A 115,343-nucleotide genomic window follows, 5' to 3' on the forward strand; every position below is an offset into this window, starting at 1 on the left:
CCCGGGCAATGGCAACCCGGGCAATGGCAACCCGGGCAATGGCAACCCGGGCAACGGCAACCCGGGCAACGGCAACCCGGGCAACGGCAACCCGGGCAATGGCAACGAGAAGGTCGTGATCTGTCATGCGACGGGCTCGGCGACGAACCCGTACGTCCGGATCGAAGTGAACAAGAACGGTCTGAACGGTCATGGTGGTCACGCGGGTGACATCGTGAATCCTCCGAACGGGGTCTGCCCGACTGGTCCAGGCAACCCGGGCAATGGCAATGAGAAGGTCGTGATCTGTCATGCGACGGGCTCGGCGACGAACCCGTACGTTCGGATCGAAGTGAACAAGAACGGTCTGAACGGTCATGGTGGTCACGCGGGTGACATCGTGAATCCTCCGAACGGGGTCTGCCCGACTGATCCAGGCAACCCAGGCAACCCAGGCAACCCAGGCAACCCAGGCAACCCGGGCAACCCGGGCAACCCGGGCAACCCGGGCAACCCGGGCAACCCGGGCAACCCGGGCAACCCGGGCAACCCAGGCAACCCAGGCAACCCAGGTACGCCGGGCGCTCCGGGAATGCCGGGTACCCCGGGCGCGCCGGGTATGCCAGGTACCCCGGGCGCGCCGGGTATGCCAAGCGCCCCAGGCGTACAGGGTGCCCCGGGTAACACCGTTGGCGCAGTCGTCGGCACGAACATCAGGCGCGGAGCCGCTGTTGTCGGAGTCAGGGAAGGAGTTCGCAGCCAGCGCGGCCTCAACATCCAGTCCGCAGCCGTGGCCGAGAATCCTACCTCCCCTACTCAGTACTTCAGCCTCGTCGGACTGATGGCTGGCGGTCTGACCATAGCGGTGGCCGTCTTCGGTAGCCGTCGGGATTCGAAGCACGGGAGTTAGTTCCGCCAAGTGGGTCCGCCTTCACTAGGAGGGCTCGCGAACAGATCGATTGTGGGGGCACCGGCCAGGCCAAGCCGGTGTCCCTACAACCGTGAAAGGTCACGGACAATGAATCTGAATCCACGAAGCACACGGACAACGGCGCATGCCGTACGTCCCGGGCCTATTCGCAGGAGTGCATCGCCTTTTCTGTCGGTCCTCGGACTTGCATTGCTGATGGTCATCTCGCTCGACCAGCCGCCGTCCTCCCTCGCACCGCCCAGTGGAGATGCCGCACCAGCGGAAGTCCGCGCCCCTGCGCTGACTGATCCCGTGCCGACGGAACCAGACGTGAGTCCGCGGGAATTTCCAGAAGACGGTGCTGCCTCGGGTAAAGCAGTCGACGCCCGGAACGCAGGCGAGATCCAGGATCCAGCCAGCCCTCCCGATACCGATTCGGGTCCTGATGGGACCACAACTCCTGCGGCTGGCACGCTTACCTCTGCTCCAACCAGGATCACAGTCACCGCCGCAGGGATTGATGTCCCCGTCCTACAACTCAGTCCCACAGCTGACGATCTCGCGAATCAGTCGATCGTCCCCCCTTATACGGACGACGGCTACTGGATCAGTTCCTACGGATCGCCAGGTGCCGGTTCCACCGATACGACCTACATCACCGGACACAGCTGGGAGGGGCGAGAAGCTCCGTTCGATCGCTTCAGCACTCATGCCTCTGTTGGCGATGCCGTCACCATCACTACCGGTCAGGAAGCTATCCCCTACGTCATCGATTCGATCACCACACACGATAAGGACACCCTGAGGGAAAGCGACATCTGGGCTGTCATGCCGAACCGGCTCGTCATCATCAGCTGTTACACGGAGGATCCCTGGGGCAAGAACGTGGTCATCACCGCTTCGCCCCAGACCTAGCAAGGGGATTGGATCCTGACCGAACAAGACCCGGTGGGAGCGTTGCTCCGACCGGGTCTTTCAGTTTCGCTCAACACTCAGCTGCCCCTCGGCGATGGTGCGTTCGAGCGTGGGGCGTAAATCGAGTAGTTGCTACCTAACTCTCACACGGGGATACCCCTACCCCTGCGCCCTCTACGTTCCTGATACCCATGATCACCCGAATTCCGGGAGGTATTACCCAACCTGCAACCTTGGGCCCGATCTGATCCGAGCGCTGGTGTGACATGGAAACAGGGCTCCGTCGAAGCTTTGACAAATCCAGCTCTGGAGCTCCCAGGCGCGGCTGACGTGAGGCCGCCCGCCCTAAAACGCCTGCCATCAGCGAAGGAGGACTGTCATGCGACAACGCATCACCGTGATGATCCCGGCACACAACGAGGCAGGTGATATCGCCGCGACCATACAGGCCCTAAGGGATCAGACCCGTCAGCCGGACGAAGTGGTTGTGGTGGCGGACAACTGCACCGACGATACAGCTGCCATAGCCCGCGCTCACGGGGCGCTGGTAGTAGAGACTGTCGGCAACCGTGACAAGAAGGCAGGGGCCCTCAACTGGGCGCTTCCCGGCGTGCTCGAGCAATCGGCTCCTGACGACCTCATACTCGTGCAGGACGCCGACTCGCAGCTTGCTCCGAACTTCCTCGAACTGGCCGCGAAGCACCTGCTGAAAGATCCCGGCATGGGCGCCATCGGAGGCGTGTTCAGCGGGGGAGAGGGTGGCGGATTCGTCGGCCACCTTCAACGTAACGAATACGCCCGTTACGCGCGCGACGTAGCCCGTCTCAAAGGGAAATGCCTCGTGGTAACCGGCACAGCGGCCCTGTTCCGTGTCCGGACCGTCCGGGACGTCATGGATTCGCGCCTGTCAGGCGTTCTACCCCCTGGTGATGGCAAGGGCGGCCTGTACGACACGACAGTCCTCACGGAGGACAACGAACTGTCGTTCGCTCTCCTGACACTCGGCTACCGGATCAAGTCGCCCGCCGACTGCACACTCGTGACCGAGGTCATGCCGACCTGGCGGGAGCTCTGGAACCAGCGGCTGCGCTGGAAGCGCGGGGCAGTAGAGAACTGCGTCCAGTACGGCTGGACCAAAGTGACGCGAGGTTACTGGGCGCGCCAAGCCCTTTCGGTCGCCGGCGTCGTAGTGACGGTGCTGTACCTCGGCACGATTATCTTTGCGCTGGCGACGGTGGGAGTGGTTGTCATACAGCCGTTCTGGTTGGCCGTAACCGGCGTTTTCGTAATCGAACGGGTGGTCACGCTCCGGCTTCGCGGCTGGCGACACCAGCTAGCCGCGGCCACCATGTACGAACTGACGATCGACCTGTTCCTGCAGGCGGTCCATGCGAAGGCTTACCTAGACGCGCTCACGCACAAGAAGAAAGTTTGGTAGATCACATGTACAACGATACGACTGCCCCCATTGCAGCTGGAGTCGCCGGCTCCGGAACGCTTGCCATGACTGGCGCCGAGCCCCTCTGGGTCGTCCTCACCGGATTCGCCATGCTGGCTCTCGGCCTCGCCATCAAGCGCATCGTACCGACGAAGCGGGAAGCCTCGGAGTAGATTGCAACGCACAGCGGGCCCGGTGTCTCACCGGGCCGCTGCGCGGCAACGCACCCTCGTTGAACGAAGCTCCAGCATGATCGGCTGAGCACGACGATGGTCGAGTCCGACATGTTCGTGAATCTGAGACCGGCGCGGCGACAAAGCCCGATACATTGGAGCAATGGGAGAAGAGCGGAAAGACGTCGACGCCGACGGGAAGATCTCGGCGACCGAATCGGCTCCCGAAGGATCACCGGCGATCACGGCCTCGGGTCCTCCGCCCAAGCCGAGGATGGCCGATCGCACTCCGGCGCCGATCCACTCCATCCCGCCACCACCAGGGTCCCTGAAGGCAGCTCGGCGTCTGCTGTCGGTGAGTTGCCTGATCGCGATCATCCTCGCCGTGGTCATCTTCCTGAACCGGGAGACCCACGGGGACAGGCTGCTGGCCTACGTCACCGACCGTGATCCGGGCCAGAGTACGGAGAACCTCAAGACGGTGGCAGCAATCCTGTTCTGGAGCAGCCTCAGTGCCCTTGTCGCCGTCGTTCTGCTTCAGTTCCTTGTCCTGAACGCATTGATGCGCCAGCACGCTTCGGCTCGATGGTTCCTCGTGTTCTTGCTCGTCCTGCACGCCGGCGCTATCTTGCTTGCGGTCGAGTTCCTGGTCCCCACAGGCACCGAAGGTCTGTACACACTGCTGGCTCTCGGAGCGCAGATTCCGATCGCGGGACTCGGGCTCATCTTGGCGTTCTCGCCCGCTGTCGGAACCTGGCTTCATTCGCGGTCGTAGACGGGAAGCTTGCGTGCAGGCAGGAGTTCCTGCGACCGCAGCGAGTGCAGCACGGCTTCGCAACTCCGCACCACGACCTGGCATGCTTCAGCGGTCTCACGGTAGGTCAAAGGATTCTGTGCCAGGGATCGCCACCGTCGGAGGTGGCCCATCGCGGTGTCGAGCAGAACCTCGGGCTGAGCGTCGTCGGGGGCGCCGAGCCGGGCAGAGGGCCCTACACCGTGACCGCCGATCAAGGCTTCAGCCTCTGCATTGAGACCGTTCGGCATGACCACCGCCTGACTTCTGAGGTCGGCCAGCAGCCGAAGCTCCCGGAACTCGTGATCGCTCGCCTCCAGGCGCTCGAGGGAGGACGTGATTGCGCTGGTTCCTGCACGAGGTCTCTGGCGAAGGAGTGTACCGATCCCCAGGAGCGCGGATCGCGCCTTCAAGTGGTCCGCCCGGGCCTGGAACTGTGCGGACACGACGGCGAGCAGTTCGTCGAGTCCGCTGCGCCGAGTCAGCTGACGCGCTAGCGTGCTGGCGTCGGAACATCCCGCACGGATGAGGGCAGACGCGAGGCGAACACCGAACAGGCCGAATCGGTTGAGCAGTTCAGCACGGATCTCGGGACTTACGGCGAGGCGAGGGTCCGGCCTCAGGAAACGATCGGCGGACAAGAGGAGCCGTTCCAGCTCGGGTCGCTCCAATGACGAAAGACTCTGCAGGGCCGAGAACTCGGACTGCCGTAGGGTGCGGCTGCTTTGCGCAAGAAGACCGGCCAGGGGAAGGATCTCGAGCGCAAGTTTCTGCACGACGCCCTCGCGGCGGTATCGGTCGGCTATGTTGCCGGCCGATAGAAGGGAGTCGATGCGGCCGGAGCCTATCTCGTCGGCACGGGACAGCACAGCCAGTGCGTTGATGGTCGCCGAACGGCCGGCCGTGCTGTCCTTGAACGCCTCGAGGAAGTTGAGGTCGGAGGCGTGAAGGTGACGCATCATGTAGACGATCGCGTCCGCTTCCGACGGGGCGTCGACGGGAGTGAGGAATGTCAGGGACCGCTGGGACACGTCCTCGGACAGGGACGCGATTCCGGGCGTGTCGATGATGGTGATGTCACGAAGCTGTCGTGAGGGCCAGTCCACCACCAGGCGGGCGATATCCGCGGCGTGGCGGCCGCCCGTGTCCAGGACCAGGCGCCCGCCGACCCGACGGACGGGGAGCGCGTCGATCGCGCCGTCGTGCAGGTGCACGGTGATTCTCGGGGTGGCCCCGAAGCGGTACCAGGTGACGATCCGCGTGCTTTCTCCAGCGTCCGTAGGAGCGATCTCCTCGCCGATGATCGCATTGATGAGGGTCGACTTGCCGGCCTTGATCATGCCGGCCACAGCGACCCGGAGCGGCTCCTCCAGCCGGCTGTGAAGACCTTGCAGCAGGTCACGACCGATCGGGTCGTCCTCGTAGATATCCAGTGCCTGGCGTACGAGGTCCGACGCCTGATCGAGGACCGACGTCATCAGACCGCGGCGGTCTTCGCGGGCGCCCTGGTCAGAGCCTGCGCCTGCTGGCGCAGCAAAGTCACCCGCTTGATCTCGGCGTTCATCGTGCGCACTCGTTGATCCCGCTCGACGGCCAGGGTAGCGGCAGACTTCTGGGCCGCGGTTACGGAATCACCGAGCGAACGGTGGTGTTCCTCCGCAATCTCGGTGAAGTGGTCCCGGGTGGAGCGCTGAACGAGTCGGAGACGGTCCTTCAGCTGCTTCCCGACCTGGAAGATCACGTCGTCGATCTGCCGACGTACCAGGACCTTCGCCTCTCCCTGGCGTCGCTTGAGTCGGGCCTCCTTGTCCTCGGTGTAGGCCTTGCGGCCGAGGATGAGGCCCGCTCCGACGGAAAGCGGGTTGATGAGTGCCATGCCCACGATCCCGGTCAACAGGCCGAACATCAGGACGCCTCCGTAGGAGCCTCGCATTCCGATGAGCACCTTCTGGCCCGGGCTGATGTGACCGGGATCGAGCGTGGGCATCTGCTCCACCGGATCGAGGACGTTCTCCGTGTCGTCGACGCGAAGCGCCGGCAGGGGGATGTGATCCTGCGCGAAATGTTCGGCTACCTGTTCGGCGAGCCACTGGGCTCGCTCATTGGTCCAGATGAAGGTTTCGGAAACGGCCGCCGACACGCGCTGCTCGAGCCACTCGGAGAACTGGTCCCACACTGCCCCCGGGTCGCCCTGATCGATCGCGGTCTCTGCCTCACGCTGGATGGCACGCATACGCTCCCGCAGATCGTGCTCCATGTCAGCTATGAGGTCGCTGGCTCCGTCGTTGAGCGTCACCTGCCAACGCGCCGACCTCTTCCGCAGTTCGTTCGCCTGTTCCTTCGCGGCCTCCAACCCGGCGATCATCTGCGGAGAATTGCCGGGGTCCTCGAGGGAGTTGAGTTCGGCTCGCAGGGAGAGCAGCAGGTGTCCCGTGGCGGCCAGCAGGTCCTGTTGAACGGATTTGCGCTGGATACGTTCTGCTTTCCCGAGGATCTCCCGGCGCAGGTAGTTCACGAGAGGGGGGAATCCCGACTCGATGTTCAGTTCCTTGTCCTGCAGGCGCGCTGCGTGAAGCCGAAGGTCCGACGACACGGGGAAGAGCGGGATCTTCGGATCGACCTGATCGAGGTGATGCCGGTCGAGTTCCTCGATCTGGCGCCACTGCGGATACAGATCGGTCTTCGTCAGGACACATGCGACGGTTGGTGTTACACGCATGGCCTGCCGGAGGAAGCTGATCTCCGGCTCGGTGTACTCCTGGGATGCGTCGGACACCAGGATCATGGCGTCGGCTGTGGGCAGCGCAGTCAGGGTAGCGAGGGAATGGGCGGAATCGAGGCCGCCGACCCCTGGCGAATCGATGATCGACAAGCCGCCGCTGAGAAGCTGCCGCGGCAGGCGCACCTCAGCCGACGCGATCTTGCGTTCATTACCTGGGTTCCCGTTCTCGGAGACGTAGCCGGCCAGCTCATCGAGTTTGACGGGAACACGCTTCATCTCCTCCTCACCATCCGAACCGTTGCTCGTGAGGGTAACGATGCTCGCAGATGCCGGACTTCCGTGGCGTACGACCGTCGGCACGGACGTAGCGATGTCATCGTCGACGGGACACACGGCGGCATTGACGAGCGCGTTGATGAGTTTGCTCTTGCCCTGTTTGAATTCCCCCACCACGATGACGCGGACGTTCGGGTCGAGCAGGCGCTTGCGGGTCTGCTCCAGCCGCGCGCGGAGGTCCTCCCGCTCGCCCGCAGTCGCCAGCGCGATGCCTTCCTCCACCAGCTTGACCAGCTCGGTCATACAACTCCCCCTCGAATTACCGTAAGTGTGCCACGTGCAGGAGGCCCGGACATGGTGTCCGGGCCTCCCACTCATGCTGTTGTGTTACGGGGCTACTGCCTAGCCTTCAACGCCGCCGTCGAGGACGGGCAGCTCGGCTACGACATCCAGCTCGATGTCACCGATGACGGCGCCTTCACCGAGGACGGGGCCACCGATGAGGTCGCCACCGACGACGTCGAGGTCGACGTCTCCGACCTCCACGACGTCGCCACCGACGACGTCACCGACCGTGATGTCGTCGATCAGGTCCCCACCGACGACCGGGCCCTCAACGAGGTCGCCGCCGACGACGTCGCCGACCACTACGTCGACGTCTCCGACATCGATGAGGTCGCCACCGACGTTGTCGCCGCCCACGTTGTCGCCACCGACGATGTCACCGATCTCGACATCTCCGACGTTGACGATGTCGCCACCGGCCTGGTCGCCACCGACCTGATCGCCGCCGACGATGTCGCCGATTTCGACATCGACATCGAGTTCGTTGTCGACGACGTTGTCGTCACCGACGACGTTGCCGTCACCCGTGACGTTCTCGTCGCCGATGACGACGTCACCGTCGGTGCCGACGATGTTGTCGTCGCCGTCGACGTCGTCGTTGTCCTCGTTACCGACGGAGTTGCCGTCGCCGACGACGACGGTTCCTGCACCAGCACCACCGACGACGTTGTCGTCGCCGTCGACGTCGTCATTGTCCTCGTTGAAGGATCCATCGATGTCGACGTCGATGTCGGTGTCGTTGTCCTCATTGAAGGATCCGTCGATGTCGATGTCACCGACGGTGATGTTCGTCGAGTTGTCCACCGACTCGTCGAGCGCCACGCTGCCGCCGGCGGCGATGGAGTCGTCGCCGGATGCGACAACAGCGTCGTTGTCGAACACCTGGGTGACGTCGCCGTCAGCCCAGATGTTCTGGTTCACCGACTGGTCGGTGATGGTGTCGCGGTCATCCGTGTGGGAGGTGTAGGTGTAGTTGTTCACGATGCTGTGCAGCTGCGCAACGGCGTGACCGTGGTCGTCATCGTGGTGCACGGGAGCAACATGAACCGGTGCCACGTGTGCGGCCGGAGCGGCGGCGACGGGAGCCCAGGTGTTGCCCGCGAAGTTACCCGTGGCGTTGCCACCGGTGTTGTACTCGCGGTCGAAGGAGGAGCTGACCGTGATCGGTGCGTAGTCGACGACGACGGGCAGGACAGCCTCGACGTCATCCCAGCACACGCCGCCCAGGCCGGCATCTTCCAGAGCCTGCTCCGGGTCCTCCAGGAAGTCGGCAGCGGCTTCCGGATCGTTGAAGAGGTTCATCAGGAAGTCAAGAAGTGAAGAAGCGAGTGTAGCCATGATTTGATCCCTCGATCTGAAGAGTGTGTGAAGGTGATCCCGCCCAGTGTCGCTGCCGGGCTTGAATCAAACGTATGGCTCACGTCACCCACCGGGCATCGGGGGTAAACCCCCTACCTGGAAGCGGCTCGCTAGGGATTTCAGTGCCGACAGCATTAGGGGGTTAGGGGTTGTCCTGCCCCCGTTAGGTAGTCGGGGTCTCGTAAGCATTGCCGTCACTCCGGAAGGATTGCGTTCCGTGCTGGTTCCGGTCGAAGTCCTCTGGTCCTCCGCCGGCTTCGACAGTTCAAACCCCTACAGGCCGGTCCGGCATGTAGGGGCTTGGACGCGCAGGAGGCCCGGACGGAATGTCCGGGCCTCCCACTCATGCTGTTGTGTTACGGGGCTACTGCTTAGGCGCCGGGCTCCACAACGGCGGGCAGTTCGGCTACGACGTCGAGGTCAGCATCGATGTCACCGATGACGGCGCCCTCACCGAGGAGGGGGCCTTCGATGAGGTCGCCACCGACGAGGTCGAGGTCGACGTCTCCGACCTCGATGACGTCGCCACCGACGACGTCGCCGATCTCGACGTCCTCGATCAGGTCGCCACCGACGACAGGGCCCTCAACGAGGTCTCCGCCGACGATGTCGCCGACCTCTACATCGACGTCTCCGACATCGATGAGGTCGCCACCGACGTTGTCGCCACCGACGTTGTCGCCACCGACGATGTCACCGACCGTGACATCTCCGACGTCGATGATGTCGCCACCGGCCTGGTCGCCACCGACCTGATCGCCACCGACGATGTCACCAACCTCGACGTCGATCTCGGTGTCGTTGCCGACGACGTTGCCATCGCCGACGACGTTCTCGTCGCCGGTGACGTTGCCGTCGCCGATGATGACGTCACCCTCGGTGCCGACGATGTTGCCGTCGCCGTCCACGCCATCGTTGTCCTCGTTGCCGACAGCGTTGTCGTCGCCGACGACGATCGCTCCGCTGCCGCTGCCACCGACGACATTGCCGTCGCCGTCGACACCATCGTTGTCCTCGTTGTACGAGTCGTCGATGTCGACGTCGATGTCGGTGTCGTTGTCCTCGTTGAAGGAGTCATCGATCTCGATGTCGCCGACGGTGATGTTGGTCGAGTTGTCCTCGGACTCGTCGATCTCGACGTCGTCGCCGGCGGCGATGGCGCCGTCGCCGGATGCGACAACAGCGTCGTTGTCGAACAGCTGGGTGACGTCGCCGTTGGCCCAGATGTTCTGGTTCACCGACTGGTCGGTGATGGTGTCGCGGTCATCCGTGGTGGAGGTGTAGGTGTAGTTGTTCACGATGCTGTGCAGCTGCGCAACGGCGTGACCGTGGTCGTCATCGTGGTGGACGTGAGCGGGTGCCACGTGTGCGGCCGGAGCGGCGGCGACGGGAGCCCAGGTGTTGCCCGCGAAGTTACCCGTGGCGTTGCCACCGGTGTTGTACTCGCGGTCGAAGGAGGAGCTGACCGTGATCGGTGCGTAGTCGACGACGACGGGCAGGACAGCCTCGACGTCATCCCAGCACACGCCGCCCAGGCCGGCATCTTCCAGAGCCTGCTCCGGGTCCTCCAGGAAGTCGGCAGCGGCTTCCGGATCGTTGAAGAGGTTCATCAGGAAGTCAAGAAGTGAAGAAGCGAGTGTAGCCATGATTTGATCCCTCGATCTGAAGAGTGTGTGAAGGTGATCCCGCCCAGTGTCGCTACCGGGCTTGAATCAAACGTATGGCTCACGTCACCCACCGGGCATCGGGGGTAAACCCCCTACCTGGAAGCGGCCCGCTAGGGATTTCAGTGCCGACAGCATTAGGGGGTTAGGGGTTGTCCTGCCCCCGTTAGGTAGTCGAGGACGTACGAAGCCACGAGAACTCTCGGAAGGGACTTCGCACCACACATACCGAGAGCGCTGTCGCTCTCAATCTGTGGAGCCAGGCGTATCCCGCAGAATCAGGCGAAGCTGCATGAGCAGTTCGGACCGGTTCTTGGCCCCAAGTCGCCGACGCATACGAGCCATATGGTGCTCTACCGTGCGCATGGAGATGTACATCGTCTCTCCGATCTCCCTGTAGGTCCTGCCCTGCAGGACCAGATGCGCAACCTCGTACTCGCGCGCGCTCAGCTTGCCCTGCTCCGGCGTGGGACTGGCAGCGGTTCCCGTTTCGCCAGGACCCGGTGCTTCGGGCGACGGGGGTGCTTGCTGGCTCAGGCCCGTATTCGGGTTCAGACCACGAGCGCACGCCAGGAGCTGGCTCATGTCCTTTCCCTCACTCGCCCGAGCTGCTGCATGCCCTGCCAACCGGGATCCGTCCCAGGGCCTGCCGACTGCCGAGAGGCCGTGGGCGGCCGACTCCACGGCGGCCACGTCGAACTTCGAACCGAGGACAGAGATCCACACACGACCAGCCGTGGCGAAAGCGGAGGCCGCGTGGCTGTGACTCGAAGCGCGCACCAGTGCGGAGGCGTGGGGCGAGATACTGTCGGGCCGCTCGTTGAGCATGGCGGCCTGCACCGCGCTCCAATGCAGCGGGACGGCCCACAGTGTCGGATTCCCGAGTTTGGCGAGCAGCGCCCACGCCTCCTCGATGTGAGGCTCCAGCCATCGGGATTCCCGGAGACGGGCGGCCGCTACCATCAACTCCCCGAGTGGAAGCAGGTTATACAGGTCGACCGACACCCGGGACACACTTTCCTGTGCTCGACTCCAGGCGGTCACCAGGTCGATGGCGCTGCCGGTACGCCGTGCCATGGCAACCTCCAGTACGTCCAGAAGGTACTGGTCACGCGGTGCGAAACTGCTGTCGCAGAGCTCGGTCGCTTCATCGATCGCACACCGTGCCTGATCCAGGTGGCCTTCCTGCATGGCTACCCAGGCTCCCAGCAACATGAGCCTCGGACGCCCCCCATCACCTCCCTGATTGCCTGCCAACGCTGCATCGAGGATGGAATGCGCAACGCGGATATCTCCGTGGTGCAGCGCGACGACGGCGCCGAGCGCTGCCGGCAGGTCAGGCAGAGGGATGCAGGCGGCCGAAGAGGTCATCAGATTGGACGCCCTGATGAGGGTAGCTACCGCCTGCTGGGGTCGATCTCCCAGGGTGTCGTAGATGCCCTGGGCCATGAGGGTGGTCGCGACGGCGAGCACAGTGGGAGATGCGGAAGGTGTGGCTGCATCGAGCATCTGCCGGGCCCCGTCCTTGTCGCCGCTGCCGACCATCGCGACGGCTGCAAGCGGACCCGAGGATCCCACTCTTTCCGGGCCCAACCAGCGGTACACCTCCGCCCCGCGGGCCAACATACCCCGCTGGGCCCAGACAGTGGCGGAGACGTTCACTCCTCGTCGCAGGTCAGGGGCGGCTGGCTGCATCAGGAGGTCGTCAAGGAGCCGTCCTGCTGTATCAAGATCGCCGAGCGCCAACGCGGCCTGGGCGCGGCGCGCAGCCAGTGCCAGCTCGTTGGTGCCGGCCGTGACGGCGTCTGCATACAGGGCGGCAGCAAGATCAGGCTGCGAGGCAAGCGCTGCATTGCCCGCTTCGACCAGCAGGTGCCCGACTCGCTGGTCCTTGAACCCGCTCTGTGCCAAAGCACGCGCAACGCCCGAGGGGAGCGGCCCCTGCGACTCGAGCGCGTCGACGATCGCCTTCTGGAGCTCCTGCACCCGATACCGTGGTGCAGCCGCCAGCAACGACTGCTGCACCAAGGGGATGAGTTGACCGGTGGGAAGCAGCAATCCTGCTGATTTCGCCCGTGCGATTGCTTCATCGAAGTCGCCCCCAGCGCCCCCCAGGGCCGGGAACGGATGAACGCCGGCAACATCACCGACAGCCATGGCCAACAGGGTGTCGCGACTGATGCCGCCGATCTCCTCTAGCTCGTCAGCGAGTTCGGTGAGGCCCTGATGGGAGACGAGACCGGCAGCGCTCGATCCGCTCCCGCTGTCATGGAAGCCAGACACGACTCGCTGGACGAGCCAGGGCATCCCGCCGGTCAGCTCGGCGATCTTGTTCACGACATCTGCGGAGACTCTCGTTCCCAGGGAGGAACCGGCGTAATCGTCGATCTCCTCGAGCGACCAGGGCTTCAGCTTGATGGGCGGAGTCTGTTCCTTGATCGCCGCCACCAGTTCGCGCAGCGCTTTCGTCCGAGGCCAGGGACGATACGCGATGATGACGTCCACGTGATCCGCTCCGAGGAGCGAATGGACGTGGGCGAGATCCGACTCCTTGAGCGAGTGGGCGTCGTCGACGAAGACGGCACTTCGACCGGCGCTGGCTTCGGAATCGAACTTCAGGTAGTCACGACGGACCGTTACTCCCTCAGCTCTGTAGTGCGCCTCCAGCATGCCCAGGAGAGTGCTCTTCCCGCTTCCCCCGGCTCCTGTTATGCCGAGCAGCAGCGGACGTCGGGGGGATGCGACCAACGACTTCAGGACTGTTTCTCGGATGAGGCTGTGGCGCATCCCTTGGGTCCTGGGACTTCCGTACACTTCCGTCACCGGTGCTACGGATTCGCCGGCAGGTCGGGCAGATCCACCGTCAGCCCGAGGGAGGCGGTCGGCGCGGGTGTTGGAGTGGGCGCCGCCGTCTCGGGAGCCTGCGAGCCGTCACTCGGGATGGGGCTGGCCCCCGGAGTGGGACCGATGGCCGGTTCGGAGGGCGTCTCAGTAGTGGGTCCCGGCGTCGGGTCAGGCAGCGGGTCCGCGGTTGGGCCGGTGGTTGGGTCCGGCGTCGGGTCCGTCGTGGGTCCGGTGATCGGGTCAGGCAGCGGATCCGTCGTGGGGTCGGTGGACGGGTCAGTGGGAACGGGCAGTGGGTCAGTGGCCGGGTTCGGGTTTGCGTCTTCCGCGGGGGGTGAAGCCGGCGCCGGATCTGTGGTTGGAGCAACCGGGTCGATGGACCCGCTCGCGGACTGCAGGACCGGCCCCTTCGCGTCACGCTCAGGGCCCTGCACGGGCGACCCGGTCGGGTCGCTCGTCGGCGTCCTGCCTGCTTCGGCCGACCCTGTGCTCGTGGCGGTCGGTGCTGTAGCGAGTGACCCGTTCGCGATACCTATGAACTCCTCCATCGTCGATGAAGCTGTTTTCTGAGCCGCACCGGAGGTGTCGTCGGTACTGCTCTCCTCGGATTCCCTTCCGTCGGAGCCATTTGTACTCGCGCCGTCAGGAACGCCTCCCTGGGCCAGGACCGAGGCGATGGCGTTGATCCCTGTCGGGCTCTGGGCGGCAGTCGCGGTGAGGGTGACGAGGAGGGCGGCAGCTGCCGCTATCGCCACGGTGCGTCCCCGCGGGTGCGATGCACCGACAGCGGCGGCGGGTTCAGCGCGGACGAAAGCCGCCGCGGCGGGGCGTCGACGCACCGGGTGGCCTGACACGGCAGGCAGGAGCCCCTGCACAGGATGCTCGTCGCTGTCGTCGTCGATCACCTCGATGAGCGCTGCAGCGGCGAAGGCGGCTCCCAGGCTGATGGACGCCTTGGGATCGGCATCGATCGCGATCGGCCTGCCGAGTTCGGCGGACAGTGTCTGCGCAATCAGCGGGATGCGGGAGGATCCACCGATGAGGAGGATGGCGTCGAGGTCGGCCGCTTCCAGCTCGGCTGTGCGCATGACCCGACGAAGAGCGTCGACCGATTCGCCTACCTGCTCCTCGATCATCTCCTCGAACTCGGACCGCACGAGTCTGACGTCGTTCTGCAGGTTCGGCAGAAGTACCTGCACGGTGGTCTCTGTGTCCGAGGAGAGAATCTCCTTCGCTTCCACGCATTCACGCCGCAGGCGCGCGAGGAGCACATGCCCACTCGCCTCGGACATGTCGAGATGCTCCAGTAGGCCGGGAGTATTGGCTACGACGTGCCGGAAGACCAGATCGTCGAAATCAGCCCCGCCGAGGCGTTCGATCCCGACCGGAGTCCCGAGGGAGACGAAGGCCTGGTCACTGCTCTTCCGCAGGACGGCCGCATCGAACGTGCCGCCGCCGAGGTCGTACACCGCGATGGTACTGCCGTCCGCTACGCGCTCGTGGGAGGCGTAGTAGAGCGCCGCTGCTTCCGGTTCACTCAGGAGCTCGGCATGTCCGAGACCGACATCCGACAGCGCCTGCCGGATCAGATCGGTTCGGTATTCGCCCCACTCGACGGGGTGGGACACGGTAAGGCCCTCGGGCGGCTCGCCTTCGCGCTCCTCGGCCTGATCCACGACCCACCGCACCACGGACGCGAAGAGGAACTCCGGTGTGAAGCTCTCGTCCTCGATGACAACCGGTATCGAGTCTCCCAGGCGTCGCTTGAACTCGCGGACGAGCCGTTCAGGTGCCCGCACGCCTCGCCGCTCGGCGATGTCCCCGATGGACAGCTCGCCATCCGACGCAACGAAGATGACCGAGGGTACGGTTCCGCCCCTGCCGCCGAGGTTCATCACTTGAGGGGGAGCGAAAAGGTGGTTCTCGCAGCGGGAAATTGCAGCCGCCGTATAGCTGGTTCCGACATCTATGCCAAGAACGTAAGTCACGAGCACCCACCCCAACGTGTGTCGTATATCACTCAACAGTCCACTTACTGTAGCATCCAGTGCGCCGTCGCGAACGTGACGTAGGACTCGTTCCAGCATGGTCGGGTACCCTCTCGACCAGGGTGACGGACCCGAGGGCGCGGCCGCGCAGAGAACCTCATGACCTCCGGAGTCCACTACTCCCGAAGCTGTTCCGGGTGACCCTATAGTGAGTCTCATACTGGATGGATAGGCGATAAATGGCGCATGGTGGGGGAAGTCGGATGCCGCTTCCGTGCGCCCTGTTCCCCAACCCCGCACATCAGATCGCCTCACACGATGGATAGGATCTCGGCCCCCTGGCCTCTGCTGCGTCGTGAGGCAGAAGTCGCCGCCGTCCTGGGCGCGGTCACCGATCCGGGGCTGGCCGGCGTACTGATCGTCGGTGCCAGCGGATCGGGAAAGACCGCAATCGCCCGCGAAGCGGCTTCCCGGCTGGGAAACAGCGCCCACCTGGTCTTCGTCCGGGGTTCGGCCGCAATGGCGGAGACGCCGTACGGGGCGCTGAACCTGTTGTTCCTGGAACTCGACCTGCCGGCCGAAGCGCCCCCGCTGTTCCTGCTGCACTCGGTGCAGAACGCCCTGCTGCAGGCTGCAGGTGAGCGGCCGGTCGTGGTGGTGGTCGACAACGTCCAGTACCTCGACGAATCGTCGGTGCGGGCGCTCTCCTATCTTGCCGAGGCGGGCGTGGTCCACCTCATGGTCGCCTCAGATCGACCGGGCACGTCGCCGGGCCGATTCTTCGATCTGTGGACCAAGGGCATGCTCGAACGGGTGGACGTGATGCCGCTCGGACTCGACACCATGAGGACACTCCTGCAGGACCTGCTGGAGACGCCGGTGTCCTGGTCGGCCGCCGTCGAGCTATGGCACGTGAGCCGCGGGAACCCGCGATTTCTCCAGGCCGCGGTGCGCGGCGACATCGCGTCAGGGAGGCTCGCGCTCGAGCACGATACGTGGGTTCTGACGGAGGAGGACGGCCCCTCCCGCGCGCAGCGGAACGATCCCGTCGTCGGGATCCTCCTGGCCCTGAGTAATGATCAGCGGGAGGCCCTCGAACTCGTGGCTGTCGCTGGAGCCCTACCGCTCGAGGCGCTCCTCAAATTCGCTCCCGCGGCCACGGTGGACGAACTCCAGAACGCGGGCCTCTGCGCGGTCGGCGACGCCGCGCCGCACCCCGTCGAGGTCGGCAACGGCGCGATCGGCGACCGCCTGCGGGCCGACCTCGCGGGCAATCCACCAGCCTCCCTTCTTCATGCGCTGCGCGAGCTCGAGGCGGACGGCGTCCTTCCACCGGACAGCCGGCTGCGGGTGGCCGAATGGTTCCTCGACACCGGAACCCCTCTACCGGACGACTACCTCCTGCAGACCGCACGGCGTGCGAACGACGCGGGGAACTCCCGCCTTGCTCTCGAAGCGCTCGGGGGACTCGCGGCCACCGACGGCGACACGGCGCTGGAATATGCACGGGCGTGCCTTGTGGAGGGTCGAATCCGCGATGGCCATGACGCGGTATCGATGGTTCTCGGCGAGGGTGCCGGCGATCGGGCAGACCTGCTGGAACAACAGGTCAGATTGGTGCTACGGAGCCAGGACGACGGGGTAGGTGTCAGCGAACTGCTCGGGCGGTTCCGCCGCGCGACCACAGATGTTGCCGAGGATTCCGCACCCGGGAGGATCGACCCGCGTCTGCTGGAGAGCGAGGTGGCGGTGTACGAGGGCCGTTTCCGGGACGTGCTGTCGATCGATGCTGCCTCGCCTCCTGTCGAGGGCGGACAGGACCCGGCGGATGATCCGGGGGAGCGCGCCGCTCACCTCGTCCTCGCGCACAGCATCGCGGGCGACGACGCGACGGCACGATCAGTGGCCGGCCGGGCCCGGCGCCTCGGAATTCCTCCCGGGCACTCCGCAGGTCGTCACGCACTGCAGGAAAGCATGTTCCTCGCTGATGTGCAGGCGGGACGCCTCCAGGACGCGCTCGTCCTGACGGCCTCCCCGGCCCTGCTGGCGGACGCCTGGGCTGATGCCGCAGTCGCGGAATGCCTGGAAGGCTGCCTGCTCGCCCAGGCGGGGAGGGCGAGGGCGGCGTTGGCGAGGCTGGTGCCCGCGATCGCCCAGCTGCGGGTCAGGGACAGGCGGGGACTGCTGCCGGTAGCGGAATCGGCAGCAGGATACGCGCGCGCGCTGGTGGGAAAGCCCGTGGTGTTCCGTACTCCTGCGCGCCCCGATCCCACCGGGGAGCAGCCCGCGTCGTGGACGGACGCCGCGACGATGCGGCTCTTCCAGCTCCTCACGGATTCGCTCCTGCGGAACGGCGACGCAGCAGCTCGCCTCTTCGGAGTGATGGCCGACGACCAACGGGACCGCGGACACCATGGCGCCGAGCTACTCCTGCGAATGCATGCGGTAAGGCTGGGCAATGCTGCCCAGGCGCCGTCGATCCTCGTCCTCGCCCGGTCCATGGACACCCCGCTCGCGGTTGCGAGCAATCTGCTCGCTTCCGGCGTGATCCAACGGGACTCCGGCGTGCTGCTGGCAGCGGCGGAGTCAGCGCTCGAATGGGGGCATCTCGATCTGGCGGGATCGGCCGCACGTATGTCGATGGAGCTCCATGATGCCGAGCACGATCCGCTCGAATTCGTCAGGGCCGAGCAGATTCTCCGCGGTACGAACGTTCCGCGGGAGAGCGCACAGGCTCGCCGGGTCCTGACGAGTCGCGAGCGGGCGCTTGCCCGCATGGCCGCCGGCGGTGCCACGAACAAGGAGATAGCGGGCGCCTACCACCTGTCGGTGCGGACCGTCGAAGGGCACGTCCTGAGGGCGATGCGCAAGCTGGGGATCTCCAATCGGAAACAGTTGTCGACGGTGTTCGACCGGTGAGCACGAAGCGGACGGACGACGGGCAGCCGGAGGGCCGCGAGGTGTTCCTGGCGCGCCTTGCCGATGAGTTGCGGGAGTCTTCGGTACTGGGTGTCGTCGTCATGGGTGAGGCGGGTGCCGGGAAGACGACCGTAGCCCGCGAGGTCGAGGGGAGGTCCGGGCCGGGTGCGGGGATCCTCCGCATCAGCGGACGAGCCGTTCTCTCGCAGGTGCCGTTCGGAGGCCTGTCGACGTATCTCCGGGGAATGCCTGCCGAAGCCCTGACCCAACCGGCAGCGGTCATGCGACGGTTCATGTATCACCTGTCCGGCTCCGGCGCACCCGCGGACACCCTCCCATTGCTGCTGATCGACGATGCCCACGACCTCGACGAGGACACGGTGGCACTGCTCGTACAGCTCATCGCCGGACGAAAGGCACGCGCGCTGATCCTGGCCTGCCCGCTGCCGGGTCTGCCGCAGGGCTTCGAGGAGCTGGTAGCGGACGGGCTGCTCGGCACCATGGTGATGGAACCTCTCACCGCCGGAGAGGTCGGGGAGGTCTGCTCGTCGCTCCTCGGTGGGCCGGTGGTCTCCGCCGTCGTCCACATCGCTGCGCACATCACCGATGGTAATCCGAGGTTCCTGCAGTCCTTCATCAATGACGGCGTGGCCTCGGGCTATCTGCGCGAACGAAACGGTGTGTGGCACGCGGCATCCAAGCTTCCGCCGGTCAGCGCCCGCCTGACGGACCTCGTCCAGGCGGTGCTGGCACCGCTCTCCCAGGAGGAGAGAGACGCGATGACGCTCCTGGCTCTCGCCGAGCCCGCTACCGGCAACGTCGCACATTCCCTGGTTGACCAGGACGTCCTGAGGACGCTGCTCGACGTCTCCCTGGTGCGGATGACCGCGAACGGTCTGCTGGTCCTCAGGCATCCCCTGTACGGCGCAGTCCTTCGCGGGGTGCTTCCCGCGGCGAGGAGGATCGGACTGGAGCGTCGCGTCCTCGCGGCGATGACGGCGCCGGCGCGCGACGACGACGAGGTGCTGCAGCGTGCGGCGCTCGCGCTCGATGCGGGCGTCGCCATGGACGACGACGCGCTCCTGTCCGCTGCGGCGGCCGCCAACCGGCTGCATGATCGACGCGCAGCGCTGCGGGTGCTCGACGCCGTCGGCTCACCACGGCTGCGCGGACGCCGTCTGGTGGAGATGGCGTGGGCCGAGAGCACCAACGACGTCGGGGCGGCCCTGGAGCTCGTCGAGGAAGCGCTGGCGCCCGGGACGGAGGAGCCCGCCCTCCAGAACGCGATCATCCTCTCCCTGATCCTGATGGAGCGCGGCGCTTGCTCGGCGCAGGACATGCACGCCGCTGCGGATCGCTGGCAGCACCTCCTCGATGGTGCCCGCGAGGGCGGTTCTCCCTCCAAAAAGAAGCGGGAGAACGAGCTCTTCATGACTGTGGTCCGCCATGCCGTCCGGCGGTCGGGTGACACGGGCGTCCTCGAGCCGGAAGCTGTTCGGACGATTGCGGCAGACGACACCGTGGACCGGCAAACCCGCCTTGTCGCGTTCCTGGTACTGACGGTCGACCTTCTGGGGAGAGGGCTCCCCGCGGAAGCCGCCACGATGGCGGCCAGTGCCATCGAGCTGGTGACGAACGATGCGGAAACGCTTCCGCTCCTGGATGTCGCGGCGGGACTGCGCATCATCGCACTGCTTGCGGCCGGTGAGGCGGAGCAGGCACTCGCGGCCTTCCACTCGACCCACCGGCGAGATCCCCGGAGCATCTTCCACTGTGCGGTCTGGGAAGACGTCATCGAAGGAACCCGAGCCCTGGAGGAGGGGCGCTTCTCCGCTGCCCGATCCCGCCTGCTGCTGGCATCGGAGGCACTGCAGACCTCCGATCTCCTCCTGATCCTTCCGTGGGTGCGTGGCCTTGCTGCGTATGCAGCGTTGCTGGCCGGCGATTCGGAAAGTGCCGAAGCACTCCTCGAGCTCAAGGACGGAGCGCGCCCGGCAGGGTCCCGCCTCGCTCGTAGTCTCGCCGAGGTGTACACGCGGAGCGTCACAGCTGCCCTCAGCGGCGACCCGGACGGCGCCGCCACCCTGGTGCTCCTGGCGGATGCCGCAAACGGGGAAGGACTGCCGATCGTCGCCGCCGCCGCGCTGGACCAGGCCCTCGTCCTCGGTGACCGCTCGGTCCTCCCGCGCCTCGCGGACCTCACCGCGTCCTTTGACGGCAGGAAACAACGCCTGGTGCACACCTACGCGCGGGCAGCCGCAGGAGAGGCAGCCGGGACCAGTCCTCAGGACACCGGGCGTCGGCTGCTGGAGATAGGGGAAGCTGCGGTGGCGTCCGGCTACCGGCCCCTCGCGGCACGCTGCTTCGAGCAGGCGCGGGAGGCCTTCGAGCAGCGAGAGGACAGTGCCGGGGTCCGCCTCGCGCTGCAGAGGCTCGCCGCGTGCACGGGAGGGATGGATCGGCCGCAGGGTGCGCACGGGATCGTTCTTCCCGCCGGGGTCCGGCTGACCCCCCGGGAGTCCGCCGTCGTCAAGCTCGCCGTGAAGGGCCTGACCAACAGGGAGATCGCCGAACGGCACGGCACGTCGGTCCGCACGGTCGAGGGTCACCTCTATCGGATCTTCGCGAAATCCGGCATCAGCCGACGCGAGGACCTCCTGCCTTTCATGAGCGAGGACTGAGCGACGACGCCGCCCTTAGTTAGGCAGTACTGGGATGCCGCGCGCGCCCGGCAGTGGGAGGATTAGCACAGAGAATCCTTGCGTAATTGTCGCCGGGAGTACTGACGAATTCGAGGAGTCCCCGTGCCCGTGGTTGAAACGCCCGTCACGCTAACCCCCACCGGACCCGCACCGGCCGGTGCCGGACTGACCGACGCCGAGGTGCACCGCATCCGCAACGACTTCCCGATCCTGGGCACCGAGGTCAACGGCAAGCCCCTGATCTACCTCGACTCCGGCGCGACATCGCAGAACCCGCTGAGCGTCATGGAAGCCGAGCAGGAGTTCTACGAGCAGCGCAACGCGGCCGTGCACCGCGGTGCCCACTCGCTCGCCGTCGACGCCACCGACGCGTACGAGGACGCCCGCGCCGCCGTCGCCCGCTTCATCGGCGCTCGCACGAGCGAGCTCGTCTGGACCTCGAACGCGACCGAGGGCATCAACCTGGTGGCCTACGCGATGTCCAACGCGACGCTCGGGCGAGGGGGAGAAGCTGCTCGCCGTTTCGCGATCGGCCCGGGTGACCGGATCGTCGTCACCGAGATGGAGCACCATGCCAACCTGATTCCCTGGCAGGAACTCGCTGCGCGCACCGGTGCGGAACTGCGCTTCATCCCGGTCGACGACGACGGAACTCTGCGGCTCGACGACGCCGCCGCCCTGATCACCCCTGCCACGAAGATCGTCGCGTTCTCGCATGCCTCCAACGTGCTCGGCACCATCAACCCCGTCTCCGAGATCGTCCAGCTCGCACGGGCCGTGGGTGCCCTCACCCTGCTCGACGCGTGCCAGTCCGTGCCGCACCTGCCGGTGGACGTGAAGGCGCTCGGCGTGGACTTCCTGGTGTTCTCCGGCCACAAGATGCTCGGCCCCACCGGCATCGGTGCGTTGTACGGGCGCGCGGAACTGCTGAACGCGATGCCGCCCTTCCTCACCGGCGGTTCCATGATCACCACCGTCACGATGGAACGTGCCGAATACCTCCCGTCGCCGAACCGATTCGAAGCGGGAACCCAGCGCATCTCGCAGGCCATCGCCCTCGGTGCGGCGGCGAACTATCTCGCCGAGACCGGGATGCAGCGCATCGAGACCTGGGAGGCGACGCTCGGAGCGAGGCTCGTGGCGGGCCTAGAGGCCGTTTCGGGCATCCGCGTCCTCGGGCCGGGAGCGGGGCTGCCACGGATCGGGCTCGCTGCTTTCGACGTGGAGGGCGTGCACGCCCACGACGTCGGACAGTTCCTCGACGACAAGGGAATCGCCGTGCGGGTGGGTCACCACTGCGCGCAGCCGCTCCACCGCCGCTTCGGCATCACTGCCACCACGCGCGCCAGCACGTACCTGTACACCACGACGGATGAGGTGGACGCGTTCCTGGACGCGGTCGCTCAGGTCCGTCCCTTCTTCGGAGCACACGAATGAGTACCGGCCTGGAACAGCTGTACCAGCAGATCATCCTGGACCACGCGAAGGTCCGCCACGGTTCGCCCCTGCGGGAGTACGACGGCGGCGGGCGCGCGGGGGAGTCGCACCAGCTCAACCCGGTGTGCGGTGACGAGATCACCCTCCGCGCGGGCGTGGACGAGGGAAAGGTCACCGCCGTGAGCTGGGACGGTGCCGGGTGCGCCATCTCGATGGCGTCCGCGTCGGTGCTCACCGACCTCGTGCAGGGGCTGCCGAGGGACGAGGCAATCGCGCTCGTCGACTCCTTCCGCGAGGTGATGCGCTCGCGTGGCAGGATCGAGGCGGACGAGGAGGTGCTCGGCGACGCGGCGGCGTTCTCCGGGGTGTCACTCTTCCCGGCACGGGTCAAATGCGCGATGCTCGCATGGGTCGCGCTCGAGGAGTCCCTGCTCGCGGCGAACTCCTAGTCGGCGACGTCCTGCGGCCGGGGTGCCGGCTGCGGGATGATGATCCGGAAGCACGTGCCCTTCCCGGGTTCGCTCGTGACCGTGATCGACCCGCCGTGCTCAGCGACGATGCTCCTGGTGATCAGCAGGCCCAGCCCGACGCCCGGCACCGAGGAGGTTCGGGCCGAGTGCGATCGGAAGAAGCGGTCGAAGACCTGGTGCAGTTCCTCCGCCTCGATGCCGATGCCGGTGTCCGCCACCTCGACGACGAGGGAAGCGTCCTCGAGCCGGGCATCCAGGGTGATGCTGCCGCCCTTCCTGTTGTACTTCACGGCATTGGTGAGCAGATTGTCGACGGCCTGCGCGAGCCGTACCGGGTCCACGACCGCGGGGAGTGTGGCCGGTGCCCGGTTCGAGATGTGCAGGCCGGAGCGCGCCGCACGCACGCCCGCGGACGACGTCGCTTCCGCCAGCGTCCGTCCCACGTCCGCGGAAACCGGGTTGACCTCGAAGGTCCCGGCGTTGATGGCCAACAGGTCCTCGACCAGCTGCTCGAGCCGCAAGGCGTTGCGCCGTGCCACGTCGAGGTGGCCCGCGACCCCGTCGGGAAGACGATCGCCGAGCTCGAGTGTCAGCTCCAGGTACCCGAGGATGGACGTCAGCGGCGTGCGGAACTCGTGCGAGACGTTCGAGAGGAAATCGTCCTTGGCCTGCAGGGCCAGCACCAGTTCGGTGATGTCGTTGAAGGAAACCACCGTACCGGCGAAAGTACCGTCGTCGTCGTACATGGATTGCGAGGAGATGGCGAGGGCGCGCTGGGAACGGCCCGTCCCGATCCACACCCGCTCGGCCTCGAGGTTCTCGCCGCGAATTGCCCGGGCCACGGGCCGTTGCTCCGGCGGGATCGGCGTCACGCGGTCGGGTCCGAAGATCAGCAGTTCGGCCTCGTTGGGATCGCCGTTGCCGGGCGGCGCTGCGACGGCGTGCCCCTCGCGCTGCCGGGCGTTCATGAGGAGATCGTTGCCCTCCGCATCGAGTGCCAGCAGTCCCACGCTGACGGTGTCGAAGACGGTCTCGAGCAGGCGCTCGCGCTTCCTGCCGGCCTCGGCGCTCTCCCTCAGGGCCGACTGCGACTCCCTGAGTGCTTCCTGTTGTCGACGGTTGTCCTTGGTGAGCGCGCTGACGAACCAGGCGAGCCCCGTGAGCATGATGGGCAGCAGGATCGGATCCAGGAGTGCGTCGAGCGTGGTCGGTTCGGCGCGGAGCAGGAGCGGGAGCCAGATGATCGCAAGGGACGCGACGACCGTGATAGCGACCGCCGTGCCCATCCGGACGCGTGAGGCGGCGATCCAGACGACCGGGAACGCGGCCAGCAAACCCACGCCCGCCAGCGTGTCGCCCGCCGCGGCGCGGGAGAGGCCGATCGCTACGAAGTCGACGAGTGGTATGACGATGACCGAACTCGCCCGGATGGTGGACCAGGGAAGCACGAAGCACAGCGTCAGCATCAGGACATTGAGGGTCCAGCCCGCGAGGAAGAGCTTCACCGACACGAGGTCCTCGTGCTCGGCGAGCCCGAGCACCATCGCGAGGGTGAAGGTGATGGCCAGGGCGATCTCACTGAGGATGATGCGTCGGCGCCGCTGCGACCGGTGATCGGAACGGTCGGCGTCTGCGTCGGCGAGGCCTTCCTCTCCCGCCGTCCGGCCGCGGTCGGTCACGGATGCGCCTGGTCACCGCGGTCTTCGAAGACGTCCGGGATGCCGTCGGCGTCCGTGTCGACCTTCTCCTCCTCGGTGATGCGGCGATAGTGCTTGTTGCGGGAGCGCAGCACCACGCTGGAGAGGAGCGCCGCCGTGAGCGACGCGGTGAGGATGGCGACCTTCGCGTGGTCGTCGTGCTGGCTGCCCGCCCCGAAACTCAGGTCGTTCACCAGGAGGGACACCGTGAAGCCGACACCGGCCAGGATTCCGACGCCGAGAAGATCCCACCAGCTCAGTCCCGGATCCAGCGTGGCCCTGGTGGTCCTGGTGACGATGAAGGTCGTCAGGAGGATGCCGATCGGCTTGCCGAGTACGAGGCCGAGCACGATGCCGATGAGCACCGGGTCGGTGAGGGCGGAGACGAAGCCCTCGGCGCCGCCGATCGCCACCCCGGCCGAGAAGAACGCGAAGACGGGCACTGCGAACCCGGTGGACAGAGGGCGGAAACGGTGCTCGAAGACCTCCGCCAACCCTGGCTTGTTGGGCCTCGGCAGCGCGCGTGTCCCGTCGGGGGCGCGTCGCAGCACCGGCACGCAGAACCCGAGCAGCACGCCGGCGACGGTGGCATGGACACCGGAGGCGTGCATGAGCGCCCAGGTGAGGATGCCGAGGGGCAGCAGGATCAGCCACGGGCCGAGCGTCGTCCTGCCGAAGAACTTGGGCCGACGCTGGGCGAGCAGCGCGAACAGGCCGAGCGGCAGGAGCATCCACAGCAGGAAGACGAAGCTGACGTCCTCCGAGTAGAAGAACGCGATGATCGCGATGGCGATGAGGTCGTCGACCACCGCGAGCGTCAGCAGGAAGATCCGCAGGGCACCCGGGAGGTGCGAGCTGATGACCGCGAGCACGGCCAGCGCGAACGCGATATCCGTCGCGGTCGGGATGGCCCAGCCGCGCAGCGTGTCCGGTGAGGACAGGTTCACGATGGTGTAGATCAGGGCAGGGACGACGACGCCGCCGAACGCTGCGGCGACCGGCACGATGGCCCTGCTGACCCGGCGGAGATCACCCGCGACGAACTCCCGCTTGAGCTCGAGACCGGTGAGGAAGAAGAAGACGGCGAGCAGGCCGTCCGAGGCCCACTGCCCGACAGAAAGCTTCAGGTGCCACGGTTCGTACCCGAACTCGAAGTCCCGGATAGCGAAGTACGACGCGCCGAAAGGGGAGTTGGCCCAGATGATCGCGACAGCGGCGGCGATGAGCAGCAGGATGCCGCCCACCGTCTCCTTCCGGAGGATCTCGGTGATGCGGAGGTACTCCGGGTAGCTGGATCGCTGGAGGACCACGGGGTGGGATCCGGCCAGCCGACGTGACTCGTCGTGCGCCATGGAGTCTCCTCTGCGAAGGGGGCTGCGACTGCGGGGGACGAAGGACCTCAGGCGATCAGGGCGCGCACGCCGATGACGGCGGTCGCGGCTCCCAGGATCATCGAGGTCGAGATCAGCATGACGTGCACGGTCAAGAACCGCGTGGCGGCACCCTTCTCGTCACGGGCCCGCGGATCCTTGAGGATGCGGCGCAGGAACGGCGGCCAGACGATGAGGGTCCAGACGCCGGCGAGGATCAGGATCAGGGCAAGCGGTGTGGGGAGTTGCACGTTCAGGAACTTTCGGTGAGGCGGGACGGGTCTACGGGAGCGACCGGATGGTCAGCGGTTCTCCAACCACTTCCGGGCTTCGGCGGCCTGCACGTTGAGGGCCTTGCCGATCATGGGTTCTGCTGCACCGGCGATCTTGCCGCCGAGGAAAGGGATCGATGACGACACGGTTCCCTGCAGGTCGACGACGGTCTGTGTCCCCTGTGCCACGAGGCGCTGCACTGCCCTGACGTCGAGCGGCACGCCGGCGACGGTCATGGTCAGTGCCGCCTGGCGGGAGCCTTCGGCGTCGGGCGCCTCCCAGTGTTCGACCTGCGTGACGGACAGTGTCTCGCCGACGAACTTGCGGGCCATGTCCGGCAGCCGGTGCGTCGGCATCGTGCGGACGGCGGTGAGCGTGAAGGCGCCGGCGGTGTCGCCGTCGACCGTGAGCGATTCGAGCGAACCGCCGACGTATTCGCTCATGTGGCGGACGAAGCCCTCGTCGGTGAAGACGCCGAGGACGGTCGTGGTGTCATAGGGCAGCGTCGTGGATGCGTTGAGGGCCATGGTTCCTCCAAGAGACGGCGCGGTGCCGCGCCGGTGGTACGGACAGGGTCTCCGGCAATCCTACGGCCTGCACCCCGGACGAACGCGGCTGATACCCGCGGGAGGGAAAGCGTCAGGGCCCCTTGGTAAAGTGGAGGCGTCCCCGGAAGCGCTTCGTTTTCCGGGCTTTTGTGCTGTCCCCGCCGCCTTCCGGGTCCCCGTGGGCAGCGGGACGACCCACGCCTGAGGAGTTCCGAACGATGAGCCTGAACGGATTGCGCGCGGCGCTCGCCGATGATGCTTCCTACGCGCGGGTGCGAACCAACGCTTCGCGGCCGGTCGACCAGCGCAGCGCGGACCTGCAGATCGGTGCCCCCGCCGGCATGCGCGCCCCGCTGATCGCGGAGATGGTCGATGGTCTGGCAGTGGCAGGCACTGCTCCCGCCGGCCGCGACGGGGCCCCGCCGGTGGTCCTGGCGATCACCGCGACCGGGCGTGAGGCGGAAGACCTCGCAGCGGCCCTGCGCAGCTACCTGCCCGAGAACGCCATCGAGGAATTCCCGAGCTGGGAGACGCTGCCGCACGAGCGATTGTCCCCGCGCTCGGACACCGTGGGGCGGCGACTGTCGGTCCTGCGCCGCCTCGCGCACCCCGAGGGAGCGCCGGTCAAGGTCATCACTGCCCCCATCCGCGCCGTCGTGCAGCCGCTGGTCGCAGGACTCGGGGACCTCGAGCCGGTGTCCCTGAAGGTGGGGGACGAGATCGCGTTCTCCGACGTCGTCAGGGCGCTGTCCGATGCCGCCTACGCCCGCGTGGACATGGTCACCCACCGCGGGGAGTTCGCGGTGCGCGGCGGCATCATCGACGTGTTCCCGCCCACCGAGGACCATCCCATCCGCGTCGACTTCTTCGGTGACGAGGTGGACCAGATGCGCTGGTTCGCGGTGGCCGACCAGCGTTCGCTGACCTCGGGGGAGCCTCCGGCGGCCCTGTACGCCCCGCCCTGCAGGGAGATCCTCATCACCGCGTCGGTGATGTCCCGTGCCGCGAAGCTGCAGTCCGAACTGCCGGCGGCAGCATCGATGCTGGAGAAGATCGCCGGAGGCATCGCCGTCGAAGGCATGGAGTCCCTCGCTCCCGTCCTCGTCGACGCGATGGTGCCGTTCGTGGGCGAGCTGCCGCCAGGGTCCATCGCCGTGGTCGTCGAGCCCGAGAAGGTACGCGCCCGCGCGCACGACCTCGCCGCCACCAACGAGGAGTTCCTCGCTGCCGCGTGGTCCACGGCGTCCGACGGCGGAGCAGCACCCCTGGACCTGACCGGCGGCCTCGGGACGGACCTGCAGGAAGCAAGTTTCCGCTCACTGACGGACACGCGTGCGACGGCGCTCGCGAACTCCGTCGCCTGGTGGGGTGTCACGTCCTTCGGCGCCGATGAGGAGTTGAGCGACGTCGACAGCTTCACCCTGCACGCGCGGGAGCCGCGCGGCTACCAGGGTGACGTCGCCGAGATGATGGACTTCATCGGCCGGCGCGTCCGCGACCAGTGGCGCGTAGTGGTCGCCACCGAGGGTCCGGGTCCGGCGCAGCGCCTGGCCGAGCTCTTCCACGACAACGACATCCCGGCGAGCCGCGTCGATTCGCTCGAGGACGCGCCGCAGCCCGGCATCATCGAGATCACGACGGCTTCTGCCGGCCGGGGCTTCGTGGTGGACGGGCTGAAGATCGGGCTGCTCACGGAGGCGGACCTCCTCGGGCGGACGAGCGCCTCGGGCACGCGCGACATGCGCAAGATGCCGTCCCGCCGCCGGAACGCCGTCGACCCCCTGCAGCTCAAGGAAGGCGATTTCGTCGTCCACGAGCAGCACGGCGTCGCGAAGTTCGTCGAACTGATGCAGCGCTCGACGGGGGCCGGCCCCACCAGGACCACGCGCGAGTACCTCGTCCTGGAGTACGCGCCGTCCAAGCGCGGCGCCCCCGGTGACCGCCTGTTCGTGCCGACCGACCAGCTCGACCAGGTGACGCGCTACGTCGGCGGCGACGCACCGGCCCTGAGCAAGATGGGCGGTTCGGACTGGAGCAAGACCAAGAACCAGGCGCGCAAGGCGGTCAAGGAGATCGCCGGCGAGCTCATCCGCCTGTACTCCGCCCGCATGGCGTCGCGTGGCCACGCCTTTGGCCCGGACACCCCCTGGCAGCGCGAGCTCGAGGAGGCCTTCCCCTACGTCGAGACGCCGGACCAGCTGACCACGATCAACGAGGTCAAGGCCGACATGGAGCGCGAGGTCCCGATGGACCGCCTCGTCTCGGGCGACGTCGGGTACGGCAAGACCGAGATCGCGGTGCGTGCGGCCTTCAAGGCGGTCCAGGACGGCAAGCAGGTCGCGGTCCTCGTCCCCACCACGCTCCTGGTGCAGCAGCACTTCGAGACCTTCTCCGAGCGCTTCTCCGGTTTCCCGGTGCGCGTGCGCGCGCTGTCACGTTTCCAGACCGCCAAGGAGTCGCGGGAGACGGCGGAGGGCCTCACCTCCGGCGCCGTCGACGTCGTCATCGGCACCCACCGGCTGCTGTCCAAGGAGATCACCTTCAAGGACCTGGGCCTCGTGATCGTGGATGAGGAGCAGCGGTTCGGCGTCGAGCACAAGGAAGCACTGAAGAAGATGCGCACCAACGTCGACGTGCTCGCGATGAGTGCGACGCCGATCCCGCGCACGCTCGAGATGTCCCTGACCGGTATCCGCGAGACCTCCACCCTCGCGACACCGCCGGAGGAGCGCCACCCCGTGCTCACGTATGTCGGCCCCTACACGGACAAGCAGGCGTCCGCAGCCATCCGCCGCGAGCTGATGCGCGAGGGCCAGGTGTTCTTCGTGCACAACCGGGTCTCGTCCATCGACCGTACGGCGGCCCACCTGAAGGAGCTCGTGCCCGAAGCACGCGTCGCGGTGGCGCACGGCCAGATGACGGAATCACGGCTCGAGCAGATCATCGTCGACTTCTGGGAGAAGAGGTTCGACGTCCTGGTCTGCACGACGATCATCGAGACGGGCCTCGACATCTCGAACGCCAACACGCTGATCGTGGATCGCGCAGATTCCTACGGACTGTCGCAGCTGCACCAGCTTCGCGGCCGCGTGGGCCGCGGGCGCGAGCGGGCCTACGCCTACTTCCTGTACCCGTCGGAAAAGCCCCTCGGGGAGGTGGCGCTCGAGCGGCTCAAGGCCGTCGCGTCGCACAACGAGCTGGGTGCCGGCATGCAGCTGGCGATGAAGGACCTCGAGATCCGCGGCGCGGGCAACCTGCTGGGCGGCGAGCAGTCAGGTCACATCCAGGGCGTCGGATTCGACCTCTACATCCGTCTCGTCGGCGAGGCGGTGGCCAACTTCCGCGGGGAGGCGGAGGAGAAGGCCGCAGAGATGAAGATCGAGCTCCCGGTCAATGCCCACCTGCCGCACGACTATGTGCCGGGGGAGAGGCTCCGCCTCGAGGCCTACCGGAAGCTGGCAGCCGCGGTGACCGACGAGGCGATCGACTCCGTCGTCGCGGAGCTGAAGGACCGCTACGGCGAGCCCCCCGCCGCTGTCGAGAACCTGATCGCCGTGGCACGCTTCAGGGTCGCAGCGCGGTCGCTCGGCCTCACGGACGTGGCCCTGCAGGGAAACTTCATCAAGTTCTCGCCGGCCGAGCTGCCGGAGTCCAAGCAGATGCGCCTCACGCGGATGTATCCGGGCGCGGCGATCAAGCCCGCGCTGAACGCCGTGCTGGTGCCGAAGCCGAAGACCGCCCGGATCGGCGGACGCGATCTGGTGGACGCCGAGATCCTGGACTGGGCGAAGAACGTGCTCGAGTCGGTGTTCACGCCGTAGCGCGCTGCCCCGACACACGGAAGAGGCCGTCCCTTGCGGGGGACGGCCTCTTCTGTGTGTCAGCTGACGTCGAGCAGTCGCTTCAGGAGCTCACTGCCGTTCCCATTTCCTTCTCGTCCGTGCTGTTGCCCTCGGCGAGGTTGTAGCCGGTGTCTGAACGGCCGAGGATGCCCTGCGGGATGTAGAAGACGAGGAACGAGACGACGACGATCACGGCCATCGGCCACACATCCTGAGGCGTGAACCAGGTCAGGAGGTACATGCTGAAGAGGAATGCGCCGAAGATCAGGGCGAACACCACGATGTTCTCGACGAGCCGACCCTTGCCGGCGTGGGCGGGCGGGCTGTCGGTGCGGGTGCTCTCGCGCTCCGTGCTGGCTTCATGTGACATTGGATCTCCTTGCATGCGAGGTGTGACTGCTGCGCCGTCAGTAAGCTGCGGTGCCCTGTTCACCCTTAACGATAGCGACTCCCGAGCTGGCGCCGATACGCGTTGCACCGGCGTCGATCATGGCGCGCGCATCCTCGAGGGAACGGACACCACCTGATGCCTTGACGCCGAGGTCCGGACCGACGGTCTTCCGCATGAGCGCGACGTCCTGGACGGTCGCTCCACCGCCGTTGAAGCCGGTGGAGGTCTTGACGAAGTCCGCTCCTGCCTCGACGGCGGCCTCACATGCAAGCACTTTCTGATCGTCCGTCAGGAGCGATGTCTCGATGATCACCTTCAGGATCGCGCCCTGTTCGTGAACGGCCTCCGCCACGGCCAGGATGTCCTCGACCAGCAGGTCCCTCTCGCCGGCACGGGCGGCTGCGATGTCGATCACCATGTCGATCTCGTCCGCGCCGTCGGCGACGGCGCCGCGGGCTTCGAAGACCTTGACCTCGGTGGTGGTGGCTCCGAGCGGGAACCCGATGACGGAGCAGGTAAGGACACCGGTGTCCTTCACCGCCGTACGGACGGTGCTGACCCAGAGCGGGTTGACGCAGACGGACTTGAACGAGTACTCGACGGCCTCGCGGCACACCGTGAGGATCTGCTCACGGCTTGCGTCGGGCTTCAGGAGCGTGTGGTCGATGTAGGAGGCTAGGGATACTTCGGTAGGCATGGTCCCCATCTTTCCATGGACCTGCCGAACCCTCGCCTTGCGGCTGTCGAACACCCCGGCGAGGGCGCCCTGGCGTCCGACGCGTGCCCTGTCAGAGCCCGAGAGCCTCACCGACATCGCGCTTCACGGCCTCGAGGCGCGCTCGCGCGGCCTCTTTCGCCCCCTCGATCTCGGCAGCGGAGCCGACGGGCTCCACGACCTCCAGGTAGCACTTCAGCTTCGGCTCGGTGCCGCTGGGTCGGATGATGACGCGCGTCTCGTTCTGTGTCAGGTACAGCAGCCCGTCCGTGGGCGGGAGTTGGGCCGAGCCCTGAGCAAGGTCGTCGACGACCGTGACAGGCGACTCCGCGAACGACGTCGGCGGGTTCTCACGCAGCCTGTTCATCATCGCGCCGAGCAGCCCGAGGCTGCCGACGCGGACCGAGAGCTGATCGGAGGCGTGCAGGCCGTGGACCAGGAAGGCGTCGTCCAGCAGGTCGAAGAGCGTTCGGCCGGAGGTCTTCGTCGCGGCTGCCAGTTCGGCCAGCAGGAGGCCGGCGGAGATGCCGTCCTTGTCGCGGACGAGGTCCGGGGCGACGCAGTAGCCCAGGGCTTCCTCGTAGCCGAACGAGAGCCCGTGTACGCGCGCGATCCACTTGAATCCGGTCAGGGTCTGCACGTGGTCGATCCCTGCGAGAGCAGCGACCCGCCCGAGCAGTCGCGAGGAGACGATCGAGTTCGCGAAGACGCTCTGCCGGACTGCGTCCGCACCCTCCGAAGCTCCGTCCCGAGCAGCGGCGAGGCGGCCAGCGAGGTGCAGGCCGAGGAGGGAACCCACCTCGTCACCGCGCAGCATGCGCCACTCGCCGGTGGAGGGCTCGCGAGCAGCAAGGGCGACACGGTCGGCATCCGGGTCGTTGGCGATCACGAGGTCAGCTCCGACCCGAAGCGCCGTCTCGAGTGCGAGATCCAGTGCCCCGGGCTCCTCCGGGTTGGGAAAGGCGACCGTCGGGAAGTCGGGGTCGGGTTCGGCCTGGCGTTCCACGACCGTGACGTCGTCGAACCCCGCCGCCGCGAGTACCGCCTGCGCCGTCCGTCCGCCCACGCCGTGCAGGGGAGTGAGGACGATCTTCAGGTCGCGGGCCCGGAGGGTGGGATCGGTCAGGGCGGAGACCGCCTGAACGTAGTCCGTCTCGATGGACTCCGGCAGCACGGTCCACCCGTCGGCCGCAAGCTCGATGACGTCCACCGCTGCGATGCGAGCCGCGATCCCGGCGTCGTGCGGGGCGACGATCTGGACACCCCGGGCGTCCTCCTCGACCGCCCGACCGCCGAGGTAGACCTTGTACCCGTTGTCCTGCGGCGGGTTGTGGCTCGCCGTGACCATGATGCCCACTTCGCACCCGAGGGCACGGATTGCGTAGGCGAGCACCGGCGTCGGCAATTCCCGGGGCATCAGGAAGGTCTCGATGCCGGCGGCCGTGAAGATCGCCGCCGTCTCCTCGGCGAAGATGCGCGAGTTGTGGCGCGCGTCGAAGCCGACCACCGCGCGTGGCGCGTAGGCCCCGTCGGCCAGGTCCAGCGCGTGGGCGGCGACGCCGGCGGCCGCGCGGCGGACGACCACGCGGTTCATCCGGTTGGGGCCTGCGCCGAGGGCCGCACGCAGGCCGGCCGTGCCGAAGGCGAGGGGCCCCGAGAAGCTGTCGCGGAGCTCCTGCTCCGACACGGCAGCCGCGGAACTGCCCGACCGGACGTTGCCGACGAGCGTACGGAGTTCCTCCGCCGTCCGTGGATCCGGATCGGCGGCGGCCCAGGCATCGGCGGTGGTGAGGAGCGTATCCAGCTCGGAGGTGGTCATGCGGGTCCCTAACGTGGATCGGCGGCCGACCGACGGCGCCGGTCATGCCTTGAGGTGTGGTCTGACGTGCGGCGGGACGGCTCGGAATGTCTAGAGTGCGGCGACGATGTCGGCGAGCAGGCGCGAGATGCGCGGCCCGGCTGCCTGGCCCGCCTCGAGTACCTCGGCGTGGCTGAGGGGAACAGGGCTGATACCGGCGGCGAGGTTGGTGACCAGCGAGATACCGAAGACCTCCATGCCGGCGTGCCGGGCCGCGATGGCCTCGAGTGCGGTCGACATGCCCACGAGGTCGGCGCCGATGCGCTTGGCGTACTGCACCTCGGCGGGGGTCTCGTAGTGCGGCCCGGTGAACTGCGCGTACACGCCTTCCTCGAGCGTCGCGTCCACCTGGCGTGCGAGGCCGCGCAGCCGGGAGGAGTAGAGGTCGGTCAGGTCCACGAACGTCGCCCCCTCGAGCGGGGAGGAGGCAGTCAGGTTGATGTGGTCGCTGATCAGCACCGGGGTGCCGGGCTGCCAGTGCTCCTTCAGGCCTCCGCAGCCGTTGGTGAGGATCATCGTCGTCGCCCCGGCGGCCGCCGCGGTACGGACTCCGTGCACGACGGCGCGAACGCCCTTGCCCTCGTAGAAGTGGGTTCGTGCGCCCAGCACGAGGGCGCGCTTGCCGTTCGGGGTGAGGATGGAGCGGACGGTCCCGGTGTGGCCGACGACGGCGGGCGCGGAGAAGCCGGGGATCTCGGCAGCGTCGAGCGTATGGGTCGTCTCACCGATCAATTCCGCCGCCTCCCCCCAGCCGGACCCGAGGACGAGGGCGGTGTCATGCCGGTCGATGCCGGTGGCGCGGGCAATGTGGTCAGCAGCACTGCGGGCCAGGTCGAAAGGATCAGAAGTCACCGCTACAACTTACCCCTGCGTTCCTCGTTGCGCGAAGACCGCGACCACCGCCGCAGCCCCGCAACACGCCGTCATCGCTCGTCCCGTCGCAACGCCTCGGGTCCATTTTCCGGGTGTCGGTGGCATGGGAGAGAATAAAGCCGTGACCAACCAACTCGATTTCAGTTCATTGCGCCTGGCGATCCTGGGCGGGGGGCCCGGCGGGTACGAAGCCGCGCTGGTCGCGTCGTCGCTCGGGGCCAACGTCACGATCGTGGAGCGCCAGGGCCTCGGCGGCTCGGCGGTGCTGACGGACGTGGTCCCGTCCAAGACCCTCATCGCCACCGCGGACACCATGACGCGCTTCACCGACGCGAGCGGGCTCGGCGTCCACTTCTCGGCGGACAGCAAGGTGTACGCGGACCTGGACAAGGTCAACCAGCGGTTGCTGAAGCTGGCTGTCGAGCAGTCCTCCGACATCCGCGCCACGCTCGAGCGACTCGGTGTCCGGGTCATCATCGGCACGGGGAAGCTGCTCGACAACCACCGCCTGGAGGTCGTGTCCGACGGCGAGACCAGCATCGTCGAGGCCGACGCCGTCCTGCTGGCCGTCGGTTCGACGCCGCGTGAGCTGCCGAGCGCGATGCCGGACGGTGAACGCATCTTCAACTGGACGCAGCTCTACAACCTCCGGCAGATCCCAGAGCACCTCATCGTCGTCGGTTCCGGTGTCACGGGAGCCGAGTTCGCGAGCGCCTACAACGGGCTCGGCTCCAAGGTCACGCTGATCTCGAGCCGGGACCGCGTGCTGCCGGGCGAGGACGCCGACGCCGCCGAGGTGCTCGAGGGCGTGTTCAAGGACCGCGGCATGACGGTCCTGTCCCGCTCCCGTGCCGAGGCGGTGGAGCGCACGGACGACGGCGTGGTCGTCCGCCTGGCCGACGGCCGGACGGTCGAGGGCAGCCACTGCCTCGTCGCCGTCGGAGCCGTACCGAACACCACGGGCATCGGCCTCGAGGAGGCCGGCGTCGCTGTCGGAGAATCCGGTCACATCCAGGTCGACGGCGTCTCCCGCACGACGGCGCCGAACGTCTACGCGGCGGGCGACTGCACGGGTGTCTTCGCCCTCGCGTCGGTCGCCGCGATGCAGGGCAGGATCGCGATCGCCCACCTGATGGGCGACTCCGTCAGCCCGATCAAGCTCAAGCAGGTTGCCTCGAACATCTTCACCTCGCCCGAGATCGCCACCGTCGGGGTGACGGAGGAGGACATCGAGTCCGGGCGGTACCAGGGCGACGTCGTGAAGCTCTCCCTGCACACGAATGCACGCGCCAAGATGATGAACGTCAAGGACGGCTTCGTGAAGGTGATCTCCCGCAAGGGTTCCGGCACGGTCATCGGTGGCGTCGTCGTCGGCCCGCGCGCGTCCGAGCTCATCTTCCCGCTGGCGCTCGCCGTCACGAAGAAGCTGCACGTGGACGACGTCGCGAACACGTTCACCGTCTACCCGTCGCTGACGGGGTCCATCTCGGAGGCCGCTCGCCGGTTGCACGTGCACATCTAGCGCGCAGGCATAGCTCCGACTTCGTTCCCGGTGTCCAGCATGCGGACATGTTTATCCACTCATTGGACACCGGTGGTCTGATATTGGGGTTCAACTGAAGCACGGGCGCCGTGCGGCGAGGGCGCTCAGTGCCTCGCGCCGGCGCCTCGTCCGAGAAAGCCGACGCCATGACCTCCTCTACTTCCGCTGATGCCAGCGGAACCACCAAGCCCCTGAACTCGCGGGGCAAGGTGATCTTCGCCAGCCTCATCGGCACGACGATCGAGTTCTACGACTTCTACATCTACGCCACGGCCGCCGTCCTGGTGTTCCCCGCGCTGTTCTTCCCGAACCAGACCTCGGCCAACCAGCTTCTCAGCTCGTTCGCGGTGTTCGGCGTCGCCTTCGTCGCCCGGCCCCTGGGGTCCATCGTCTTCGGGCACTTCGGTGACAAGATCGGCCGCAAGGCGACCTTGGTGGCCTCACTGCTGACCATGGGTATCGCCACGTTCCTCATCGGGCTGCTTCCCGCGGCGACCACCGAGGGCTGGGTGTTCCTCGCACCGCTGCTGCTCGTCGTCCTGCGGTTCCTGCAGGGACTCGCCCTGGGTGGCGAGTGGAGCGGAGCGGCGCTGTTGGCCACGGAGAACGCACCCGCCGGAAAGCGTGCGATCTATGGAACGTTCCCGCAGCTCGGGGCGCCGATCGGCTTCATCCTGGCGAACCTCCTGTTCGTCCTGCTGAGCACCACGCTCAGCCCCGAGGACTTCCTGTCCTGGGGATGGCGTGTGCCGTTCCTGCTGAGCGCCGTCATGGTGATCATCGGTCTTTACGTCCGGCTCAAGCTCATCGAGAGCGCCTCCTTCCAGAAGGTCCAGAACGAGGGCAAGGTCGTGAAGATCCCGCTCGGCACCACGTTCCGCCGCCACTGGCGTGCGCTGCTTCTCGGTACCTTCATCATGTTCGCGACGTACGTGCTCTTCTACTTCATGACGGCGTTCACCCTGACCTACGGAACGGCACCGTCGAGCGTCGAGCAGGCGCAGGCCAGGGCGGAAGCGGCGGGCGGCGAATTCACGGCAGCGCAGGCCGCGGCGTTCGTCCCCGGCCTCGGCATGGCGCGCACCGATTTCCTCTGGATGCTGATCATCGGCGTCGTGTTCTTCGGCATCTTCACGATTGTCTCCGGACCCCTGGCAGAGCGATTCGGACGCCGCAAGATGCTCCTTGCGACCACGGTCGGCATCGCTGTGTTCGGGCTTCTGTGGGCTCCGCTCTTCGGAGCCGGAACAGTGGGCGCCATGGTGCTCCTGATCGTCGGGTTCACCCTGATGGGCCTCACCTTCGGGCCCATGGCTGCCGTGCTGCCGGAACTCTTCCCGGCGAACGTCCGCTACACCGGATCCGCGGTCGCGTACAACGTGTCCAGCATGATCGGCGCGGCCCCCGCCTCCTTCATCGCGGTGGCACTCTGGCAGGCCGCAGGCGGAAGCACCGTGCTGGTCGGTGCGTACCTGAGCGTGGCGGCCGTCGCTACCTTCATCGCGCTCTTCGTCTCGCGGGAGACCCGCGACCACGATTACGAGAACAACGTCGGCTGACTCTGGCAGCAGTCCAGCGGCCCGCGCGACGGCGCCGCACCTGACCGGGTGCGGCGCCGTCGTCGTTCCCGCCCGGTTCCGCCTGCGCGGGTCAACCGGCAGCGGTGTTGCCCAGGGCATCGGTCCCACCCGTACACTGGGTGGGAAGCTGGCTTACCAATGTAGGGACGCGCTATGACCCGCGTGCCTGGAGCCATTGCACGGGGTAGCGGAAGTGAGTCACATGGAGAACCGAGCGCTGGCCGGGCGGTACGCATTGGGGGAGCGTGTCGGGACCGGCGGTATGGCGGACGTCTTCGCCGCCCGTGATACCCGTCTCGAGCGGAACGTCGCGGTCAAGCTCTTCCGCCCCGGGACGGCCGACGGGCTCGAGCGCGGGTCGGCCGAGGCGAGGCTCCTGGCCGGTCTCGATCATCCCGGACTCGTCCGCGTTCTCGACATGGACAGTGGCGAGAACGCCGCCGACGGCGCCTACCTCGTCATGGAGCTCGTCAGCGGTCCCGACCTGGGCGTGCGCCTGCGGAAGCACGGCGCACTGAGCAGGGAGGGAGTCCGGCTCATGGCACTGGACCTGGCGCGGACCCTGCAGTACATCCACGGGCGGGGCATCGTCCACCGGGACATCAAGCCATCGAACATCCTGACCCGCGATGCCGATCCGCACAGCGGCCTCTTCCAGTACCTCCTCACGGACTTCGGGATCGCCCGGTTCTTCGACGGCGGCCGCATGACGGCGACCGGCCAGGTCATCGGGAGCGCCGCGTACTTCAGTCCCGAACAGACCCGGGGCGACGACGTCGGGCAGGCGTCCGACATCTACTCGCTGGGACTCGTGATGATCGAGGCCCTCACGGGTGAGCGGGCGTTTCCCGGAACAGGGGTGGAGAGCGCCCTGGCGCGCCTGCACCGCAGCCCTTCCATACCGCACGCAGCCGGCCCTGCCCTGTCGGCACTGCTGATCTCCATGACCCTCGACGACCCGGCGAACCGGCCGGACGCAGCAAGCGTCGTCCGGGCATTGACGGTGATGGGACCGCAGCAGGCGGGAGAGCCGATCACGACGGCGCTCCCGGTGAGCGCGCCTGACACGGCGTCCTCAGCCGTGCCCGGGGACGCCGCCACAGGCATGATGACGGGCACGATGGCCGGCACGACGACGGGTGCTGGCGAAGCAGCCGCCGGTGGTCGGTCCTCGCAGCGTGGGGAGCCGGAGACGACGCGCCTCCCGCCCGTCGCTGCGGTCACGAGGATGTTCGCCCCGACCGCTGATCCTGGCGCGGAGGCGAGCGCCATGCTGTCGCTCCCGGCGGATGCCGCTCCGACCGCTGCGCCCGGCCGCACGTCGCCCGACAACGGGTCTGCAGGCCGTCGTGACGGGGGAGTCGAGGAGCACTCGCGGTCCGCCCGTACGCGCACGTCCGACGTCGCGCCCCCCGCACGGCGCCGCCGCGCAGTGCCCTGGCTCATCGCGATCCTCGTGGTCGCACTGCTGGCAGCAGCCCTCTGGGCTTTCATGACACTGTCCGGCGGCGGCGCGTCGTCGGACGAGATCGAACCACTGCCGGCCGTGCCGGGCGAGCCCGGTGAAAGGTTGCAGGAACTCTACGAAAGCGTGCAGCAATGAGCAGTCCGAACCGCCGCCCCCGAACATCCGGCGCCCTCCGGTCGACGGTGCCCGTCATCGTCGCAGCCGTCGTCCTGCTGACGGGTTGCGGCGGGGAGCCCATCGACGCAGCCACAGCCGGGGACTTCCAGGCTGATGTCCGCTCCATCGCAGCGGCTGCAGCCGGCGCTGATCCGGCCGGAGCGATCCTCCTCGCGCGTCAACTCGAGGACGAGGTCGAGGGTGCCCGGGTCGCGGGAACCGTGACGGAGGATCGCGCGGCGCGTATCAGCCTCCGCATCGACGCCGTCGTCGCGGCGCTGGAGGCGGCACAGGCGCCCGCCGACACTCCTCCTCCGGCGGAGGCACCGGCACCGGCCGAGACGTCCGAGGCGGTCACACCGCCGACCGTTCCCGCAACGCCGGTGGATCCTCTTCCCGCAGTGCCTCCTGCCGATGGCGGCACGGAGGATGGCGACGGGTCCGGAGGAGGCGACGAGGGAACGTCCGATCCGGGTGACAGCGGCGAGGACAGCGCTGCGGACCGGGCCCTCGAGCGGCAGCGGAAAGCCGAGGAGAAAGCCCAGGAGAAAGCCCGGGAGGCGGCGGAAAAGGCTGCGGAAAAAGCCGAGGAGAAAGCCGAGGAAGCAGAGGAGAGGGCTAAGGGAGATTCCGGGAACTAGCCCGGCGATCCCCCTCAAGCGCCGGGCGTGCAGGCCCGACCGGCCGTGCCTGTCAGTCCCGGATCGTGGCGATGACGGAGCCTGCCGAGACGGTGTCGCCGGCAGCGGCGACCAGCCCGGACAGCGTTCCGGCCTTGTGTGCCGTCAGCGGCTGCTCCATCTTCATCGCTTCCAGCACCACGATGAGATCGCCCTCCGCCACGACGTCACCCTCCGCCGCGGCCACCTTCACGATGGTGCCCTGCATCGGCGAGGTCAGTTCGTCTCCACTGACCGAGGCCTTTCCTGCTCGTGCCCGCGACGACTTCTTGGACTTGGTAGGGGTACTCGCCTTGCCGTTGGTCAATCCACCGAGTCCCGCTGGCAGGACGACATCCAACCGGCGGCCGGCGACCTCCACGGTGATGCGCCGGCGGGGCTCCTCGTCCGCTGCGGGTTCCGTGGCGCCGGCCCAGGGCTCGATGGTGTTGGTGAACTCGGTCTCGATCCAGCGCGTGTGCACCGAGAACGCTCCACTCGTGGGAGCGAAGGCGGGGTCGGCGACGACTGCTGCATGGAAGGGGAGGACGGTCGGCATCCCGTCGATCACCATCTCACCGATGGCGCGGCGGGCACGCTGCAGCGCCTGTTCGCGGCTCGCGCCGCTGACGATGAGCTTCGCGAGCATGGAGTCGAAGTTCCCGCCGATGACCTCGCCCGCCTCGATGCCCGAATCGACCCGGACGCCCGGACCAGTCGGCAGCTTGAGGGTCTGCACCGTGCCCGGAGCGGGCATGAAACCACGGCCGGCATCCTCGCCGTTGATGCGGAACTCGAAGGAGTGGCCGCGCACCTCCGGGTCGCCGTAACCGAGTTCCTCGCCGCGGGCGATGCGGAACTGCTCGCGCACGAGGTCGAGGCCTGTGACCTCCTCCGAGACGGGGTGCTCGACCTGGAGGCGCGTGTTGACCTCGAGGAACGAGATGGTGCCATCCTGTCCGACGAGGAACTCGCAGGTGCCGGCGCCCTGGTATCCCGCTTCGAGGAGGATGGCCTTGGACGCCGCGTACAGCCGCTCGTTCTGTTCGTGCGAGAGGAAGGGAGCAGGAGCTTCCTCGACGAGTTTCTGGTTGCGGCGCTGCAGGGAGCAGTCGCGCGTGGAGACGACGACGACGTTTCCGTGGGCGTCCGCCAGGCACTGCGTCTCGACGTGGCGCGGAGCGTCCAGGAACCGCTCGACGAAGCATTCACCGCGTCCGAAGGCCGCCGTCGCCTCGCGTACCGCGGAGTCGAACAGCTCGGGAATCTCCTCGTGGCTGCGGACCACCTTGATGCCGCGGCCGCCACCGCCGAACGCCGCCTTGATCGCGATGGGCAACCCGAATTCCTGGGCGAAGTCGATGACCTCCTGCACCGACTCCACGGGATCCTTGGTGCCGGGAACCAGCGGTGCACCCACGCGCTCCGCGATGTGGCGGGCCTGGACCTTGTCGCCCAGCTGCGAGATGGAGTCGGGTGAAGGGCCGATCCAGGTGATCCCGGCGTCGATGACCCGCTGCGCGAACTCGGCGTTCTCGGAGAGGAAACCGTAGCCGGGGTGGATCGCGTCCGCTCCGCTTCGCCGGGCCGCCTCGAGGATGCGGTCCATGACGAGGTAGGACTCCGCGGCTGTCTCCCCGCCCAGCGCGAAGGCCTCGTCGGCCATGCGGACGTGCAGCGCGTCGCGGTCGGGGTCCGCGTAGACGGCGACCGACGCGATGCCCTCATCCTTCGCGGCACGGATGACCCGGACCGCGATCTCACCGCGATTGGCCACCAGGACCTTCGTCACCCGGTGCTGCCGACCCCCGGTGTCATTGCTGCCACTCGTGGCGACTGTGCGATCGGACGGGGTGCTGGGGGACTGGTTCATGGGGCTGGAACTCCTTCTTCTCAGGTCGGAGCCTAACCCGGTTTTGTGGCTTCCGCCCATGGATCGTGCTGAAGGGGAGTGTTGTGCGGCAATCCTTTGTAGGGAACCTACAACGAGGCCGGTGCGCCCCAGAGTTCAGTGACGGAGACGCCGGCAGAGTGCAGTAGGCCGCGCAGGGTGGAGACGCTGAGGCCGACGACGGCGTGGGGGTCACCGTCCACGCGATCGATGAAGGCGCCACCCAGCCCGTCGATGGTGAAGGAGCCCGCGCACTGCAGGGGTTCGCCGGTCGCCACGTACGCGGCGACCTCGTCATCGGACATCGCACCGAAGTGCACCGTCGCGGAGGACACCGAGCCGATCGTGGCACCCGAGCCGCCGTCGCGCGTATCCACGAGCCAGTGCCCGGTGTGCAGGACGCCGGAGCGGCCCCGCATGCGGCTGATGCGCTCGATCGCCACCGAGGGCTCGTAGGGCTTGCCGTGAGCCTCGCCGTCGAACTCGAAGACCGAATCGCACCCGATGACGAGGGCGTCTTCGGCGTCGTCGAGGTCCGCGACCGCCTCGGCCTTCGCACGCGCCAGCAGCAGGGAGGTGTCGTGGGCGTCGGTCACGCCGTAGGAGGCGACGACGGCGGGTTCGTCCACCGCGGACACCAGGACGGAGTGGCGGATCCCGGCCTCGGCCAGGAGCTTGGTGCGGGCGGGGGACTTCGAGGCGAGGATCAGGCGCGGGGTCATGGCTCCAGCGTAGGCAGGCAGCCGGGCAGCGGAAAGCCCGCCCCGGATGGACCGGGGCGGGCCGTCGTGCACCGGGGCGGTCGACTACCGGGTCAGGGCGGTCGAGATGCCGTCGTTCGCGGCTCCGGGGTCGACGCCGTCGCGCACGCTGTCGTCGGCGAACGGGTCACCCGTGCGCTGCGCGTTGTAGAGGTCGAGGTCCAGGAGCCCCTCGCGCCGGGCGACGATCGTCGGAACGAGGGCCTGGCCGGCGACGTTCACTGCCGTGCGGCCCATGTCGAGGATCGGGTCCACGGCGAGCAGCAGCCCGACGCCCGCGAGGGGGAGTCCCAGCGTGGAAAGGGTGAGCGTCAGCATGACGACGGCACCCGTGGTGCCGGCGGTGGCGGCGGAACCGAGGACCGAGACGAGGGCGATCAGCAGGTACTGCGTCAGGGTCAGGTCGATGCCGAAGAACTGGGCCACGAAGATGGCGGCGATCGCCGGGTAGATGGCGGCGCAACCGTCCATCTTCGTCGTCGCGCCGAGCGGCACCGCGAAGGAGGCGTAGCCGCGGGGAACACCGAGGTTCCGCTCGGTGATCCGCTGCGTGAGCGGCAGCGTGCCCACCGAGGAACGCGAGACGAACGCGAGCTGGATGGCCGGCCAGGCGCCGGAGAAGTACTGCCGGACGGACAGGCCGTGCGCCTTGATCAGGACGGGGTAGACGGCGAACAGCACGAGCGCGAGCCCCACGTAGATGGCCAGGGTGAACTTGCCCAGGGATCCGATGGTGTCCCAGCCGTACACCGCGACGGCGTTGCCGATCAGGCCTACGGTGCCGAGCGGGGCGATGCGGATGATCCACCAGAGGACCTTCTGGATGACGGCCAGCGCCGACGCGTTGAACGCGAGGAAGGGCTCTGCCTGCTTGCCGACCTTCAGGGCGGCGATCCCGACGGCGACGGCGACGACGAGCACCTGCAGGACGTTGAAGTTCAGTGCCGTGGTGACCGCGCCGCCATCGGCGACGGTCGAGGAGGCCTGGAGGCCGAGGAAGTTCGCGGGGATGAGCCCGGTCAGGAAGGCCCACCAGCTACCCGTGGTGCCGGTGTATTCCGCGGGCTGGGTCGCGTCCGTGCCGGCGCCCGGCTGGAACACCACGCCGAGGGCGATGCCGATGACCACGGAGATGAGCGCCGTGATGGCGAACCACAGGAGTGTCTGCCCGGCGAGCCGCGCAGCGTTGTTGACGGCCCGAAGGTTGGCGATCGAACTGACCACCGCGGTGAAGATCAGGGGGACGACGGCGGCACGCAGCAGGGCGACGTAGCTCGAGCCCAGCGTGGCGAGCGTCGTGCCGAGACCCGTGGGCGTCTCCTTCGTGTGGCCCGTGTACTTGGCCAGGAGGCCGAGGGCGAGGCCTACGACGAGGGCTGCGATGATCTGCGGACCGAAGGAGGTCGCCCAGCGGGGCAACCTGCGGCGGGAGGGCGGGGAGCTGATTTCAGTAGACACGCCCGAAACACTAGGGGCGGCCGTATACACAAGCGAAGCGCCAGTTGCGAAATGTTACGCGGGGCAGGGTGTGCCGCCCACGGACTTCCGTGCAATCACAGGGCGGGCGGGTGTCTTCCCGCCCGCCCTGTGATGAACGTCTATCCTTCGGACACGAGTGCCCGGCGCAGGGTGTCGAGCCCGACGGACCCGAGGTTGAGCGCACGGGTGTGAAAAGTGCGGAGGTCGAAGGCGTCCCCCTCGCGGGTGCGCACCTCGTCACGGACCTGCTCCCACAGTCGCTGGCCGATCTTGTACGACGGCGCCTGGCCCGGCCAGCCGAGGTAGCGGGTGAACTCGAAGTTGAGCTGGCCCTCACTGATGGCGATGTTGCGCTTCAGGAAGTCGTAGCCCTTGTCCGGCGTCCAGGTGCCCTCACCCCAGCGCTCGGGGATCTCCAGTTCGAGGTGCACACCGATGTCGAAGACGACGCGTGCGGCACGCATGCGCTGGGCGTCGAGCATTCCCAGGCGGTCACCCGGATCGGACAGGAACCCGAGCTCCTGCATCAGGCGCTCCGCGTACAGCGCCCACCCCTCGCCCTGGCCCGACACCCAGATCGCATTGCGTCGCCAGGGGTTGAGCAGGGCGCGCTGGTACGTCGCCGTCGCGATCTGCAGGTGGTGGCCGGGAACGCCCTCATGGTAGACGGTGGTCGTCTCCTTCCAGGTCGTGAAGGAGTCCTCGCCTTCCGGGACCGACCACCACATGCGGCCCGGCCGGGAGAAGTCGTCGCTCGGGCCCGTGTAGTAGATGCCGCCCTCGTTGGTGGGGGCGATCCTGCACTCGAGACGGCGCATGACGTCGGGGATGTCGAAGTGCACGCCGGCCATCGCCTCGACGGCCTTGTCCGAGAGCTCCTGCATCCACGCCTGGAGGGCATCGGTGCCCTGCAGTTGGCGGGCCGGGTCCTCGTCCAGCAGGCGGATGGCTTCCTCGACCGATGCGCCCTCCCGGATCTCGTTCGCCACGGCCTCCTGCTCGGCGATGACGCGGTCGAGCTCCTCGACCCCCCACTGGTAGGTCTCCTCGAGGTCGACGGCGCTTCCGAGGAAGAGACGGGACATCAGGGCGTAGCGCTCGCGGCCGACGGCGTCCTTCTCGGGCGCAGTCGGCAGGAGATCGTCCTGCAGGAAGGAAGCGAGCGAGCGGTAGGCGTCACGGGCGGCCTCCGCACCCGACCGGAGCCGCTCCCGCACCGATGCCGGCAGCTCGCCGTCGTCCGCGCTGTCGGTGCTACCCAGCGAATCGAAGAACCCGCCGTCCTCGGCGTACTTGGAGGACTGCTCGATGACGATGCCGACCTGCCGGCGGGCAGCCACGAGACCGCGCTCGCGGCCCGCGCGCAGGGACGAGATGTATCCGTCGATCGCAGCGGGCACGTTGGCCATCCGGCCGGCGATGTTGCCCCAGTCCTCCGCCGTGGCGGTAGGCATGAGGTCGAAGATCGCGCGGATGTTCTGGGCCGGGCAGGCGATGTTGTTGAGATCGGCGAGGGTGTAGCCGGCGTCGTGGATCTCGAGGTCGAGGCCGAGCCGCTCCCGCATGGCGTCGAGCGTCACGGTGTCGACGTCGTCGGCGGGCTGGAGGTCCTCGAGACGGCGCAGCGTGTCGCGCGCCGCTTCCGCGAGGGCCTCGATGCCGGCGGGTGAGTAGTCCTGGTACTCGGTCTCGTGGCCGGGGATACCCAGTTCGGTTGCGAAGTTGGGCATCAGTTCGAGGAGGGTCTCGTAGTACGAGGTGGCGACGGCGTCGACGGCGGTGGACTGCCGCGCGGGCTGCTCGCCGGGCGAGGGGACGGAGGCTGGAGTGTCTTGGGTCACTCGACGAGCCTAGCGTCGTGCAGTTGCCGAAGGCCACCTCCTGGCCCGGGCCCGGGCGCGGACCGGGATTCTGTCAGCGGACGCTGCGCCGCCACGAGCCCGGCCCCGGCGTCGGCCCGAGCCTCAGCATGACGCGCCGGACCCAGGACCGGGCATGGGTGGGCGCTTCGTCCGCCTCTCCGGTTCCCTGCAGCGCGGCGACGACGGCGGTCAGGGCTGCGAGCTCCTCCTCCGTCGGGTTGCCGGAGACGACCGACAGGACGGCAGGGTCCTCGACGGGGACGTTCTCCTCGACCGTCACAGCGGGATGTTCCCGTGCTTCTTGGCGGGATTGGCGGCTCTCTTGTCCCGCAGTGCGCGGAGCCCACGCACGATCTGCAGCCGCGTCTCGGACGGGGCGATGACGGCGTCGACGTAGCCGAGTTCCGCCGCCTGGTAGGGGTTGAGCAGCTCCTCCTCGTACTGCTGCACCACCTCGGCACGCCGTGCCTCGACGTCGCCACCAGCGGCGGCGACGGCCTTGAGGTCTCCGCGGTACAGGATGTTGACCGCACCCTGTGCGCCCATGACGCCGATCTGCGCGGTGGGCCAGGCGAGGTTAAGGTCCGCGCCGAGCTTCTTGGAACCCATGACGATGTACGCGCCGCCATAGGCCTTGCGGGTGATGACGGTCAGCTTCGGCACGGTCGCCTCCGCATAGGCGTAGAGCAGCTTGGCGCCGCGCCGGATGATGCCCTGGAACTCCTGGTCCTTCCCCGGCAGGAACCCGGGCACGTCCACGAGGGTCAGGATCGGGATGTTGAAGGCGTCACAGTGGCGTACGAACCGGGCGGCCTTCTCGGAGGCGTTGATGTCGAGGGTGCCCGCGAACTGCAGGGGCTGGTTGGCCACCACGCCGATCGTGTGGCCCTCCACGCGGGCGTAGCCGGTGACGACGTTCGGCGCGTACAGCGCCTGCATCTCCAGGAAGTGGCCGTCGTCGACGATCGCGTCGATCACGGCGTGCATGTCGTACGGCTGGTTTGCCGCGTCGGGGATGAGTTCGTCGAGGGCGAGGTCCTCGTCGGTGACCTCCGGCTCTTCCGCGAAGGCCGTCAGGGGCGCCTCCGCCAGATTGTTGGAGGGCAGGAAATCGAGCAGCTCCCGGACGAAGCCGATGGCGTCCGCCTCGTCCGTGGCGAGGTAGGCGGACGTGCCCGTCGTCGTGTTGTGCTGCCGCGCGCCGCCCAGGGTCTCCATGTCCACGTCCTCACCCGTGACCGTCTTGATGACGTCGGGTCCCGTGATGAACATGTGGGACGTCTTGTCCACCATCACCACGAAGTCGGTCAGGGCCGGGGAGTAGGCCGCACCACCCGCGCACGGGCCCATGATGAGGGAGACCTGCGGGACCACGCCGGAGGCATGGACGTTGTTGCGGAAGATGTCCGCGAACATCGCGAGCGACGCCACGCCCTCCTGGATGCGGGCACCGCCGCCGTCGTTGATCCCGATCACGGGGCAGCCGTTGCGCAGCGCGAACTCCTGCACCTTGACGATCTTCTCCCCGTTGACCTGGCTGAGGGAGCCGCCGTAGACGCTGAAGTCCTGGCTGTAGACCGCGATGAGGCGCCCGTCCACGGTCGCGTACCCGGACACGACGCCGTCGCCCAGCGGTTTCTTCTTCTCCATGCCGAAGGCGGTGGAGCGGTGGACCGCGAGGGCATCGAACTCCACGAAGGAGCCCTCGTCCACGAGCATGTCGATGCGCTCGCGGGCCGTGTTCTTGCCGCGCGCGTGCTGCTTCTCGACCGCCTCAGGACCGGACGGCTGCTCCGAGAGAGCCTTCCGCCTCCGGAAGTCGGCGAGCTTCCCGGCCGTCGTGGTGAGGTCGGGCTGCGTGTCCTGTTGCATTGATACTCCGGTCGGCGCGGGATGGGGGCAAGCTCTGGCGATGACTGGAGGATTCCGACAAAGCGCAGCGCGTTTCGTCCAGTCTAGTGAGGTTCAAGGGGGCGGCCGTTGTAGGACGCCTACAGTTTCCGGCGCCATCGCTTAGCCGACGCACCGTTGTTACCGACGAGTAACAACGGTGCGTCGACGCCCGCTGTGACGGCCCGGTTGCTTAGGGTGGAGCCATGACTGCACGCGATGAAGCTCGGGAATCGCCCGCCGCGCCCACGCTCGACGGGCGCACGATCATCATGTCGGGCGGCAGCCGGGGAATCGGCCTCGCCATCGCGCTGCGTGCGGCGCGCGACGGAGCGAACGTGGCCATCATGGCCAAGACCGGTGAGCCCCACCCGAAGCTCCAGGGCACCGTGTACACGGCCGCCGACCAGATCGAGGCCGCGGGCGGGTACGCCCTTCCGCTTGTCGGCGACGTGCGGAACGACGACGACGTCAGGGCTGCCGTCGACGCGACGGTGCACGCCTTCGGGGGCATCGACATCGTGGTGAACAACGCTTCGGCGATCGACCTCTCGAAGACGCCCGACGTCGACATGAAGCGCTACGACCTCATGGCGGACATCAACGTCCGCGGGACGTTCATGCTGAGCAAGTTCTGCCTCGACGCGCTCAGGCGGTCCGGGAACCCGCACATCCTCACGCTCTCGCCACCGCTGAATCTCGAGCCGCGGTGGGCGGGCACGCACCTCGCCTACACCATGGCCAAGTACGGCATGAGCATGACCACCCTCGGTCTGGCGGAGGAGTTGAAGGAGGACGGCATCGCCGTGAACTCGCTCTGGCCGGCGACCCTCATCGACACCGCGGCGATCCGCAACCTGCCCGGTGGGACCACGATGGTGCAGGCCGCCCGCAGCCCGGAGATCGTCGCCGACGCCGCCCACGCCGTGCTGGTCCGCCCGAGCCGCGGTTGCACCGGGAACTTCTACACCGACGAGGAGGTGCTGCGCGAGGAGGGCGTCACCGACCTCGCCCGGTACAGCCTCGGGGCACCGGAGGATCAGCTCGTCCCGGACATCTTCCTCTGAGGTTCGGCTCGGGGCAGGGCGCGCTGGGCCGGATAGGATCGATGGCATGTCCTCCCGCTATTCCAATCTCGAGCGTCCGGGCCTGAACCTCGGCGCACTGAGGACAGCCGTCTGCATGCCGTCCGGTCCGTTCTCGCGGCTCGACATCGTCGCGAGGACCGGTTCCACGAACACGGACCTCGTGGACCACGCGCAGCGGGAACCGGCAGGGTGGCCCGATCTCAGCGTCCTCGGCGCCGAGGTCCAGACAGCCGGCCGCGGTCGCCTTGACCGCAGCTGGGTGGCACCCGAGCGCTCGTCGCTCTTCGTCAGCGTGCTCCTGCGCCCCTTCAACCGGCAGGGACGGCCCGTACCCACTGCGGCCTACTCCTGGTTCTCGCTGCTCGCGGCGCTGGCGCTCGCCGAGAGCGTCGAGGACCGCACCGAGATCGCCCCCCAGCTCAAGTGGCCCAACGACGTCACGGTGGACGGCCGGAAGCTGGCGGGCATCCTGGCCCAGTTCGTGCCGGGCGCCGACGCGGAGCCGCCCGCCGTCGTCGTCGGGGTGGGGCTGAACGTCAGCCTCACGGACGACGAGCTGCCCGTTCCCACAGCGACGAGCCTGCTCCTCGAATACGCCGGGACCACCGACCGGAACATCCTGCTGAAATCCTTCCTGCGCACCTTCGCGGACCACTACCGCTCCTTCTGCGACGTCGACGGCGATGCGGAGGTGGCCTGGGCGGACGGGCCGTCCCTGCTCGCCCGCGTAGAAGCCAGGATGGCGACCCTCGGCCAGGACGTCCGGGCGGAGCTGCCCGGCGGCAACCTGCTGAGCGGCCGAGCCCTCGCGCTGGACGCGCGCGGCGCGCTGATCGTGCGGGACGACGACGGCGAGCGGCACACCATCTCGGCGGGCGACGTCGTGCACCTGCGACCACAGGCATAGGCGTGCGCATCAAGCTGCTGCCGGGGGAGCGCGTGATCGTGCGTACCCGGCCGAATCCGTTGCCGCTCGTCGGGCCGGTCGTGGCAGGATTCATCATTCTCGCCGCCGGCGGATTCGTGCTGGGCTACCTCGGGCGGAGCAGCCTGTCCGGCAGCCTGGCCGACTGGCAGCCCGTGGTGCTGCTCGTCGTGCTCGCCGTCGTCGTACTCCTGCTCCTCCGCGTGGTCGTGCGGCCGCTGGTCCGCTGGTCGAGCAACCGCTACGTGCTCACGAGCATGCGGCTCATCCACCGACGGGGGGCGACCCGGCGGACGGAGCACCAGATCAACCTGTCGGCCATCTCCCAGCTCCAGACGGAACAGGGACTGCTGCAGCGGATGGTGGGCAGCGGCACCCTCGTCGCGGACCTCGGGTTCGATCGTGCCCACGACTACCGGGACGTTCCGCAGATCGGGACGTTCAAGGAGTACGTGGTGCAGGCCATCAGTGAGCTCCCCCTGACGCGGATGTTCGATGGTGTAGACATGGAGATCGATCCGCAGTACGCCCGCGGCCAGGAGCCCAGGGTGCAGCAGGAATGGAGGAGCGAGCAGCCGTGACAGTCGAGGACCGCCCCGAGTCCGCGCGATCGGCCCGCACCGATGCGGCGGGCGGCGCCGGGAGCCCCGCGGGGACGGGGCAGTACGACGACGCTCCCGATGCCGCTGCCTCCACGGCGTCGAAGGCCGTGTGGCAGCTCCAGCCGGACATGGCGGCGGACGACGACGGGCCGGCACACCCCGACGACGCATCGGCCGGTCCGATCGAGCTCGACCGCGACACCATCCGCCGCCTCGAGCGTGAACTCCTGGGGGCCGAACGGACGCTCAAGCGCCGAGACATCGCCGCCGGCGCGGGTGTATCGCTCCTCTCGGCCCGCAAGCTGTGGCGCGCCATGGGCTTTCCGAACATCGGCGACGACGACGTCGCGTTCACCGAGAAGGACCTCAGCGCGCTCACGACGATCATCGACATGGTGCGCCGCGAGCAGCTGACCGAGGACGCGGCGATCTCGATCACGCGCGCCGTGGGCCAGATGACCGATCGCATGGTCGTGTGGCAGATCGAGGCCATCGTCGAGGAGATGGTGGCCCAGCGCGGGCTGACGGACGCGGATGCGCGCAAGACGCTCGTGTCCGAGCTGCCGGACCTGATCGAACCACTCGAGAAGACACTCGTGTACGCATGGCGGCGGCAGATGAACGCCGCCGTCCAGCGCCTGGCGCTGCGGGCGGAATCGGGCCTGCGTTCGAGCGAGGCGGGCCGCGACGGCGACGAACAGGACGCTCCGCTGCCGCTCGCCCGCGCGGTGGGTTTCGCCGACCTCGTCTCCTACACGAGCCTGTCGCGGCAGATGAACGAACGCACGCTGGCTCAGCTCGTGCAGCGGTTCGAGAACAAGAGCGCGGAGATCATCTCCGTGGGGGGCGGGCGCCTCGTGAAGACGATCGGCGACGAGGTCCTCTACATCGCGGAGTCACCGGAAGCGGGGGCGGAGATCTCGCTGGCGCTCGCGAAGGCCTTCTCGGAGGACGAGTTCCTGCCGTCCGCACGCTGCGCCCTCGTCTGGGGCCGTGTGCTCTCCAGGCTCGGTGACATCTACGGCCCGACCGTGAACCTGGCGGCACGCCTCACCGCCCTCGCCGAACCCGGCGAGGTGCTCATCGACTCCGTGACGGCGTCGACGCTGGACTCCAACGACAGGTTCGTCCTGACACCCCACGAGCCCCGGCAGGTGCGCGGCTTCGGCGAGGTGCGTCCCGTGACACTCGCCCGCGGCACCGGCACCGGCATCATCCTCGACTGACGGCGCGCCTGCCCCGTGAAGGATCGACGGAACGGGACGGGGAGTACTCCCCATCCACCCGCGTTGGCACATCGGAACGGCCGTGCGACACTGCTAGCGGCCGTCCAACAGCCGTCCGCGCCCGTGCCGGGCGGGAAGCCGGCTCGTGCAGGGCGAGCAGTACTGACCAAAATGGGGCAACAAGGGTGACGTTCGTGGGTCTTGATCGCATGCAGTCCAGGCACAGGCGTGCCGCTTCGGCGGCAGTCGCGACGGCTGCCACCGCTGCCGTGGTCGCGGGTGCGCTGCTCTATCCGGGCTTCGCCACCGCGGACGTGGACCTGAACGACGGCGGCGTGTGGGTGACCAACGAGAACCTCGGCATGGTGGGGCACCTCAACTACCAGTCGCGACTGCTCGACGGCGGGTATGCGGCCAACAGCGACGCCTTCGACATCCAGCAGGAAGCCTCGACGGTGTTCAACGTGAACTCCGACCAATCGAAGGTCAGCCCCGTCGACATCGCGAACGTGGTCCGCGGAACCGAGGTCCAGCTGCCCGGCGCCGCCGTGCTCAGCATGGGCGGCACGACGGCGACGGTCACCGATCAGTCCTCCGGCTCGATCTGGATCACCACGACGGCGGCACTCGCCGCGTTCAGCGACCAGGAGGAGGAACCGGTCCCGAGCGGGCCCGGCTCGGTCGCGGCGGTGTCCGCCACCGGACGCGTGCTGATCGCCGATCCGGACGCCGCCGGCATCAGCACCTACAGCGTGCGGCAGGACGGCACGTGGGACGAGCCGGAGGTCCGCGAAGCGCCCGAGCTCGCTGCCACCGGGGACCTGCAGATCGCAGCCGTGGGGGAGGAGCCCGTCGTCTTCGACGCCGGCTCCGGCCTCGTGATCCTGCCGGACGGCTCCACCGTCTCCTTCGAGGACACCGAGCGCGCGAAGCTCCAGCAGAGCGGGCCGGCATCCGACGTCGTCGCGATCGCCACCGAGACGTCGCTGATCCAGCAGCCGCTCGACGGCGGCGAGGCGACTGTCACCGATATCGGCAACGGCCTGCCGGCAGCTCCCGTGGTGCAGGGCTCGTGCCTCCATGCCGCGTGGTCCGGCGCGGGCACCTATCTTCGGGACTGCCCGGCCGACAGCGATGACCAGCGCGAGGACATCCCGAACATCGGGGCGCAGTCGAAGCTCGTCTTCCGGGTCAACCGCGACGTCGTCGTCCTGAACGACGTCGCGGCCGGCGACGTGTGGCTCGTGCAGCAGAACCTCGAGCTCGTGGACAACTGGGGCGACATCATCCCGCCGAAGGACGAGTCGGACCAGGAGGATGAGGAATCGGCGAGCGAGAACCCGGTCAACACGCTGCCTGATCGCTCCGGCGAGAATCGCCCGCCCGTGGCCGCCGATGACAGCTTCGGTGCCCGCGCGGGACGCACCACCATCCTGAATGTCCTCGACAACGACACCGACCCGGACGGGGACCTCCTCACCGCGACGATCGCCGGGGACCAGCCGCCGTCGGGCACGGTACAGAGCATCTACGACGGTGCCGGCATGCAGATCGTGGTGCCCGACGATGCCCCCGTCGGCCGCAGCACCTTCCGCTACGAGATCGAGGACGGGCGCGGCGGGAAAGCCGGTGCCTCGGTGACGCTCGACGTGCGCGGGGCCGACACCAACGAGGCGCCCCGCCCCAAGCGCCCGACGACCATCCTCGTCGAGCAGGGCCGCAGCGTCAGCCAGAACATCCTCGCCACGTGGGAGGACCCGGACGGTGACGACCTGTTCCTCGTCAGCGCCGACCCGACGCCGGACGGCGACCAGGTGCGCACGCGCTCGGACGGACTGCTGACCTTCCGTGACGTCGGGAAGAGCCAGGGCGTGAAGGAGGTGCGGATCGTCGTCTCGGACGGGCTCGAGCAGGTCGAGGGAACGATCGTGTTCGACGTCCGCGCCAACGGGATCCTGCCGCCGGTCGCCAACTTCGACCACTTCACCGCCATCGTGGGCCAGGAGGTGCAGTTGTCGCCGCTGAAGAACGACCTCGACCCGGCAGGCGGGCAGCTCAGCCTGGCGAAGGCCGAGGCGACGGGCGGCGACGCCACGATCACGCCCGACTACGACACCGGGACGATCGCATTCACGCCGACCACGTCCGGGACCGTGTACCTCGAATACCTCGTCACCAACGGCCCGCAGACCGCGAGCGGACTCATCCGCGTCGACGCCAAGACCAGCGGCATCGAGGGCGCGCCGGTCGCCGTCCGCGACGTGGCCCTGCTTCCACGGAACGGCGACGTGCTGGTGGACGTCCTCGCCAATGACACCGACCCCACGGGCGGGGTGATGGTGGTGCAGTCCGTGACGACGCCGGAAGGCTCACCGCTCGACGTCGCGCTGCTGGACCACAACATCCTGCGCATCCACGACGTGCGCGCCCTCAACCAGCAGACCACGCTGCAGTACACCGTCTCCAACGGCAGGGCGTCCGCGACGGGCGAGGTCAGCGTCCTCTCCGTCGCCGGGCCGGAGACCCTCCTGCCACCCCAGGCGACGCCGGACACGGCGACCGTCCGCGTGGGCGACGTCGTCAACATCCCCGTGCTGGACAACGACACGCATCCGAACGCGGACGCCCTCACCCTCGACCCCGTGCTCGCGCAGGGGGTCGACCCGGCGGACGGACGCATGTTCGCCTCCGAGAACGTGCTGCGCTTCGTCGCGGGTGGAACCGCGAAGACCGTCTATGCGATCTACAACGTGAGGGACACGGCCGGGCAGGTCGACTCCGCCGAGGTGCGCATCACCATCAAGGCCCGTGACGACGCGAAGAACACGCAGCCCGTGCCGAAGAACCTCGAGGGACGCGTGATCGCCGGCTCGACCGTGCGGATCCCGGTGCCACTGGACGGGATCGACGCTGACGGCGACTCCGTCTTCCTGACCGGGATCGACAGTGCGCCCCAGCAGGGGGCCGCCATCCCTGGCACGAACTACATCGACTTCACGGCTTCCGCGAGCGGCGCGGGCACCGATTCCTTCACGTACCGGGTGCGTGACCGATTCGGACTCGAGAACACGGGCACGGTGCAGGTCGGTATAGCCCCTGCCGCAGCGGGGAACCAGAAGCCCGTGGCCGTGAACGACGGCGCGATCCTCCGGCCGGGCCGGGCCATCGCCGTCGAGGCCCTCCGCAACGACTCGGATCCCGATGGCGACCTGATCCAGCTGGACCCCGACGGATTGTCGGCGACACCCGCGGGGATGGCGCCCGAGGCCAGGGACGGGCGGGTGCTGTTCACGGCGCCGCAGCAGCAGGGCACCTTCACCGTCCGCTACGCGGTCACCGACGGCCGCGGCGGCACGGCCGACGGGACCATCGGCGTGACCGTGGACCAGAACGCCGAGTTGCTCCTGCCGATCGCCCGCGACGACCGCGTGGAGCCCGCAGAGACACGCGGCCGGACCGCCGTCGACGTCCCGGTGCTGGACAACGACGAGGACCCCGACGGCGTGCGCGAGGACCTCGAGGTGACGGTCGACGCCGGGTACACCGGGGTGACCGTCGGCGACGACAACGTGGTGAAGGTGAACCTGACCCAGGAGGACCAGCTCATCCCGTACCAGGTCGAGGACATCGACGGTGGGGTGGCTCGCGCCGTGATCTGGGTGCCGAGCCTGAGCGAGCAGTACCCCACCCTCGTCTCCGATGCCCCGATCGACGTCACCGCGGGGGAGGATCTCGGGCTCGACCTCGAGGAACTCGTCGAGGTGCGTGAGGGCCGGACCCCTCGCATAACGGTGGCGGACAAGGTCCGGGCGATCGGCGTCGACAATGCGGCCGAGCTCATCCGGGATCAGTCGAACCTCGTCTACGGAGCCGACGCCGACTACGCCGGCCTCGGCTCGATCACGTTCGAGGTGACCGACGGTACCGGACCCGACGATCCCGAAGGACTGACGAGCACACTCACCATCCTGGTGAACGTCATCCCGAACGCGGAGCGCAACTTCCCGCCCACCCTGACCTCGGCGTCGCTCGAACCCGCCATCGGGGAGCCGGCAACGTCGCTCGACCTCGCGCAGCTCGCCGCCGATCCCAATCCCGAGGACGCCGACTCCCTCGCCTTCGCCCTCGAGGGCGAGGCGCCGGACGGATTCCAGGCACGCCTCGACGGCTCTGTCCTGCAGGTCAGCGCCACGGACTCCGCCCGCATCGGGACGGTGGGCCGGCTCGGTATCTCCGTGTCCGACGGCGAGGAGAAGGCCGTCAACACGGTCGCTCTGACCGTGCTCGCCTCGAGCCGACCACTCGCGGTGGCCACCACGGACGTGGTGCCCAAGGCCATCCAGGGCGAGCCCGTCACCGTGCCCGTGCTCGAGAACGACGCCAATCCGTTCGAGGACGCACCCCTGACGATCGTGGACGTCATCGCGGACGGGAACGGCAGTGCATCCCAGCAGGGCGACTCCGTCGTGGTCACGCCGGCAGACAGCTTCGTCGGCAGCATGATGGTGCAGTACACCGTGGGGGACAAGACGGGGGAGCCGAACCGGTACGTGACGGGGCGGATCGAGCTGACGGTCGAGGGCAAGCCGGGCGTACCGGGCACGCCGACCGTGGAGTCGACGCGCAGCCGGACCGTCGTGATGTCCTGGGATCCGCCGAGCAGCAACGGCTCCCCGATCACCGGCTACACCGTGACCGGCACCAACGGTTTCAGCCAGGAGTGCCCCACGACGACCTGCACCATCACGGGGCTCACCAACAACGTGGAGTACGTCTTCCAGGTCACGGCCACCAACGCCAACGGCACGTCGGATCCGTCCCCGGCGAGCGCTCCCGCGCGTCCCGATACGAAGCCCGACCAGCCCGCACCGCCCACGCTCGTCTTCGGCGACAGGGCCCTGACGGTGGACTTCACGCCCCCGAACAACGAAGGCTCACCCATCGAGGGGTACGAGCTGCAGATCTCGCCCGCTCCACCGAGCGGCGCGACCCAGCGGGCGGCTGCAGGCAGTCCGCTGGTGTGGGAGGGCCTCGAGAACGGTACGGCCTACAAGGTGCGGGTGCAGGCGCGGAACGCAGCCCCGGATCCCTCCGACTGGAGCGACTACTCCGCCGCCGAGACACCGGCCGGCCTCCCCGGCGTGCCACAGGCACCGACGACGACGCGCGCCCAGTCGGTGGGAGCGCAGAGCCAGCTCGCGGTGGACTGGAACGACGCCGATCCGAACGGCGCACCCGTGACCAAGTACCAGGTGCAGGAGTTCCGGGGCGGAGCACTCGTACGGACCCTGCCGGAGACTCCGGCCTCCCAGCAGACCATCACGGTCGACAATGCCGAGGCGGACTACTCCTACTCCGTGCGCTCCTACAACAAGGCCGGTTGGTCCGAGTACGGTGCGCAGTCCGCGCCCCGGCGAGCCGTCGGCAACCCGGCGCCGCCTGCCGCGCCGCAACTCGTCGAGGCCGATACCGGAGGAGCCGGGCGCGCCGTCACCATCACGTACTCGCCACTCTCGCCCGCACAGCGCAACGGCGCGCGCGAGAACGAGGTGGCCTACCAGGCCAGCTTCAACGGTGGCGCCTGGCAGCCTGTCAGCCAGAACCAGAAGGTGGGCGGCTTCGTGAACGGCGAGAACGTCACGGCGAGGATCCGTGCCATCGTCAGCAGCGACGGTGCAAGCTACACGAGTGATCCCGGAGCGCCATCAGCCGCGGTGCGGCCCTACGGATCCCCGGGTGCCGCAACTGCCGCCGGCAGGGATGGTGCGAAGGAGCAGAAGAACCTGGAGCTGAGCTGGGGTGCGCCGAACACGTCGGCGCACGACGTCAAGCAGATCCAGATCAGCATCGACGGGGGCGGTTGGGAGAACGTCGGCAACTCCGGCAGCCGGCGAATCGATACCGGCGGCTACAACGAGCGCCATACCATCAGGGTGCGGTCCCTGAACTCGAGGGACCAGCCGGGCCCTGTGGCAGAAGCTTCTGCGCAGAGCGGGGATGCGCCGCCGCCGAAACCGACGCAATGGACCATTGCGGCCGGAGGCCCTGAACTCGATACCCGGAGCTGCATGGACCCGCGCAACGGGACCAACTTCAACGAGGCGACGAGGGACTGCGCGGGCGAGCACTGGATGTACAGCGGGACGTCGCTGCAATCCAACTGCTACATCAACCGATCGAGCGGGCCCTGGTACCGGCAGCTGTCCGGACCGAACCGGGACGCGAACAACGACGGATTGTTCCTCAAGGGGCTCCACACCGATTATCGGAACAGTCCTCCTGCCGGTATGCCGCTCTGCTGACGCGATGGGCGGAACTCCATGGGGAGTCCTGCCCATCGAGGTGCGTGGTAGGCGCCGCTACACTGATGCAGGCACGCGTCCGATGCGTGCACCAGGTCTCCGGGGGAATTCGGCGTGAAGCTTCTCAATCTCGACGTGCGCGGACGCAGGTCCGTCCGCTCCGTTTCCTTGGCGGTCGTGGGTGCGCTCGCCGTCACGGGTGCCGTCGTCTATCCCGGCGTGCGCACCGCCGACGTCGACCTGAACGACGGCGGCGTCTGGGTCACGAATCTCGCCCAGGGCAAGATCGGGCACCTCAACTACCAGTCCCGTACCCTCGACGGCGGCCTTCTGGCACCAAGCAACTCCTTCGACGTGCTGCAGCGTGAGGGCGCGGTGTTCGCGAGCAATCTCGACCAGGCCGGCGTAGCACCGGTCAGCAACACCACCGTGACGCTCGGCGAGGAAGCCGCGCTGCCCTCCTCGGGCGAGCTGTCCTTCGGCACGGCCCACCTGATGCTCGTCAACAGCACCGACGGAACCGTGCGGACCGCTCCGGCCGCCGATCCTGGGTTGTTCGCCGAGGCGGACTCCGAGCCACTCGTCGAGGGACGACCGAACCTCGCAGCGGCGATCGGCCCGGACGACACGATCGTGGTGGCGGACCCCGCGGAAGCCACCGTCACCACCTACGAGCCCTCCGGTGACGGCACTTTCACCGCAGCGGAGACCCGGGATGTCGAGGCGCTCCGCGGCGCGGAGGAACTGCAGGTAGCGCTCGTCGGCGACGAGGTCGTCGTCTTCGACCCGGCGGCAGGCGCGGTGATCCTCCCCGATGGGAAGACCGTCCCGATCGACCGGTCCGAGGACGCGCAGCTCCAGGAGAGCGGAACGGGGAGCGACGTCGTCGCGCTGGCGACCGCGGACAGCCTCGTGACCGTGCCGCTCGACGGATCCGACCCGGAGACCACGGACGTCGCTGTGGGATCGCCCGTCTCCCCGGTCCAGCTGAACGGCTGCATCCACGCCGCCTGGAACGGGTCGGGCCTGTACGCCAGGAACTGTGTCGACGACGCCGCCGACACCACGGTGGAGATCCCGTCGGTCGCCGCGACATCACAGCTCGTCTTCCGCACCAACCGGGACATCGTCGTGCTCAACGACGTCCTCGCCGGTGACACCTGGCTGGTGCAGGACAGCATGCAGCTCGTGCAGAACTGGGACGACATCATTCCGCCGCCGGACGAGTCCGACGAGGAGGAGGACGAGTCGGCGGACGAGAATCCCCTCACGACACTGCCCGACCGTACCCAGGAGAACAAGCCACCTGTGGCGGAGGACGACGAGCTCGGTGCGCGCGTGGGCTCGACGACTATCCTGCCGCTGCTCGACAACGACGCCGACCCCGACGGCGACCTCCTCACGGTGGTGGCCCGCGGTGACCTCGGCGACGCCGGGACGCTGCAGCAGGTGTACGACGCCACCGGGCTGCAGGTTGTCGTCAGCCCTGACGCGCTGCCAGGCCGGCAGGCATTCGACTACGAGGTGGACGACGGCCGCGGTGGCACCGACACCGCGCAGGTCACCCTGAACATCAAGAGCCAGGACGGCAACGAAGCGCCGACCCAGAAACGCAAGACGCGGCTGACGGTCGAGCAGGGGCAGAGCATCGAGCAGAGCATCCTCTCCGACTGGTCGGATGCAGACGGCGACGATCTCTACCTTGCCGGCGCATCATCGGCCGGCGGCACGGACGGAGTGCAGTTCCGCGAGGACGGTCTCCTCACGTTCCGCGACAGCGGTACCGGGCTCGGTGAGAAGCAGATCGACGTCACGATCTCGGATGGACGCTCGACCAGCGACGGCGTGGTCATCGTCGATGTCCGGCCCGCAGGCAATGTTCCTCCGGTGGCGACGCCCGACCACGTGACGGTCGCCGTGGGCGAGGAGATCCTCGTGGCACCGCTCGACAACGACCTCGACCCGTCAGGACGCGGACTACGGCTGACGCGTGTGAGCGGGGGCGACGGCAGCACCATCACTCCCAACTACGAGGTGGGCACCTTCACGTTCTCGTCGGAGACGGCCGGGCCCGTGTACCTCGACTACGTCGTCGCGAACGGACCGGCCAGCGCTCCGGGACTGATCAGGGTCGACGTCGTCCCGGATGCGGGCGATGCCGGGCTGCCCGTCGCGGTCAAGGACACCTCGCTGCTGCCCGCGGGGGGCCAGGCGATCGTCGACGTCCTGGCCAACGACGCCGATCCCGGCGGGGGAGTCCTCGTCGTGCAGTCGGTGGACCTCCCCGACGGTGCGCCCTTCACGGTCGCGATCCTCGACCACAACATCCTGCGCATCAGCGACACCCAGGGCCTGCGCGAGCGCACGACCTTCACCTACTCGGTGTCCAACGGTGCCGCCACCGCCACGGGCGAAGTGTCCGTGGTCCCCGTTCCTGCGCCGGAGAAGCTCCAGCCTCCGCGTGCCGTGGAGGACGAGGTGACCGTGCGCACCGGGGACGTGACGACGATCGACGTCCTCGCCAACGACTCGCATCCGGACGGCGAGGAGTTGACCCTGAATCCGGTGCTCGTCGAGACCATCGGTGACGGCCAGGGCCTCCTCGCAGGGTCGGGGAACAGCCTGCGCTACCAAGCGGGTGGAACGGCGGGCACCTACAGGGCGGTCTACGCCGTGCGCGGTCCGGACGGCCAGGAGGACTCCGCACAGGTCACGCTGCGGGTCACGGCAGTCACCGAGGACAACGCACGCCCACTGCCCAAGACGGTCAAGGCACGCGCCATCGCAGGCAACACGGCCCGCATTCCCATTCCTCTCATCGGCATCGACCCCGATGGCGACTCCGTGGCACTGATCGGCATCGACACGGCGCCGACGAAGGGCACCGCGAAGGTCGGCTCGACCTTCATCGAGTACACGGCCGCCGCGGGCACCTCCGGCCAGGACTCCTTCAGCTACATCATGGAGGACCGACTGGGCGCCCGGTCCGTCGGCACGGTGCTGGTCGGCGTCGCGCTTCCGACGGCGGTCAACCAGAACCCCGTCCCGCTCGACGACGCCGTCGATGTCCGGCCGGGGCGGCTCATCACCGTCGATGTCCTGGCCAACGACTCGGATCCGGACGGTGACGCGCTCGCCCTTCCCACCGATGGAGTGGAAGCAGCCCCCGAACTCGGTGCCGCCGTCGTCGACCGGAAGATCACGTTCACCGCGCCCGGAACCCCGGGGAATACCGCCGTGCGGTACCGGGTGGAGGATCCGCGCGGAGGAGCGGCCATCGGCACCATCAGGGTCCAGACCCGGCCGGACGCGCCGAGCCTCGCCCCGGTCGCCTTCGACGACCGCGTCGGCTTCGCGGAGACCCTCGGGCGCGACGCCGTCGACATCCCCGTGCTGCGCAACGACACCGACGAGGACGGCTCGCCGGGCGAACTCGCCATCAGCTTCCCCCTCGGTACGGAGACGGCAAGCACCTCGGACGTGCCGCATGAGGACGGCACTGTGGTCCGCATGGTCACGGTGAGGCTGCTGCCCGACGCGCAGATCCTCCCGTACACAGTGACGGACCAGGACGGCCTGGCTGCCACGGCCTTCATCCACGTGCCCGGGTTGGCCAACCAGCCTCCCGTCCTCGCGAACGCGGAGCCGCTCGAGGTGGTGAGCGGACAGGAGCTCGTCCTGGACCTCGACGAACTCGTGGCGGTCCGGGAGGGCAGGTCGCCGTCGATCACCGATGACGCGAAGGTCACCGCGGTGGCCTCGGACAACGCACCGCTCGTGCGGGACGCGAAGACCCTGGCCTTCACCTCGGCCGAAGACTACTCCGGTGCCGCGTCCGTGAGCTTCGAGGTCACCGACGGCTCGTCGCTGGAGGATCCGGACGGACTGTCCTCGGTCCTGACGCTCAGCATCCGGGTGCTCACCGACCCCGACCGGAACCACGTCCCGGCCGTCCGGTCCACCCAGTTGCGGGTGGCGCAGGAGGAGGCCTCCGAGCTCGACCTGGCCAGGCTGGTCACCGAGAAGGACGAGCAGGACCTCGACTCGCTGGGCTATGCCCTGGTGGGGGAAGCCCTCTCGGGCCTCACCGCGACGCTGGACGGATCCACCCTCGCCGTCTCCGCCGGCTCTGCGCCCAAGGGTGGCCCCTACCCGGTGTCGTTCACGGTGACGGACGGACGCTCCGATCCGGTACAGGCCACCGTGGAGGTGATCGTCACGGCGTCGGACCGGCCCCTCGCGGTCGCGAACGACGACGTCCTGGCCGACGCCGAACAGGGCCGCACCGAGCGCGTCCCCGTCCTCGCCAACGACTCGAACCCTTTCCCCGACACTCCGTTGCGCCTGATCCGGGCGGATACGGAGACGGGCTCCGGCAGCGCGACCATCGAGGGCGACGCCGTCGTCGTGACACCGGCCGAGGACTTCGTGGGCACCCTCGTGGTGCGCTACCGGGTGGGGGACCGGACGGAGGATGCCGAGCGAGACGTCGAGGGCCGGGTACGGCTGACGGTACGGGGTGCACCCGATGCGCCGTCCCTGCCGGTCGTCAACGAGGTCCGCAGTCGCACGGTCGTGCTCTCCTGGGACCCGCCCGCGAGTAACGGCGCCGCCATCACCGGCTACACCGTCATCGGAACGGGTGGCTTCTCGCAGGAGTGCCCGACCACCACCTGCACCCTGACGGGCCTGACCAACAACGTCGAGTACTCCTTCACAGTGACGGCCCGGAACGAGGTCGGTGAGTCGTCGCCGTCCGCCGCCTCGGCGCCGGCGCGTCCCGACGAGAAGCCGGATGCTCCTGCCGCGCCCGCCCTCGTGTTCGGCGACCGCTCCCTGCAGGTGCGCTGGGCCGTACCGGCGACCGAGGGTTCGCCCGTGGAACGCTACGACCTCGAGATCTCACCCGCGCCGCCGGCCGGCAGTTTCCAGAAGACCGGGCTCACGGGCACGACGACCGAATGGACCGGCCTGGAGAACGGCGTCCCGTACCAGATACGGGTCCGGGCATTCAACCAGGCCCCCGACCCCTCGGACTGGGGCGCCTACTCCGCCGCTGAAGTTCCCGCGGGCCTGCCCGGAGCGGTTCCACAGCCCGCTACGCAGGTCTCGAGCCAGGGCGGGGCATCGAACTCCATCCTGTCCGTCTCGTGGCCGAGGCCCACCGCGGAGGAGAAGAACGGCGCCGAGATCGACGCGTACACCCTGACCACCCTCCGCGGCGGACAGGTGGTGGGTACGCAGGAGCTCTCCGGCTCACAGCTCTCCGCCTCCGTCACCGTGGAGAACTCCGAGAGCCCCTACACCTTCACGGTCTCCGCGCGGAACAAGGCAGGGGCCGGTGCGGCCAGTGTTCCCTCGGAGCCGCGGCAGGCGGTCGGAGCGCCCGGAGCAGTGCCCGGCGTCAGTGCAACGCCCGGTGACCGGCAGCTGACGGTGGCTCACGGCGCAGCTCCTGCGAACGGGGCGACCTCGGACCAGACTCGCTACGAGTACCAGCTCAACGGCGGCGCCTTCTCGGCCCTGCCCGCGGACAGGACACTTCGCGGACTCGCCAATGGAAGCCCCTACCGTGTGGGCATCCGAGCGGTGAACTCGGCGTCCGGCAGCAGCTTCCCCGGACCTGTCTCGCAGTCCAACGAGGTAGTCCCGTTCGGCAAACCCAACACCCCGGGCATCACGAGCAGCCCGGCGGAGCAGCAGGTCAACTTCAGCATCGGCGCCACGGCCACGAACGGGCGCCCCATCTCGTCCGTCGCCTGGAGCACGAGCACCGGGCAATCCGGTACGGTCCCCGCGAGCGGAGGCTCCGCCACCGGAGGCTCGGGCTACGACCAGGACGTCACCATCTCCGTGACCGTGACGGACTCCGAAGGGCAGACCTCGACGACCTCGCACACCGGCAGGACCGGGCCGACGCCACCGCCGCCGACACGGAGGGCCGTGCTGAACGATACGTACATCTCCGGCGGGTGCGAATACAATGCACGATCGGGACCGACGGCAGATTCCGAGGCGAGTTGTCGCGCCGCATCCGGTACCTGGCACCGGAACGGCTTCGAGTTCCAGGCGCAGTGTATCCAGCAGGGCGGTTCCTACCCCGTCTACGAGCAGCAGAGCGGCGGGGGCGTGACCCAGACGGGCTCCAACACCGAATGGGTCGGCAACACGCACGGCGGCTGGTTCAAGATCACCGCCATCTCGTTCCCGGACGGGCGGCCGGAGGGGACCTGCTGACCGGCAGGACGACGACACAGATCCCGATATCCCACTTCAGCAATCCAGCACTTCCGCAGCACTCAGACCAAAGGACGCATCGCATGGCAATGACAGCAGAGCAGGCAACCTGGTTCGCCGGTACCTTCGACAAGCTCGTGGGCAACGTGGGTCAGGCAGTCCTCGGCAAGACGCAGGTGGTACGCCTCGTGCTGACCGCCATGCTGGCCGAAGGACATGTGCTCCTCGAAGACGCCCCCGGCACGGGCAAGACGATGCTCGCCCGGTCCCTCGCCGCCACCGTGCAGGGCACCCACTCGCGGATCCAGTTCACGCCCGACCTGCTGCCCTCGGATGTCACCGGCGTCACGATCTACGACCAGAAGACCCAGGCCTTCGAGTACCACAAGGGCCCCATCTTCGCGAACATCGTGCTCGCCGACGAGATCAACCGTGCCTCGCCCAAGACGCAGTCCGCGCTCCTCGAGGTGATGGAGGAATCCCGCGTCACGGTGGACGGCGTGAGCTACACCAACGAGCGGCCCTTCATGGTCATCGCGACGCAGAACCCGATCGAGCAGGCCGGAACCTACCGCCTGCCGGAGGCGCAGCTCGACCGCTTCCTGATCAAGACCGAGATCGGGTACCCGGACCACGCCTCGACGGTGCAGCTGCTCAGCGGCGCCTCCACGCGGGACCGCTCGCTCGCCCTGAATCCGATCATCACCACCGCCGCTGTCGTCGACATGGCGAACCTGGCGGCCGAGACGCACGTGGACCCTGCCGTCCTCGAATATATCTCCCGCCTCACCGAGGAGACACGGACTGCGCCGGAGACCCGCCTCGGGGTGAGCGTGCGCGGAGCCCTGGCCATGGTGCGCACGGCGAAGGTCTGGGCTGCCAGCCAGGGCCGGCACTACGTCCTGCCCGACGACGTCAAGGAGCTCGCGCCCGTCGTCTGGACCCACCGCTTCGTCATGGACCCGGAAGCCGAATTCGCCGGTGCCACTCCCGAAGCCGTCCTCCGCCGGGTCCTCGCCGACGTGTCCGCGCCGCAGCAGCGCGCGACCGCCTAGCAGTTTCGGCAGCCCAGCCAAGTTCAGCAGAACCCAGCGCATCCAGCAGTACGCGGCAGCACCCACCGACCCACCAGCAGGCAGAGGACAGCAGGCAGAGAATGGCTACCCCCACCACCGAGCAGCGACCGCGGCGAGCGGAGCGAGCGGCGCGCTCCGGCGAGCCCGGCGGACCAGCCGCGCGCAGGAGGTCGAGCCGGTCGGAGCGTACGGAACGACGTCGGGACCGCGCGGGCGGCCCACTCCGGCCCGCGTCCCTCGTCGCGGAGTCCGCACGTCTTCTCGGTGCGGCGCTCGCTCCGGCCTGGAGGCGGGCACGGTCGCTCGGCTCCAGGCTGCTCGGTCCCGTCACCTCCGTCGTCAGTCCGCTCGGGTGGCTCCTCATCGTCGCCGTGGTTGCCCTGTGGACCCTCGGCGGGCTCCTCGACTGGAGCGAAGCGCTCATCGCCGCGGTCATGGGGACGCTCCTCGTCCTGCTCGCTGTCGGTTTCATCCTCGGGCGCTCGTCCTACGGCGTGGAGCTCGACCTCACCCGCACGCGGGTCGCCGTGGGTGACAGGGCGGTCGGCCGTGTCTCGGTGTCGAACACGTCGGACAAGCCACTGCTGCCGGCGTCGCTCGAGCTGCCCGTCGGGGCTGCGACAGCGATCTTCCACCTGCCCCGACTCTCACCCGGCCAGGTCCACGAGGACCTCTTCAGCATCCCCACGCAGCGGCGCGCCGTGATCGTCGTCGGGCCCGTGCGGTCCGTCCGGGCCGACCCGCTCAGCATCCTCCGCCGCGAGGTGCTCTGGACAGAGCCCACCGAGCTCTTCGTGCATCCGCGCACCACACCCCTGATCGGGTCCGCCGCCGGCTTCATCAAGGACCTGGAAGGGCTGCCCACCAAGGAGCTCTCCAGCGCGGACGTCTCGTTCCACGCCCTGCGGGACTACGTGCCCGGCGACGATCGCCGCCACATCCACTGGAAGACCACGGCCCGCACCAACAAACTCATGGTCCGCCAGTTCGAGGAGACCCGCCGGTCCCACCTTGCCGTCGCGCTGTCCACCAACCTGAACGAGTACGCCACCGACGTGGAGTTCGAACTCGCGGTCTCGGTCGCCGGGTCGATCGGCCTGCAGGCCATCCGTGAGCAGCGCAACCTCAGCGTCCTCACCCAGGGCGGTCCGCTGCGCACCGAGACGGGACGCAACCTCCTCGACGACATGACGCGCATCGAGGGCAAAGCCATGCGTTCCAGCGCCCTCGACCTCGCCAGGACGACTGCGGACAGCGTCCCGAACGCCTCCGTGGTGTTCTTCGTCGTCGGGCCGGAGGTCACACCGTCCCAGCTACGATCTGCCGCCGCGTCGATCCCGCCCGGCATCCGGTGCCTCGCGATCCGCTGCGTGACGGACGGCCAGCAGAGCCGTGCGACCATCGGTGACCTCACCGTCCTCACACTCACCACGCTGAACGACCTCGCCCTCGTCCTCCGCAAGGCGGCAGCATGAGCCGCCGCGCTGCGCAGTCCTCCGTCATGCCGGTGCCCCGCATGCAGGCCGCGATCGACGCCGGGGTCCTGCTGCTCCTCCTCGGCCTCGGCGTGCTCGGTTTCGGGCCCACTTTCGGTGGTGACGCCCGCTACCTGCTGGCGGGTCTCGGCGGTGTGCTGCTGGGCCTCGGCATCGCGTGGATCGGCCGACTGCTCCGCTGGGGCCTGTGGTCCATGACCGGTGTATTCCTCGGCACCTACCTGCTGCTCGGCAACGCGCTGGCCGCCCCGCAGGAGGCATTCCTCGGTTTCCTGCCGACGCTGCAGTCCCTGCGGATCCTGATCCTCGGGATCGTTCTCTCCTGGAAGGACATCCTGACCGTCGCCGATCCGGTCGGTACGGCCAGTGGCATGCTGGTGGTGCCGTTCCTCGCGGCCATGCTTTGCGGCGTGACGGCCGGGACGCTTGCCTGGCGTCTGCGGAACCCCTACTGGTCGATGCTCCCGGTGCTCACGATGTTCGTCGTCGGGATCGCGTTCGGCACACAGCGGGAGTCCCTGCCGGAGGTCCGCGGCATCCTGCTGGTCGCGGGCGCAATGGCCTGGCTCGCCTACCGTCGGGATATCGCCCGCACCGACGCCCGCACGCGTGTGGCCATCAATCCGGCCGTGACGGATCCGGCGGCCGCCACAGCCGGCAGGAATCGCCGTCTCGCTCTGGGAGCAGGCATCATCGCCACCGCGACGGTCCTGACCCTTGCCGTGAGTCCCGTCATCGCCGCCACCGAGGACCGCAAGGTGCTGCGCGACGTCGTCGAACCGCCCGTCGACCTCTTCGCCTATCCCAGTCCGCTCACGAGTTTCCGCAAGTACGTCAAGGACAACGCGGACGCCGTCCTGTTCACGGTGGACGGCCTGCCCGAGGGGGAACGCGTCAGACTCGCAGCGATGGACGCGTACGACGGCGTGGTCTACAACGTGAACCCGCAGGCCGCAGGGAACTTCGCGCGGGTCGGTGACGCGCAGCAGCTCGGCGACGTGCCGGACGACCTCGATGGCGGAACGAGTGCGCAGCTGAGCTTCGAGATCCGGGACTACTCCGGCGTCTGGCTGCCTGCGGGCGGCGAACTCGGGGGAGTGCAGCTCGGCGGGCCGCGGGCCCAGGAGCTCGGCCGCTCCCTGTACTACAACGACGACGCCCGCACCGCGCTCTCGACGGTCGGCGTGCAGTCCGGCGATACCTACGAGGTGAACGCGGTCTTCCCCGAGACCTTTTCCGAGGAGCAGCTCGCGCAGTACGGCTTCGCGGACCTCACCCTCCCTCGCGTACAGAACGACCCGCCCGTCATCGCAGCGAAGGCCGGCGAGTACATCGGAGCGGTCTCGGAGCCGATCGAACGAGCTCGACGGCTGGAGCAGGTGCTCAGCGCGCAGGGCTTCTTCAGCAACGGAAAGGAGGACGAGGCGAAGTCGCTGCCCGGCCACGGCGCGGCCCGCATGCTCAGCCTGCTCGACGCCGAGCAGATGGTGGGGGACGACGAGCAGTATGCGGTCGCGATGGCGCTCATGGCCCGCAAGGTCAACATCCCGGCCCGCGTCGTCATGGGCTTCTACCCCGACTGGGACGAGGTCGGGGACACCCAGGGCCCCCTCGAGATCAAGGGTGATGACGTGCACGCCTGGGTCGAGGTGGCCTTCGACGGCGTCGGCTGGGTGGCTTTCAACCCGACGCCGCCCGAGGACAACGAGCCGGTGCCGCCCCAGCAGCAGCCGAAGTCCTCGCCGAAGCCACAGGTGCTGCAGCCACCACCCCCGCCGCAGGAACCCGCCGAACTACCACCGGATTCGGCGCCGGAGCCGCAGGATGCCGAAGAGCGCGAGAAGGACCTGCTCGACGAGCTCGCGCCCTACCTCGCGATCATCGGGGCCGTCCTGATCCCCGTCGTCATCCTGCTCGTACCCCTGCTCATCATCGCCCTGCTCAAGCGGAAGCGGCGGAAGCGGCGCGAGTACGAGGGCATGCCGGCAGAGCGCGTCGGCGGAGGCTGGAGCGAACTCGTCAGTCTCGCCACAGACCTCGGTGCCGAGACCAACCCCAGGGCGACCCGCCGGGAGAGCGCCCGGGACCTCGGCGCCGCCTTTCCGCAGAGCCGCGAGGCCACGACGCTGCTCGCGTCGCGTGCCGACGCCGGGATCTTCGCCGCCGGTGATCCCAGCGAGGAGGAGGTGCGTGACTACTGGCGCGATGTCCGGACGTCCCTCGAGGGCATGGCCGGGTCCGTGGGCTTCTGGAAGCGCCAGCGAGCGCGGTTCTCGCCGCGGTCGCTCCTGCGCGATGCGGACGGCCGCAGGCGGGGATCCTCCTTCCCGCGCGGACGGAAGGAAGCCGGCAGGAGCACGCGGGACGGACGAGGGGGGCCGGCGTGATGAGCGTCAGCACCCTGCCGTGCCCGCGGTGCGGCACACCCCTGCGCTCCGGCACGCTTTATTGTGTTCACTGTGGCAACAGGACCGGGTATCGGGCCGGTCCGGATCCGGCTCCCGCCGGAGGAAGCAACGGGGTAGGGATGGCGCAGCTCGAACTGAGGGACGCGGCCGCGATCAAGCGGCTGGTCGCGAAGCTGGTGGACGTATTGCCGGCAGGCCTCCTCGGTGGCGTCCTCACCGCTGTCGGCCTGAACACCATCGAGACGCAGCAGGTCTCCGCCGTCAGTCAGCAGGTCGACCTCACGGGATTCCTCGTGTTCCAGGGAATCAGCTCGCTGGCGTCGCTCGCCTACTTCGTCGCGATCTGGGGCTGGGAGGCCAGGACGGGCAGGACGCCGGGCAACCTCCTGCTCGGTCTTCGCACGACGAACGAGGAGGGCCACCCAGCGGGGTGGCTCGCCATCTTCGTCCGAGGACTCCTGGTGGCCGTCGCCGGAGTCATCCCGGTCATCGGCACGGTGCTCATGCTCGTGTCCAATGTCTTCGATCCCAACGGGAAGCGGCAGGGCTGGCATGACAAGGCGGCCCATACCCGCGTCTTCGATGTGCGGGCGGGGCGCAACCCGATCGAGACCGGCGGGATCGGCGGACCGGCGTCCTTCGCGCCCCCGGAGCCCGCGCCGGGACTGCAGCCGGTCGTGTCGCCGATGCCCACCCCGGGCGGGGTCTCCCTGCAACAGGGCCGGTCCGATCCACGAGTGGGCAGGGACACCGAGCTCCCGGCTGCGGTAGCCAGGCCGACCCTGGCGCCGGAAAGGCACCGCGATCCGGTTCCGGTGGCCCCTGCCGTCCTGACCTTCGCCCCACCGGCTCCGACGGCCGGTAACGCAGCGACCGCGCAGTTCGCGGCGTCCCCTGCCCCGGCACCGATCGACCATCCCGATGACGCGATGGGGGAGACCAGGGTGTCCGCGGGCCACGCGTCGGGGCCGCTCAAGATCCTGTTCGACAACGGCCGCGAAGTGGAGCTGCGGTCGCACGCGCTGATCGGCCGCAACCCCGCAGGGCAGAATGGGGAGATGATCGACCAGCTCATCGACTTCTCCGACCAGGGACGCTCCGTGTCCAAGACACACCTCCACGTGCGCGTCGAGGGCCAGGGCTTGTGGGTCACGGACCGCAATTCCACGAACGGGAGCGCAATCACAGCGCCGGACGGGCAGCGCACCCCGGTACGCGCAGGGGAGACCCTTCTTGCCCAGCCCGGCTCCACCGTGCACTTCGGTGACCGCAGTTTCCTGGTGGTGCGCCCATGACAGGTAACCGACCCCTGGCCGCGTCCCCTCCACGGGACCTGCACCTCACCTACGGGTTCGCCACGGACCGTGGATTGCGCAGGGAACTGAACGAGGACTCCCTGATCGCGTCCGAACCGATCTTCGCCGTCGCCGATGGCATGGGCGGCCACGAGGCCGGTGAGATCGCCAGCGGAATCTGCGTGCGTACGCTGGGGAACAGCCCGGTCATCGGTCGCCACCTGCCCGAGTTCTCCGCGGCAGACCTCGAGGAGCTCATCGAGGATGCCGATCACGAGATCCGCAGGCAGACCGGCGGCCACGCCGGAACCACCCTCACGGGCGTCGTCCTCGTGCAGGAGGCCGGCATGCCGTACTGGCTGTTCTTCAACGTCGGTGACTCCCGCACCTACCGCCTGAGCCAGGGCCAGTTCGGGCAGATCTCGGTGGACCACTCCGAGGTCCAGGAGCTCGTGGACACCGGCACCATCACCGCCCAGGAAGCGCGCACGCACCCGCGCCGCCACGTCGTCACGCGCGCGCTCGGAACGGGCGACGACGCCGAGGCCGACTTCTGGCTCATGCCCGTCGAGGAGGGCGACCGCATCCTCATCTGCTCGGACGGGCTCAGCGGCGAGGTCAACGACGACGGCATCTACTCCGTCATGAGCACGGTGCGGGACCCCCAGCAGGCATGTGAGGAACTCGTCGAGGCGACGCTCCGTTCGGGTGCGCGCGACAATGTCACGTTGATCGTCGTCGACGCGACCGGCGTCGGCGACGAGACGGAGATGCAGACCACGGCGCCGCGCGGCGGCACCTACGCGGCCGACGTCGGGCACGCCGTCGCGACGGGTAGCCCTGCGAGCCAGGACGACGACGCGGGGCTGCCGGCGGGAGCACACGCGGTCCGCACCGGCGACACCGTCGCAAGCCATGCGACCGACGACACCGTCGCAAGCCATGCGACCGGCGAGGGCCGGCCCGACGACCGGGGGCTGCGCCAATGACAACTCCTTCGCAGCCGGGCGTCAGCTACGCATACGCGCCCGGCGATTGGATCGTGCTCGTGCGATCGGGGCTGATCGCGGCACTACCTGCCAAGACCGCGGACTCCACTGTCCGGGCCGTCTGGGAGGCCATGAACGGCGATGCCGGGATCGCGACGCTGCTGCCCCTGGTGAGTGGCGGCTTCGGGGGTGGGCTCGCTGCCATGCCGTCCTTCGCCGTCGCTTCCGCCACCAGCGCACTGCACGTCATCCTGAGGGGACACGTGAGCCTGACGGCTACCGGTGGGTCCGGGTCCGCCACCTACACGGGGGAGCGCGTCACCACCTGGACCGAGCACATCCTGGATGACGGCAGCTATTCCTCCTTCACCCTCACCTGCGGGCCGCTGGTCGAGTCCTCCCCATCCCTGCCGCTCATCGGCGGTGCCATCCATGCTCGGTCGATCACCGGAACACTCGTGCGGGCTGGAGAGCCATCTTCCGGCTCCACCGATGCAGGGGAGCGTGCCGCGGACGCTGCAACGCCAGCGGATGAGCGCACTGGAAGCACTGGAAGCACGGCGCACTCCGCTCTTCCCGTCGCCGAGCCGGGCAGCCTCGGTGCCATGGACCCCGAGCTCGAAGCGGAACCGTCCCTCGCGGTCGGCGACGTGTCGTCGACGGATTCCTCCAGCGCTGCCGGTGGCGCGCATCCCGAGGGTGACGACTCGGCGACGATCAACCCGGGCCTCTACCTGACCAGTGTTCCGGCCGACGTCGCGGATCCCGGCATCGCATCCGCGGTCGAGCCGCTCAGGCCGCTCGTGCCGCGTCCGACGGCGACCGAGACGCCGGCCCCGCAGGAAGCAGCGCCGCGCAGCGGTAGTGGCAGCAGGAGTGGCGACAGCGGCAGCGGCACGGGTAGTGCCGCAGCCGGCGCGGGACAGTCTGCGACAGCACCGGGCGAGGATGTCGGAGGTCGCGGCGGGGACGCCGTCGAGGAGGAGGGTACTTCCGGGCCGGGGTATGACCATCTGTGGGACCAGACCGTCGTGCGCCGCGTCGAGGACGCCGCTGTCCGGGAGGCCGATGATGCTCCCGACGGGTCCGCTCCCGCGTCCGCCCGCCCAGGGTTGCAGACGGACGCAGGCGGAGAGAAGGTCGGCGGTGCCGCCACGGATGGCGTCGATGCGGGCAGCCGGGACGGTACGGCGCCGGTGGCTGCAGCGCCCGAGGCACCAGCACCGGCGCCTATCCTGATCGACTCCGTGCCATGGGCTACTGCCCGGATGTCCGAACCGGCAGCGGACCCGGCGGTCGAACAGGCGGTCAACCAGGCAGTTGATCCGGCACCGGGGGGTTTCTCGGCGCTGCCGAACGCCGGTGCTGCCGTCACGCCCGCCGGGCAGGCGCCAGGGGACCACGACGGGCAGACGATCATGCGCAGTCAGCTACCGGCTGGCGCGCCGGAGACGCCTGTGGAGCCGGTAGGGCCCGCGAGCGGGGATCGCACAACGGGTACCGGCCCACTCGTCCTCGCGCGACTGTGCGTCGTGGGACACGCCAATGCTCCCACCAGTTCCACGTGCGCCATCTGCGGCAGCGCGCTGCAGACCGAGACCCAGCAGGTCCATCGACCGAGCCTCGGCGTCATGCGCGTCTCCACCGGCGAGGTCATCGACCTGGACCGCTCGCTCGTCGTCGGCCGCCAGCCCTCGGTCTCGCGGGTGCAGGGCAAGGAGATGCCGAGGCTCGTGCAGGTGCAGTCCGCGTCCGGCGACATCTCGCGATCCCACGTCGAGGTGCGGCTCGACGGCTGGCACGTGCTGCTCTGCGACCTCAAGGCCACCAACGGGACCGTCCTCATCCGCGAGGGGCAACCGCCGCGCCGGCTCGGCCAGGGTGAGACCGCTTTCCTCCTCGACGGCGACATCGCCCAGCTGGGCGACGACGTCTCCCTCCGGTTCGAGGACCTGCCGTGAGCGTCAGGCGAGCGGCGGCACCACCGCCGTCCATCCCGGGCTACCGGTACGTGAGCCTGTTGGGCTCCGGCGGGTTCGCGGACGTGTACCTGTACGAGCAGGACCGGCCGCGCCGGCAGGTCGCCGTCAAGGTGCTCATCTCGGATCTCAAGACCGAGGGAGCACGCAGAGCCTTCGAGTCCGAGGCCAACCTCATGGCGCAGCTGTCCTCCCACCCGTACATCGTCACGATCTACGAGGCGGACACCACCGATGAGGGCCACTCGTACCTCGCCATGGAGTACTGCTCCAGACCGAGCCTCGACATCCGCTACCGGCGTGCACGGCTGTCCGTCGCCGAGACCCTGACCATCGGCATCCAGGTCTCGTCCGCCGTCGAGTCCGCGCACCGGGCAGGCATCGCCCACCGCGACATCAAGCCCGCCAACATCCTCGTGACCGACTACAACAGGCCCGCGCTGACCGACTTCGGCATCTCCGGCACCATGGAGTCCAGCGGCACCGACGAGGACCAGGGCATGTCGATCCCGTGGTCGCCGCCCGAGGCTTTCCACGGCGGAGGGATCGACGGCGTCAAGGTCGACGTCTGGGCCCTCGGCGCCACGGTCTACACGCTCCTCGCCGGTCGCTCACCGTTCGTGTTCCCCGGCATGGACAACTCGCAGGCCGCCCTCATGGACCGCATCGCGACGATGCCCCTGCAGCGTACGGGCCGCGAGGACGTGCCGGATTCGCTCGAGCTCGCCATGGCGACGGCGATGTCGAAGCAGCCCGGCTCCCGCTTCGAATCCGCCTACTCGTTCGCGCTCACCCTGCAACGGATCCAGACGGAGCTCGGCTACTCCGTCACGCCGTTCGAGGTGCTGGACGAGGCCCCGCAGCAGTACGCGGGGGAGGACGGCGGCGCGGAGGAGACCCGCGTGCGTCGCGTCGTGTCGATCGACCCCGAGTCGACGACCTTCGCTCCGACCTTCCCCAACGCCTTGGACCGGGGCGTCGGGAGCCGGAGCTCGCCCAGCCAGGGCGCGGCGTTTCCCGACCACACCGCGACGGGCTCCTCGACTGGCCGACGCACTGCTGATCAGACCGGAACCGGCACCCCGCCGGCACCGGCTCCGGCACCTGCACCGCTCGAATCTGCCGGGACGGGCTGGGGCGACCGCACGGTGCTGCGGGGCGCCGCTACCCCGCCGGAAGACTCGCTGCGACTCGACACCACCCTGCACCGGCCGGCTCCGGGGGGAGCCACAGCCGCAGGTCCGGCGGAGCCCGCTCGGCGACGGCGCCTTCCGCTGCTCATCGGCGTCGGCTCGCTCGTGCTGCTCGGCACCGCGGGCGGAGTGGCCGCCGTCGTATTCGGGGGTAGCGGCGAGGAGCCGGCGCCGCCCCCGGGGCTGACCCAGCCGCCGTCCGACCCGATGGCCGGGCTCGAAGGCAACGTCCCGCCACCCGAGGGGATCGCGGCAGCGCAGCAGGGCAACGACATCGCCTTCACCTGGAGGAATCCGGATCCCCAGGACGGCGACATCTACCGCTTCCGAACCGTCACGGTGCAGGAGACGGGTGAGTGGGTCCGGACACAACAGCTCTCAGCAGTCGTGCAGTCCAACCCGTCGGGCACCACGTGCCTCGACGTGCAGCTGGCCCGCGGCAACGGCACCGCTTCGGAGCCCGCCCGCAGCTGCTACCCGGAATAGGGAAGGAACACCTTGGGGGAACTCGCAATAGATTTCTGCGGTGAATGGCACGAGCCCACCGACGACCAGGTCTTCGACATCGGCCGGGAGGGTGACCTCGAGGTGGATGACAACCCGTACCTGCACCGGAAGTTCCTGCAGATCGAGCGCCAGAACGGCATCTGGTGGCTCAGCAACGTGGGCAGCATCCTGTCGGCGACGGTGGCGGACACGAGCGGCGGCATGCAGGCCTGGGTGGCGCCCGGAGCACGGATCCCGCTGGTCTTCGGTCAGACCAGGGTGGTCTTCACGGCGGGTCCGACCACCTACGAGTTCGACGTCCACCTGAAGACGCCCGCGTTCCGGCAGGAGAGCAGCAGCGGCGACAGCGTGGGCGAGACGACGATCGGTCCGGTGCGGTTCACCGATGCGCAGAAGGCCATCATCGTGGCGCTCGCCGAACCGATGCTACGCCGCGAGGGCACCGGTTTCAGCACCATCCCTTCCTCGGCGGAAGCGGCGAAGCGCCTGGGCTGGGCGCTGACCCGGTTCAACCGCAAGCTCGACAACGTGTGCGAGAAGCTGGACCGCGTCGGGGTCGTGGGACTCCGGGGCGGCGGGGGGAAGCTCGCGACGAACCGCCGTGCGCGGCTCGTGGAGCACGCGATCACCTCCCACCTGGTCACCTCCGACGACCTCCACCTGCTGGACACCATGAAGGGCTCTCCCGATGACGAATAACCGGAACGCATGAAGCTTCGCCTGACCCTCCGACGCGAGCCGGAACCGGCCAAGGACCTCGCCGTCACCGTGGACGGCCTCGCGACCGTCAGGGACCTGGCTCGGGAGCTCTACGCCACCGATCCCGGCCGCGCCGGTGCCGCCCTGCCTGCCGGCCTGTCACTGACGGTCGACGAGTCCTACGTCGCGGGCGGAATGCGTGGACGGACGCTGGATCCGGACCGCAGCCTGTTCGAGTCCGGCCTGCGACCGGGCTCCACCGTGACCATCACCCAGGTCAGCGACCAGTTCGACGTTCCCGGCCAGGACCGCGGGCCCTCCGTCGCGACGCTGCGCGTGCTCGCCGGGCCGGACGCCGGGAAGGAGTTCTCCCTGCCCGTCGGCGCGAGCTACCTCGGCCGCGACCGCAACGCCGATATCCGCTTCTCCGACCCGATGATGTCCAAACGCCATGCGCGCATCAACATCTCGGACGCGATCGAGATCATCGACACCCATTCGGCCAATGGCCTGTTGATGGGCGGCACGAGGATCAACCGCGCCACACTGACGTCCGCCGACGAGGTGACGCTCGGCGACACCACGATCAGCGTCGTCTCCCTCGGCCGAGCTGGGGCAGGCGAGACCACCAACCCACTCGTGGAGTTCAACCGGTCGCCGCGCGTCGTGCCGTCCTTCGAGGTCACGCCGAGGACCCCGCCGGCCGGCCCGAAGCGACCCCATCCGCAGCGCTTCCCGTACATCATGATGGCGGCGCCATTGCTCATGGGAATGGTCATGTTCGCCGTCACACGGAGTCCGTTCAGCGCGCTGTTCGCGCTGATGATGCCGCTCATCCTGGTTGCCAGCTACCTCGACCAGCGCAGCACGGCGCGGCGCGCGTTCCGAGAGGCGGTGGAGCAGTACACGGGCGCCATGGAGCTCTTCCGGAAGGACATGGAGAGGCTCCACCGCGTAGAACGTGCCGTGCGGCACGCGGAGGCGCCCTCGGTCGCCGAGACCGTCGACTCGATCTACAAGCTCGGCCCGCTCCTGTGGACCCACCGTCCCGAGCACGCGTCCTTCCTGACGCTCCGCTTCGGGACCGGCACCGCGCCCTCACGCGTCGAGATCCGCGAACCGGCCGGCAACGACACGCTGGCCGAGTACGCCGAGGAGATCGCCGCCGTCGTCGAGCAGTACACGACCCTCGACGACGTCCCGATCGTCGCGAACCTCAGGCTCTCCGGGGCGCTTGGCCTCGCCGGTGCACGCGGCGTGGTCGACGACGTCGCCCGCGGCCTCGTGATCCAGGCCATCGGCCTGCATTCGCCGGCGGAGCTCGCGCTGACGGCATTCACCTCCGTCGAGTCGAAGGTCCGTTGGGGCTGGCTCCAGTGGGCGCCGCACGCCGGTTCGGTCCACAGTCCGCTGTCCGCGGACCACCTGGCCGCCGGCCCGGCAGCCGGCGCGGTGCTGCTGTCCCAGCTCGAGGACCTGATTGCCGCGCGTTCGGGTAAGGGGTCGGGTCCGGTGCTGCGCGGACCCCTCGGGAAGAGCGGCACCGATGTGCCCGCGCCGGTCGTTCCGAGCGTGCTCGTGGTCGTCGAGGACGACGCCCCGGTGGACCGCGCCCGGTTGACCCGCGTCGCCGAGGCGGGGGCCGACGTCGGCGTCCACCTCCTGTGGATCGCCACGTCCGTGCCGGCCCTCCCGGCCGCGTGCCGCGACTTCCTGGCCGTCGACGGCGAGAGCGCCAACGTCTCCGGCCAGGTCCGCCTGGGGCGGCTGACCACCCCGGTCAGCTGCGAGAGCGTCGATGAAGCACTCGCGGGACAACTCGCGCGCATGCTCGCACCCGTGATCGACGTCGGCACCCCTGTCGACGACGACTCGGACCTGCCGCGCGCGGTGTCCTATGTGACGCTGGCGGGCCACGACCTCATGGAGGCGACGGCCGTCGTCGCCGACCGCTGGCGGGAGAACAACTCCGTAGCGGCCTCGGCGGTTCCCAACCGCAGGCACCAGGGGTCGCTGCGCGCGCTCGTCGGTTCCAAGGGTGTGGAGCCGATGTACCTGGACCTGAAGTCCGAGGGTCCGCACGCGCTCGTCGGCGGGACCACGGGCGCCGGGAAGTCGGAGTTCCTGCAGTCCTGGGTGCTCGGCATGGCCTCGGCCTACAGCCCGGACCGGCTGGCGTTCCTCTTCGTGGACTACAAGGGCGGGGCGGCCTTCGCGGAATGCGTGCAGCTGCCGCACACGGTAGGCCTCGTCACGGACCTCTCGCCGCACCTCGTGCGTCGGGCGCTGACCTCGCTGCGTGCGGAACTCCACTTCCGGGAGCACCTGTTCAACCGCAAGAAGGCCAAGGATCTGCTCGCCATGGAGCGCGAGGCGGACCCGGACACCCCGCCGTCGCTCATCATCGTCGTCGACGAGTTCGCGGCCCTGGCGCGGGAGGTCCCCGAGTTCGTGGACGGTGTCGTCGATATCGCCGCCCGCGGCCGGTCGCTGGGCCTGCACCTGATCCTCGCCACGCAGCGGCCTGCGGGGGTCATCAAGGACAACCTGCGCGCGAACACGAACATGCGCATCGCCCTGCGGATGGCGGACACGGACGATTCCGAGGACATCCTCGGTGACCCGATGGCCGCCTACTTCAGCCCCACCATTCCCGGCCGCGGTGCCGCGAAGACCGGTCCCGGACGCATCCAGGGATTCCAGACCGGCTATGCAGGCGGCTGGACCACGCGGACCCCCGCGCGTCCGCGCATCGACATCGCGGAGATGGACTTCGGGACGGGCCCTGCGTGGGAGCGCGCAGGAGCGGAGGAGCTCGAGGAGGTCGGCGGGCCGAACGATATCTCGCGGATCGTCGCGAACGTGTCCCAGGCCGCCATCGAGCTCGGCATCGCGCCGCCCCGCAAGCCGTGGCTCGCCGAACTCGCCGTCACCTACGACTTCTCGAAGCTGCCCAACCCCCGCACCGACGAGAAGATGCTGCTGGGCGTCGCCGATGACCCGGCGAACCAGGCCCAGCCCGTCGTGTTCTACTCACCCGACACCGACGGCAACATGGCATTCATCGGCGCCGGTGGCTCGGGTAAGTCAGCCGCGCTGAGGACCCTCGCGATCGGCGCAGCAGTCACCGTCCGTGGCGGGCCCGTGCAGGTCTACGGCATCGACTGCGCCTCGAACGGCCTCCAGATGCTTGAGCAGCTCCCGCATGTGGGGGCCATCCTCGACGGAGAGGACTCCGAGCGGATCGGGCGGCTGCTGCGCTACCTGCGCGGCATCATCGACGAGCGCTCCGACCGTTTCGCAGAGGTACGCGCCGGCAGCATCACGGAGTACAGGAAGCTCGCCGGCCGGCCGGACGAGCCGCGCATCCTGCTCCTCGTGGACGGCCTGTCGACCTTCCGCGAGAACTACGAGTTCAAGGGGTCGGTGCGCCACTTCGACCTGTTCCAGCAGATCGCGACCGACGGCCGACCCATGGGCGTGCATGTCGTCGTGACCGGCGAGCGCACCAATGCGTTGCCGCCGTCCCTGGCCGCCTCGATCCAGCGCCGCATCATCCTGCGGCTGGCGGGGAAGGACGACTACGCCATCCTCGGCGTGCCCAGGGACGTGCTGTCGTCCACGTCGCCCCCCGGTCGGGGCCTGAGCGACGGGCAGGAGATCCAGCTCGCGGTGTTCGGCGGCAACGCCAACCTCGCGCTGCAGTCCCGGGAGGTGGAGAAGCTGCGCGACGCCATGCTGCGTCAGGGCGTTCCGCAGGCGCCGGGCGTGCTCAGCCTGCCCGAGTCGATCGAGCTGGAAGTGCTGCCCGAGGGACCGCAGGGACAGCCGGTCATCGGGATCGACGACTTCAACCTCGAGCCGGCGGCGGTGTCGGCACACGGTGCGTTCATGGTCAGCGGACCCCCGGGTGCCGGGCGGACGGTAGCACTCGTGACCCTGGCAGCGGCGCTGAAGCGATCGTCCCCGCACACCCGACGGGTGTACCTCGGTGCCCGGAAGTCCTCCGTGGCTGCCCTGCCCGTCTGGGACGAGGCCTTCGCTACTCCCGCCGTGGTGCACCCCGAGCTGGCACGCCTCCTCGCGCTGACCGCGGAGTCCGACGACGCCGTCGCGTTCTTCATCGAAGGCGTCACCGAGTTCACCGATTCACCGGCCGAGATGGAGCTCGCAGCACTGGTGAAAGCGGCAGTGAAGGCGAACCAGTGGGTCGTGGGGGAGGCGGAGACCTCCACGTGGTCCAGCGCCTGGAACCTCGCCGGTCCCTTCAAGTCCGGCAGGCGCGGCCTGCTGCTCAATCCGGGCGAGATCGACGGCGACACGCTGCTCAGCACGTCCGTCGGCAGGACAGCGGGCAACAGGTTCACCCCGGGCCGCGGGTACGTCATCGGGCGGGGCAAGGCGTATAAGGTTCAAGTTGCCACCACGATGGGCGGATCGTCCTAGGCCCCGACCGTTCGGCCAGGTCCGTCGGTGGCACAAACGCCTCCTATGGGCAGAGCTCCCCATCGACACTCCGGAGGGGCTCGCATAGGTTTCTAGTAGTTGCCCGGCCGGACGGACCGGCGGGCGGCCGGCGCCGGGAACCCGGACCGGCACAGTCGAAAGGTGGGGACAATGAGCACTATCACGCACGGTAACAACCCTCAGGAGATGCAGGAACTCGCGACGCTCCTGACGCAGAAGTCGGAAGAGATCAACCAGATGGTCAACCAGCTGACCACGAAGCTCGGCTCCACCGGCTGGGAGGGCCCCGACGCCCAGCGTTTCCGTAGCGACTGGGAGGGCCACCGTGCCAAGCTCACCGCCATCGCCTCCGAACTCGGCACCGTGAGCCAGACGGTCCAGAAGAACAAGCAGGACCAGGAAACCGCGTCGGCCTAGAGCCCGGCAGCATTCCACGACGGCCCGCAGCCCCGCTGCGGGCCGTCGGCGTATGGAGAGATGGAGCGGAGTGGCATCGAACCCAGCGGCCCACTCGCGGGAAGCACATCGACCGTACGCGATGAGGGCGCCCGGCAGGAGGCCCCCGAGCGCCGGTAGCCCGCTCCGGGGCGTTAGGGCAAGATGGAAAAGTGACTCCAGAACCTGACAGCGCAACGGTAGACGCCACTCCCAGTGACCAGCTCAGGGAGGAGTACGCGCAGCTCGCCGAGGAGATCCGCGCGCATCGCATCGCCTATTACCAGGATGCGGCTCCCACCGTCTCGGATGCCGAGTTCGATGTCCTCTTCCGGCGCCTCGAGGAGTTGGAGGCGCTGCATCCGGAACTCGTCTCCAACGACTCGCCGACGCAGGAGGTGGGCGGCGAGGTATCCGCCGCCTTCACGCCCGTCGACCACCTCGCCCGCATGTACAGCCTCGAGGACGTCTTCTCGCTCGACGAACTGAGGGCATGGCTGGACCGGGCGAGCGCGGGAGTCGAGCAGCGCAGCCCGGGCGCCAGGGTCTCGTGGCTGACGGAGCTCAAGATCGACGGTCTCGCCGTGAACCTGCTGTACCGCAAGGGTGAGCTGGTCCGCGCCGCCACACGGGGAGATGGCGTCACCGGTGAGGACATCACGCACAACGTCCTCACCATCGCGTCGATCCCCCGGCACCTCGCCGGCAGCGACCACCCGCAGGAGGTGGAGGTACGCGGAGAGGTCTTCTTCCCCACGAAGGAGTTCGGGCAACTCAACGAGCGGATGGTCGCAGCGGGTAAGGCACCTTTCGCGAACCCGCGGAACGCCGCGGCAGGGTCGCTGCGGCAGAAGGACCCCGCCATGACGGCGGAGCGTCCGCTGGACATGTACGTGCACGGCATCGGGGCCCGCACGGGGCTCGCGGCCGAGACGCAGTCCGAGACGTACGACCTGCTCAAGGCCTGGGGCCTGCCGACGTCGCCCTACTACAAGGTGCTGCAGACGCAGGACGAGATCCTCGACTACATCGCTCACTTCGGCGAGCACCGCCACGATCTCCTGCACGAGATCGACGGGATCGTCATCAAGGTCGACAGCTTCGCTCTGCAACGCGCCCTCGGCCATACGTCGAGGGTCCCGCGCTGGTCGGTGGCCTACAAGTACCCGCCGGAGGAAGTGAACACCAAGCTCCTGGACATCCTGGTGAACGTCGGACGGACGGGGCGCGTCACGCCCTTCGGCTTGATGGAGCCAGTCAAGGTCGCCGGTTCGACCGTGGGCATGGCCACGCTGCACAACCAGGAGGTCGTCAAGGCCAAGGGCGTCATGATCGGTGACATCGTGGTGCTGCGGAAGGCCGGTGACGTGATCCCGGAGATCGTGGGGCCGGTCCTGGCCCTGCGCGACAAGCAGGATCCGCCGGTGCGCGAGTTCGTCATGCCCACCGAGTGCCCGTCCTGCGGAACCCCCCTGCAGCCGGCGAAGGAGGGCGACGTCGACATCCGCTGCCCGAACGCCCGGTCCTGCCCGTCGCAGCTGCGCGAGCGCGTGTTCCACCTTGCAGGACGCGGAGCCTTCGACATCGAGGCCCTCGGCTACGAGGCGGCCATCGCGCTCACGCAACCGGCTGAGCCGGTGATCCCGCCGATCACCACCGAGGCCGAGATCTTCGACCTCACGCCGGAGAAGCTCGCTGATGTGAAGATCGAGCGGGACAAGAAGGTCAAGGGCGTCGTGACGGGTCGGGAACTCGTGCCCTATTTCTACTCGAGGGGAACCGCCAAGAAGCCCTCCGAACCCAGTGCGACGACGCGCAAGCTCTTCACCGAGCTCGAGAAGGCGAAGAAGCAGCCGCTCTGGCGTGTGCTCGTCGCGCTGTCGATCCGGCACGTCGGCCCGACGGCGTCGCGCGCCCTGGCCACCGCATTCGGTTCCATGGAGCGCATCCGAACCGCGAGCGAGGAGGAACTCGCCAACGTCGACGGCGTCGGCCCGACGATCGCGGCCGCGCTCAAGGAGTGGTTCGCGGAGGACTGGCATCGCGAGATCGTGGACCGTTGGGCGGCGGCCGGGGTGCGGATGGAGGACGAGGTCGACGAGAGCGCTCCCCGGACCCTCGAGGGCCTGACCATCGTCGTCACCGGTTCCCTCCAGCGGTACAACCGCGACGAGGCGAAGGAGGCCATCATCACCCGCGGTGGGAAGGCGTCCGGCTCGGTGTCCAAGAACACGAGCTACGTGGTGGCGGGGGAGAATGCGGGCACGAAGCTCGAGAAGGCCGAAGCCCTCGGCATTCCCGTCCTCGACGAGGACGGCTTCATCGCACTGCTGCAGAACGGGCAGGCATCCGACGACGGGCCCGCCACATGACCGGCACTCCGGCGAGTGGACTACACGGTCCGGCGGACTCGCCCGAATCGCTCCTGCACCTCGCCCGGCAGGCGGCGGCGGCCGGCGCAGAGGTGCTGGCTCGCCGCGACCCGCAGGCGCTCGCCGCCACCAGCAAGAGCTCCGACAGCGACTGGGTGACCGCATTCGACGTCGCGGCGGAGCGTGCGGTGCGCACCGTCATCCAGGATTCGAGGCCCCATGACGTCATCACCGGGGAGGAGCTCGGGACCTCCGTACCGACCGGCGTCTCCCCGGACGGGTCCAGGGTCCGCTGGTCCATCGATCCGCTCGACGGAACCACCAACTTCATCCGGAACATCGTCTACTACGGCACCTCGGTCGCGGTGGCTGCCGAGGACGGCACCTGGCTTGCCGGCGTCGTGCACGCGCCGGCGCTGCAGCGCGTGTATTGGGCGTGCCGCGGCGGCGGCTCGTGGCTGAGCGACCGAGGGGCAGTGCGACGGCTGACCGGACCGGCCTCGCACAGGGGGCGCCTCCTGGCGACAGGCTTCACCTACGACCCGGCCGCACGCGCGGGCCAGGTGCGTGAAATCGGCCCACTCCTCGACGGGTTCGGCGATCTCCGGCGCCTGGGATCGGCGGCGCTCGACCTCTGCCTGGTGGCCGACGGCACGCTCGACGCCTTCGCCGAGCGCGGGCTGAACGAGCACGACCTCGCGGCCGGCGCGCTGATCGCCGAGGAGGCGGGAGTCGCGGTGCACCGGCCGGTGCTGCGTCCCATGGTCGACGGCGGCCCCACCGAGTCCGAGCGCCTCGCAGGGATGACCCTGGCCGGACCTGCGGACTTCGTGGCATTGCATGCACCGGAAGGGCAGTCATGACCACGCCGTCCTGGCAGAAGGTCCTGTCGACCCTCGCCGGCGGGCGCGCCCGGCAGCTCTACGCGCGGGCCGTGCTCGGGGAGCCGCTCGACGCGACACCGAAGGAACTGCAGCGACTCGTCGATGCGGGGCTGCTCCGGCAGGACGCCACGGTGGACGAGCACTTGTTCAAGGAAGTGCTCGCAGCCGCTTCTTCCGGAACGCCGAAGGGTGTCGACCGCTTCTTCCGCGAGGGCATGATCGATGGCCCGCCGCGGACGGGGCAGGACCGCGCCGACCTCCTCGAGCACCTTGCGGAACGCCTCCTGCCGCCGGACGAGGAACTGAGCGAAGCGGAGATCAACCGGCTGCTCGCGACCGTGACACGCGATATCCCCACCCTTCGGCGGGCTCTCGTGGACCACGGATACGTGGAGCGCTACCCCGACGGCACCGGATACCGCCGGGTGACGGAGTCCTCCTGAACCTTCTTCTTCGTAACATACAGCGTAGGCGTGGCAACCTACGCTGTAGGCGGTAGGGTCTGCATCATCATCCATCGCCGCCTGAAGACCCTTTCAGCGGCCCCACCAGGAGGCGGCTCATGCCCAAGGCAGTCAGATTCTCGACCTACGGCGGACCGGACGTGCTGCAGGTCGTCGACGTCCCGATGCCCGTGCCCGCGGACGGCGAGGTTCTTGTCCAGGTGATGGCGGCAGCTCTCAATCCGGGTGAGATCGGCATCCGCGAGGGAGTCTTCGCCCAGATCTGGCCGGCGCACTTCCCCGAGGGCCAGGGCAATGACTTCTCCGGGCACGTCGTGGAAGTGGGCGGAACAGGGAGCGCCTTCGCTGTGGGTGACGAGGTCCTCGGGTTCTCACCTCGGGCTGCCCAGGCCGAGTATGTCGTCGTCAGCAGCGGAGTTCTCGCGCACAAGCCCGCGACGCTCTCGTGGGAAGCGGCAGCCTCGGTCGCCGGAGCAGGGGCGACGGCGTGGGCGTCCGTTGCCGCCGTCAAGCCGCAACCGGGCGAGACCGTCGTGGTGTCCGGTGCCGCCGGGGGAGTCGGCATCATCGCCGCGCAACTGGCCCGCCTGTCCGGAGCCACGGTGATCGGTACGGCGAGCAGTGCCAATGCGGCAGCGCTCGAGGACCGTGGCATCGTCCCCGTGCAGTACGGGCAGGGGCTCCGCGCGCAGTTGGAGCGGATGGCACCGCACGGCGTCGATGCATTCATCGATACCTTCGGCAGGGGCAACGTAGCCCTGGCGATCGCCCTGGGCGTTCCACCCAACCGCATCAACACCACGGCCGACGGCGCCGGAGTGCAGCAGTACGGCGTGCATTCCGACGCCCAGGAGCAGGCTGACTCCCCGGCCATCTGGGGAGAACTCGCCGAACTGGCGGCATCGGGAGCCCTCGACATACCGGTCGGGGCTGTCTATCCGCTCGAGCGCGTCGCCGACGCGTACAGGGAGGTCGCCACGCGTCACGGCTTCGGCAAGCGGGTCCTGCGCATCAGGCCCTAGCGGGCATCAGGAAATACGCTCGGCGGCGAGGCGTGCTCCGCCGTCGTGCTGATCCTTGAGGACCGGATGCCGGCTGATGATCGAGACCCGGTTGAAGGCGCCGATCGTGATGGCGATCCATGCGATGGCGGAGAACTCCCCCTCCGTGAGCTCCTGGCGGGCGGTTTCCAGATTGTGGTCCCGCGTGCCGGCCGGTGGCAGGTCCGCGACGGTCTCCGCGACGAGCAGGGCGGCACGCTCCTTCGGCGTGAAGAGATCGGTGTCCTGCCATGCGGCCAGGACGGACAGGCGGTTGGTGTCCACGCCGAGTTCCACCGCGAGGGTGGTGTGGCGTCGAAGGCAGAAGGCACATCCATTGAGCTGCGAGACCCTCAGATTGACGAGCTCGATGAGCTCGGGGGTGATCCCCGCGCCGACCGCCGCTTCACGGGCCTTGAGCGCCACTGCATTGAGGGCCCGGAAGACTGCTGGGTCCTCCTTGTCCAGGAACACGTGGCTGTGGGCGCGGTCGCCGTCGACACTCATGGCTGTGCTGTTCCGGCCGGCTCCGACGCGGGTCTGGCGTCCGGCGCGTCGACGTGGTCCCGGTATTCCGGGTGGCGCCGGAGGTACGCCGCGATGAAGGGGCAGATCGCCACGATGCGGTGGCCGTGGGCGACGACGTCGTCCAGGGCGAAGCGGGCGAGCAGCGGGGCCAGTCCCTGTCCTGCATAGTCGTCGTGCACTTCGGTATGGACGAAGACCCTCTGGTTCTGCCGCGGCCGCGCGCGGTAGGTGGTGAAACCGGCAATGCGGTCACCATCGACCAGCTCGTACCGATGCAGTTCGGGGGCGTGCCGAAGGGCGATAGTGGAGATGCCGCTTTCCTGCGGCACCGTTTCATCGGGAGTCATGGAGCGTCCTGTTCATCGATTTCTACGGGGTCTGATGCGCACGGTCGGAAGCTCCGGGGCCGGCAGGGGTTCGAGCGGATCATCATCGGGGAGACCGAACGAAGGGTGCCGGCTGCCGGAGCCGGGCGATATCTCGTCCTGCCACCGCGCCCTGTGCTCGACGATCTCCTCGTGGGAACGGCCGACGAAGTTCCACCACATGACGATTTCCTCCCCGAAGGGCGTACCCCCGATGAGGATCAGCCGGGCAGGGGTGTCCGAGGTGTTCCTCAGGGTCACCGATGCCCGTCCCGCGGGGAGGTAGGCAAGGGAGTCAGGCGGGACCGGTTGGTCGTCGATCGATACCGCGCCGGTATCGACGAGGAAGCCGTGCTCGAAGTCCCTGTCGAGCGGGATCATTGCCGCACCCGACGGATGAACGAGCACTTCGGCCCCGACGAGCGGAGTGTGGGTTGGGACCGGCGACGACACCGCGCCGACCCTCCCGAGGAACACGGTCAGACGATACCCTTCAGCCTCGACCGGGGCCGGCGCGAAGTGGTCGAAGCGCCTGTCGATCGTCCGCCTGTGCTCGGGAAGCGCGACCCAGAGTTGCACTCCGTGCAGGAGGTCCGTGTCCGGGGTGGAGACCTCGGAGTGCGACACGCCCGACCCGGCGGTCATCAGGTTGAGGTGACCCGGCCTGATCACCGCATGCGTCCCGGCGCTGTCGCGGTGCTCGATCTCACCGGAGAACAGCCAGCTGACGGTCTGCAGCCCGGTGTGAGGGTGCGGCGGCACCTTCATCCCTCCGGTATCGCTCACGCGTGCCGGACCGTAGTGGTCCAGGAAGCACCAGGCTCCGATCAGGGATCGGTGTCGTTGGGGGAGTGTGCGTCGGACACTTATCGCTCGGGGTCCACCCAGCGGGACGTCCCGCGGCTCCATGACGTCGGCGCCCTGACGAGGAGGGAGCGAAGGCTCCGCGGCCGGAGCAGTGATCGGACGTGGTTCTTCGAGGTTGCTCATCGTGTGGTCCTCAGCAGGGCTCGGTCTCTGGCAGGTATGTCTGGCGGCGCTCCAGTGTCATCCTACGTGCAGCGGCGCTATCCTCCTACGCCGTAGGGGGCGCCGCCCCACTCGAATCCGATGGCGCAACCCCTTGGGGAAGCGTCACAGGACGGGGCCGGCCAGCTCGACATGACCGGGTGCGAGTAGTAGTAGGGAGAGAATCCCTTGAAGGCAGCCTGCGATGTCGGCCTGACGAAAATCGCCCCACCTACACCTCGGCCGTGTTGCCCCGCCCGAGCATGATGTCGACCCTCGGACCGGCGATGCGCTGCAGGGTCGCGAAGTCCTCGGCGATCTTCACCGGATCGTTCGAGGTGATCCGCGTCGTCGAGGTGGAGAGCGTGATGTCCGTCGTCATCCCCGCGACGTACGCCAGGAGCGTGCTGTCCGAACTGGAGATGAAGGGCGGATGGTGGTGCTCCCCGACAACCACGTCCCCGTGCCCTTTATGCCCACCGAACTGCACGCGACACGAGTCGGAGGGGCCGCGCCAGAGGTCGCGCGGTCAGAGCGGTGTTGTTCCCGCGTACCGGCAGTGCTCATCCTCGCCCAGGCATCCCTGCGGCTGCGGCTCGCCTCGCTGATACGGGCGGGAGAACCTGGAACGGCCGCAGGACGTCCGTCGCTAGGTCCTCGAGCGGGTCGCCAGCAGCCGGAACTCGGGGTGGTCGGCCAGGAAGGAGAACGCCATGGGACACTGGGGCGCTACGTTCAGTCGCCTCTTGTGGACATTGAGCATGACGTGGCGCATGAGGGTCGTATCGAAGCCCTGATCGCGGAACCCCGTCTGTTCGACGCCGTCGAGGAGGTTCACCTGCCCACCGTTCATGGAGTACTTCAGGTATGCGGCGAGTCGGCCATCGACGAACAGTTCGAAACGGCGGTACAGCAGGTTGTCCCGGAAGGTTTCGCGTGGTGGAGCAACCGGGCCCCGTTCCATCGCCTGGCGCGCTCGGTGACCGAGTTCGTCGACGACGCTCTGGTAGCGCTCGACGGCGCCGGGCGGCGGGTAATCCGTATCGAGCATCCGGTAGGCCTGGTTGGCCATGATGCGGAGCTGGCGTGTCGACGCGGTAGTGAAATCCTCCGTCGACAGGTGGTCTTCGCCCCTGTGCGTGTCCGACTGGAGCCCGGCGGTCCGGGAATCGGCGGGCGTCTGGTGGGCGGGCCGAGCGAATGAGACGACGTTGCTGCGCGAGACGGTTGCGGCTGTCATGGATGAATCGGTGTTGGCGGTATGCATGAGTTCTGTCATTGCCATTCCTGTGCTTGTCAGAACCATGGCCTGTGGCTAGACCCCGGTGTCACTGAAACAGTAGCGACAACACGGGCAAAAGAAAACTAAGCTACCTTATCGCTTGATCGATCGATCAGGCCCACAGCTCGAGTTGCACCTGGGCGGCGAAGCGCCTCAGGTGCACCTCGTCCTCCTCCGTGAAACGGCGTGGGCGGTCATCGATGATGCAGAGGCTCCCGATCCGCCAACCCTCCGCGGTCGACACGGGATGTCCGGCGTAGAAGCGCACCTCGGGTCCGTCCGCGACGAGGGGATGATCCCTCCACGCCGGATCGCTGCCGGCATCGGGGATGACGAGCGTGCGGTCCCGCTCGATGGTCCGCGCGCACAGTGCGAGATCCCGTGGCAGATCCTGGCCGATCGGGCCTACGACGGATTTGATGACCTGCGCGTCCGCCGTGATCAGGGCTATGGATGACGAGCTCACACCGAAGTGTTCCCGGGCGTCTCGTGTGATGCGGTCGAACCGCTCTTCCGCCCCTGACTCGAGCAGCCCTGTCTCGTGCAGGGCATGGCACCGCCGGAACTCGGCATCCTCCAGGGCGGAGGTCTTCCCGCGCCCCTCGTCATGGGAAGCACCCTGCTGGGTGCTGGTGCTGTGGTCTCCTGCCGGGGGAGCCGTGAAGTCGTACCCGTCAGGCGACAGGACCAGGCGCCGGAGGTAGTCGTCGTACCCGGAGTCGAGTGTCGCGCGCTCGTCGCTGTAGTGCGCGCCGTCGACCAGTGACCCGGAGCTGTCCAGCAGGCCGTTGATGGTGTGTGCGAGCAGGTTGCGCCGTTCCAGGGGGAGCATCACCAGTCCGCAGAGGTAGCCGTAGACACCGAGCTCGTCGGAATCACCCGAACACTCGAGATATGCCCTGCGCACCTCCTCGACCGCCAGTCCTGCTGCCCTGACGGTCTGGATCGCACTCCATTGCTGCAGGTGCTCGTCCAGTACGGTGATCCTCTCCTCTTGCTTTCCGGCCAGCCCGAATCCTACGGCCTGACCCGCCGTTCCTGTCGACAACCCTAGAGTCCCGACCCCTGTTGCTCGGGCCGCGACCCCCTGATCCGCCCATGGTGGACAGAGTGGAGCTGACGTGCCAGTACCGGCAGTCGCCACGTGCCAAGATAGGCCGGTGAGCACAGCATCGTCCGGAAGCGCCCTGAGCGGGTCCCGCGTCACCATCCGCCCGATCCGCCGCGAGGACTACGACGACGTCCGCCGCATCACGCGCGGGGCTTACCTGCAAGCCGGTTACTTCACGGACGACTCCCACCCCTACATGGCCGTGCTGTCCGACGTCGAGCACCGCGCCCAGCACGCCGAGGTGTGGGTCGCGGAACGCGACGGCACCGTGGTCGGTTCGGTGGCACTGACGTTCGCCGGGCAGCGCTACACCGACATCGCCGTCGAGGGCGAGCTCGAGTTCCGCATGCTGGCGGTCGACCCCGCAGTGCAGCGTGGCGGAGTGGGCAGGGCGATGGTCGAACGGGTCATCGAGCACGCCCGTACCCTGCCGGGGATCGAGGCGGTGAGCCTGACGAGCGGCTCCGACATGGTGCGGGCGCACAAGCTCTACGAGTCGCTGGGTTTCGTCCGCGTCCCCGAGCGTGACTGGGAGGTCCCCAACGAGGACATCCTGCTCTGGGTCTTCCGTCTGGCCCTCTGAGGGGCGCGCAGTGCCGGGCGCCACCCGCGCCAGCACTAGACTGGAAGCAGATACCCACCTCCGACTTCCAGGGGAGATCCATGGCTGAGATCAACCGGGACGACGTCGCGCACCTCGCGCGTCTCGCCCATATCGACATGAACGACGACGAACTCGACCGCATGGCCGGCGAGCTCGCCGTGATCGTCGATTCCATCAAGACCGTGAGCGAGGTCGCAGGTGACGACATCCCCGCGACGAGCCACCCCATCCCGCTGAGCAACGTCTTCCGCGAGGACGTCGTGGGGGAGACCCTCAGCAACGAGGAAGCCCTCCTCGGTGCACCCGACAACGCCGACGGCCGCTTCAAGGTCCCTGCAATCCTAGACGGGGAGTAACCCATGACAGACCTGATCCACCTCTCCGCCGACGCCCTCGCGCAGAAGCTCGCGTCGAAGGAGGTCTCCGCCGTCGAGGCGACGCAGGCCTACCTCGACCGCATCGACGCCGTCGACGGCGCGATCAACGCGTTCCTCCACGTCAACACCGACGAGGCGCTGCTCGTCGCCGCCGAGGTCGACAAGGCCCGGACCGACGGCGACACGCTGCACCCGCTGGCCGGCGTGCCGATCGCCGTCAAGGACCTGATCGTCACCAAGGGCCAGCCCACCACGGCCGGCTCGAAGATCCTCGAGGGCTGGCAGAGCCCGTACGACGCGACGGTCGTCCGCAAGCTGCGGGCCGCGAAGATGCCCATCCTCGGCAAGACCAACCTCGACGAGTTCGCGATGGGCTCGTCGACGGAGCACTCGGCGTACGGGCCCACCCGCAATCCGTGGGACCTGGACCGCATCCCCGGCGGGTCCGGCGGCGGGTCCGCTGCGGCCGTCGCCGCCTTCGAGGCGCCGCTGGCACTCGGCACCGACACCGGTGGCTCCATCCGCCAGCCCGGGGCCGTGACCGGAACGGTCGGCGTGAAGCCGACCTACGGCGGGGTCTCGCGGTACGGCGCCATCGCCATGGCCTCGTCCCTCGACCAGATCGGTCCCGTATCCCGCACCGTCCTCGACAGCGCCCTGCTGCACGAGGTCATCGGCGGTCACGATCCGCACGACTCGACGTCGCTCACCGATCCCGTCGGCGCGCTCGTCGAGGCCGCCCGCATGGGGCAGGTCGAGGGCATGCGCATCGGCGTCATCAAGGAACTGCAGGGCGAGGGCTACCAGGCCGGCGTCCTCACGCGGTTCCACGAGTCGCTCGAGCTGCTGCGTTCGGCGGGTGCCGAGATCGTCGAGGTCTCCTGCCCCAACTTCCGGTACGCGCTCGGCGCCTACTACCTGATCATGCCGTCGGAGGCCTCCAGCAACCTCGCCAAGTACGACGGCGTCCGCTTCGGCCTGCGCGTGGTGCCCGAGGGCACGCCGACCATCGAGCGCGTCATGGGGGCCACGCGCGCCGCCGGCTTCGGCGACGAGGTCAAGCGCCGCATTATCCTGGGTACCTACGCGCTGAGTGCGGGCTACTACGACGCCTACTACGGCTCGGCGCAGAAGGTCCGTACCCTCATCCAGCGGGACTTCGCAGCCGCGTTCGAGCAGGCCGACGTGCTCATCTCGCCGACCGCGCCGACCACCGCGTTCAAGCTGGGGGAGAAGCTCGACGACCCGCTGGCGATGTACCTGAACGACGTCGCCACCATCCCGGCGAACATGGCGGGCGTCCCCGGCCTGTCGCTCCCCGGCGGACTCGCGGACGAGGACGGACTGCCCGTCGGCATCCAGCTCCTCGCCCCGGCCCGCCAGGACGCACGCCTCTACCGCGTGGGCGCCGTCCTGGAATCACTGCTCGAAGAGACATGGGGCGGCCCTCTGCTGGCCAAGGCCCCCGAAATCGCAGGTGGTAAGTAATGACTGCTGTAACCGACGAGGTCCTGACCTTCGACGACGCCATGGAGAAGTACGATCCGGTGCTCGGGTTCGAGGTCCACGTGGAGCTCAACACGAAGACGAAGATGTTCTCCTCCGCTCCCAACGCCTTCGGTGACGTCCCCAACACCAACGTGACGCCGGTCGACCTAGGGCTGCCCGGCGTGCTGCCCGTGGTCAACGGTGTCGCCGTGGAGTCGGCGATCAAGATCGGCCTCGCGCTGAACTGCAAGATCGCGGAGAAGTGCTACTTCGCGCGGAAGAACTACTTCTACCCCGACACACCGAAGAACTTCCAGACCTCCCAGTTCGAGGACCCGATCGCCTACGACGGTCACATCGACATCGAGCTCGCCGACGGGACCGTGTTCACGGTCGAGATCGAGCGCGCCCACATGGAGGAGGACGCCGGGAAGCTCACGCACATGGGCGGTTCGACGGGCCGTATCCAGGGCGCCGAGTTCTCGCTCGTCGACTACAACCGTGCCGGAGTGCCCCTGATTGAGATCGTCACCAAGCCCATCGTGGGTGCCGGATCGCGCGCCCCCGAACTCGCGAAGGCCTACGTCGCGGCGATCCGCGAGATCGTCAAGAACCTGGGGGTCTCCGATGCCCGGATGGAGCGCGGCAACGTGCGCTGCGATGCGAACGTCTCCCTCAAGCCGAAGGGCCAGGAGAAGTTCGGCACACGGACCGAGACCAAGAACGTGAACTCGCTGCGCGCCGTCGAGCACGCCGTGCGCTACGAGATCCAGCGCCATGCCGCCGTGCTCGATTCAGGCACGCCGATCCTGCAGGAGACCCGCCACTGGCACGAGGACACGCGCTCGACGACGTCGGGCCGGCCCAAGTCCGACGCCGACGACTACCGCTACTTCCCCGAACCTGACCTCGTGCCGGTCGTGACGAACGAAGTATGGATCGAGAAACTGCGCGCCGAACTGCCGGAGCCGCCCGCCGAGCGCCGCAAGCGACTCCAGGCCGACTGGGGTTACTCCGACGCCGAGTTCCGGGATGTCGTCAACGCAGGGGTCATGTCCTCGATCGAGGACACGATCGCCGCGGGCGTCAGTGCCGCCGTCGCCCGGAAGTGGTGGATGGGCGAGATCTCACGCCGAGCCAAGCTCGCCGACGTCGAGCCGGCCGAACTGGGTGTGACGCCCGAACTGATCGTGGAGCTCAACGCCCTCATCGAGTCCGGCAAGATCAACGACAAGTTGTCGCGTGACGTGCTCGACGGCGTCCTCGCGGGTGAGGGAACGCCTGCGGAGGTCGTCGAGAAGCGCGGGCTCGCCGTCGTGTCCGACGACGGTCCGCTGCTCGAGGCGATCGACGGCGCCCTCGCGGCACAGCCCGACGTCGCCGACAAGATCCGGGGCGGGAAGGTTCAGGCCGTCGGGGCGATCGTAGGCGGAGTCATGAAGGCCACGCGCGGACAGGCGGACGCCGCACGCGTGCGTGAGCTGATCCTCCAGCGCCTCGGCGTCGAGGGCTAGGTCGCAGCAGGGCACGGAACAGCATCGACGAGGGAGGGCGCGATGGCGGTCATGCCGAGGGCAGAGATCGACATCGGGCCCTCCCTCGTCCTGTCCCTGCTGATCGAGCAACACCCCGACCTGGCGCACCTGCCGCTCCGGTTCGCCGGACACGGGTGGGACAACGTGCTCTTCCGGCTGGGGGACGAGCTCGTGGTGCGGTTGCCACGGCGCGAGCTCGCGGGTGCGCTGATGGATACGGAGCAGCGCTGGCTGCCGGGCCTGACGGCGCACCTCGCCGTGCCGACGTCGGCGCCCGTGCGGACCGGCCTTCCCGGACCGGCGTTCCCGTGGCACTGGTCCGTCTGCCGGTGGATCGAGGGTGCGAGCGGAATCACCCTGCGGCGGGCTGCCCGACGTGCGGCAGCTCCGCAGCTCGCCCGGTTCGTCGCGGAATTTCAGCAACAGGCCCCGGCCGGTGCTCCCGTGAGCCCTGTCGGCCGTGGCGGTCCCCTGGCGGCTCGGGACGACGTCGTGCGCGCCCGCCTGACGTCACTTCCCGCGCTGCCGAAGCTGCCCATTCCACGATTGCGGCACGTGTGGGAGGGTGCGGTGGCTGCCCCGACGTGGAAGCAGGCGCCCCTGTGGCTGCACGGGGACCTCCACCCTGCCAACGTCGTGCTCGCGCCGGGAGGGAGCCTGGCCGGTGTCGTCGATTTCGGGGACCTGTGCGCCGGGGACCCAGCAACGGACCTCGCCGCGGCCTGGCTCATGTTCGACGCGGACGGCCGGGCCGTTTTCCGGCGCGAGGTCGAATCGCTCCGACCGACCGACGCCGCCACCTGGGATCGGGCTCGCGGGTGGGCCCTCAGCATGGGCAGTGCCCTGGCGGTCTCCTCCGACGATTCCCCGGAGTTCCTCGCGCTCGGGGTCGAGATCCTCACCGCAGTCGTCGAGGACTGAGCTTTGTGCAGCCGCTCCGCCAAGCGACTCCATGCACGCGGGAGTGCAGGGACGGCGGCACGTCGTGGACGGGTCTTGGTACTGTTGCTCCGGGCGCATCCCGCCCGGAACTCGTACCGTCCTGGCCCAGCCCATCCCGCTGGCCGCCGGGAGCGGCGTGGAAGGAACTGTCCAGTGAAGGCGCTGTACAAATCCGGGGCGCATCCCGGTTTCGATCTCGTGGACCGGCCCGAGCCCGACGCCGGGTGGGGCGAGGTGAAGATCCGCGTGATCACCACCGGTATCTGCGGCACGGACCTCCACATCGAGAGCTGGGATTCCTGGGCGCAGGGCATGATCCAGGCACCCCTCATTCCCGGTCACGAGTTCTACGGCGAGGTCGTGGCGCTCGGGGAGGGCATCCGCGGGGTGCGCGTCGGCGACCGCGTGTCCGGCGAGGGCCACATCGTGTGCGGCGTGTGCCGTAATTGCCGGGCCGGGCGCCGCCAGATGTGCATCCACACCTCGAGCGTGGGTGTCCAGCGCGACGGCGCTTTCGCGGAGTTCGTCGTCGTCCCCGAGACCAACGTCTGGGTTCACGATGCCGGCGTCACGCCCGAGCTCGGCGCCGTCTTCGATCCCTTCGGCAACGCCGTCCACACCGCCCTGAGTTTCCCGCTGGTCGGCGAGGACGTACTGATCACGGGGGCCGGGCCGATCGGACTCATGGCCGTCGCCGTCGCCCGCCATGCCGGAGCCCGCAAGATCGCCATCACCGATGTGTCGGCTCCGCGGCTCGAGCTCGCGCGCGGCGTCGGAGCCGACATCGCAGTCGACGTCAGGCGCATGCGCATCGCGGATGCCCAGCGCGAGCTCGGCATGAAGGAGGGGTTCGACGTCGGCATGGAGATGTCCGGTCATGCGACGGCGCTCCCGGAGATGATCGACAACATGAACCACGGCGGGCGTATCGCCATGCTCGGCCTGCCCTCAGGGCCCATCTCCATCGACTGGGGCAAGGTGGTCACCCACATGCTCACCCTGAAGGGGATCTACGGGCGCGAGATGTTCGAGACCTGGTATGCGATGAGCGCCATGCTGCAGTCCAACCTGACCCTGCGGGAGGCGGTCTCGTCCGTGGTGACCGACTGCCTGCCGGCGAGCGAGTGGCAGCAGGGCTTCGACACAGCGCGCAACGGCGCGAGCGGCAAAGTGGTCCTCGACTGGACCACCTTCTAGGAGGCTTGGAACACCATGTATTCAGCAGTCCGTGACCAACTAGCCGGTGAACTCGACGAGATCCGTAGCGCAGGCCTCTTCAAGCAGGAGCGCCGGATCTCCTCGCCTCAGTCCAGCCACATCAGGGCCGGAGCGCTCGACGCCGGCGACGCGCAGGTGCTGAACTTCTGCGCCAACAACTACCTCGGGCTCGCCGACCACCCGGACATCATCGCGGCCGCGAAGAGGGCGCTCGACGAGCGCGGGTTCGGCATGGCCTCCGTGCGATTCATCTGCGGCACGCAGGACCTGCACCTCGAGCTCGAGCGGCGCGTCTCGCAGTTCCTCGGCACCGAGGACACCATCCTGTTCTCCTCCTGCTTCGACGCGAACGGAGGGGTCTTCGAGTCCCTTCTCGGGCCGGAGGACGCCGTGATCTCGGACGCACTGAACCACGCCTCGATCATCGACGGCATCCGGCTCTCGAAGGCGCAGCGCTTTCGCTACGCCAACCGCGACATGGCGGACCTCGAGGCGAAGCTGCAGGAAGCATCCGGCGCCCGGCGACGCCTTGTCGTCACGGACGGTATCTTCTCGATGGACGGCTACCTCGCTCCGCTGGAGGCCATCTGCGACCTCGCCGAGCGGTACGACGCGATGGTCATGGTGGACGACTCCCACGCCGTCGGTTTCATGGGGGCCACCGGCGCCGGCACGCCCGAGCACGCCGGAGTCTCGGGCCGCGTGGACATCTTCACCGGCACGTTCGGAAAGGCGCTCGGCGGGGCCTCGGGGGGTTACGTCGCCGCACGGGCCGAGATCGTCGCGCTGCTCCGCCAGCGTGCGCGCCCGTACCTGTTCTCGAACTCGCTCGCGCCGTCGATCGTCGCGGCGACCCTGACCGCGCTCGATCTCGTCCAGAACAGTGCCGACCTGCGCTCGACCTTGGTGTCCAACGCCGCCCTGTTCCGGCGCCGGATGACGGAGGAGGGCTTCGAGTTGCTGGCGGGGGAGCATGCGATCATCCCGGTCATGTTCGGCGATGCCGTGCTCGCCGCCCGGACGGCCGACGCGATGCTCGCCCACGGCGTCTTCGTGACGGCGTTCAGCTACCCGGTGGTGCCGAAGGGGAAGGCCCGCATCCGGGTGCAGCTCTCCGCCGCGCACTCCGACGAGGACATCGAGGCGTGCGTCCAGGCGTTCGTCGCGGCACGGGCCGAGGTAACCGTGAACCGGGAGGCCGCGAACGAGGTCGGCAGCAAGAGTGACAGTGCTGCGAACTCGTCCACGGGCGCGCACGTGGGCGGGACGGGCGAGGCCTAGGCCTCGCCTGCACATGAGCCTCGGACGGGCGCTCGGGCACTTCGGGGGAGGCTCGCCCTAGGATGACGGGATGGGTTCCCTGGAGTGCGACGTCCTGATCATCGGCGGCGGGATCGCCGGACTGTCGCTGGCGTCCGCGCTGGCGCCGTTCTCCAGCGTGGTCCTCGTCGAAGCCGAGACCACGCTCGGTTACCACACGTCGTCGCGCTCGGCCCGGCAGCTGATACCGAGCTATGGTCCCGAGCCCGTCGTGGACCTCACGCGCCGCACCCTGGACCTCCTCGCGGACGTCCAGGGCTCCACCGGGTTGGCGTTGACCGTGCCGCGGTCCTTCCTGCTGATCGGTTCCGCCGCCGATGTCGAGGCCAAGACCACTGCCGGCATGCGCACGCTGTCCCACGCCGAGGCCCTCGAGCTATGCCCCCAGCTCCGCCCGGAATCGTTCGAGGCCGCGGCGATCGACCCCGACTGCGTCGGCACGGACACCGACCTCCTGCTCGAGTTCCACCGGCGGAGTGCGAGTGACGACGGCGTCATCATCCTGACGGGGGCCCCGGTCACCTCCGCCGTGTACGACGGCGAGGGCTGGAACGTCCGCGCGGGCCGCAGGGGCATCAGGGCCGGCGTGGTGGTCGATGCGGCGGGAGCGTGGGCCGACGGCGTGGCCGAGCTGTGTGGTGTTCGGCCCCAGGGGCTCGTACCCTACCGCCGCACGGCTGCCATCGTCGGTGCGGAGAACGCGCCGCGCGTGGGGACCCCGATGGTGGCTGCCGCCGACGACTCGTTCTACTTCCGGCCCGACGCGGACGGCGTGCTGATCTCGCCGAGCGAGGCCGAACCCGCCGAGCCGGGCGACGCACAACCCCGGGCGGGCGACGTCGAGCGTCTGATCAGGCGCCTCGACTCATTGACCACGCTCGGCATCTCGTCCATCCGTCGATCGTGGACCGGCCTGCGGACACAGCGGGACACCGGTCTGCCGATCGTGGGATTCGACGCCGGCCATCCCGGTTTTTTCTGGCTCGCGGGACAGGGCGGGTACGGCTTTCAGACGTCGTCGGCGATCGCGGAACTCGCGGTCGTCCTCCTCACAGGCGCGGATCCGGCCGATCTCGGCGCCGATCCGGCTCGAACCGCTGGCGCGGAGGCAGCTCTCCAACCTGCCTGACCGCAGTGCGGGCACTGGATGTCCGGCCGGGCCAGCAGGTACGTGGGACCGATCCGCGCGCTTCCGGGCCAGGCTCGACGCCGTCAGCGAACGCAGGCTCCGCTACCGCCTCTCCGGACGAACGATTGCCGCAGCAGGTCTAGGATGGGCGCATGAACGTCATCGAAACGCGCCTCCCCGGCATCGGAGTGCGGCGCGAAATCGTCACGGGCTCGGGCCGCAGGGTGGGAATCGTCGCCCAGCGCGACGGGGATCTCGACCTCATCATCTCCAAGGCCAACGACCCGGATGCCTGCGTCGCCTCCATCCCGCTGACCCCGGACGAGGCGGCGACCATCGGCAATCTCCTCGGTTCCCGTCAGCTCGTCGCGCAACTGACGGAGGAACACCGTGACCTGCCCGGAGTCTCCACGCGGCAGTTCCTGATCGAGCGCGGTTCGCCGTTCGACGGACGCCCCCTCGCTGACACCCGGATGCGTTCGCGCTCCGGCGCCTCGCTGGTCGCCGTGCTGCGGTCGGGGCAGGTCCAGGCCTCACCCACACCCGATTTCATCCTCTCCGCCGGTGACCTGCTGGTGGTGGTGGGCACCTCCGAGGGCCTCGACGCCGCGGCGGACATCCTGCGTAACGGCTGAGCCGCCGGTGCACACGTCTGCCCTCACCCTGATCGAACTCGGCGCCATCCTCCTGTTCCTCGGGATCCTCGGGCGGCTCGCCGGCCGGATCGGGCTCTCGCCGATTCCGCTCTACCTCGTCGGAGGTCTCTTCTTCGGGCAAGGTGGCTTCCTCGAACTCGAGGGGGTCATCGAGTTCAGCGAGGTGGCCAGCGAGATCGGCGTGATCCTGCTCCTGCTCATGCTCGGGCTCGAGTACACCGCCAAGGAACTCGTCACCGGGCTGCGGCAGTCCTGGCTCGCGGGGATCGTCGACTTCGTCCTGAACTTCACCCCGGGTGCGCTCGTCGCCGTCATCCTCGGATGGGGACCGGTCGCCGCCCTCGTCATGGGCGGCGTCACCTACATCTCCTCCTCCGGGATCGCCGCCAAGGTCATCACCGATCTCGGGCGGCTGGGCAACCGGGAGACTCCCACCGTCCTTGCGATCCTCGTCTTCGAGGACCTCGCGATGGCCATCTACCTTCCCGTGCTCACTGCGGTCCTGGCGGGGCTCAGCTTCGCCGGCGGCCTGGGAACGGTCGGGATCTCCCTGCTCGTCGTCACCCTCGTGCTGGTCGTCGCCCTGCGCTGGGGCAACGTCGTCTCGGCGGTGGTCGACTCTACCGACCGGGAGGTCTTCCTCCTGACCCTCATCGGAGCGGCGCTCCTCGTCGCAGGGCTTGCCTCCGCACTCCAGGTGTCTGCGGCCGTCGGCGCATTCCTCCTCGGCATCGCCATCTCGGGCGCGACGGCGGAGAACGCCGCGCGCATCCTCGAGCCCCTGCGGGACCTCTTCGCAGCCATCTTCTTCGTCGTGTTCGGACTGAACACCGATCCGGCGTCGATCCCGCCGGTGCTCGGTGTGGCGCTGCTGCTGGCCGTGGTCACCTCGGCGACCAAGATCGCCACCGGCTGGTGGGCGGCACGCCGACAGGGCATCGGACGCCTGGGACGGGCGCGCGCGGGTACCGCACTCGTGGCGCGCGGGGAATTCTCGATCGTGATCGCCGGGCTCGCGGTCGCATCGGGTGCGGTCCTGCCCGACCTGGCGGCGCTCGCGACGACCTACGTCCTGCTGATGGCCGTCCTCGGTCCGGTGATGGCGCGCCTGGCCGAACCCGCGATGGAACTCGTGGAGCGGATCCCCAGGCGGCGGGCGCGCGTCCTCACTGCCGGGTAGCCACGTCACGCATCCCTGCACCGGACCGGCGCATTCCCCTGCCGGACCTGTGCCGGGCAGATGCTCGACCAGGAGGGGAGCTAGTCGTCGAGGATCTTGCCGATCGGTTCACGCTTCTCCGCCTGGAAGGTGTCCTCCTCGCGGCCATAGGCCCAGTAGCCGGACAGCGACACCTGCGACCGGGCGAGGCCCTTGTGCTTGAACAGGACATCCCGCAGGGCCTTCATGGCGCCTCGTTCGCCGTGCACGAAGGCGTCGACCCGGCCCTCGGGCCACGGGCCGGCGGCGACGGCGTCCGCGAGCAGCGTCGTCGTACCGGCCGCCCGGCCGTCCCGCTGCAGCCAGTGCAGTTCGAGGCCGGCCGGGGCGGCGAGCGGGATGATCTCGGCCGCACTGTCCACCTCGATGTACGCGTGGCCGACGGCGGCCGGGTGCAGTGCCTCGATGCCGGCTGCAATGGCTGGCAGCGCGGAATCGTCGCCGACGAAGAGGTGCCAGTCGGCGTCCTGGTCCGGTGACCACTTGCCGGAAGGGCCCATGAGCACGAGGGCGTCGCCCGGCACGGCCCGGGCGGCCCAGGGGCCCGCGATGCCCTCGTCGCCGTGCACCACGAAGTCGATCGCGAGGCGCTGGGTCTCACGGTCGAGCCACCGGATCGTATAGGTCCGTTTCACGGGCCTGTCCTCCGCCGGGAGCTCGTCCTTCAACGCCGCGAGGTCGTACGGCGGCACGAGCCCGAGCTCGGGCTTCGCGAAGAGCAGCTTGGCGTACTTGTCCGTCGCGTCGCACTCCTGGAGGTCCGCGAAGCCGGGTCCGCCGGCCACGACCCGCACGAGGTGCGGGCTCAGCCACCGGGTCTCCTGCACGGCGAGGACCACCTGGGGGCGCGGCGGTTTGGGCGGAGCTTCGGTAGCGGGCGAGGACATGAGGATGCGCTTCTTTCACGGGAGGTGTTGTTAGCCCACCCTAACAACTCTTACTGAAGGACTGCTGGGAGGGCCTCCAGGGCCGCGGCCAGGAGGGAACCGTCGTCGACCAGCAGTCGCGCGGCCTCGATCTCCGGAGCCAGGTAGCGGTCCGTACCAGGGCCCTCGACGTCCTGCCGCAACCGGTTCCGGACGGCACTGATGGGTGTCGAACTACGCATTCCCGGACGGGTGCCCTCGGCACCCGCAGCGGCCGCGGTGCCACCCGTCGCATGGGCTCCGTCGCGCATGTCCAGGGCCCGCGCCGCGGTCAGGATCTCGATGGCGAGCACCCGGGTCAGGCCGTCGATGGCTTTCCGCAACTTGAGGCCGGCGGCCCACCCCATGGACACGTGGTCCTCCTGCATCGCCGAGGAGGGGATGGAGTCGACCGACGCCGGGTTCGCGAGCCGCTTGAGCTCCGACACGATGCCCGCCTGCGTGTACTGGGCGATCATGTGGCCGGAGTCGACCCCCGGATCGGCGGCGAGGAAGGCATTGAGGCCGTGGCTGCGGGCCTTGTCGAGGGAGCGGTCCGTCCGGCGTTCACTCATGGACGCGACATCCGCGACGGCGATGGCGAGGAAGTCCAGGACGTAGCCGACGGGGGCGCCGTGGAAGTTGCCGTTCGACTCGATCCTGCCATCGGGAGTGATGACCGGGTTGTCGATGGCGGAACCCAGTTCGATCGCCGCCACCGATTCGGCATGGGCCAGTGTGGCCCGTGCGGCGCCGTGCACCTGGGGAGCGCACCGCAGCGAGTAGGCGTCCTGCACGCGGGTGAAGCGGTGCCTGCCGGTCTCGGAGGTCAGCTGCTCCGCGATCAGGGGAGAGTTCCGGAGCAACGAGCGGATGTTCGCCGCGGACGCCATCTGGCCCGGGTGCGGACGCAGGGCGTGAAGGTCCTCGGCGAAGACGGCGTCGGTCCCGAGGAGGCCCTCCACGCTCATCGCGGCGGCGAGGTCCGCCGTCGTCAGGAGCCGGTGCAGGTCGGCTGAGGCGAGGACGAGCATGCCCAGCATGCCGTCGGTTCCGTTGATGAGCGCCAGGCCCTCCTTCTCGCGGAGTTCTACCGGTGCGATCCCTGCAGCCGCGAGTGCCTCGGCGGCGGGCACGAGCTCACCGGAGCCGGCGCGGACATCGCCTTCGCCCATGAGCGCGAGGGCGACGTGGGACAGCGGCGCGAGGTCGCCGGAGCACCCCAGGGAACCGTACTCGCCGATGACGGGGGTGATCCCGGCGTTCAGCATCGCGGCGTAGGTCTCGGCCACCAGCGGGCGCACGCCGGTGCGACCCGTTGCAAGTGTCGACAGGCGCCCGAGCATCAGTCCGCGGACCACCTCGCGGTCCACCTCGGTGCCCGAGGACGCTGCATGGCTGCGGATGAGGCTGCGCTGCAGTTGGCTCCGCTGGTCGAGCGGGATGTGCTTCGTGGCCAGCGCCCCGAATCCGGTCGATACGCCGTAGTGCGGCGTCCCGTCGTCCACCAGCGTGTCGATGACGGCGCGCGAGGCGGCCATCGCGGCGAGGGCTTCTGACGCCAATTCGACCCGAACGCCGTGCCGAGCCACCGCGACGACGTCGGGCGGGGACAGGGGGCCGGTGCCCACGATCACGGATTGCTGGTTCACGCTGCGCCTCGGATCTGCGGCTCGCGCCGCTATTGCCATTGAGTGAAAAGGACGTTTCAATAAGTGAAATACACGCGAACGCCGAAAGCAAGGAGGCGACCCATGGCGGAACCGTCGACCCGCACTGTCGAGCGGGCCCTCGTACTCCTGGGGGCGGTGTGCGACGCCGGTTCGCTGACCCTCGCCGATGCGGCGCGGGAGACGGACCTCTCGGCCTCGACGGCTCTCCGGCTCCTGCGCACGCTGGAGGGTACCGGGTTCGTCCGGCGCGACGCGCTCGGGACCTACCGGCCCGGGCTCCGCGTGGTGCAGCTCGGAGCCCAGGCCCTCGGGCACGAGTCACTGGTGTCCCTCGCGGAACCTGCGCTCGAACGCCTCGTCGAGAGGACGGGGGAATCGTCCTACCTCAGCGTGCCCTCGCACGACGGCGAGGGTGTCTACCTCGCGATGCGGGAGGGCACGCACTCGGTCCGCCATGCCAGCTGGGTGGGGCGGAGCATCCCGTTGGAAGGTACCGCGGTCGGCGCCGTCCTCACCGGCGGCCACCAGGGCGACGGATTCGTCGTCGTGCGGAACGGCGTGGAGACGGACGTCACGGCCATCGCGGCTCCGGTCTCGCCCGGAGGCCGGGTGGTCGCCGCACTCAGCGTCGTCGTTCCCAGCTACCGCATCACCGAGGCGGAGGCCCGCCGCATCGGTGCGCTCGTCGCACGTGAGGCAGCCGCGCTCCTGATGGAGCCGGACACCGGCGCCGTCCCCCTGACCGAGGATCTGACAGGAGAACCAGCATGACCACCTCGACCACCCCCACACCGACGCCCAGCCCCACGACGACGACGCACGATCCGTCGCGGAGGATCCGTGCCGCACGCGGCACGCAGCTGAGCGCGAAGAGCTGGCAGACCGAAGCTCCACTGCGCATGCTCATGAACAACCTCGACCCGGAGGTCGCCGAGCGCCCGGAGGACCTCGTGGTCTACGGCGGCACCGGGCGTGCGGCCCGCAGCTGGGAGGCCTACGACGCCATCGTCAAGACGCTCGAAACGCTCGACGACGACGAGACGCTGCTGGTGCAGTCGGGCAAGCCGGTCGGCGTGTTCCGCACCAACCCCTGGGCGCCCCGCGTCCTGCTCGCGAACTCGAACCTCGTGGGCGACTGGGCGACCTGGCCGGAGTTCCGGCGCCTCGAAGCCGAGGGCCTCATGATGTACGGCCAGATGACGGCCGGATCCTGGATCTACATCGGGACGCAGGGCATCCTGCAGGGCACCTTCGAGACGTTCGCCGCGATCGCGCGCAAGCGTTTCGGCGGGAGCCTCGCGGGCACGCTGACCCTCACCGGGGGTTGCGGTGGCATGGGTGGGGCCCAGCCGCTGGCCGTCACGCTCAACGGCGGCGCCGTCCTGATCGTCGACGTCAGCGAGGCCCGGTTGCGCCGACGTGTCGCCAAACGGTACCTGGACACGGTCGCCGAGCACCTCGACGACGCCGTCGCCCAGGTGCTCGCCGCCAAGCGCGAGAAGCGCGCACTGTCCGTCGGCGTCGTCGGCAACGCGGCGACGGTCTTCCCCGAACTGCTCCGGCGCGGGCTCGACGTCGACATCGTCACCGACCAGACCTCCGCGCATGATCCGCTCAGCTATCTGCCGGAGGGGATCTCGCCGGACGAATGGGAGCGCGAGGCATCGGCCGACCCCGACGGCTTCACCAAGAAGGCCCAGGTGTCCATGGCACTCCAGGTCGAGGCGATGGTGGGCTTCCTGGACGCCGGCGCGGAGGTGTTCGACTACGGCAACTCCATCCGGGACGAGGCCCGCAAGGGCGGCTACGGCCGTGCCTTCGATTTCCAGGGTTTTGTCCCCGCGTACATCCGCCCCCTGTTCTGCGAGGGCCTCGGGCCCTTCCGCTGGGTAGCCCTGTCGGGTGATCCGGCGGACATCGCGGTCACCGATGCCGCCCTCAAGGAGCTGTTCCCCGACCACGGGCACCTGCACCGCTGGCTCGATGCCGCAGCGGAGCACGTCGAGTTCGAGGGCCTGCCCGCGCGGATCTGCTGGCTCGGCTACGGGGACCGTGCGAAGGCCGGCCTGCTCCTCAACCGCCTGGTCGCCGAGGGGAAGGTCTCCGCGCCGATCGTCATCGGTCGCGACCACCTCGACTCCGGCTCCGTCGCCTCGCCCTACCGCGAGACGGAGGCCATGGCGGACGGTTCGGACGCCGTCGCCGACTGGCCACTCCTGAACGCGCTGCTCACCACCTCCTCCGGAGCAACGTGGGTCTCGATCCACCACGGTGGCGGCGTGGGGATCGGCCGGTCCATCCACGCCGGGCAGGTATCGGTGGCGGACGGCACGGACCTGGCCGCGCAGAAGCTCGAGCGCCTCCTGACGAACGATCCCGGGATGGGAGTCATCCGGCATGTCGACGCGGGCTACGAACGCGCCCGGGAGGTCGCGGTGGAGCGCGGCGTGCGCATCCCCATGGAATCCTGAGAATCCCGCCCGAAGATCCACCACCGGAAGGTACCGAAGTGCAGACCGTATCCTCAGTCCTCGACAGCATCAGCGACGTCGGCCGCGATGCGGTCCGCGGTGGTTACTCCCGCGGTGTCTACACCGGCGCGGAGCTGTCGCTGCGTGAGTGGTTCTCCGCGGAGGCCAGCGCCCGCGGACTCTCCGTGGAGACCGACCGCAACGGCATCCTGTGGGCCTGGTGGGACGCGACCTCCAGCCGCGACGGCGCCCTCGTCACCGGCAGCCACCTGGACTCGGTGCCCGGTGGCGGGGCGTTCGACGGCCCCCTCGGCGTCGCATCGGCCCTCGTCGCCGTCGACCTCCTGCGCGAGCGTGGCCTCGAACCGCAGCGCTCGCTCGCCGTCGCCGTCTTCCCCGAGGAGGAAGGGTCGAGGTTCGGGGTGTCCTGCCTCGGTTCGCGCCTGCTCACCGGGACGCTCGACCCGGACCACGTCCGCTCACTCAGGGACGTCGACGGCACGACGTTCGCCGAGGCGGCGCAGGCCGCCGGGATCGATCCGCAGCATCTCGGCCGTGACGAGGAAGCCATCCGGCACATCGGCGACTTCGTCGAACTGCACGTGGAGCAGGGACGCGGGCTGATCGACCTCGACTCCGCCGTCGCCATCGGCTCCACGATGCTGGGGCACGGGCGCTGGCGCTTGTCCATCACCGGCCAGGGCAACCACGCGGGAACCACGCTCATGGCGGACCGCGCGGACCCGATGATCGCCGCAGCCCAGGTGGTCCTCGCCGCGCGGAAGATCGCTGCCGAGCAGGACGGTGCGCGTGCCACCGTCGGGCGGCTGCAGCCCGTGCCCGGTGGCACGAACGTCATCGCCTCGCGCGTGGATCTGTGGCTCGACGTCCGCCATGAGGAGGACGCCGTGACGGCGTCGCTCATCGAGAAGATCCACGGCCAGGCGCAGAAGATCTGCGCGTTCGAGGGGTGCCGCGCCACCCTGACGGAGGAGTCGCGGAGCAGCACGGTCCACTTCGACGGTGCGCTGCAGCGGACCCTGGGCAACGCACTCGGTCGCTCCTTTCCCGGTACTCCCACGCTGCCCACGGGCGCCGGGCACGACGCGGGCATCCTCGGTGCCATCGCGCCGACCGCTATGCTCTTCGTCCGCAACCCGACCGGCATCAGCCACTCGCCCGAGGAGTTCGTGGAGCGCGACGACGCCGACGCGGGAGCGGTTGCGCTCGCCGACGTCCTCGAAGACCTGCTGTGACCGGACCGACGGAGGCGGGCGTGGCGTCCGCACGTCGCGGCATCTCCGGAACAGGCGGCGGCACCGGCGCGGTGGCTCGGGCCGTCTGGTGCGAGTACGCGTGGCTGGAGGCGGAGGGCGTGTGCGACGCCGTGCGTGTCGAGATCGACGCCGACGGAACCGTGGTCGGCGTCCTGCCGGGCGTGCCGGCCCAGGACGGCGACGTCGTCCTCCGGGGCGTCGCATTCCCTGCCGCTGCGAATGCCCACTCCCACGCGTTCCACCGTGCCCTGCGGGGCCGCACACACGACCGCGGCGGCACGTTCTGGACCTGGCGGGACACGATGTATCGGGCGGCGGGGGCGCTGACCCCGGAGCTCTACGAGGAGCTGGCCACCGCCGTCTACGCCGAGATGGTCACCGTGGGCTGGACGAGCGTCGCGGAGTTCCACTACGTGCACCACCAGCCGGACGGCACGCCCTACGGAATGGGTGACGGAGCCGGCGCCGGGGAGCCCCATGCCATGGAACTGGCGCTCGCGCGTGCAGCCGTCCGTGCCGGCATCCGCCTGACGCTGCTCGATACCTGCTACCTGGCCGGGGGATTCGGCACGCCCCTGCAGGACGGGCAGCGTCGCTTCTCGGACGGCACCGCGGCCGCGTGGCTCGAACGGCTCGCTTCGCTCCGCTCCACGATCTCCTCCCTGTACCCCGACCACCAGGTGTCCCTCGGTGCGGCCATCCACTCCGTGCGTGCCGTGCCGGAGGAGGACCTCGCGGTGATCGGGGAGCATCTGCCGACGGAGCTGCCCCTGCACGTCCACCTCTCCGAGCAGCCCGCGGAGAACGAGGACTGCCTCCGCTCCACCGGCCGCACCCCGGCCGGGTTGCTCGACCATCACGGGCTCGTGAGCGAGCGGCTGTCCGCAGTGCACGCCACGCATGTCAGCGAACGCGACGTCGCCCTCCTCGCGGACGCCCGTTCCGTCGTCGTCCTCTGTCCCACCACCGAGGCCGACCTGGCGGACGGCATCGGCCCGGCGGGCGAGTTCCATCGGGCAGGAGCGAGGCTCGCCCTCGGCACCGACCAGCACGCCGTCGTCGACCCGTGGCTCGAGATGCGGGCGCTCGAGCACGGTGAGCGCCTGCGCACCGGGCGGCGGGGCCACTTCGATCCGGAAGGGCTGCACGGCATCGCGGCGCTCGGAGGAGCGGCAGCGCAGGGACGCCGCGGCGCAGGCTTCAGTCCCGGCTGTCCCGCCGACTTCATGGCCGTCGACCCGCACAGCGCGCGCACGGCAGGATCCTCCTGGGAGCAGCTCGCCTACACGGCCACCGGACAGGACGTCACGGGCGTCGTCGTCGGTGGCATCCTGGTGGCGCATGACGGCGTCCACGTCACGCTGGGCGACCCCGCCCGACTGCTGGTAGCGGCCATCGACCGGCTGGACACGGCCACGAACGCGATGAACGGGCCGCGCGCCTCCGAGAACTACACGCAGCCCTGGGAGCGGCACTGATGTCCCTGCTCATCACCAACATCGGCGAACTCATGACACAGGACAGCGAGCATGCGGTGCTGCGGAACGCAGCGGTGGTCCTCGAGGGCGAACGCATCAGCTGGATCGGTTCCGCGGCGAACGCTCCCGCGGCCGACGAGGCCTACGACGCCGGTGGTCGCGCCGGTCTGCCGGGCTGGGTGGACAGCCATACGCACCTCGTGTTCGCCGGCGACCGCACGGGCGAGTTCGAGGCGCGCATGGCGGGGGAGTCGTATGCCGCGGGCGGGATCGCGGTGACCGTCGACGCGACCCGTGCTGCGAACGACTACGACCTCATGCGGCTCCTGCTGGCCCGCGTCGCCGAGGCCGCCGCCGGCGGAACCACCTACCTGGAGACCAAGACGGGCTACGGGCTCGACGTCCTGCACGAGGAGCGCAGCGCGCGCCTCGCGGCCGGCGCCGTCGACGAGGTCACGTTCCTCGGAGCGCACCTCGTGCCGGGCGGATGGGACCCCGACGACTACACCGACCTGGTCTGCGGTCCCATGCTCGACGCCGTCCGCCCGTACGTGCGCTGGGCCGACGTCTTCTGCGAAACCGGTGCGTTCAACGCAGAGCAGTCCCGACGCGTCCTCGCCGCGTGCTCGGCTGCCGGCCTCGGCCTGCGCGTGCACGGCAACCAGCTGGGGCAGGGCGAGGGAGTCGCCCTCGCGGTCGAGTTCGGCGCCGCCAGCGTCGATCACGTCAACCACCTGTCCGACGGCGACGTCCGCGCGCTCGCGGCTACGTGGGAAGCATTCGCCGGGGACGGTGCACCCGGAACCGTCGCGACCTGCCTGCCCGCCTGCGACCTCTCCACACGCCAGCCGTTCCCGCCTGCCCGGCAGCTGCTCGACGCCGGCGCGCACCTCGCCCTCGCGAGCAACTGCAATCCCGGCACGTCCTATACGAGTTCGATGGCATTCTGCGTCGCCACGGCTGTCCTGCAGATGGGGCTGACCGTGCACGAGGCGGTCAGGGCCGCCACGTTCGGGGGAGCGCTGGCACTGCGGCGGCACACGGGGGACGACGTCGACGGGCGTCGCGCCGTCGGGTCGCTGGCCGTCGGGCACCGCGCGGACCTGCAGGTGCTCAACGCGCCGTCGGCGACCCATCTGGCCTACCGTCCCGGGATGCCCCTCGTCCACGCGGTCTGGAAGGCCGGTAACAGGGTCAGGTAGGGGGGTGCCCCGTGCGGCAACTGGGAATCACCGGCGGCCGCTGGGAGGATAGCGCCATGCCTGCATCCTCCGCGTCCTCCATGGCAGATCCAGGCCGTGCAGATGCTCCCGCACCGAGACGCCGCATCACGGCGGAGCTGCTGATCGTCTTCGGTCTGTCCCTCGGCCAGTCCGGGGTGTACGCCATCGTCAACCTGGCGGAGAAGCTGACTCGCGGCCCGCTTGCCGGGCAGACCACCACACTCAATCCGGTCCTCAACGACCGGCAGTACTTCGATCTCACCTACCAGCTGCTGGGGATCTTCTTCGCGCTGGTCCCGGTGGCGCTGGTGCTCTTCCTGCTCAGCGGGCAGGGTGCCTCGGCGTTCCGCCGACTCGGTCTCACGTCCGAGAGACCCCTGCGCACCGTCGGTCTCGGGGTCGGCCTGGCGGCGATCATCGGCGTCGGCACTCTCGGTGTGTACGCCGGCGGCCGCGCGCTAGGGATCACGACGGCACTGGTGCCCGCCGCGCTCGACGCCTACTGGTGGACGGTTCCTGTGCTGATCCTCTCCGCGGTCCGGCATGCGGTGCTCGAGGAGGTCATCGTGGTGGGCTACCTCTTCATCCGTCTGCGGGAGCTCGGCTGGTCAACTCCCGCGATCATCCTCACCAGCTCCCTGGTGAGGGGCAGCTACCACCTCTACCAGGGCTTCGGGCCCTTCATCGGGAACGTGCTGATGGGGCTCCTCTTCGCTTTCTTCTACACCCGGACCCGTCGTGTCATGCCGCTCGTGATCGCCCACGCCCTGATCGACACCACGGGATTCGTCGGATTCGCGCTGCTCGGACCCGCCATCGGAATTGGCAGATGAATGCGGGCAGATAAGCCTTACCTCCGCTCATTGCGCACGCCGATCATGACTAAATTAATCGACAATTGCGGTGCTAGCGTGAATTCATTCGGGATTTCGGCGGCTTCGACCGGGGCTGCACCGGACCGGCCAGGAGGAACCATGAGCGTCGTCACCAGTGTCTCTGAGTGCAGTGTCCACAACTGCTCGTTCAATCACGACGGCTGCACTGCCGTCGCCATCACGGTGTCGGGAAGCGAGGAGCACGCGTCCTGCGCAACCTTCATCGACACCTCCATCAGCGGGGGCCTGCCCAAGATGCTCGCGCACGTGGGCGCTTGCCAGCGCTCCGAGTGCAGCTTCAACCACGACCTGCTGTGCAGCGCTCCTGCGGTCAAGGTGGGCCCGGGTGCCGAAGCGGCTGACTGCCTGACCTATACCCACGCCTGACCAGGAGAAGACAAGAGGGGGCCGGACGACGTCCGGCCCCCTCTTCTGTCTCTGCCTCATCAGATCTCGATGCGGCCTTCTCCGGTCTCGAAGGTCACGGACATGATGCCCGGCGTACCGTTCGGAGCGATCCACTGCACCTGCACGCCGTCGAGCGTCTCCTCGACGTCGGTGCCGAGCCATTCGGTGACGCGCTCCGAGGATCCGGCGATCGTCAGGCAATCCAGCTTCACGGAAGCCGGGCGCGCCTTCGAGGGGTGGAGGGGCTCGGTGCCCTCGTCCCAGCGGAGGAGGTAGGGCACCTGCGGGTCCGCGATCAACCCCTTGATGCCGATCTGCTGCCACGTGAGTTCCTGGCCGTCGGGGAACTTGCGGTTACCCGGTACGGCACTGCGGCCGAGGCGTTCCTCGAACGGACCGAGGTCGTCGACGGCGACACACCAACCCATCCATCCGCCGCCGGCCTCGGAGCGGGCCCGGACTGCCTGCCCGAACGGGGCCTTGTCCGACGCCGGGTGGTTGAGTACCTCGACGACCTCCAGGTACTGGCCGTTCGCCAGAGGGAAGATCATGTTGCGGGTGCCGAAGCGCGGGTGTACGCCGCCCTTCACGGCCTCCATGCCGAGCTTGGCCGAGATCCGGTCGGCCGTCGCGGCAAGTCCATCAGGTTCGCAGGCATATGAAACGTGGTCCAGGCGCATGCCGACATTTTGGCACTAAGTGATGAACGTCTCGACTTAGGCTCGCCTTACCGTTCCTGGCGGTCCACTTCACGCAAGGTCATACGGGTTGCCGGATCGGCCCCGATGGGTTTTCATGAGTGCAGGTCATGAGTGCCAGCACGAAGCCCCGGCTTGCTGGCCGGCAACCCTCCAACCGCGGTGGGGTGCCCCGGGTGAGGACCAGGCTCGGCGTCGCCAATGGCGCCGTGCAAGCGCGGGCTCCTCCGGGGTCCGGTCTCCTGGAGCGGTGTCCACCGGCCGGAGCATCGGACCACGCGGAGCCCCTATCGACTAGGGAGCACCATGTCCAACGATTGGTCCTTTGAGACACGCCAGATCCACGCCGGCCAGGTGCCGGATGCAGCCACGGGAGCGCGTGCGCTGCCCATCTACCAGACGTCGTCGTTCGTCTTCCCGAGCGCCGAGAGTGCGGCGAACCGTTTCTCGCTGACCGAACTGGCGCCCATCTACACGCGCATCGGCAACCCGACCCAGGAAGCGGTCGAGACGAGGATCGCCAGCCTCGAGGGCGGAGCCGGGGCACTGCTCCTCGCCTCCGGGCAGGCCGCCGAAACCTTCGCGGTGCTCAACATCGCCGAGGCGGGAGACCACATCGTGGCGAGCCCGAGCCTCTACGGGGGCACCTACAACCTCTTCAAGCACACCCTGAAGAAGTTCGGTATCGAGACCACCTTCGTGGAGGATCCCGACAACCTGCAGCAGTGGCGGGACGCCATCCGGCCCAACACGAAGCTCTTCTTCGGCGAGGTCGTCTCGAACCCGCGGCAGGACGTCCTCGACCTCGAGGGCATCAGTGCCGTCGCGCATGAGCACGGACTGCCCCTGGTCGTGGACAACACCCTGTCCACGCCGTACCTGATCCGGCCCATCGAGTGGGGAGCCGACATCGTGGTGCACTCGGCCACGAAGTATCTCGGCGGGCACGGCAGCGCCATCGCGGGCGTGATCGTCGACTCGGGCAACTTCGACTTCGCGCAGCACCCCGAGCGGTTCCCCGGCTTCAACACCCCCGACGAGAGCTACCACGGACTCGTCTACGCGCGTGATCTCGGCGTCGGCAGCGCCCTCGGAGCCAACCTCGCGTACATCCTCAAGGCGCGCGTCCAGCTGCTCCGGGACCTCGGGGCGTCCGTGTCCCCGTTCAACGCCTTCCTCATCGCGCAAGGGCTCGAGACCCTCAGCCTGCGTGTCGAACGGCACGTGCAGAACGCCCAGGCCGTCGCCGAGTGGCTCGAGGCGCACGACGACGTCGAGCGTGTCTCCTATGCGGGTCTCCCCTCGAGCCCCTGGTACGAACGCGGCAGGAAGTACGGCCGCATCGGTACCGGCGCCATCGTCAGCTTCGACATCGTCGGAGGCGTCGAGGCCGGCAAGCGCTTCGTGGACGGCCTCGAGCTCCACTCGCACGTCGCGAACGTCGGCGACGTCCGCTCGCTCGTGATCCATCCCGCGTCCACGACGCACAGCCAGCTCGGAGCAGAAGCGCAACTCACCGCGGGCGTCCGGCCGGGGCTCGTCCGGCTGTCCGTCGGCCTCGAGAACATCGCCGACATCCTCGCCGACCTCGACGCCGGTTTCCGCGCTGCGAAAGAAGCCTGACCCTTCGTGACCACCTACCCTCCTGCTCCACTGCATTCCGGATTCAACGCCGCGGCCCCCGAGGGGGACGGGCTCCTGCGCATCGGCTCGATCGGTCCGCTGGCGCTCGAGACCGGAGGCGAGCTGCCAGACGTCCAGCTCGCCTTCGAGACCTGGGGCAGGCTGAACAGGGACGGCTCCAATGCGGTACTCGTGCAGCATGCCCTGACCGGCAGCTCGCACGTCGCGCGGGGCTCGTCGGAGGAGGAGGGCTGGTGGGATGCGCTCGTCGGACCCGGGTGTCCGGTGGACACCGATCACTACTTCGTGGTGTCCGTCAACATGCTGGGAGGCTGCTACGGCTCGACGGGGCCGGCCAGCCTCGCTCCCGACGGTACGCCCTGGGGCTCGCGCTTCCCCTTCGTCACCATCCGTGATTCCGTCCGCGCCGAGAGCCTGCTCGCCGACCAGCTCGGTATCGGCCAATGGCACTCGGTGCTCGGGGGATCGATGGGAGGGGCGCGCGCGCTCGAATGGGCCCTGATGTATCCGCAGCGCGTGGAACGGTGCGCGGTCATCGCCTGCACTGCCGCCAGCTCGGCCGAACAGATAGCGTTCGCCCAGGCGCAGCTGCAGGCCATCCGACTCGACCCCGCCTATCGCGGCGGCGACTACTACGACGGCCTGCATCCGGATGCGGGCCTTGGACTCGCCCGGCGGATCGCGCACATCACCTACCGATCGGAACATGAACTGGAAGCGCGCTTCGGTCGGGCGGAGCAGGACGCCGAGCAGCCCCTCGGGGCCGTCCTGCCCGCCGATCGGGGGCGCTATCAGGTGGAGAGCTACCTCGACCACCAGGCGGACAAGCTCGTGGAGCGTTTCGACGCCAACAGCTACGTCGTCCTGACGGAGGCGCTCATGAGCCACGACGCCGCACGCGACCGGGGGAGCCTCGACGCTGCGCTGGGGGCCGCGACGTCGGAGTTCTTCATCGCCGCAGTCGACTCGGACCGGCTGTACTTCCCGGAGCAGTCGCAGCGGCTGGCTGATGGACTGCCCGGGACTGTCCCGGTTCACACGATCTCCTCGCCGGTGGGCCATGACGCGTTCCTCACGCAGATCCATCAGCTCGACGCGCAGCTGCGCGCCACCCTCTACGCGGTGTAGCAGATACCGGTTGGGTTTCCAGCGGCGGGCACCTAGGCTGGGAGCTAAGCCTGCTTACTGATGGTCGGCAGGCACGTTCGAGGTACAACGCCCCCGGACTCACCGACGTGAGATGAAGAGGAGCTGTTCATGGAACTGAGCACCATTGGCTGGAACCAGGAAGCACGCGACAAGATCCTGCTCGATTCCGATCGCGCGCTGCAGGGAGCGGTCCGCGAGGCCGTCGAGACCATGCAGGGCAAGTCCCGCGACGAGATCTACGAGTTCCTGTTCCAGAAGCTGCAGCCGCAGTTCGTCGACTTCAAGCCCGGACCGGACCTCAGCGCCTGCGCGGACGCGGTAGCGAACGGCGACGTCGACCTGGAGAGCTGAGCGCCGCGGGTTCGATCACTGAGTCGTGACACGAGTGACCCGTGGGCATGGCGCCCACCGGTCATTTCTCTCATTCCGGGCATTTCCTGTGGCTCATGGCAGTCCTGGGCAGCACGCGGGCCCGACTCGTCACGCCACGACCTCGGTCCCTCGCCGACCCCGCGGCTTGTAAGCAGGACATGCTCGCGATCGGGACTCGGGCTTGCAATCGGGACTCGCTGGCGATCGGGACTCGTCAGTCCGATGCCCCCGGCGGCATGCCGGGCCCGAAGATCGGCCCCGCCTCGAGGCGCTTCGCGACGACGCCGTCGCCCGAAGACTGGTGGCGCAGGCGGCGCAGGACCCACGGTACGAAATATTCGCGAGCCCACACCAGGTCCTCCGCGCGAGCGGCGCGCCAGGAGCGTACGGGGCGCTCCTTCGGATGCAGCGGCTCGAGGGTGTGGCGCACGGCGAGGGTGTCCAGCACCATCGCCGCGATCGTGTGGTGGCCGAGTGGTGAGAAGTGCAGCCGGTCCGAGGACCACATCTGCGGGTCCATGAGCTGCCGCAGCGCCCACATGTCGGCGATCACCGCCTCGTGGCGGGCGGCAACCGTGCGGAGGTTCTCGTTGAAGATCGCGGTCTTCGACCGGATGCTGCCGAGGACCGTCTCCCGGACGTCCGGACCGGTGAACAGGACGACAGTCGCTCCGGAGGCGGCGAAGGAGTCGACGACGGCGTCGAGCTTGTCCGCGAGGAGGTCGGGATCCCCGCCGGGCCGTAGCAGGTCGTTCCCGCCCGCGCTGATCGTGACGAGGTCCGGTTGGAGGGCGAGGGCCGGCTCGACCTGCTGGTCGATGATCTGCTGCAGCAGGCGGCCGCGGACCGCCAGGTTCGCGTAGGCGAAGTCCGCCTGCCCGCGGGCCAGTTCCTCCGCAACGCGGTCTGCCCAG

81 protein-coding genes, 2 pseudogenes and 1 riboswitch (1 of these 84 running past the window's edge) are annotated in these 115,343 nt (G+C 68.6%); of the genes and pseudogenes, 53 read left to right on the forward strand and 30 right to left on the reverse strand.

What is annotated here, in order from left to right; genetic code table 11:
- From FDK12_RS15245 to FDK12_RS10010, 4 genes and pseudogenes are all read left to right on the forward strand, one after another.
- Positions 1-889 (forward strand): annotated as a pseudogene (locus tag FDK12_RS15245) (hypothetical protein); the annotation flags it as partial.
- Between the two features lie 216 nt (positions 890-1,105).
- On the forward strand, positions 1,106-1,804 hold the full coding sequence (locus tag FDK12_RS10000; protein ID WP_137369446.1) for a class F sortase: 699 nt from the start codon (positions 1,106-1,108) through the stop codon (positions 1,802-1,804).
- A 379-nt stretch (positions 1,805-2,183) separates the two neighbouring features.
- Positions 2,184-3,242, forward strand: coding sequence for a glycosyltransferase (locus tag FDK12_RS10005; protein WP_137369447.1), 1,059 nt, complete (start codon positions 2,184-2,186; stop codon positions 3,240-3,242).
- 336 nt (positions 3,243-3,578) lie between these two features.
- Positions 3,579-4,190 (forward strand): hypothetical protein, encoded by a 612-nt coding sequence (locus FDK12_RS10010; RefSeq protein WP_137369448.1) that lies wholly within the window; start codon positions 3,579-3,581, stop codon positions 4,188-4,190.
- Here the strand turns inward: FDK12_RS10010 and FDK12_RS10015 are convergent.
- From FDK12_RS10015 to FDK12_RS10040, 6 genes are all read right to left on the reverse strand, one after another.
- A complete protein-coding gene (locus FDK12_RS10015) occupies positions 4,175-5,686 on the reverse strand; it encodes a dynamin family protein (RefSeq protein ID WP_137369449.1) in 1,512 nt (503 codons plus the stop codon). The genes FDK12_RS10010 and FDK12_RS10015 overlap by 16 nt on opposite strands.
- Complete coding sequence (locus tag FDK12_RS10020) at positions 5,686-7,509, reverse strand: dynamin family protein (RefSeq protein WP_137369450.1); 1,824 nt, start codon at positions 7,507-7,509, stop codon at positions 5,686-5,688. The genes FDK12_RS10015 and FDK12_RS10020 overlap by 1 nt, the downstream gene beginning before the upstream one ends.
- Before the next feature lie 99 nt (positions 7,510-7,608).
- The gene (locus tag FDK12_RS10025) at positions 7,609-8,889 is read right to left on the reverse strand and encodes an IniB N-terminal domain-containing protein (RefSeq protein WP_137369451.1); all 1,281 of its coding nucleotides are present in this window, start codon (positions 8,887-8,889) and stop codon (positions 7,609-7,611) included.
- Positions 8,890-9,281: 392 nt separating this feature from the next.
- Positions 9,282-10,556: an IniB N-terminal domain-containing protein gene (locus tag FDK12_RS10030; RefSeq protein WP_189636324.1), complete on the reverse strand. Its 1,275-nt coding sequence runs from the start codon at positions 10,554-10,556 to the stop codon at positions 9,282-9,284.
- Positions 10,557-10,820: 264 nt separating this feature from the next.
- The gene (locus FDK12_RS10035; RefSeq protein WP_189636325.1) at positions 10,821-13,244 is read right to left on the reverse strand and encodes a helix-turn-helix transcriptional regulator; all 2,424 of its coding nucleotides are present in this window, start codon (positions 13,242-13,244) and stop codon (positions 10,821-10,823) included.
- A 158-nt stretch (positions 13,245-13,402) separates the two neighbouring features.
- Complete coding sequence (locus FDK12_RS10040; RefSeq protein ID WP_137369453.1) at positions 13,403-15,406, reverse strand: Hsp70 family protein; 2,004 nt, start codon at positions 15,404-15,406, stop codon at positions 13,403-13,405.
- A gap of 318 nt (positions 15,407-15,724) precedes the next feature.
- On the opposite strand from FDK12_RS10040, the gene FDK12_RS10045 reads away from it, so the two are divergent.
- The 4 genes from FDK12_RS10045 to sufU all read left to right on the forward strand — a co-directional run bounded on the left by FDK12_RS10045 (position 15,725) and on the right by sufU (position 22,913).
- Positions 15,725-18,325: a helix-turn-helix transcriptional regulator gene (locus FDK12_RS10045; protein ID WP_189636326.1), complete on the forward strand. Its 2,601-nt coding sequence runs from the start codon at positions 15,725-15,727 to the stop codon at positions 18,323-18,325.
- Entirely contained in the window at positions 18,322-21,006 is a 2,685-nt protein-coding gene (locus tag FDK12_RS10050) for a LuxR C-terminal-related transcriptional regulator (RefSeq protein WP_137369455.1), read from the forward strand. The genes FDK12_RS10045 and FDK12_RS10050 overlap by 4 nt, the downstream gene beginning before the upstream one ends.
- A 123-nt stretch (positions 21,007-21,129) precedes the next feature.
- A complete protein-coding gene (locus tag FDK12_RS10055; protein WP_411266164.1) occupies positions 21,130-22,464 on the forward strand; it encodes a cysteine desulfurase in 1,335 nt (444 codons plus the stop codon).
- Positions 22,461-22,913, forward strand: a complete 453-nt coding sequence (gene sufU, locus FDK12_RS10060; RefSeq protein WP_137369456.1) for a Fe-S cluster assembly sulfur transfer protein SufU — start codon at positions 22,461-22,463, stop codon at positions 22,911-22,913. The genes FDK12_RS10055 and sufU overlap by 4 nt, the downstream gene beginning before the upstream one ends.
- Here the strand turns inward: sufU and FDK12_RS10065 are convergent.
- From FDK12_RS10065 to FDK12_RS10080, 4 genes are read right to left on the reverse strand one after another with little or no spacing between them, the layout of a single operon-like run.
- The gene (locus FDK12_RS10065; protein ID WP_137369457.1) at positions 22,910-24,613 is read right to left on the reverse strand and encodes a sensor histidine kinase; all 1,704 of its coding nucleotides are present in this window, start codon (positions 24,611-24,613) and stop codon (positions 22,910-22,912) included. The genes sufU and FDK12_RS10065 overlap by 4 nt on opposite strands.
- Positions 24,610-25,983, reverse strand: a complete 1,374-nt coding sequence (gene nhaA / locus FDK12_RS10070) for a Na+/H+ antiporter NhaA (RefSeq protein ID WP_137369458.1) — start codon at positions 25,981-25,983, stop codon at positions 24,610-24,612. Before nhaA ends, FDK12_RS10065 begins: the two co-directional genes overlap by 4 nt.
- Positions 25,984-26,030: 47 nt before the next feature.
- Positions 26,031-26,252, reverse strand: a complete 222-nt coding sequence (locus FDK12_RS10075; protein WP_104117815.1) for an SCO4848 family membrane protein — start codon at positions 26,250-26,252, stop codon at positions 26,031-26,033.
- Between the two features lie 51 nt (positions 26,253-26,303).
- A complete protein-coding gene (locus FDK12_RS10080; RefSeq protein WP_137369459.1) occupies positions 26,304-26,801 on the reverse strand; it encodes a DUF2505 domain-containing protein in 498 nt (165 codons plus the stop codon).
- A 239-nt stretch (positions 26,802-27,040) separates the two neighbouring features.
- Here FDK12_RS10080 and mfd point away from each other — a divergent pair, with 239 nt between their 5' ends.
- A complete protein-coding gene (gene mfd, locus FDK12_RS10085) occupies positions 27,041-30,643 on the forward strand; it encodes a transcription-repair coupling factor (RefSeq protein WP_137369460.1) in 3,603 nt (1,200 codons plus the stop codon).
- Positions 30,644-30,725: 82 nt separating this feature from the next.
- Here mfd and FDK12_RS10090 read toward each other — a convergent pair whose 3' ends face one another.
- From FDK12_RS10090 to FDK12_RS10105, 4 genes are all read right to left on the reverse strand, one after another.
- Positions 30,726-31,034 (reverse strand): hypothetical protein, encoded by a 309-nt coding sequence (locus FDK12_RS10090; RefSeq protein ID WP_137369461.1) that lies wholly within the window; start codon positions 31,032-31,034, stop codon positions 30,726-30,728.
- Positions 31,035-31,071: 37 nt separating this feature from the next.
- Positions 31,072-31,752 (reverse strand): deoxyribose-phosphate aldolase, encoded by a 681-nt coding sequence (gene deoC, locus FDK12_RS10095; protein ID WP_317616732.1) that lies wholly within the window; start codon positions 31,750-31,752, stop codon positions 31,072-31,074.
- A 91-nt stretch (positions 31,753-31,843) separates the two neighbouring features.
- Positions 31,844-33,589, reverse strand: coding sequence for a phospho-sugar mutase (locus FDK12_RS10100; protein ID WP_137369462.1), 1,746 nt, complete (start codon positions 33,587-33,589; stop codon positions 31,844-31,846).
- A gap of 90 nt (positions 33,590-33,679) precedes the next feature.
- Positions 33,680-34,480 (reverse strand): purine-nucleoside phosphorylase, encoded by an 801-nt coding sequence (locus FDK12_RS10105; RefSeq protein ID WP_137369463.1) that lies wholly within the window; start codon positions 34,478-34,480, stop codon positions 33,680-33,682.
- Positions 34,481-34,622: 142 nt separating this feature from the next.
- Here FDK12_RS10105 and FDK12_RS10110 point away from each other — a divergent pair, with 142 nt between their 5' ends.
- From FDK12_RS10110 to FDK12_RS10125, 4 genes are all read left to right on the forward strand, one after another.
- Positions 34,623-36,023, forward strand: coding sequence for an NAD(P)H-quinone dehydrogenase (locus FDK12_RS10110; protein ID WP_137369464.1), 1,401 nt, complete (start codon positions 34,623-34,625; stop codon positions 36,021-36,023).
- 167 nt (positions 36,024-36,190) lie between these two features.
- Positions 36,191-37,603: an MFS transporter gene (locus FDK12_RS10115; protein ID WP_137369465.1), complete on the forward strand. Its 1,413-nt coding sequence runs from the start codon at positions 36,191-36,193 to the stop codon at positions 37,601-37,603.
- 223 nt (positions 37,604-37,826) lie between these two features.
- On the forward strand, positions 37,827-39,227 hold the full coding sequence (locus tag FDK12_RS10120; protein ID WP_137369466.1) for a serine/threonine-protein kinase: 1,401 nt from the start codon (positions 37,827-37,829) through the stop codon (positions 39,225-39,227).
- On the forward strand, positions 39,224-39,889 hold the full coding sequence (locus FDK12_RS10125; protein ID WP_137369467.1) for a hypothetical protein: 666 nt from the start codon (positions 39,224-39,226) through the stop codon (positions 39,887-39,889). The genes FDK12_RS10120 and FDK12_RS10125 overlap by 4 nt, the downstream gene beginning before the upstream one ends.
- A gap of 52 nt (positions 39,890-39,941) precedes the next feature.
- Here FDK12_RS10125 and FDK12_RS10130 read toward each other — a convergent pair whose 3' ends face one another.
- The 6 genes from FDK12_RS10130 to FDK12_RS10155 all read right to left on the reverse strand — a co-directional run bounded on the left by FDK12_RS10130 (position 39,942) and on the right by FDK12_RS10155 (position 47,772).
- Complete coding sequence (locus FDK12_RS10130) at positions 39,942-41,780, reverse strand: acetyl/propionyl/methylcrotonyl-CoA carboxylase subunit alpha (RefSeq protein ID WP_137369468.1); 1,839 nt, start codon at positions 41,778-41,780, stop codon at positions 39,942-39,944.
- Between the two features lie 107 nt (positions 41,781-41,887).
- On the reverse strand, positions 41,888-42,520 hold the full coding sequence (locus tag FDK12_RS10135) for a Maf family protein (protein WP_137369469.1): 633 nt from the start codon (positions 42,518-42,520) through the stop codon (positions 41,888-41,890).
- An 84-nt stretch (positions 42,521-42,604) separates the two neighbouring features.
- Positions 42,605-44,017: a dicarboxylate/amino acid:cation symporter gene (locus FDK12_RS10140; protein WP_137369470.1), complete on the reverse strand. Its 1,413-nt coding sequence runs from the start codon at positions 44,015-44,017 to the stop codon at positions 42,605-42,607.
- A 140-nt stretch (positions 44,018-44,157) separates the two neighbouring features.
- The gene (locus tag FDK12_RS10145) at positions 44,158-45,879 is read right to left on the reverse strand and encodes a DUF885 domain-containing protein (protein WP_223263220.1); all 1,722 of its coding nucleotides are present in this window, start codon (positions 45,877-45,879) and stop codon (positions 44,158-44,160) included.
- Between the two features lie 73 nt (positions 45,880-45,952).
- Complete coding sequence (locus FDK12_RS10150) at positions 45,953-46,180, reverse strand: acyl-CoA carboxylase subunit epsilon (RefSeq protein WP_104117802.1); 228 nt, start codon at positions 46,178-46,180, stop codon at positions 45,953-45,955.
- A complete protein-coding gene (locus tag FDK12_RS10155) occupies positions 46,177-47,772 on the reverse strand; it encodes an acyl-CoA carboxylase subunit beta (RefSeq protein WP_137369471.1) in 1,596 nt (531 codons plus the stop codon). Before FDK12_RS10155 ends, FDK12_RS10150 begins: the two co-directional genes overlap by 4 nt.
- Before the next feature lie 224 nt (positions 47,773-47,996).
- On the opposite strand from FDK12_RS10155, the gene FDK12_RS10160 reads away from it, so the two are divergent.
- From FDK12_RS10160 to FDK12_RS10255, 20 genes are all read left to right on the forward strand, one after another.
- Positions 47,997-48,857, forward strand: coding sequence for an SDR family oxidoreductase (locus FDK12_RS10160; RefSeq protein WP_137369472.1), 861 nt, complete (start codon positions 47,997-47,999; stop codon positions 48,855-48,857).
- 46 nt (positions 48,858-48,903) lie between these two features.
- A complete protein-coding gene (locus FDK12_RS10165; protein WP_137369473.1) occupies positions 48,904-49,785 on the forward strand; it encodes a biotin--[acetyl-CoA-carboxylase] ligase in 882 nt (293 codons plus the stop codon).
- A 2-nt stretch (positions 49,786-49,787) separates the two neighbouring features.
- Entirely contained in the window at positions 49,788-50,384 is a 597-nt protein-coding gene (locus tag FDK12_RS10170) for a PH domain-containing protein (protein WP_137369474.1), read from the forward strand.
- Positions 50,381-51,631 (forward strand): adenylate/guanylate cyclase domain-containing protein, encoded by a 1,251-nt coding sequence (locus FDK12_RS10175; protein ID WP_223263221.1) that lies wholly within the window; start codon positions 50,381-50,383, stop codon positions 51,629-51,631. Before FDK12_RS10170 ends, FDK12_RS10175 begins: the two co-directional genes overlap by 4 nt.
- Positions 51,632-51,840: 209 nt before the next feature.
- Complete coding sequence (locus FDK12_RS10180) at positions 51,841-57,933, forward strand: Ig-like domain-containing protein (RefSeq protein WP_137369476.1); 6,093 nt, start codon at positions 51,841-51,843, stop codon at positions 57,931-57,933.
- Between the two features lie 114 nt (positions 57,934-58,047).
- A complete protein-coding gene (locus FDK12_RS10185) occupies positions 58,048-64,170 on the forward strand; it encodes an Ig-like domain-containing protein (protein ID WP_137369477.1) in 6,123 nt (2,040 codons plus the stop codon).
- Between the two features lie 83 nt (positions 64,171-64,253).
- On the forward strand, positions 64,254-65,225 hold the full coding sequence (locus tag FDK12_RS10190; RefSeq protein ID WP_137369478.1) for an AAA family ATPase: 972 nt from the start codon (positions 64,254-64,256) through the stop codon (positions 65,223-65,225).
- Positions 65,226-65,326: 101 nt separating this feature from the next.
- Positions 65,327-66,721 (forward strand): DUF58 domain-containing protein, encoded by a 1,395-nt coding sequence (locus FDK12_RS10195; RefSeq protein ID WP_137369479.1) that lies wholly within the window; start codon positions 65,327-65,329, stop codon positions 66,719-66,721.
- Positions 66,718-69,129, forward strand: coding sequence for a transglutaminase-like domain-containing protein (locus FDK12_RS10200; RefSeq protein WP_223263222.1), 2,412 nt, complete (start codon positions 66,718-66,720; stop codon positions 69,127-69,129). Before FDK12_RS10195 ends, FDK12_RS10200 begins: the two co-directional genes overlap by 4 nt.
- Before the next feature lie 140 nt (positions 69,130-69,269).
- A complete protein-coding gene (locus tag FDK12_RS10205; RefSeq protein ID WP_189636327.1) occupies positions 69,270-70,445 on the forward strand; it encodes an RDD family protein in 1,176 nt (391 codons plus the stop codon).
- A complete protein-coding gene (locus FDK12_RS10210; protein ID WP_137369481.1) occupies positions 70,442-71,434 on the forward strand; it encodes a PP2C family protein-serine/threonine phosphatase in 993 nt (330 codons plus the stop codon). The genes FDK12_RS10205 and FDK12_RS10210 overlap by 4 nt, the downstream gene beginning before the upstream one ends.
- Positions 71,431-73,395: an FHA domain-containing protein gene (locus tag FDK12_RS10215; protein WP_137369482.1), complete on the forward strand. Its 1,965-nt coding sequence runs from the start codon at positions 71,431-71,433 to the stop codon at positions 73,393-73,395. The genes FDK12_RS10210 and FDK12_RS10215 overlap by 4 nt, the downstream gene beginning before the upstream one ends.
- Positions 73,392-75,092 (forward strand): protein kinase domain-containing protein, encoded by a 1,701-nt coding sequence (locus FDK12_RS10220; protein WP_137369483.1) that lies wholly within the window; start codon positions 73,392-73,394, stop codon positions 75,090-75,092. The genes FDK12_RS10215 and FDK12_RS10220 overlap by 4 nt, the downstream gene beginning before the upstream one ends.
- A gap of 12 nt (positions 75,093-75,104) precedes the next feature.
- Positions 75,105-75,812 carry a hypothetical protein gene (locus FDK12_RS10225; RefSeq protein ID WP_137369484.1) on the forward strand — a complete coding sequence of 236 codons (708 nt, stop codon included), beginning with the start codon at positions 75,105-75,107 and terminating at the stop codon, positions 75,810-75,812.
- 9 nt (positions 75,813-75,821) lie between these two features.
- The gene (locus FDK12_RS10230; protein ID WP_137369485.1) at positions 75,822-80,258 is read left to right on the forward strand and encodes an FtsK/SpoIIIE domain-containing protein; all 4,437 of its coding nucleotides are present in this window, start codon (positions 75,822-75,824) and stop codon (positions 80,256-80,258) included.
- Between the two features lie 171 nt (positions 80,259-80,429).
- Positions 80,430-80,696, forward strand: coding sequence for a WXG100 family type VII secretion target (locus FDK12_RS10235; protein ID WP_137369486.1), 267 nt, complete (start codon positions 80,430-80,432; stop codon positions 80,694-80,696).
- Positions 80,697-80,887: 191 nt separating this feature from the next.
- Positions 80,888-83,086 (forward strand): NAD-dependent DNA ligase LigA, encoded by a 2,199-nt coding sequence (gene ligA, locus FDK12_RS10240; protein ID WP_137369487.1) that lies wholly within the window; start codon positions 80,888-80,890, stop codon positions 83,084-83,086.
- A complete protein-coding gene (locus FDK12_RS10245) occupies positions 83,083-83,949 on the forward strand; it encodes an inositol monophosphatase family protein (protein ID WP_137369488.1) in 867 nt (288 codons plus the stop codon). Before ligA ends, FDK12_RS10245 begins: the two co-directional genes overlap by 4 nt.
- Positions 83,946-84,413 carry a DUF2087 domain-containing protein gene (locus tag FDK12_RS10250; protein WP_137369489.1) on the forward strand — a complete coding sequence of 156 codons (468 nt, stop codon included), beginning with the start codon at positions 83,946-83,948 and terminating at the stop codon, positions 84,411-84,413. The genes FDK12_RS10245 and FDK12_RS10250 overlap by 4 nt, the downstream gene beginning before the upstream one ends.
- Positions 84,414-84,532: 119 nt before the next feature.
- Positions 84,533-85,456 carry an NADP-dependent oxidoreductase gene (locus FDK12_RS10255; protein WP_137369490.1) on the forward strand — a complete coding sequence of 308 codons (924 nt, stop codon included), beginning with the start codon at positions 84,533-84,535 and terminating at the stop codon, positions 85,454-85,456.
- A gap of 6 nt (positions 85,457-85,462) precedes the next feature.
- Here FDK12_RS10255 and FDK12_RS10260 read toward each other — a convergent pair whose 3' ends face one another.
- The 6 genes and pseudogenes from FDK12_RS10260 to FDK12_RS10285 form a co-directional block, all read right to left on the reverse strand.
- Entirely contained in the window at positions 85,463-85,981 is a 519-nt protein-coding gene (locus FDK12_RS10260) for a carboxymuconolactone decarboxylase family protein (protein ID WP_137369491.1), read from the reverse strand.
- Entirely contained in the window at positions 85,978-86,349 is a 372-nt protein-coding gene (locus FDK12_RS10265; protein ID WP_137369492.1) for a GNAT family N-acetyltransferase, read from the reverse strand. Before FDK12_RS10265 ends, FDK12_RS10260 begins: the two co-directional genes overlap by 4 nt.
- Positions 86,350-86,361: 12 nt before the next feature.
- Positions 86,362-87,357 (reverse strand): pirin family protein, encoded by a 996-nt coding sequence (locus FDK12_RS10270; protein ID WP_137369493.1) that lies wholly within the window; start codon positions 87,355-87,357, stop codon positions 86,362-86,364.
- A gap of 253 nt (positions 87,358-87,610) precedes the next feature.
- A pseudogene (locus tag FDK12_RS10275) lies at positions 87,611-87,826 on the reverse strand (LLM class flavin-dependent oxidoreductase); the annotation flags it as partial.
- A gap of 198 nt (positions 87,827-88,024) precedes the next feature.
- Positions 88,025-88,654 carry a GNAT family N-acetyltransferase gene (locus FDK12_RS10280; RefSeq protein ID WP_189636328.1) on the reverse strand — a complete coding sequence of 210 codons (630 nt, stop codon included), beginning with the start codon at positions 88,652-88,654 and terminating at the stop codon, positions 88,025-88,027.
- Positions 88,655-88,769: 115 nt separating this feature from the next.
- Positions 88,770-89,705 carry a GAF domain-containing protein gene (locus tag FDK12_RS10285; RefSeq protein ID WP_189636329.1) on the reverse strand — a complete coding sequence of 312 codons (936 nt, stop codon included), beginning with the start codon at positions 89,703-89,705 and terminating at the stop codon, positions 88,770-88,772.
- Positions 89,706-89,844: 139 nt separating this feature from the next.
- Between FDK12_RS10285 and FDK12_RS10290 the strand changes: the two genes are divergently transcribed.
- The 10 genes from FDK12_RS10290 (at position 89,845) to FDK12_RS10335 (ending at position 100,217) form a co-directional block, all read left to right on the forward strand.
- A complete protein-coding gene (locus FDK12_RS10290; RefSeq protein WP_137369628.1) occupies positions 89,845-90,351 on the forward strand; it encodes a GNAT family N-acetyltransferase in 507 nt (168 codons plus the stop codon).
- Positions 90,352-90,431: 80 nt separating this feature from the next.
- Complete coding sequence (gatC, locus tag FDK12_RS10295; protein WP_104117787.1) at positions 90,432-90,728, forward strand: Asp-tRNA(Asn)/Glu-tRNA(Gln) amidotransferase subunit GatC; 297 nt, start codon at positions 90,432-90,434, stop codon at positions 90,726-90,728.
- A gap of 3 nt (positions 90,729-90,731) precedes the next feature.
- On the forward strand, positions 90,732-92,237 hold the full coding sequence (gene gatA, locus FDK12_RS10300; protein ID WP_137369497.1) for an Asp-tRNA(Asn)/Glu-tRNA(Gln) amidotransferase subunit GatA: 1,506 nt from the start codon (positions 90,732-90,734) through the stop codon (positions 92,235-92,237).
- Positions 92,237-93,751 carry an Asp-tRNA(Asn)/Glu-tRNA(Gln) amidotransferase subunit GatB gene (gene gatB / locus FDK12_RS10305; protein WP_137369498.1) on the forward strand — a complete coding sequence of 505 codons (1,515 nt, stop codon included), beginning with the start codon at positions 92,237-92,239 and terminating at the stop codon, positions 93,749-93,751. Before gatA ends, gatB begins: the two co-directional genes overlap by 1 nt.
- 42 nt (positions 93,752-93,793) lie before the next feature.
- Entirely contained in the window at positions 93,794-94,693 is a 900-nt protein-coding gene (locus tag FDK12_RS10310; protein WP_137369499.1) for an aminoglycoside phosphotransferase family protein, read from the forward strand.
- Positions 94,694-94,867: 174 nt separating this feature from the next.
- The gene (gene tdh, locus FDK12_RS10315; protein ID WP_137369500.1) at positions 94,868-95,911 is read left to right on the forward strand and encodes an L-threonine 3-dehydrogenase; all 1,044 of its coding nucleotides are present in this window, start codon (positions 94,868-94,870) and stop codon (positions 95,909-95,911) included.
- A 15-nt stretch (positions 95,912-95,926) separates the two neighbouring features.
- Positions 95,927-97,213: a glycine C-acetyltransferase gene (locus tag FDK12_RS10320; protein ID WP_137369501.1), complete on the forward strand. Its 1,287-nt coding sequence runs from the start codon at positions 95,927-95,929 to the stop codon at positions 97,211-97,213.
- A gap of 70 nt (positions 97,214-97,283) precedes the next feature.
- Entirely contained in the window at positions 97,284-98,381 is a 1,098-nt protein-coding gene (locus FDK12_RS10325; RefSeq protein ID WP_137369502.1) for an NAD(P)/FAD-dependent oxidoreductase, read from the forward strand.
- Between the two features lie 152 nt (positions 98,382-98,533).
- Positions 98,534-99,016 (forward strand): cation:proton antiporter regulatory subunit, encoded by a 483-nt coding sequence (locus FDK12_RS10330; protein WP_104117781.1) that lies wholly within the window; start codon positions 98,534-98,536, stop codon positions 99,014-99,016.
- A 7-nt stretch (positions 99,017-99,023) separates the two neighbouring features.
- Positions 99,024-100,217 carry a cation:proton antiporter gene (locus FDK12_RS10335; protein WP_137369503.1) on the forward strand — a complete coding sequence of 398 codons (1,194 nt, stop codon included), beginning with the start codon at positions 99,024-99,026 and terminating at the stop codon, positions 100,215-100,217.
- Positions 100,218-100,297: 80 nt separating this feature from the next.
- Here FDK12_RS10335 and FDK12_RS10340 read toward each other — a convergent pair whose 3' ends face one another.
- Both FDK12_RS10340 and hutH read right to left on the reverse strand, forming a co-directional pair.
- Positions 100,298-101,143, reverse strand: a complete 846-nt coding sequence (locus tag FDK12_RS10340; RefSeq protein ID WP_137369504.1) for a siderophore-interacting protein — start codon at positions 101,141-101,143, stop codon at positions 100,298-100,300.
- 50 nt (positions 101,144-101,193) lie between these two features.
- A complete protein-coding gene (hutH, locus tag FDK12_RS10345) occupies positions 101,194-102,852 on the reverse strand; it encodes a histidine ammonia-lyase (protein ID WP_137369505.1) in 1,659 nt (552 codons plus the stop codon).
- Between the two features lie 63 nt (positions 102,853-102,915).
- Here hutH and FDK12_RS10350 point away from each other — a divergent pair, with 63 nt between their 5' ends.
- From FDK12_RS10350 to FDK12_RS10380, 7 genes are all read left to right on the forward strand, one after another.
- On the forward strand, positions 102,916-103,605 hold the full coding sequence (locus FDK12_RS10350; RefSeq protein ID WP_137369506.1) for an IclR family transcriptional regulator: 690 nt from the start codon (positions 102,916-102,918) through the stop codon (positions 103,603-103,605).
- The gene (hutU, locus tag FDK12_RS10355; RefSeq protein WP_137369507.1) at positions 103,602-105,305 is read left to right on the forward strand and encodes a urocanate hydratase; all 1,704 of its coding nucleotides are present in this window, start codon (positions 103,602-103,604) and stop codon (positions 105,303-105,305) included. Before FDK12_RS10350 ends, hutU begins: the two co-directional genes overlap by 4 nt.
- 38 nt (positions 105,306-105,343) lie before the next feature.
- Positions 105,344-106,561: an allantoate amidohydrolase gene (locus FDK12_RS10360; RefSeq protein WP_137369508.1), complete on the forward strand. Its 1,218-nt coding sequence runs from the start codon at positions 105,344-105,346 to the stop codon at positions 106,559-106,561.
- Between the two features lie 20 nt (positions 106,562-106,581).
- Positions 106,582-108,060: a formimidoylglutamate deiminase gene (locus FDK12_RS10365; RefSeq protein ID WP_223263225.1), complete on the forward strand. Its 1,479-nt coding sequence runs from the start codon at positions 106,582-106,584 to the stop codon at positions 108,058-108,060.
- Complete coding sequence (gene hutI / locus FDK12_RS10370) at positions 108,060-109,262, forward strand: imidazolonepropionase (RefSeq protein ID WP_137369509.1); 1,203 nt, start codon at positions 108,060-108,062, stop codon at positions 109,260-109,262. The genes FDK12_RS10365 and hutI overlap by 1 nt, the downstream gene beginning before the upstream one ends.
- 56 nt (positions 109,263-109,318) lie before the next feature.
- Positions 109,319-110,116, forward strand: coding sequence for a CPBP family intramembrane glutamic endopeptidase (locus tag FDK12_RS10375; protein WP_137369510.1), 798 nt, complete (start codon positions 109,319-109,321; stop codon positions 110,114-110,116).
- Between the two features lie 141 nt (positions 110,117-110,257).
- The gene (locus tag FDK12_RS10380; RefSeq protein WP_104117773.1) at positions 110,258-110,545 is read left to right on the forward strand and encodes a DUF1540 domain-containing protein; all 288 of its coding nucleotides are present in this window, start codon (positions 110,258-110,260) and stop codon (positions 110,543-110,545) included.
- A gap of 59 nt (positions 110,546-110,604) precedes the next feature.
- Here the strand turns inward: FDK12_RS10380 and FDK12_RS10385 are convergent, their stop codons facing one another.
- Positions 110,605-111,246 (reverse strand): VOC family protein, encoded by a 642-nt coding sequence (locus FDK12_RS10385; RefSeq protein WP_104117772.1) that lies wholly within the window; start codon positions 111,244-111,246, stop codon positions 110,605-110,607.
- Between the two features lie 124 nt (positions 111,247-111,370).
- Positions 111,371-111,488, forward strand: a riboswitch (SAM riboswitch).
- 82 nt (positions 111,489-111,570) lie between these two features.
- Here FDK12_RS10385 and FDK12_RS10390 point away from each other — a divergent pair.
- From FDK12_RS10390 to FDK12_RS10400, 3 genes are all read left to right on the forward strand, one after another.
- Positions 111,571-112,887, forward strand: coding sequence for a bifunctional o-acetylhomoserine/o-acetylserine sulfhydrylase (locus tag FDK12_RS10390; protein ID WP_137369511.1), 1,317 nt, complete (start codon positions 111,571-111,573; stop codon positions 112,885-112,887).
- A 6-nt stretch (positions 112,888-112,893) separates the two neighbouring features.
- Positions 112,894-114,036 (forward strand): homoserine O-acetyltransferase MetX, encoded by a 1,143-nt coding sequence (locus tag FDK12_RS10395; RefSeq protein ID WP_223263226.1) that lies wholly within the window; start codon positions 112,894-112,896, stop codon positions 114,034-114,036.
- 129 nt (positions 114,037-114,165) lie between these two features.
- Positions 114,166-114,408, forward strand: coding sequence for a hypothetical protein (locus FDK12_RS10400; protein ID WP_104117770.1), 243 nt, complete (start codon positions 114,166-114,168; stop codon positions 114,406-114,408).
- Positions 114,409-114,643: 235 nt separating this feature from the next.
- On the opposite strand, the gene FDK12_RS10405 is transcribed toward FDK12_RS10400, so the two are convergent.
- Positions 114,644-115,343, reverse strand: partial view of an SGNH/GDSL hydrolase family protein gene (locus FDK12_RS10405; protein WP_137369631.1) — the 3' portion only. It continues 119 nt past the right edge of the window; the window shows 700 of its 819 coding nt (coding positions 120-819); the start codon falls outside the window, past its right edge; the stop codon is at positions 114,644-114,646.

Origin of the sequence: Arthrobacter sp. NamB2, from assembly GCF_005281365.1 — a bacterium.
Classification (GTDB): domain Bacteria; phylum Actinomycetota; class Actinomycetes; order Actinomycetales; family Micrococcaceae; genus Arthrobacter_D.

Bases quoted from the DNA above. Each gene is read 5' to 3' on its own strand.
- FDK12_RS10000 (WP_137369446.1), top strand. From the start codon at position 1,106: ATGGTCATCTCGCTCGACCAGCCGCCGTCCTCCCTCGCACCGCCCAGT.
- FDK12_RS10005 (WP_137369447.1), top strand. From the start codon at position 2,184: ATGCGACAACGCATCACCGTGATGATCCCGGCACACAACGAGGCAGGT.
- FDK12_RS10010 (WP_137369448.1), top strand. From the start codon at position 3,579: ATGGGAGAAGAGCGGAAAGACGTCGACGCCGACGGGAAGATCTCGGCG.
- FDK12_RS10015 (WP_137369449.1), bottom strand. From the start codon at position 5,686: ATGACGTCGGTCCTCGATCAGGCGTCGGACCTCGTACGCCAGGCACTG.
- FDK12_RS10020 (WP_137369450.1), bottom strand. From the start codon at position 7,509: ATGACCGAGCTGGTCAAGCTGGTGGAGGAAGGCATCGCGCTGGCGACT.
- FDK12_RS10025 (WP_137369451.1), bottom strand. From the start codon at position 8,889: ATGGCTACACTCGCTTCTTCACTTCTTGACTTCCTGATGAACCTCTTC.
- FDK12_RS10030 (WP_189636324.1), bottom strand. From the start codon at position 10,556: ATGGCTACACTCGCTTCTTCACTTCTTGACTTCCTGATGAACCTCTTC.
- FDK12_RS10035 (WP_189636325.1), bottom strand. From the start codon at position 13,244: ATGCTGGAGGCGCACTACAGAGCTGAGGGAGTAACGGTCCGTCGTGAC.
- FDK12_RS10045 (WP_189636326.1), top strand. From the start codon at position 15,725: ATGGATAGGATCTCGGCCCCCTGGCCTCTGCTGCGTCGTGAGGCAGAA.
- sufU (WP_137369456.1), top strand. From the start codon at position 22,461: ATGAGTACCGGCCTGGAACAGCTGTACCAGCAGATCATCCTGGACCAC.
- nhaA (WP_137369458.1), bottom strand. From the start codon at position 25,983: ATGGCGCACGACGAGTCACGTCGGCTGGCCGGATCCCACCCCGTGGTC.
- FDK12_RS10080 (WP_137369459.1), bottom strand. From the start codon at position 26,801: ATGGCCCTCAACGCATCCACGACGCTGCCCTATGACACCACGACCGTC.
- mfd (WP_137369460.1), top strand. From the start codon at position 27,041: ATGAGCCTGAACGGATTGCGCGCGGCGCTCGCCGATGATGCTTCCTAC.
- FDK12_RS10090 (WP_137369461.1), bottom strand. From the start codon at position 31,034: ATGTCACATGAAGCCAGCACGGAGCGCGAGAGCACCCGCACCGACAGC.
- deoC (WP_317616732.1), bottom strand. From the start codon at position 31,752: ATGCCTACCGAAGTATCCCTAGCCTCCTACATCGACCACACGCTCCTG.
- FDK12_RS10100 (WP_137369462.1), bottom strand. From the start codon at position 33,589: ATGACCACCTCCGAGCTGGATACGCTCCTCACCACCGCCGATGCCTGG.
- FDK12_RS10115 (WP_137369465.1), top strand. From the start codon at position 36,191: ATGACCTCCTCTACTTCCGCTGATGCCAGCGGAACCACCAAGCCCCTG.
- FDK12_RS10120 (WP_137369466.1), top strand. From the start codon at position 37,827: ATGGAGAACCGAGCGCTGGCCGGGCGGTACGCATTGGGGGAGCGTGTC.
- FDK12_RS10125 (WP_137369467.1), top strand. From the start codon at position 39,224: ATGAGCAGTCCGAACCGCCGCCCCCGAACATCCGGCGCCCTCCGGTCG.
- FDK12_RS10130 (WP_137369468.1), bottom strand. From the start codon at position 41,780: ATGAACCAGTCCCCCAGCACCCCGTCCGATCGCACAGTCGCCACGAGT.
- FDK12_RS10135 (WP_137369469.1), bottom strand. From the start codon at position 42,520: ATGACCCCGCGCCTGATCCTCGCCTCGAAGTCCCCCGCCCGCACCAAG.
- FDK12_RS10155 (WP_137369471.1), bottom strand. From the start codon at position 47,772: ATGCAACAGGACACGCAGCCCGACCTCACCACGACGGCCGGGAAGCTC.
- FDK12_RS10160 (WP_137369472.1), top strand. From the start codon at position 47,997: ATGACTGCACGCGATGAAGCTCGGGAATCGCCCGCCGCGCCCACGCTC.
- FDK12_RS10165 (WP_137369473.1), top strand. From the start codon at position 48,904: ATGTCCTCCCGCTATTCCAATCTCGAGCGTCCGGGCCTGAACCTCGGC.
- FDK12_RS10180 (WP_137369476.1), top strand. From the start codon at position 51,841: ATGCAGTCCAGGCACAGGCGTGCCGCTTCGGCGGCAGTCGCGACGGCT.
- FDK12_RS10190 (WP_137369478.1), top strand. From the start codon at position 64,254: ATGGCAATGACAGCAGAGCAGGCAACCTGGTTCGCCGGTACCTTCGAC.
- FDK12_RS10195 (WP_137369479.1), top strand. From the start codon at position 65,327: ATGGCTACCCCCACCACCGAGCAGCGACCGCGGCGAGCGGAGCGAGCG.
- FDK12_RS10200 (WP_223263222.1), top strand. From the start codon at position 66,718: ATGAGCCGCCGCGCTGCGCAGTCCTCCGTCATGCCGGTGCCCCGCATG.
- FDK12_RS10205 (WP_189636327.1), top strand. From the start codon at position 69,270: ATGGCGCAGCTCGAACTGAGGGACGCGGCCGCGATCAAGCGGCTGGTC.
- FDK12_RS10210 (WP_137369481.1), top strand. From the start codon at position 70,442: ATGACAGGTAACCGACCCCTGGCCGCGTCCCCTCCACGGGACCTGCAC.
- FDK12_RS10215 (WP_137369482.1), top strand. From the start codon at position 71,431: ATGACAACTCCTTCGCAGCCGGGCGTCAGCTACGCATACGCGCCCGGC.
- FDK12_RS10230 (WP_137369485.1), top strand. From the start codon at position 75,822: ATGAAGCTTCGCCTGACCCTCCGACGCGAGCCGGAACCGGCCAAGGAC.
- FDK12_RS10235 (WP_137369486.1), top strand. From the start codon at position 80,430: ATGAGCACTATCACGCACGGTAACAACCCTCAGGAGATGCAGGAACTC.
- FDK12_RS10245 (WP_137369488.1), top strand. From the start codon at position 83,083: ATGACCGGCACTCCGGCGAGTGGACTACACGGTCCGGCGGACTCGCCC.
- FDK12_RS10250 (WP_137369489.1), top strand. From the start codon at position 83,946: ATGACCACGCCGTCCTGGCAGAAGGTCCTGTCGACCCTCGCCGGCGGG.
- FDK12_RS10255 (WP_137369490.1), top strand. From the start codon at position 84,533: ATGCCCAAGGCAGTCAGATTCTCGACCTACGGCGGACCGGACGTGCTG.
- FDK12_RS10260 (WP_137369491.1), bottom strand. From the start codon at position 85,981: ATGAGTGTCGACGGCGACCGCGCCCACAGCCACGTGTTCCTGGACAAG.
- FDK12_RS10265 (WP_137369492.1), bottom strand. From the start codon at position 86,349: ATGACTCCCGATGAAACGGTGCCGCAGGAAAGCGGCATCTCCACTATC.
- FDK12_RS10270 (WP_137369493.1), bottom strand. From the start codon at position 87,357: ATGAGCAACCTCGAAGAACCACGTCCGATCACTGCTCCGGCCGCGGAG.
- FDK12_RS10280 (WP_189636328.1), bottom strand. From the start codon at position 88,654: ATGACAGAACTCATGCATACCGCCAACACCGATTCATCCATGACAGCC.
- gatC (WP_104117787.1), top strand. From the start codon at position 90,432: ATGGCTGAGATCAACCGGGACGACGTCGCGCACCTCGCGCGTCTCGCC.
- gatA (WP_137369497.1), top strand. From the start codon at position 90,732: ATGACAGACCTGATCCACCTCTCCGCCGACGCCCTCGCGCAGAAGCTC.
- gatB (WP_137369498.1), top strand. From the start codon at position 92,237: ATGACTGCTGTAACCGACGAGGTCCTGACCTTCGACGACGCCATGGAG.
- FDK12_RS10310 (WP_137369499.1), top strand. From the start codon at position 93,794: ATGGCGGTCATGCCGAGGGCAGAGATCGACATCGGGCCCTCCCTCGTC.
- FDK12_RS10320 (WP_137369501.1), top strand. From the start codon at position 95,927: ATGTATTCAGCAGTCCGTGACCAACTAGCCGGTGAACTCGACGAGATC.
- FDK12_RS10325 (WP_137369502.1), top strand. From the start codon at position 97,284: ATGGGTTCCCTGGAGTGCGACGTCCTGATCATCGGCGGCGGGATCGCC.
- FDK12_RS10330 (WP_104117781.1), top strand. From the start codon at position 98,534: ATGAACGTCATCGAAACGCGCCTCCCCGGCATCGGAGTGCGGCGCGAA.
- FDK12_RS10340 (WP_137369504.1), bottom strand. From the start codon at position 101,143: ATGTCCTCGCCCGCTACCGAAGCTCCGCCCAAACCGCCGCGCCCCCAG.
- hutH (WP_137369505.1), bottom strand. From the start codon at position 102,852: ATGGCAATAGCGGCGCGAGCCGCAGATCCGAGGCGCAGCGTGAACCAG.
- FDK12_RS10350 (WP_137369506.1), top strand. From the start codon at position 102,916: ATGGCGGAACCGTCGACCCGCACTGTCGAGCGGGCCCTCGTACTCCTG.
- hutU (WP_137369507.1), top strand. From the start codon at position 103,602: ATGACCACCTCGACCACCCCCACACCGACGCCCAGCCCCACGACGACG.
- hutI (WP_137369509.1), top strand. From the start codon at position 108,060: ATGTCCCTGCTCATCACCAACATCGGCGAACTCATGACACAGGACAGC.
- FDK12_RS10375 (WP_137369510.1), top strand. From the start codon at position 109,319: ATGCCTGCATCCTCCGCGTCCTCCATGGCAGATCCAGGCCGTGCAGAT.
- FDK12_RS10380 (WP_104117773.1), top strand. From the start codon at position 110,258: ATGAGCGTCGTCACCAGTGTCTCTGAGTGCAGTGTCCACAACTGCTCG.
- FDK12_RS10385 (WP_104117772.1), bottom strand. From the start codon at position 111,246: ATGCGCCTGGACCACGTTTCATATGCCTGCGAACCTGATGGACTTGCC.
- FDK12_RS10390 (WP_137369511.1), top strand. From the start codon at position 111,571: ATGTCCAACGATTGGTCCTTTGAGACACGCCAGATCCACGCCGGCCAG.
- FDK12_RS10400 (WP_104117770.1), top strand. From the start codon at position 114,166: ATGGAACTGAGCACCATTGGCTGGAACCAGGAAGCACGCGACAAGATC.